This window comes from Fluviicoccus keumensis (assembly GCF_004217445.1).
Classification (GTDB): domain Bacteria; phylum Pseudomonadota; class Gammaproteobacteria; order Pseudomonadales; family Moraxellaceae; genus Fluviicoccus; species Fluviicoccus keumensis.
In genome coordinates this window covers 1-114,006 of record NZ_SHKX01000016.1, presented here as the reverse complement: position 1 = coordinate 114,006, position 114,006 = coordinate 1, and the positions used below count along the sequence as shown (strand labels likewise).

Here is a 114,006-nt window from a genome sequence, read left to right as displayed (position 1 = left end):
AGGACGTGTTGCCGCTTTTAAACCAGAAAAACAAAAGGTCGGCACATGAACTTCAAAAAACTGGCAGCCATCGCTGCCACCGTCATGATCACGCTGGGGATCGGAACCCAGCCGGCGGCAGCCGATGAAGCTGCCAAAACCAAGTATCCTGTCATTCTGGCCCACGGCATGGCCGGGTGGGACTCCCTTCTGGGCATTGACTACTTCGGCGATGAATGGGGCACCTTCGCGCTGGACGGTTGCTCGCTGCTGGAAATCAACGGTTGCAATGACTGGGTTCCCGGCGACCAGAAAGCCGAAGCCTTCCAGGTGACCTCGCTGGGCAGCTCGGAGCTGCGCGGCACGCAACTGGCGGACCAGGTGGAAACCTACATGGCCACCGTCGGCACCTCCTACATCAATCTGGTGGGCCACTCCCAGGGCGGGTTTGACATCCGCAAGGCGGCGCATGTGCTGAAGGCCCGCAAGGGTTATGTGGTGGTGAAAGACCTGATCAGTCTGTCGTCCCCGCACCGCGGCAGTCCTTACGCCAAGAAGATCATGGACAAGTATGCCCGCAACGGCGACCAGTTCTGCTGGAACCTGCCGTGGGACGGCACCGCTGCGAACGATCCCTGCGGCGTGCTGATCGCCAAGATGGCCGATGCGCTTTACAACGCGGTCAACACCCTCTCCGGCCAGAATGCCCGCAACAGCATCATCGAAGGCGGTCTGCAATTGGTCTATAACGACTATGACCCCAACGACGGCAAAACCACCGGCGCCAAGGCCTTCAACCAGAACTACAACCTGACCAGCGCCAACGGCACCGCCATCGCCTCACGCATCAGCTCGCTGATTACCGCCCAGGATGACGGCAACCTGCAACCGCTGCTGAGCGCACTGGGCACCCTGATCGGCTTCAATGCCGACGGCGACGGCTACTGTGTGGATGACTGCGACAATGATGGCGCCGCGGGCATGGGCAACGGCACGGTCTATGACACCGATGACGACGGTCTGGTCGGCATCAACTCGCAGCAGATCGGCACCCGCCTCAGCTATAACGAAAATGACTTTACCTGCGCCTGGTACGGCTGCTGGAATCCGCTGGATACCATCACCACCGTCGGCACCACCGGGTATGTCAGCAACGTGAATGCGCCCAGCTCGATCCAGATGACCTCTCACGCCGGGATCATCAACCAGGATCACCTGGATGTGACCGGACTGGGCCCCGACACCTTCGACGAACTGGAGTTCTACGCCGCCATCAGCAACTACATCGCTGCCGCCGGCAACTGACGTTCCCTGACCGGGTCGTGCAGACCGAGAATACCCCCGCCCCCTGGCGGGGGTTCTTGTTTTTGGTGGACGATTCACCCAGACTTCCGCATCACCAAACCGCCTGAAGGATTGTCACCATGCTTTTCCCCGCCGCTCCCTGGCCCTTCCTGCTGAAACTGATGACCGGCATCGGCTCGGTCGTGCTGCTGGGAATGACCCTGGCGCTGAGCACGCAGGACAGCACCCGGCTGGTGGCCGGCTTTCCGTTCGTGGTGTGGGTCTTGTGCGCGGTCTATATGGTGCGCGGCTTCCGTGTGGATGGCGACATGCTGTACATCCGCCGCCTGTTTCAGGAAACACGGGTGCCGCTGACGGGGTTGAAAAAGGCCGAGCATCGGCCGGAGGCCTTGCTGAACGCCCGCCGCCGTCTGGGCAACGGCGGACTGTTCGCCTTTACCGGCCAGTTCCACAACCAGGAGCTGGGCGGCTTCCGTCTTTACGCCACCGACCCGTTGAAATCGGTCATCCTGCATCTGCCCGGCGAAGTCGTGGTGGTGACTCCCGCCGACCCCGACGCCTTCCGCCGCGCCCTGCCCCCGACCGCCGCCTGACTATACCGGCTCGCCCAGCGCCCGCAGCAGATCGGTCAGCGCCGCCGACGGCAGTCCCAGCTGCTCGGCCTTTTGCCGGTAGGTGTGCAGCATGATGCGCGTCTGCACCCCCACCTTGGTGAAGTGGTATTTCAGGTAGGCCTCCAGGTCATAGGGCGTCACCTTGTCCAGCGCGCGCACGGCATTGCGCACCAGGAAGGGCTTCGCCATCAGCTTCATCGGCCTTACCTCATCCTCCGCCTCGTACAGCTTGCCCACCACCGCCAGCGCCTCCCGCGCCGCCTTCAGCCCCAGCTCCAGCGCCGGGCCTTTCAGGCAGGACTCCAGGCTCCAGCCCGCCGACTCCAGCGCCGCCACCAGCGGAATGTTCATCGCCGCCTTGGGCGCAGCGGCCCGCTCGAAGTTTTCCACCGCGCGAATGGGGAATTCCCCCAGATCCATCAGGTTCACCACCTCCGAGAGACGCTCCCACGGCCCGGCGAAATCGCCCGGCAACGGGAACAGGTGCCAGGCGATACCGGCGGGCGGACTGTGATAGCCCGGCAACGGGCTCTGGTAACTGAGGAAATTGACAATGCCCTGCACCAGCCGGTCGCGTCCGATCAGGCCGTGCAGGTAGTCGCTGTCCTCCAGATCCAGCTGGATGCTGACCACCGTGGCGTTGCCGGTATTGGCCAGCACCTGCCGCGTCAGGCCGGAACGCAACGCATCCGACGCCATTGTCAGCCACACCTGATCCCAGGATTCCGCCGCCACCTGTTCCGGATCGCTGATCAGCCGGTAGCCTTCCAGCAACTCGCGGCGATAACCGCGCAGCCGGAAGTGGTACAGCGGCAGCCCGCCCTCCAGCTCGGCGCGATACTTTTCCTTCACGAAAAACGTCACCTGCGCCCCGGCGCGCATCAGGAAACGGGCGTAGACCTGCCCCACGGCCCCGGCTCCCACAATCAGGATGGATGGTTTCATGCGTCTGCCTCCCCTTAGTCCCTTACTGTCATGACTTATCAATTAACCAAGCCCGCCCGCCTTGTCAAATGGCGGACGACTTCAACCGCCATTGTCGCCAAAACCGGCCAAATGTGATACTTTTATAATCATCGAATTAACTCCGGCCCAAACGCCATGACTTCCGTCCACGACCTGTCACAAGCCTTCAAGGCCTTGTCCAACCCGAACCGCTTGCAGATGTACCTGGAACTGCTGCAACAACGCCAGACCGTGGTGGAATCCGGCCCCGCCTGCGAGCGCTGCTGCGGCCTGACCGAACTGATGACCAAACTGAACGTGGGCGCGCCGACGGTATCGCACCACGTCAAGGAACTGGTCAACGCCCGGCTGATCCGGGTGGAACGTCAGGGCAAGTACCTGACTTGCTACCTGAATGAAGACATGCGGGCGGCGCTGGAAGGTTTTTTTGCGAAGGCGAAGTAATCAGCCCCTCGCATCCCCCTTCAAATACCGCCCCGTCACCCGCCAGAACGCGGTCGAGGTCTTCTCCCCCGCCTTGCCGTCCTCCAGCAAATGGATGCCCGCCACGCGGTTGAGCTGCTGTTGCAGTTCTTTCGCCAGCGGGTTGGCGTGGGTGGGGTCGAACTTCACACTGTCATAACGCGCCCAGACCGATACCGGCTTGTCGGCAGCGGCATCGTTGAGTGTCCCGTCCGCCGCGAATTCCACCGCACCCAGTTCCGCCAGTCGTCGCAGAAGCACCGCCGTGCCCAGCTGGCGGTTGACGTAGCCCGGCGACCAGACGCCGTCCGCCGCATAACCGCCGCGCGTGTAGTGGTTGGACTGGCCCCACAGGTAGGGACTGAGCACTTCCGGGTGATACAGGCGATAGCCGAAGCCGTTGTAGGCCTCCAGTTGCCAGAGCATGCCGGGCAGCGTCCAGTCCTTGTACTTTTCCAGCTTTTGCAGGATCAGGGCGTCGCGGGCGCTGTCCTCGAAGCTGAACGGGGGCTTGCCTTTCAGCGGGCGTCCGGCGGGAATGTGGACGGTGCGGGCGCTGAGCGGGTCACCGTTGTGCAGGTGCTTGCCGAAGTCGAGGCTGCCTTCGCGGTAATGGACCAGGCCGATGAAGCACCAAGGGATGCCCAGCGGGTCGCCGATTTGCCGGTAGCGGTCGCGGTTGGCGGCAATGCGTTGGGCGATGGGGGTGACGGTGGCGAGGCTGCCGGGGGTGATGCGGCAGGTCTGGAACAGGCGGAGGTAGTCGGCGCGGAGGGTGGGGGTGAGTTTGGCGGTGGGCATGGGTCGGGTCCTTTCGAGGGTAGTTCTGTCTAAGGGGGGCTACATATGCTGATGCTGGGTTAAACAGAGAGTTTGGCTGGAGCGGTGTTGGCTGTGAGCAGGCATGTGCGAGGCAACTGCTTGTAACAACTTGAGGTTAGGCGAAGCAAGGGGTGAAGTTGCTGGAACTTTCTTTCCATGATAATTTAATTTTCATTTAAATCATAACTTTAGCACTAACATGGGCGCACGTATACATACTCCAACGAAACTGAGCCACGCGATTGCGTGCCGAATTCAAAATTTGCGATGACACAAATGACAAACTCCAATTTCGTAAAATCACTTCTTTGGTTGCTCGGCACGCTAGTCATCGGCGCGTTAGGGTCAGGGCTTTGGGAAGTAGCATTCAAGCCTGGCCTTTACTGGCTCGGGAAAGTGCTGTTGGATATTGGTACGCTGGGTCTTACCGGCTTACGAGATGCAATATACGAAGAGATCGCTCGAGGCAATTACGAACGGGCAGCAGAAAGAACATTTTCTATCCTTATTGGCATAGTCGCTTGGATACCTATATCTGTAGTAATGGTAACTTTGATTGGTCCCAACATGAAGGAGCGAAAAAATTCCTGGACAATAGGGCTAATACGCAGCCAGAAATTACTCTTGATCGGAATTGCTCTTTTTATATTCCTAATGGTTCAAGGCGCAAGGCTAATCTATATTAATCGCGCAGCTAACCATCTTGAGCAACTTCAGCGAATAGTTGCACCCTATATAACGCCCGAGCAGAGAATTATTTACTCCTCACGGGCGAGCCAATTACATACTCGACATCAGTATGTTGAACTATTAAATGAACTGACAGAGGTTGCAAAGAAGAACCGAACTTACATTCCAACCTTTGACATATATTGACAAAACCAGCTCTTCGTCAATTATAGTCTTGCAACTTTCGGTTTGGCTCATGGGAGCCCCGGGGTTAGGTTGGGCATTTCATTTGTTTGATCCAAAATAAAGGTACGCAACAAAATGCAATTATCATCTCTAGACTGGCAATTTGTGGCAAACGTAGCCACCTCGATTGGCGCACTAATTGCTGCCGTCGTTTTTCTATGGCAAGTAAGAAGTGCACACCATGAAAGAGAGTTTAGCGTATTTCTGCAGTTCATTGAGGAATATGACGCTTTATCAGATGAAAGGCGGGAGAAATGGGTGACAATTAAAGATGCCCTGAAGAATAATCCATCTGAGGCAGCCGAAGTACATGATCGACAACATAGTCTCGGATACCTTAAAACGAGGTGCTCTCAGCTGGAGCCATTATATGCAATCGAGCACAGCTTATTAGAGCGCGAGGCAAGGTCTCTCAACGTTCTTAATTACCTATGCTCTTTTGCTCTTAAAGATTCAGAAAAGAAAAAAATACTCTGCCTCCTCTTGGCGAATGAAATTTCCTACTACAAGAACAACTTAACAATTCTCTCAGAAATAATTGAACGTGAGCGTCAGCAACTCCTCCTTCCTCTTATTCAGAGCAAATCGCTTACGAAAATATCTATATCTGAGTACTTTAATCATGCGAAGTAATCTACTACATGATTGATCGAAAAACTGTATAAGGAACCTCCCCGTCAACCCTGCTTCGTCACGGTAAAGCCCTGGCCGGATTCGTCCAGCCGCCGGTCGACAGACCGGCAATTTATGCATTCATAATCCATATCTCACATCAACCCGACTCCCCGAACGCGTCACGCCAAACGACATTGGACTGCCTGTCTATCACCGGTCTTGCTAGGCGACAGCCAGGCTTCACGACAGGCACATGTTCCCGCCGAGAATTTTACGCAGCACCGTCTTGCCGTTGAGATCTACGCCGTGCAGACTGAACCCGGACTTCGCCTCCCCGATCGCCCGGAGAATCTCAAAAATGGAGGAAATGGGCATGAACAGATTCATCAAGGTCGTCGCACTGCTGACCGTCTTTACCGCACTCCCCACACAAGGCGGTATTTTCAGTTCACGGTTCGACAACTTTGAAGAACTCGTCAAGGCGGGCAAAACGGAAGATGCCGCCGCCCTTTATGCCAAGGAAACACCCTACTTCGCCAACCTCAAGGACGAGAAGCGGAAGTTTGTTGACAGCGTGATGGCCGAGCGCGACCAACGCTATGGCAGGCAATTGAGCGAGGCCAGTGTCAGCCTGATGATCGCCGAGGCCGAAACCGGCTGGATGCCGCGCTGGCAGCAATTCCGGAAAAGTTTCGAACAGGCGCGGATCGCCATCTCCGGCATCGGGGGACTCTCCGCGCCGGGGCCGCTCATGACCAGCGGCTTGGCATCGCTCAAGGCCTCGGTCGAGCGCAAGACGCAGGCACTGCAATCGGAGGCATCGCAAAGCCTGCTTGAATACGGGTTGTTCACCGATCCCCCGTTTCCTGCGCTATACCCGGTGGCGGTCAAGTGGGTCAACGAACCCCGGTTCGCCGCACGCATTGAGGAGCAGCTTGCCAAAGCCAGTCCCGAGCAGCTTGCGCGCTTCAAAAAGGCTTATGGAAAGACGCTGATCCCGGCGTTGGGACTTGCCCCGAAGCTCGCCGAATTATATGTCGACAGCCGCTTGCGCGAGTCCGGCGCACGCTCCTACCTGGTCAAGCGGTTGATCCGCGAACGGCTTGCCAAGGAAGGCTGGCCGTCGGCCGCCAATAACGACCGCGTGCTGCTGGCTGCATGGCCCCCCGCCAAGAGCGATGTCAGTGAGTATGTGGTTGCTCCGCCCGCCAAGGTTGATTACCAACTGCTTGAGGCGGAGCAAACGCCCGAGGCTTTCATTGCCACCGGGGCCGCCAGCAAATACGCCCTGGTGGTCTTTCTGCGACCGCAGGCCATCCGCGTTGAAAGCAACGAAAGCAACAAGCGGCAAGTCAACTCGCAGTACCAATCCGGTACACGTCGAATAGCGAACCCCGACTATGCGCAGGCGCAGGCGGAGTTGCGCGAAGCCGAAAGTCAGGATGCCCAGATCACGCAGATGGTGAATAACGCCGGCAACAATCAGAACATGGTGTCCGCGATGATTCTGGCGACCTCGGCGGCAACCGCCGCCAACAGGCTCAGCAATGCCAGACAGGCGCTGCAAAACACGCCCCAGATCATCGAGGAGCCCGTGATGACGCCATACGCCTATTCGGCCAAGACCGTGGCGCTGAAGCAGTCGGTCAAGATTCCGTACGCCATCTACGACACCGGCACGGGCAACGTCGTGATCGGATCAGCGGAGAGAACATGGTCGGAAACCATTGCCGTGACGGATGGCGTACGCGATGACGACCCCACCCAGGCCAGCGTGCTGAAGTCGACCAAGTCTCCCAAGTATGTTGAAAGCTGGATCAGTCTCCCTGCCAAAGACCAATACGATGCCGTTTGGGAAACCGTATTTTCTGACTACCGGAAAAAGAGCCTGGGGATTTGACCATGTTCAAACAACTGTTGAAGCTCGCCTTGCCCGCTGTTCTGTTGATGGGCAGCCCGGTACACGCTGACGCCCTTTGCGGTAGCGATACGTCGTCTGACCCGGTCGAGGCCATGGGAAAAGACGTATGGCTTACCGGCTACTGCAAGGGCTTTCTGCCCTGCCGGTTGGCATACGAACAATTTCAAGGCTGTCAGGCGGCCGAGAGCTTTCTCTCCAACCTTGGGGCCAAGGAAGGCCAGCCGCTGACGGAAGCGCAGGTGGAAGAGGCTCTGGTGCAGACCAAGCGCACGGCCAGTGCATCGACGCCCCGCATGGCCAAGATTTCCGCGACCAGTGAGCGTGATCGCGTTGCCGCACTCGACAGCAGCACGGCGGCCGCGTTGCAGAGCGATTGCACCGAGCAGGCCTGCATGAATTACCGCGAAAAGCAGCTCAACCAGCTGACCGGCGAGGTCGAAAACCTGAACAGTAACGCCGACATTCTCTACTGGTTACCGGAATATGCCCCGGTGCAGGCCTTTAGCGCTGCGGAGCGCCTGGGCTGGAAGCAACAGGGCGGGCAATGGGTATTCAGCGGCGCCCAAGCGAAAGAGAGTGCGACCGCGCCGGGACAATACCTGCTGTCTGTCGCGGAATGTCAGAAGCTCTACGAAAAGCTGGATCAGGAGATCAAGGCAAACCCCGGCAAGCAGCCGGACAATCTCTCGTTCTTTGAGGCCGAGTGCGTGCCGCAGGTGACCGGTTATGCCGAAAAGGTGAAGGGCTGGCGTGCCCAGTGGCTGGCCGGCAAGTCCCCCGAGCCGCAAGCGGCTGATCTCCTGCAAAAGGAGACGCAACCCGATACGGGCAAGGACAACGTCGCTGTGGTGGGCACGCCGTCTCAGGTGGCCGACACCAAGAGCGAAGCGGCGCACACTTCGGAAGCTGCCGATGCACTGAGCGCGTGGCATGGCGATGTAATTGCCGAGGAGTCAGGCCAGCCAAGACAGTTTGCACGTCGGTTCAATCTGGCGGGGGGTTGCCATGTCTATCTCTACGATAGCGAAGACACTCCGGACTACCAACCGGAGGTGCGCTGGACCGGTCCTTGCGTTGCCGGAGAGCCGGTGAATGGCAGCGGTGATTTATCAGTTGGGGGCAATGTTCCTTATGGCCAGGATTATCCCGGCGCACAATTGGTTAACGGCAGGCTTGAAGTGAAGGATATGTTATTGCCTGAGACCGGAGGCGAGTCCCGATGGTGGGGAATTGCCAGCTATTCGAACGGATGTCGCACGCACTATGAGTATCTGGGCTATCAGGCAGGAGAGAGTTGGGGCGATGCGCATTCGGACGAAATACGCAGCGGACACTTTGTCGTCAACAAGACCCATAAAGGCGTGAAATATTACGATCACCGGAATTCCCCGGCGGGAAATCAGTTTGATACTGATGAGGCCGACAAGGCGTGTGTCGCCGCTTTCGCAAGGCAGCGTTAAGCACTGATAGTTCAGCGGAGGTCACCTCCCCGCCCGTCCCCTCGGGACTGAGGTGCTTGGCAACCTTCAAGGTTGATTCATGGGAGCTTCCTGAGTTGGAGGAGTAAATTGTATTCAGGGGATGTCGTAAGCATGTTCGTCTGGGGAGATAAAGTGTGAAGATCGGAGACGCCGTTAAAATCATAACCAACCTTGAAAATGCTGTGTGCGGGCTGCAGGGAGCATTCCGCCTCAACGTCTCCATGCCTGAGGAACCCATTAAGAAATGGCTGACTAATTGGCCTATGACCCTTCATGGCGCACAATCGGTCTCGGCCCCCGAAGTTCGTTCGGCGTTCGGTGTCTATGTCATCGCAACCTATCCTGAAGGTGACGTCATTTATGTGGGAAAGGCTACTCCCGGCGCTCGAAACGACACCTCAGACCGGACTATAGACCACCATCTTACGGGTGAAATGTTGGTCCGTGTCGGCAGGCCGCCTTCGGTAGCGATTCCAGGAATCATGTTCCATAAAGGTTCTTTGCTGGCGGCGCCGCGGATGACGGAAACGGCGAAGAGTCGTGTCCAGAAAGGCGACCTCACGATCGCGCTGCTAATGATCGAACCGTGGCAATTTTCGTCATACGTTGAAACCTACCTTCGGGCAGCCATACATGTTCACGATGGCATACTCCCGCTCGCCAACGAGAGAATTGGATAGGGAGTTCGAAAGCGCCAAAAGACCGTTTCAGCCGACAAGCGATTCATTCCGGGCATCATCAGCATTGGGAACGCTACCCGGCTACAAACTTAGCCGAACAACATACGCCGGAGGGCTGAGCGTCATCCTGCTCAGAATAATGAAAACAGACCCAAGTCCCCGAACCCGCTTGACCTGTCTACGGCTTGATACTCCAAAGTGAAAATCTGACAGCATGCCGCCGTCAGTCACCCAACCTTGAGGAGCAATCGCATGAGCACCGCCCGCATGACCAAGCAACAATGGATAGAACTGTTTCAGGCCACCGGCCTCAGCGACGCCATGATGCACACCTGGCATCGCGAATTTGAACGCCGCTATCCGGATCAGCATCAATCGTTCCTGGAATGGATCGGCTTGCCCGCCGAGGAAATCCTGACCGTCAGGCAGTTCTCGCAAGCCGGTTGAAACACCCCGGGAAGCCTGCCCCTCCCCGGCCGAGCTTCCACTACCGAGGCAACCTCAACATGTATACCGTGGGACAACTGGGAAAACGCTTCGGGCTGTCGCGCAGCGCGCTGCTTTACTACGACACCATCGGCCTGCTTTCGCCCTCGGCGCGCAGCGAGGCCGGCTACCGCCTGTATGCCGAAGCCGATGTGCAACGACTGGACCGAATCGTGACTTACCGCGAGGCGGGACTGGGGCTGGAGCTGATCGCCCGGCTGTTGCAGGCCGATGACGCCTCGGCTCCCCTGGTGCTGGAACGCCACCTGCAGCAGATCAACCGCGAAATCGCCAGACTCCGACAGCAGCAACACGTCATCGCCCGATTGCTGGGCGACACGGAAGTGCTGCGGAAAAGCCGTTCCATGACGAAGGAGCAATGGATTTCCTTACTCGCCTCCACCGGACTCGATGAAGCGGACATGAAAAAATGGCATCAGGAATTCGAGAAGGTCTCACCCGAGGCGCATCAGGACTTTCTGGAGTCCCTGGGCATCGCGCCGGAGGAAATCGCACTGATTCGCCGGTTCTCCGGACAGGTCGAAATCGACAAATGAAACGAAATCCGCCCGTCATTCCGGTAAACTTCCCCGCCAAGGCCGGACGCTCGCTCGAACAGATGCAGCCACCGGCAAACCCCACCCCCAAGCCGCACCGTTGACGGTGTTTTGCTTCCGGCTCCCGCACCGCCATCCGGGTACGGCCCCATTCACGCTTTCAGTCAGGTACGCGCATGGAAATCAAGGTCAACTTTCTCGACAAGCTGCGGCTTGAAGCCAAATTCGACGACTTCACCGTGGTGGCCGACCAGCCCATCCGCTACAAGGGCGACGGCTCGGCCCCCGGCCCCTTCGACTACTTCCTGGCCTCGTCCGCGCTGTGCGCCGCCTACTTCGTCAAGCTGTACTGCCAGACCCGGAACATTTCCACCGACAACATCCGCCTGTCGCAGAACAACATCGTCGACCCGGAAAACCGCTACAACCAGATCTTCAAGATCCAGGTGGAACTGCCCGCCGACATGTCCGACAAGGACCGCCAGGGCATCCTGCGCTCCATCGACCGCTGCACTGTCAAGAAGGTAGTGCAGACCGGGCCGGAATTCGTGATCGAGGCGGTGGAAAGCATCGACGCCGACGCGCAGGCGCTGCTGATGCCCGGCGCGGACTCGGGAACCCGAACCCGCATTCCCGGCAAGGACCTGCCGCTGGAAGAAACCATCGCCAACATGTCGGCAATCATGGCCGGGCTGGGCATGAAGATCGAGATCGCCTCATGGCGCAACATCGTGCCGAATGTGTGGTCGCTGCATATCCGCGACGCCCATTCGCCCATGTGCTTCACCAACGGCAAGGGCGCCACCAAGGAAAGCGCGCTGGCTTCGGCGCTGGGCGAGTTCATCGAGCGGCTGAACTGCAATTTCTTCTACCACGGCCAGTTCTGGGGCGAGGACATCGCCAATGCCGATTTCGTGCATTACCCGGACGAGAAGTGGTTCAAGCCCGGCCGCAAAGGCAAGCTGCCCAAGGAAATCCTGGATGACTACTGCCTGGAGATCTACAACCCGGACGGCGAACTGCTGGGCACGCACCTGTACGACACCAATTCCGGCAACACGGCGCGCGGCATTTGCTCGCTGCCCTTCGTGCGCCAGTCGGATGGGCAAACGGTCTATTTCCCGTCCAACCTGATTGAAAACCTGTTCCTCAGCAACGGCATGAGCGCGGGCAACACGCTGGAGGAAGCGCAGGTGCAGTGCCTGTCGGAAATCTTCGAGCGGGCGGTGAAGCGCGAGATCCTGGAAGGCGAGATAGCGTTGCCGGATGTACCGATGGACGTGCTGGCGAAGTATCCCGCCATCCTCGCCGGTATCCAGGGCCTGGAGGAACAGGGCTTTCCGGTGCTGGTGAAGGATGCCTCGCTGGGCGGGCAATACCCGGTGATGTGCGTGACGCTGATGAATCCGCGCACCGGCGGCGTATTCGCCTCCTTCGGCGCGCATCCCAGTTTTGAGGTGGCGCTGGAGCGCAGCCTGACCGAGTTGCTGCAAGGCCGCAGCTTTGAAGGCCTGAACGACCTGCCCCGCCCCACCTTCAACAGCAATGCCGTCACCGAACCGAACAACTTTGTGGAGCACTTCATCGACTCCAGCGGACTGGTGTCCTGGCGTTTCTTCAGCGCCAAGGCGGATTACGAATTCGTGGAATGGGATTTCTCCGGCCATGGCGAAAATTCCAATGCCGACGAGGCGGCGACGCTGTTCGGCATTCTCGAAGAACTGGGCAAGGAAGTGTACATGGCGGTCTACACCCATCTGGGCGCGCCGGGCTGCCGCATCCTGGTGCCGGGCTATTCGGAAATCTATCCGGTGGAAGACCTGGTCTGGGACAACACCAACATCGCCCTGCAATTCCGCGCCGATATCCTGAACCTGCACCGGCTGGACGACGCGGCGCTGGAAGCGCTGTTGGAAAGGTTGGAAGAATGCGAGCTGGACAACTACACCGATATCGTCACGCTGATCGGTATCGAGTTCGACGATAACTCGGTGTGGGGCCAGCTGACGGTGCTGGAGCTGAAACTGCTGATCCATCTGGCGCTGCAGCAACTGGAAGACGCCAAGGAGCTGGTGGAAACCTTCCTGCAATACAACACTAACACCGTCGAGCGCGGCCTGTTCTACCAGTGCATGGACGTGGTGCTGGAAGTGGTGCTGGACGACGAGATGGAGCTGGCAGATTACGAGGCCAATTTCCGGCGCATGTTCGGCAACGAGCGCATGGACGCGGTGCTGGGCTCGGTGGACGGCAGCGTCCGCTTCCACGGCCTGACCCCCACCAGTATGAAACTGGAAGGAATGGACCGGCACCAGCGGCTGGTGGACAACTACACCAAGCTGCACCGGGCCCGCGCCAATGCCGCCGTCTGACCGGAACGCCGACCCGACCGCCGAGCGCTTCATCACCCTGCTGATGACGGTGTTCTTCCAGGGCTTCGGCTGGCTGGCGCTGCTGGACGGCGGCATCTCGCTTAAGAACAAGCGCGGGGATGTCAGCTTCGTGGACGGTTACGCCGGTCTGGCGGTAGCGGGGTTCTCCTTCCTGATCAGCCTGGCGGTGGCGGTCCTGTTGCTGAAAAGCTTCAACGCCGGGCCGCGCGGCTATGTGCTGGCGGCCGTCCTGGCGCTGACGCCGCCCCTGCTTTTCGTCCTCCTTTCCCGATAAAGCCCGTCGCAAGCCCTGTTCCTGTCCCGGCCTGCCCGGTACTATTCCCGACCAGTCAACCCGGTCTTTCGCCCTGACCGGGACAGGAACCCGACCAACCGGAAAACAACATGAACAACCTGAAGCAGACCGCCCTCTGGAGCCTGATCGCGCTGGCCGGCGCCGGCGCCCTGGCCGTGCTGGCGCTGAACCGGGGAGAAACCGTCAACGCCGTCTGGCTGATGATCGCCGCCCTCTCCGTCTACCTGATCGCCTACCGTTATTACAGCCGCTTCATCGCCAATACCGTGCTGCAACTGGACGACCGCCGCATCACCCCGGCGCATGCCCGCAATGACGGTCTCGACTTCGTGCCCACCGACAAGTGGGTGCTGTTCGGCCATCACTTCGCGGCCGTTGCCGGGGCCGGGCCGCTGATCGGGCCGGTGCTGGCGGCGCAGATGGGCTATCTGCCGGGCACGCTTTGGATCCTGGCCGGGGTGGTGCTGGCGGGCGCGGTGCAGGACTTCGTCATCCTCTGCTTTTCCACGCGCCGCGATGCGCGCTCGCTGGGCGACATGATCCGTTCGGAACTGGGGCCGATCCCCGGCGCCATCGCCGGGGTCGGCATCCTGGCGATCATGGTGATCCTGCTGGCGGTACTGGCGCTGGTGGTGGTGAAGGCGCTGGCGCATTCGCCGTGGGGCACGTTCACCATTGCCGCCACCATCCCCATCGCGCTGTTCATGGGCGTGTACATGCGCTACATCCGGCCCGGCCGCATTGGCGAAACCTCGGTGATCGGCTTTGTGCTGCTGATGCTGTCGATCGTGCAGGGCGGCCGCGTGGCGGCGGACCCGGTGCTGGGGCCGCTGTTCACGCTGAAGGGTGAGACGCTGGCGCTGTGCCTGATCGGCTACGGTTTTGTGGCCTCGGTGCTGCCGGTGTGGCTTCTGCTGGCCCCGCGCGATTACCTCAGCACCTTCCTCAAGATCGGCACCATCGTCGGGCTGGCGCTGGGCATTTTCGTGGTGATGCCGGAGCTGAAGATGCCGGCATTGACGCCGTTCATTGACGGCAGCGGCCCGGTGTTCGCGGGCAACCTCTTCCCCTTCCTGTTCGTGACGCTGGCCTGCGGCGCGGTGTCGGGCTTCCACGCGCTGGTGGCCTCGGGCACCACGCCGAAGATGCTGGAGCGCGAATCGCACATGCGCTTCATCGGCTACGGCGCGATGCTGACCGAGTCCTTCGTCGCTATCAGCGCCATGATCGCCGCCTGCGTGCTGGAACCGGGGCTGTATTTCGCGCTGAACTCGCCGCCCGCGCTGATCGGCACTACCGTTGAAAGCGCGGCCCAGACCATTTCCGCCTGGGGCTTCGTGGTGACGCCGGAAATGCTGGCGCAGACCGCCAAGGACATCGGTGAAAGCAGCATCCTCTCCCGCGCGGGCGGCGCGCCGACGCTGGCGGTGGGCATGGCGCACATCCTCTCCAGCGTCATCGGCGGCCCGGCGATGATGGCCTTCTGGTACCACTTCGCCATCCTCTTCGAGGCGCTGTTCATCCTCACCACCATCGACGCGGGCACGCGCGTCGGCCGCTTCATGATCCAGGACCTGCTGGGCGCGGCCTGGAAGCCGCTGGGCCATACCGACTCGTGGACGGCCAATCTGGCGGCGACGGCGCTGTGCGTGGGCGGCTGGGGCTGGTTCCTCTATCAGGGCGTCATCGACCCGCTGGGCGGCATCAACACGCTGTGGCCGCTGTTCGGCATCGCCAACCAGATGCTGGCGGCCATCGCCCTGCTGCTGGCCAGCACGGTGCTGGTGAAAATGAAGCGCGAGCGCTATGTCTGGGTGACGCTGTTGCCCGCCGTGATGGTGCTGACCATCACCCTGACCGCCGGCTGGCAGAAGCTGTTCCATGCGAATCCGAAGATCGGCTTCCTGGCGCACGCCGACAAGTTCAGCGCCGCGCTGGCCAAGGGCGAGGTGCTGCCCCCGGCCAAGAGCCTGGACCAGATGCAGCAGGTGATCATGAACGACTACATCAATGCGGCGCTCTGCGTAGTGTTTCTGGGCGTGGTGCTGTCGATGCTGCTCTTTGCCTTGCGCGCCATGCTGAAGGCGCTGCGCAATCCGCAGCCGACCGCGAAGGAAGTGGCGCTGCGCGCGGAGGCCTCGTGATGCACCTGCGCGAGGCATGGCGGAAGTTGCGGGAAGGCGGCGCGCTGATGGTGGGCGTGCCGGATTACGACCGTTACCTGCAACACATGCGCGACAAGCACCCGGAACTGACGCCGCTGAGCCGCGAGGCCTTTGTGCGCGGCCGCATGCTGGCGCGCTATGGCGGCAAGGGCACGGGCAAATGCCCGTGCTGAGCGCTCAGGCGGGGCTGCCCGCCATCATGCCCATGCCCTTCACCCGCAGGCGGCGCAGATAATCGGCGATCCGGTTGCTGGCCGCCTTCTCCTCCACGTTCTCCGTCTTCGCCACCGTCACGGCTTCCCGCAACACCGGCATGGTCTGCAACTGGCGATAGCGGTCGATGGTGGACTCCAGGCTTTTGCCCAGCAGGCCCTTGCGCAGCGGTTTCGGCAGATAGCGGTACACCTGCGCCTGATTGATCAGCGAGGCCACGCGCATGGTGTCCTTGAACGAGGTGTGGACAATGGTCTGCAGCTCGGGATATTCCTGCTTCAGCGTCTTGATCATCACCGAGGCGTCGCCGTCGGCCAGTTGCAGCTCGCTGACCAGGATGGCCACCTGATGCGTGGCCAGCAACGTCAGCGCGCTGGCCATGGTGGTGCGCCACACCACCTGATGACGGTCGCCCAGCAACTCCTTCACCGCTTCAAACACCTCGACATCCTCGTCCAGCACCAGGCAGGTCAGGCCCACTTTCGGCGCATCCAGCGCCGCCTTCACCACCTGCGCCTGCTCCAGCTTCAGCGCGATACCCACCGCCTCGCCGATAGTATCGCGCAGCTCCTTCGGCCCCCACGGCTTGTTGATGTAGCGAAAAATCTCGCCTTCGTTGACGGCATCGACGGCGGCATCGACATCGGCATAGCCGGTCAGGAGGATGCGCATGGTGTTCGGCGACACCTGCTTGGCCTGCCGCAGCAGCTGCGTGCCGGTCATGATCGGCATACGCTGGTCGGAGATCAGCAAATGAATGCGCTCGCGTTGCAGGATGCGCAGCGCCTCGTGGCCGTCGGTGGTGGCGATCACGTCATAGTGCATGCGCAGCAGCATGCCCAGCGTGCGCAGGATGCGTTCTTCATCATCCACCAACAAAACCTTGGCTTTGGAACTCACGATCGTCATGGCGGTAATCCTCAGGCAACGGCGGACAGGGAAACAGGCTCGGTACGCGGCAGCGACACCACGAAACGGGTGCCCTTGCCGACCTCGGAAGCGACGCGGATGGCGCCGCCGTGCTGCTGGATGATCTTGAAACTGATCGACAACCCCAGCCCGGTGCCCTCGCCCACCGGCTTGGTGGTGTAGAAGGGATCAAAGATGCGGCGCAGGCTTTCGCGGGGAATGCCGCAACCGGTGTCCTGCACCGAGACATAAACCCAGCGGTCGTCGGTCCAGGTCTTGATCAGCAGGTAGCCGGTGTCGCGGATGGCCTGCGCGGCATTGGTGAACAGGTTCAGCAACACCTGGTTGATCTGCGAGGCGGCGCAGCGGATCTTCGGCAGATCTTCCAGCCGCTTCAGCACTTCCACCTTGTATTTCAGGGTGTTGCGTGCAATCAGCAGCGCGCTTTCCACGCATTCGTTCAGCGAGACATTGTCGGTGGGCGCCTGGTCGAGGCGGCTGAAGTCCTTGAGGCCGGTGACCAGTTCGCTGATCTGTTCCACGCCATAGAAGGTGTCGTTGAACAGCTGGTCCAGGTCGGCGAACCATTGCGAGAAATCCAGCCCCGCCTTCATGTCGTCGATGCTGGCGAGGCACTCGGCGATATCCACGTCCGTAGCGGTGGGCGACAGCAAGGTCGAGGCCAGCAGTTCATGCCCTTGCAGGATCAACTGCATCTGCGCCACGAACTCGCGCACCATCTCGATGTTGTTGTTGACGTAGCCCAGCGGCGTGTTGATCTCGTGCGCCACCCCGGCCACCATTTGTCCCAGCGCCGCCATTTTCTCGCTTTGCACCAGTTGCGCCTGCGAGGACGCCAGCTGGCTGTAGGCGCGATTGAGATCGGCGACGTTGCGGCTCATCTGTTGTTCCATGGCGCCCAGCAGGTGCAGCACCGCGCCCATGCCCAGATAGCGGCCGTTTTCAGTCAGGATGAAATCCTCGCTGAGGGGGAACTGCATGTGGGCCGTAATGAAGGCGGCGGCTTCGGCCAAGGGTCGGTCAGCGTCGACAGCCAGTATCTCGGTACGCATGAAGTCACGCACCGGCCGCGCGCCGAACAGGTCGCGGCCGAATTTCTTCATGAAGATGTCGTTGAGCTGGTGACGGCTGATCATGCCGACGGGAACACCCTCCGCATCGACCACCGCCAGGGACAAGGCCTTGGCCAGATCGGGTTGCAGGAAACGTTCGGCAACGGCGTTGATGGTGTCATCGGGGTGGAAAGCGGGCAGCGGCACCGCAAATGCGCGCAAGGCGGACATGATTTCTCCTGGCAAAGTTGTTTCCGGAACACATCCCGTGCCGGGTGAAAGGGTATGCAGGCAGGCTAGGCAGCGCAGATGACGGAATGCTGACAGTTCATTGACGGTTTGATGCCAAGAGAACGTATTGTGCGCAAGCTCACAGGCTTGACGCGGAAGGCGGGCTGGCGGAGACTGATATTTCAACAGATCCGGAGATGATCATGCCGACAATGACAACCCTGACCGTAGACGGGATGAGCTGCCAGCATTGTGTGAACGCGATTACCCAGGCCGTGACCGGCGCCGATCCGCTGGCCAAGGTGATGGTGAACCTGGAACAACGCAAGGTGACCGTGGACAGCCGCAGCCTGGACAAGGGACAGATCCGGGCGCTGGTTGAAGACGAAGGCTACGAGGTGGTGTCGTCCTGACTGCAAAAACACCACACGGGCGCATCCTAAGCCTTGTGTGAATACGGCGACCGATAAGATAGAATACGAATCATTCGTCATGCAGTCATGGCGAAGTGATGCCCCTATCCCGTCGGAATTGCCTGAATGCTTGAATGTTGCGCTAACCCGGTATGCCAGAGAGTCTTCGATCGCCGGGAGATCGGAGGGGCCATGCCATTGACACCACGTCGGGAATCCTATTTCTGTCCGCATTGCGGGCAGGACCATGAGGCGCGGACACGCGGGATATTCTTGACCGAAGCGGTGAACGAAGCGGTGAACGAAGCCGTGGAGCGGGCGTACCTGACGCTGATGACGACCACCCGGAAAGGTTAGAACACCAACGGTTTGCTGACCGCCAATGCCGTGGCGGCCAGTTCTTCCAGCCGTTGCAACAACGATCCGGCCTCGGCGGCGGGATGGGCCGGCAGGCTTTGCCTCAGCCACTTCAACTCTTCAGCCAGACGCCCGACCAAGGGCATGTCCAGGCAACCGGAATCGTGATCGCCGCTGCACAACAGTCGTCGCACCAACCCCAGGCGGTCGCCCGCGTCGGCCAGCGCCTGCCGGAACGGCGATGTCGCCGGCAAGTCCAGGCGGCGGTGGATCAGGATACCGTAATCATGGGCACAGGCGGTTTCATGCCAGTTGCCGAAAGCGGCCAGCAAACGCGGTTCGGTGGAAGCACATTCGCGACACCCGTCTTCCTGCACATAAACCTGCCACTCGGGTCGCGGCGGGCGGCGCAGGCAGCCTTTCTCCAGACAGTCGCAAAATACCAGCGCGTCAATGCCCATGCCGCATCCCTCATGCCCCGCTCCACCCTGGAGCTTTCAGCCCCATTATAGTTCGGCGGAACGTAAAATGAGAAATGCGTCACATTTTGGCGTGAAATGGCTAGTTCGTATTGACGGCTGAGGACAGGAGGGACATGAGGCTTTGGGCGTGCTCCAGCGTCTGGACGCCCAGCGGCGTCAGATAGCCGCCGTCCGGCAGGGTGACCATGCCGCGGGCATGCAGGCGGCGGCAGGCGCTGATGGTGGCGGGTTCGGCGCTGTGGTGCACCTTGATGCCTTCCTGGCCGTTATCGGGGTTGAACAGTGTCAGTACGTGCAGCTCGTCCAGCATTTCCAGGGTCAGCATGAGTAAAGCTCCGTTCGGATCGGGAATGCGCCCTCAAGGGCGTCTGGAACCAGCGTATCCCCGCCGCCGCGCGACTGCAAGACCATCCGGCCCGACCGTCGCTTGCCTGGCGGGAATATCGTCAGGCCGAGACCGGAAACACCGGCCAGGAAGCTTCAATGCGGCCCTTTTCCGCGTTGTAGACCGCAATGTCGCCGAATTGCAGGAACACGGCCTCGCTCTGGCGCGGGCGGAAGAACACGTAGTCATCGGGCTGCAACGACATCGTGGACGAGCCCAGGTACAACTCCTGGTTGCTGGACTGGCCATAGAGGCCGCTCAGCGACAGACCGGGCGGCGATACCGGGTCGGCCAGCCAATGACCGCCGTGGATGAAGAATCCCTGCTCGGTATTGGGATCCCACCAGCGGCGCAGGCCGTCAGCCCACTCCAGACCGGGCATCAGCGCCGGGTCCACATGCTTCAGCACCGGCGTGGCGATGAAGCAGGCGGGCTTGTGGGCCTTCAGCGACGGCTTTTCGAAATCGGAAGGCATGACAAAAGCCGACCCCAGCGAAATGTCGTTGGCGGCGGTATAGAGCGCGTGCCGGGGATAGGTCAGGCTGCCGCCGGAGTTCAGCGTCATTTTTTCCGGGGTCAGGCCGCTGTCGCGCAGCACCTGCACGCAGTCCTTGTACATCTGCTGGCAGGCGTTCCAGGCATCTTCCTGCATGTCGAACAGGGTCGGCATCTTGCCAACGTGGGCGTCATAGCCCATCAGGCCGCTGATTTCGATATGCGGGTTTTCCTTGGCGAAGGCCACGGCCTCCTTCACCGCCTTGGGCGTGGCGAAGCCGCCGCGATGCAGGCCGACATCAATTTCCAGGCTGACGCGCAGGGTCTTCTTGAGGGTGTTCGCCAGTTCCACGAATTCCTGCAGCCGCACCGGCGTATCCACCAGCCACTGGATGTTGCGCAGCTGGTCGCGGTTGCTCTCGGTGTACAGCCACTGGCGAACGGCAGCCACCGGCATCGGCTTGCCGAACAGGATGTCGGCATCCGGGTAATTGCGCAGGACGGTATCCAGCATCGGCATGTTGAACACCATCAGGCGCTGGGTCTGCAGCACCTGCATCAGCACATTCATGAAGCCCACGGCGGGCAGCGACTTCACGACAATGCGCGCGGGCAGTCGGCCGGGACCGTCAATCAGCGTCTTGCGCACCTGCTCGGCATTGGCCAGGAAGCGGCCGTAGTCCAGCACCAGGGTCGGCCGCACCAGGTTGACCACCTGCAAGGCCTTGCTGAGTTGACGGGAATAATCATCGTGGGAGCCGCCCCGGTCACCGGGTTTGACGCCAAAGGCCAAGGCGGCGGTGCCGGCCAGGCCGCCGGCGATCAGGGTTCTGCGACGGATAGCCATCAGGGTTCCTTATCTTGGAGTTGTTATTATCGGTTCCGACGGAGCGGAGTCGTGGTCAGACACCCCACACTTTTTTCAGGAAGGGATTGAGCAGTTTGCCCTGCGGATCCATTTCCCGGCGTAATGCTGCCACATCCTGCCACTTCGGATACAGTTTTTCAAAGTCCGCCGCGCCCAGCGAATGCAGTTTGCCCCAGTGCGGACGGCCGCCGTACTTGCGGAAGATCGGTTCGATCAGGTCGAACATGTACTGGTGGTTGTCTTCGTAGTAGGTATGCACGGCGATGGAGCCGCTGTCGCGCTCGTAGAACGGCGACAGCCAGGCGTTGCTGTCGCGCTGGATGACGCGCGCCTCGATGGGAAAGAAGACGTCCGGGCACTTGGACTCGATGGTGGCGATCACTTCCTTCAGCGCCGCCAGCTGGTTTTCCAGCGGCAGGTGGAATTCCATTTCCTTGAAGCGCACCGAGCGCTCGGACGCCATCAGCTTCCAGCTGTAGTCCACGGCGCGTTCGGAACCGTGCTTGCCCGCCAGCATTTCCGCCACGCGGCGGCGCATCGACGACGACCACGACAGGTAGTCGCGCAGCTTCTTCAGGTCCATCAGGGTGTCCATGTCCTTGTCGGGTCCGCGCGGCGTCGGTTCATCAGTGGTCTGGTTATGCAGGATGCGGGCGGCGATGCCGGTGAACGGAATGTAGAAAAACTCGGCGTTGCGGTTGTTCAGGTACAGCGACTGCCAGTCACGCAACAGTTCGTCCAGCGGCACGATGTCGACCCGGCGTTCGGTGCGCTGCAACGGCCAGTTCTTCAGGGTATATTCGGTCATGATGCCGAAGGAGCCCATGCCCACCAGCGCGGCGTGAAACAGGTCGGCATTCTCGGTGGGACTGCAATTCTTTTCTTCCCCGGCCAGCGTCAGGATGCGGAAGCTTTCCACCCGGCCATGCATGGCAGGCAGCTGGATGCCGGTGCCGTGCGTGCCGGTGGAAATGGCTCCGGCCAGCGACTGCTTGTTGATGTCGGGGATATTCAGCATGTCCTGGTTGATGTCGGCCAGCAGTTGCCCCAATTGCTGCAGGCGCGTGCCCGCCTTGACGGTGGCGGTATTGGCCTTGGCGTCATGACTGACCAGACCGGACAGGTTGTCCAGGCTCAGCAGGGTGCCTTCCGAAGTGCAGACGCCGGTAAACGAATGCCCGGCGCCGACCGGACGGATGGGCGCCGGGGCCGCGACCAGCAGGTTGCGCAGCTCGTCGACCGTGGCCGGGGCGGCGCGATTGACCGGATACGCATGCTCGGTGCCCGACCAGTTCTGCCACAACAGATGACCGTTGGCGTCCTGCAAGGGGTAATTGGGCGCGTAGGAGGTCCGGGTGCAGCCGGGCAGCAGCACGGTGGCGCTGGCGGCAGCGCCGATGCCGATGAATTCGCGACGGTTGATCATGTCATTTCCCCTGGACGGCGGGTGCGGCCATATGGCGGATAAGGGCTTCGTAATCCTGCGGCGTGCAGGTGATGCACATGCCGCCGGCGGGCATCTGGTTAATGCCGGTGATGGCGTTTTTCACCAGGGCCTCCAGCCCCTTGGCGACACGCGGCTCCCAGGCCGCCTGGTCGCCCATCTGCGGCGCGGGGTTGCCGGCCTGGACATGGCAGTTCTTGCAGCTGTTCTCGAACAGCTTGTTTTGGGCATCGGTCAGGGTGACGGGTTCCAGTCCGGCGGGCTTGCTGCCGCAGGCGGACAATAACGCGGAAAAGACACACAACAGGGCCAGTCGCTGGATCATGGGGGAAGCTCGCTAGCGGGTTTATTCTTATGCAGGGCTGACAGCCTCTTTGCACGCTAGCAGAATAGAATTAAGCGGCCTTGTCAACCAGAACCGATACGGTCAACTCCAGGGGATATTGGCGGCCAAGCTGAATGTCTCAGGCAACCTGTTGCCGCCAGGCCTGCGGGGTTTTGCCGGTCCAGCGCTGGAAGGCGCGGCGGAAACTGACGGCTTCGCTGTAGCCCAGCACGGCGGCCATCTGCTCGACGGTGATTTCCGGCTTCTCCAGCAATTGCAGCGCCAGCTGGTGGCGCACAGCGTCGATCTCGCGCTGGTAGTCGGTGCCCAGTTCCTGCAGGCGGCGGCGCAGGGTGCGCTCGGACATGCCCAGCTGCTCGGCCACCTCCACCATCGCGGGCCACCGCCCCACCCGGGCGCGGATGGCGGCGTTGACGCGCTGCAGCAGATCGCCCGGCGCGGCGGCGCGGTCCTGTTGCAGCAGGGTTTCGCACAGGTTCAGCAAATGCTTGGCGGTCAGGGCGTTGGCGGTGCGCAGCGACACATCCAGCAGCCGTGAATCGATCAGGAAGCGGTTTTCCGGCTGGTTGTAGCGCACCGGACAGGCGAACCAGGCCTTCATGCGGTCGGCATAAGGCGGTGGCGGCATGGCGAAGTCGATCGCCAGCGGGCTGAAATTGCTGCCCAGCAGGTCGCGGGCGACGGCGGTAACACCCACCATCTGCTCCTCCGGGGCAAAGCGCTGCAGGTGCGGCAGCGGATAGTCCAGCCGCGCGGTCATGATCAGGGCTTCGGGGGTGGTTTCGGCATCCAGCGTCATGAAGGCGCTGGTGAGGCGGTAATAGTCCAGGCCGATGCGGATGGCCTCGCCCGCCGTGGCGGCGCTGAGCATGGCGTGGCCGAGCACGCCGTAACTGGAGACGGTCAGCCGCGAGCCGATGGCCAGGCCCAGATCCTCGCGACTCGACTCGCGATACACCAGCGCCAGCAGCGACTCATAATCCGCCGGACTGAGGCGCAACTCCTCGTCCTGCAAGGCTTCCAGGCTGTCCACCCCCAGCGCGGCGGCCATCGCCTCTCCGGAGAGGCCGTGCTCCAGCCCCCATTCGGCAAGGGTAATGGCAATCAGGGCCGGAATGCGGGCGTTGGGGATCATGGGAGGCGGATTTTCAGGTATTGGGATTCTGTGACTGTTTTAACGCAGTCCCGGTGAAAAAACCAGTACAGGGGTCAGGGTTCCCCCATCCGGTCCCGCCGCAACAGCTGCGGGAACCAGCGCATCCACAACGCGCAGACCAGCAAGGTTCCCGCGCCGCCCAGCAACACCGCCCGCGACGCACCGAACCATGACGCCGTCACGCCGGACTCAAACTCGCCCAACTGGTTGGACGTGCCGATGAACAGCCAGTTCACCGCCCCCACCCGGCCGCGCATGTCCTCCGGGGTTTCCAGCTGCACCAGCGCCGAACGCACCACCACGCTGACCATGTCCGCCGCGCCCAGCACCAGCAACGACGCCAACGACAGCCACATCACCGTCGACACGGCAAAGACCATCGTCGCCGCGCCGAACAACGCCACCGAGGCAAACATGATGCGGCCGGTATGGCGCTCCACCGGCCAGCGCGCCAGCACGAAGGACATCAGCAAGGCCCCAACGGCGGGCGCGGCGCGCAATAGGCCCAGCCCCAGTGGCCCGGTCATCAGGATTTCGCGCGCATACACCGGCAGCAGCGCCGTGGCGCCGCCCAGCAGCACCGCGAACAGGTCTAGGGAAATGGCGCCCAGCAACACCCGGTTGCCGCGAATATAGGTGATGCCCGCCAGCACCGTCGCCCAGGTCACCGGCTCGCGCGGTCGTACGGGCGTCGACGGCCGGATCAGCGCCGCAGCGGCCAGCGCCAGCAGGAACAGACCAGCAGCAACCGCATAGGTCACTTCCGCCCCCAGTGCGTACAGGCCGCCGCCCAGCGCCGGACCGGCAATGAACGCCGCCTGCCGCGCCGACCCGGTCAGGCTGAGCGCGGGCACCAGCTGCGCGGACGGCACCAGCGACGGCAGCATGGCCGACGCTGCCGGAAACTCGAAGGCGCGCACCGCGCCGATCAGGAACGCCAGCACCAGCAAACCGTTGCGGTCCAGCCAATGCTGCCCGCTGCCCACAGCCAGCACCGCCAGCAATCCGGCGTAAGCCGCCTGCCCCAGCATCATGATGCGGCGGCGGTCATGGTGATCGGCAACATGGCCGCCCGGCAGCGTCAGCAGCAGGATGGGCAGGAACTGCGCCAGCCCGACCATGCCCAGATCCCAAGGATCGCGCGTCAACGCATACACCTGCCAGCCGATGGCCACTGCCTGAATCTGGAAGGCGATGATCGAGAACATCCGCGACCACCAGAAGGCGGCAAAGGAACGATGACGCCAAAGGGAAGGCACCGGGTTGACGGACATGGGAACTGCACCTGCGGAGAGGGGCCTATCTTACCCGGAAAGCGGCCTTCCCGCCTCAACGCGCCACCGATCATCACGGCTGGCGGCATTTCACAAGCCGGATCGCCGTCGCCGTGACACGATCGCGCCCGGCCGCACGCCAACGGCCGTTATTTGCTATTGTTAACGGACATCTGTCCCCTCTTCCGGAAGCTCCCATGATCCGCGATCCGCTGAACGCCCTGATTCCCCACCTCAAGACCGGCGGCCGCCGCGTCGCCATGCCCGCCAACCTGGATGATGTCACCACCATCAACCACGACCGGGAATGCCGCCCGGCGGACGTCGGGCTGGATCAGGCCGCCATCGACAAGATCTGGGAAGCGGTCACCGCCTATTACCGCACCGGCCTGCACCCTGCGCTGACGCTGGTGATCCGCCGTCACGGCAAGATCGTGATGAGTCGCGGCATCGGCAAGGCACACGTCGGCGCATCCGGGGAATCGCTGGCCGACCATCACCTGCTGGCCGACGCCGACACGCCGATCTGCCTGTTTTCAGGGTCGAAGGCGGTCTCGGCGATGCTGATCCACAAGCTGAGCGAGGAAGGCAAGCTGAACCTGGACGATCCGGTGATGAAGCACCTGCCCGCCTACGCCGCCAACAGCAAGCATCGCACCACCATCCGCCAGTTGCTGACGCACCGCGCCGGCATCCGTGCCATGCCCATCGAGGACGTGACGCCGGAACTGATGTTCGACTTCGACGCGGTGGTAAAAATTCTCTGCGATTACCCGCCGATTGACCGGCCGGGCCGCGACCAGGCCTATCACGCCACCACGGCGGGCTACATCCTGGGCGCGGTGGCCATGGCCGCCTCGGGCGAAACCCTGCCCGGCCTGCTGAAGCGCATCATTGCCGACCCGCTGGGCTGCGAGCACATGACTTTCGGCATGCCGGAAGACCGCCGTCACGAAGTGGCGCTCAGCCTGTCCACCGGCCCGAAGCGCGTGCCCATCGTCAGCGACATGATCGCCCACCTGCTGGGCGGCGTGGAGGAAGGCGAAGTCACCGCCGCCATCAACTCGGCCGACGGGCTGTCAGCGGTCATTCCCGCAGCCAACATCTACGCCACGGCGGAAGAAGCCTGTCGCTTCTACCAGATGCTGCTGGACGGCGGCCGCTGGAACGGCCGGCAGGTGTTCAAGCCGGAAACCATCGCCGCCGCCATCAAGCCGGGCAAGCTGATGCTGGACCGCTCGATGAACGCGCCGGTACGCTACACCCCCGGCTTCATGCACGGCGAAAAGCTGTGGAGCCTGTTTGGCTTCAATACGCCCAAGGCCTTCGGGCATCTGGGCTTCATCAACATCCTGTGCTGGGCCGACCCGGAGCGGGACATGTCGGTGGCCTTCCTCAATACCGGCAAGAGCCTGGCACCGGAAGGCTTCCTGGGCTTCGGCAATGTGTCGCGGATGATCAGCCAGGTGATTCCGAGGGATGGGCGGTAAACGGGAAAGCCCGTTGCGTCCGGGCGTGATATCAGGTGCAATACGCCCCCACGCCCCCACGCCCCGTCCGGACCTTCCCCATGCCCGCGCTGATCTGCCCGCTGTGCCGCCTGCCCCTGCTGCGCGAGGCCGCCGTCTGGCGCTGCGACAACCGCCACAGCTTTGACGTGGCGCGCGAAGGTTACGTCAACCTGCTGCCGGTGCAGCAGAAGAAAAGCCGCGACCCCGGCGACAACCCCGAGATGGTGCAGGCCCGCCGCGACTTCCTGCAGGCCGGCTACTACGGCCCGCTGCGCGATGCGGTGATCGCCCGCCTGCAAGCCCTGAACCTCCACAGCCTGCTGGACCTGGGCTGCGGCGAAGGCTGGTACACCGGCGCGATGACCGCCGCCGCGACCGACATCACCGGTCTGGACATCGCCAAGCCGGCCGTGCGGCTGGCGGCGAAGAAGCATCCCGGCATCACCTGGCTGGTGGGCAGCGGCGCGGCCCTGCCCTTGGCCGATGCCTCCGTCGATGCGGTATGCAGCCTGTTCAGCCCGCTGCCGGTGGCGGAAATGCAGCGTGTACTGAAGCCCGGCGGCCATGTACTGGTGGCCCGCCCTGCCCCCGACCACCTGTGGAAAGTGCGCGAGGGCCTGTTCGGCGAAGTGCAGGCGCACCAACCCGAGAAATTCCTGCCGGAACTGCAAACCGCCTTCACCCTGGAGGAACAGGCGGAAATCCGTTTCCCGCTATCGCTGACGCAAACCGCGCTGAAACAACTGCTGGCGATGACGCCCTATGTCTGGAAAGCCCGGCCGGAACGGCGCGCGGCGCTGGAAGCCCACGAGGCTTTTGAGACGGAAGCAGCGTTTTCGCTGATGGTATTGCGGAAGGCCTGATCGGCACTGGCATTGCCGCACAGCGGGCGTTATTGTCGGGTGCAAATCCCGGAGACCGACGCCCGCCATGAAGTCCCTCAGCCAGTTGATTGACCCCGCCTTCCGCAAGCTGCTGTACACGCTGGACCACGCCGACCGCCAGGACGGCCTGCCCTTCGACCGGCCGGACATGCTGCTGCCGCACACCGACTCCAAGTTCTACGGCTGGACCCACTACGGGCTGATGATTCCCGACCTGCCCGCGCCGCACCGCTACTTCTCGATCATGTCGATCATCGGCACGCCCGGCGCGCAATGCTTCGACATCGATTATGCCCGCCGCGACACGCCGCGGAACAACGCCACCGTCGTTTCCGGCACCGCCGCCACCTACCCATCCCACTTCGGCTCCTATGCCATCGGCCGTCAGGGTGAATTCAGCGCCGATGGCCGTCTGGTCCGCTTCGGCGACGACGTGATCATTCGCGGCGGCTACCCGGAATACCACGTGCAGGCCAATATCGGCGGCTACGAGATCGAACTGCAGGTGCTGAATACCGACAAGGTCAGCTGGTTCATCAAGAACCCGGTCTACGAACACATCAGCCTGCTGTCGGAATACCGGGGCATGATCTGCGGCCCCGGCGGCTCGATGACCGTGTCCGGGCTGTGCGCCTTCGAGTACGGCGCCTGCATCAGCCCCTATGTGCTGCGCGACAAGCCGCTGCCGTGGAAACGCAAGGTGCCGCTGGACTTCTTTTTCTACAACATCATCAACATCGACGAGCGCACCCAGCTGCTGCTGAGCTACTGCACCATGAAGGGATTGTCCGTAAACCGCAGCGTGCTGATCCGCGGGCTGGATCGCTATACCCAGACCCTGCGCGATGTCGAGGTGACGGTCGAGGAATACCACCCGCAACCGGCAGTGTCGCCGGACGGCATCGCCATGAAACTGCCGCGTGTCTGGCGCTGGTTGGCGCGCGACAACGGCCGCACGGTGCTGGATCTGCGCATGACCCAGGACACGCCCTTCACCTACGGTCTGGGCAACGGCTATGTTGGCGGCGCCACCTTCAGCGGAACGGTGGAAGGCCGTGACGTCAAGGGCGGCTGTTATGTGGAATATATCGACGTGCGCGGTGTAGAATAACCCTGAACGGCTTACGCTTATGAAATGGATGGTCTATGCTGTCCTGACTTTCATCAAGGAGAAACCGCCATGACCATTTGCCCGATCGCCATTGCCGCCGGTTGCGCCAAGTGCCCCGCTTTCAAGGTTTGCCCGCTGAAGAGCGTGTTGGGCGACCAGAAGAAGGACGAGAAGCCGCAGGACAAGAAGTAATCCCGGGCGGAAAATCCATAAAAAAGGGGCGCTATCATGCGCCCCTTTTTTATGGCCGGCGTTTCAGGGCTTCAGTCGGCGGAACAGGCGGGTTCGCTGCACCGCGTCCATCACCCCCGGCATCAACCGCTTGCCCGCGTACAACACCCAGGCTTCCGGACTGACCGGCACCACCGCGCGATTATGGATGACCGCTTCGGCAATGGCTTCCGCCACCTTTTCCGGGCCGTAATTGCGCTTGCGATAAATGTCCACCACCTTGCCCTGCGACTGCACCATCGCGCCGTTGGTACGCATGGCGGAGACGATGTTGGTATTGATTACCCCCGGACAGATGGCGCTGACGCCCACGCCGAACTCGGCCATCTCCAGCCGCAGCGACTCCGACAAGCCCATCACCGCGTGCTTGCTGGCGGAGTACGCCGACATCTCCGGCGCGGCGTAATAACCGGCGGCGGAAGCGATGTTGACAATATGCCCGCCGCCGTTTTGCACCATGCGCTGCCCGAACACCTTGCAACCGTGCACCACACCCATGACATTGATGCCGAACACCCAGCTCCAGTCCTCCACCGGCGTGCTGAGGAAGTCGCCGGACGTGGCGACCCCGGCGTTGTTGACCAGTATGTCCAGCGCGCCAACCTTGCCGTGCACCCGGCCCGCCAAGGCTTGCATCGCCGCCCAGTCGGACACGTCCACCGATTCGGTCAGCACGTCCACACCCTTCTCCCGCAGGATACGTGCGGTTTCCTGCAGGCCTTCCGGATTACGGTCGCACAGCACCAGCCGCGCACCCAGGTCAGCGAACAGCAGCGCCGTGGCGCGGCCAATGCCCGAACCGGCTCCGGTCACCAGCGCCAGTTTGCCGTCAAAGGCGGGATGTCTCTGCTTTTTCATGGTGCTCTCCGGCGCTTAGCGCGTTTTCACCAGCCAATCATCCAGAATCTGCTGGAAATGCTCGGTGAAGGTTTCTTCCACCGGACGATAGCGCACGCCCAGCGCCTTGCTGCGGTTGTTGTCGAAGTGCACGGGATAACCGACGTTCTTCTTGATGAAATCTCGGCTGACGCTGCGGTCAAACAGCGGACCGAAGGCCCAGACCGCGAAGGTTGGCACTTCCATGGTCGGGAACGGGTAACGCTTGCCGAACTTGCCGCGCAGGATTTTGGCGATCTGCAGCATGGTCAGCTCCCCGGCGTTGAGGATATGGCGGCCGGAGGCTTCGGGCTTGAAGGCGGCCAGCACATGGGCGCGCGCCACTTCCCGCACATCCACCACGCCATAGGTCAGCTTCGGCACGCCGGTGCGCAGGCGGCCGTCGCCCATCTTGACCAGGGTGTCGATGCTGGCGGACTGGCTACCCTTGGTCAGCGACGGTCCATAGACCATCGCCGGGTTGATCGTCACCAGGTCCCAGCGCGACTGTGCCTGCTGCATCTTCCACGCCTCCTGTTCCGCCACGGTCTTGGAGAACTGGTAGGGGTTGTGGTCGACGGTGCTGGTGGTGTTCCAGTGGTCTTCGGTGAATGTGCGCGAGGGGATTTTCTCGATATCGCAGTTATCGCCGTAGATGGCGGCGACGCTGCTGGTCAGCACCACGCGCCGCACCGACGGGCAGGCGTTGACCGACTCCAGCACATTGCGGGTGCCTTCCAGCGCCGGACGCACCAAGGCTTCATTGGCATCGGTGAACCCTTCCAGCACAAAGGGCGAGGCGGTGTGCATGACGATGTCGCAGCCTTCCATCGCAGCGGTGAACGCCCCCTTGTCCAGCAGGTCGGCCTTGAACAGCTTGAGCGTGCCGGGGCTGTTTTCCGCCATCTTCAGCAGATGACCGACGCTGGAGGCCTTGTTGGGGTCGCGCACGGTGGCGTGTACGGTGCAGCCCTCTTCCAGCAGGTACTGGATGATCCAGCCGGCGATATAGCCGGATGCGCCGGTGACCAGGACGGTGGAGCGGCCGAGGCCGGGTTGGGTGACTTGGTTCATGGTGTCCGATGCCCTTGCGGTTGATTATTGTGAACGGGAATCATTCTGGGTCAGCTAGAGAATAAAGTGCGGCGCGATGGATTACTACCGCCCATTCGACGGCGGTCGCCCGGCAACCCGGTCAACCCCGCGGCTTCCCTTTCCGTCGGCCGCTTGTAGAATGACGGCCATGAAAACCATCGACCTCTTCTGCACCGTCATCGACAACTTCGGCGACATCGGCGTCTGCCGCCGCCTAGCCTTGCAACTGCATCGTGAATACGGCCATGCCGTGCGCCTGTGGGTGGATGACCTGGCCAGCTTCAGCCGCCTGGCTCCGGAGCTGGATACCCGCGCTGCCGTGCAAAGCTGGCAAGGGCTGGAGGTTCGTCACTGGGTCGAAGGCGCTGCCGACGGCGTCATCCCGGCGGACATCATCATTGAAGGCTTCGGCTGCCGCCTGCCCGAGTCCTTTCTGAATGCAATGGCGCAAAAGCAACCCGCGCCGGTCTGGCTGAACCTGGAATACCTTTCCGCCGAGGACTGGACGTTGGGCTGTCACGGCCTGACCTCGCCGCACCCGCGCCTGCCGTTGCGACAGCACTTCTTCTTTCCCGGTTTCGACCCGCGCAGCGGCGGATTGCTGCGCGAGCGCGACCTCCTGACGCGACGCGATGCCTTCCAGCGCGACCCGGCCACACAGCGGGCCTTCTGGGATTATCTGCACTGCCCGGAAGCGATGCAGGCCGGAAAGCGCATCTCACTGTTCGCCTACGAAAACCCGGCGGTCCCCGCCCTGCTGACGCAACTGGCCGGGGAGTCAGAGCCGGTTTTGCTGGCGGTTCCCGAAGGCCGGGTGCTGGCGGAAGTCAGCCGCTGGTGCGGCCGCGAGCTGCGCGCCGGGGACCACCTGACGCAGGGAAGCCTGAGCATCGCGGTGTTGCCCTTCCTGTCGCCGGACGATTACGACCGCCTGCTGTGGGCCTGCGACCTGAATTTCGTGCGCGGCGAGGACTCGTTCATCCGCGCGCACTGGGCCGGGCGACCGCTGGTATGGCACATCTATCCGCAGGACGATGCCGCCCACATGGTCAAGCTGGAGGCCTGGCTGGCGCTGTGCCGGGAGAGCCTGCCGGCAAGCTGGCTGGAACTGCAACGGCAATGGAATCACGGCGCCATCGACGCGGCCGGACTGTTCCGCGCCTGGCCCGAAGTCATCCGTGGCAGCGCCGCATTCTGCCGCCATTTGTCCGATCAGTCCGACCTGGCCGCCCGACTTGAAGAATTTTGTGCTGAACGGTGATGCGTTTTCAGCCGGGTCAGGTAAAATGCGCGCCTTATTCCCCCATGACTACTATGTGAAACATCATGAAGACAGCAATGGAACTCCGCGCCGGTAACGTGTTCATGTCCGGCAACGACCCGATGGTCGTTATCAAAGCTGAATACAACAAGTCGGGCCGCAACGCTGCCGTCGTCAAGATGAAGCTGCGCAACCTGCTGAACGGTTCCATGACCGAAACCGTGTACAAGGCCGACGACAAGCTGGACCAGGTCATTCTCGACAAGAAGGACGTGACCTTCTCCTACTTCGCCGACCCGATGTACATCTTTGTCGACGGCGATTACGAACAGTATGAAGTCGAGAAGGAAAACCTGGGCGACGCCATCAGCTTCATCGAAGACGGCATGGAAGAAGTGTGCGAAGCCGTGTTCTACAACGGCAAGGCCATTTCCGTCGAACTGCCGACCACCATCGTCCGCACCGTCACCTACACCGAGCCGTCCGCCCGCGGCGATACCTCCGGCAAGGTCATGAAGACCGCCAAGCTGGCCAACGGTCATGAAATTTCCGTGGCGGCCTTCATCGAAATCGGCGACCGCGTTGAAATCGATACCCGCACCGGCGAGTTCAAGTCCCGCGCCAAGAACTAAGGTTCTTCGCGGTAAAAAAAAGGAGCCTGTCGGCTCCTTTTTTGTTTTTCACGCCCGGTCTCAACCGGCCAGCACCGCGCGGGTGTCATTGGCGGCTCCGGTCGTCGGCAGGCGCAGCATGTCCACCACGTCATCGCCAAACCAGCCTTCCATCTGCTCGATCAGCTCCAGGAAATGCCGGGCGCGCGCTTGCTTGGACAGCTTGAACGGCTGGTCGCCCAATTTGGAGCTGTCGCTGTCGTTGACATAGAACACCACCAGGTGGCCCTGCTTCTGCGCCTGTTCAATCACCTCCAGGGAAGGGTTGTCGACGCTCAGCACCACCACATCGGCAAAGCCCTCTTCGCTGTATTGCCAGGTGACATGGGGACGCTTGCCAAAGGTGTTGAGCAGGGACTTCAGCAGCGCGCGCTCACGCTCGATATCGGAAAGGACCTGGACAGTTCGGACGGTGCGCATGATGAAGTCTCCTTGAAGCGGCACAAAAAACGTTAATACACCGTTAACTGCAAGGCGGATGCCAGCGCGGGAAGCTGTCTCCTGATTTTGTGAACAGTGTCTGAATTAAGGCAGCGCAAGGGTTTCAGGATGTGACACACATCACAGGTCAACCCGGCGAACGGTCGTTAAAACGCGATGAAAGTCGATGCGGGTCACCCGGACAGGTGACCCAAAATGTCAGAAAGCGGCAATCCGCCTCAGGGCGTGGTCACGCCGCCGGACGGCAGCGGGGCGTCCTTCGGCCACAGCAGCCAGATCTGGCCCTGCTGCTTCATCTTGCCCGCCAGCTCGCCGGGCTGGTCGCCGAAGCCCCAGAAGAAGTCGGCGCGGATCGGTCCGGCAATGGCGCCGCCGGTATCCTGGGCATGCACCATGCGGTTCATGGCCTTGCCGCTGTTGGGACGGGTGGTGGCCAGATAGAGCGGTGTGCCCAGCGGCACGAACTTGGGATCAATGGCGACGCTGGCCTCGTCGGTCAGGGGCACGTTCAGCGCGCCGATGGGGCCGTCCGTGCCGGGCAGGATGCGGAAGAACACCTGGCTGGGATTGGCGTTGAGCATTTCCTGCAAACGTTCGGGATGCGCCGCCGCCCAGGCGCGGATGCTTTGCATGGAGGCTTGGTCCAGCGTCAGCTCGCCCTGGTCCACCAGCCAGCGACCGATCGACTTGTAGGGGTGACCATTCTGGTCGGCATAGCCCAGACGGATCATCGAGCCGTCGTCCAGCTTGATGCGTCCCGAGCCCTGCACTTCCATGAAAAAGGCCTCGACGGCGTCATCCGCCCACGCCAGCACTTTCGGGTTGCCGGTCAGCTTGCCGCTGCTGATGTCGGCGCGGCTCCAGTAGGGGGTCACGGTCTTGCCGACCAGACGGCCGCGCACGCGCCGTCCCTTCAGTTCAGGGTACAGGGAGCCGATGTCCAGCGTCAGCAAATCTTCGGGTACGCTGAAAAATGGCACGCGACCGGGCTTCGCGCTGAGGCCGCCGGTCAGCAGCGGTTCGTAATAGCCGGTAATCAGGCCGCTTTGTGCGCCGGTGCTGCTTTCAATCCGCCACGGCGAAAAACGCCGCTCGAAAAACTCGCGGACGGTCTCGTCATCCTTCGGGTCCAGCATCACAGCCTCGGCACAGGCATCCTTCCACACCGGCCGCGACGCCAGCCGCTTGCAGGAGTTCAGCCAGGCGGGCCAGGTGGCCAGCAGCTTCTCGCCGGGCCAGTCCGGCAGGGCAATCCATTCGGCGGGCAGGTAACGCGCGGTCGGGGCTTCCGGTTTGGGCGGCACTTCCGGCTTGACCGGTTCGGTCTTGCCCGGTTCCGGCTTGGGAACCACGGGGGGGACGGGATGGGACACGCAACCGGCAAGGATGGCGAAGCTCAGGACCAGCAACAGGGAACGCATGCGGGTTTTCCAAAAAGTGAAGGGAACGGGTCGGGCGCGATTATCGGGGAAAACGCATCCGGCTGACGAGCGGATTTGTCCGAGAATGTTATCCCGGACGGCGGCCGTAGCCTAGGTGCGGCCGATTTCCTTGCGGTAAGCCGCCAGTCCCTTCGCCGCCTGCTTGCGGATGGCGTTCTTCACCAGCGGCGTGCCGCCGAGCAGCCAGCCCTTCAGCCCCAGGGCCTGCCCGGCCCAGCGCCACAGGTGGAAGCGGTCGGTATGGGTGATGATCTTGCCGTCCTTGAAGGTGAAGCTGGCGCGGATGTCGTTGACGACGGTGTTGCCGGTCTGGCTGAAGGTGTAGGTGGCCACCCAGTGCGCCTCGCCGGTCTTGTCATCGGCGCGCACGTCGTCGAAGGTCAGGCTGAAATCCTTGGCGCGCGAGGCCAGCATCCGCCACATGTCGGCGGCTTCATCACCCTGCAGCTTGGGGAATACCGGGTCAGTGAAGCGCACGTCGGGGTGGTAGCAGGCGGCCATCGTTTCGGCGTCCAGCTTTTGGAAGGCTTCGTAAAAAGTGGTGATCAGTTGGGCGTTGGGGTGCATGACGGCATCTCCGGCTCGGTCGGGCAATGGCGCATTATGGGTGAGAAACGGCGCGTTCAGCCAGAGGCTTTCAAACTAGGTTGCGACGATAGCGGCCCGGCGTTTCCCCGAACCAGCGCTTGAAACTCTTCTGGAAATTGCTCTGCTCGGAAAAACCCAGCAGGAAAGCGACTTCGCCCAGGCTGAGGCCGGGATCGCGGATGTAGGCGGCGGCCAGCGTTTGCCGCACCTCGTCCACCAGTTGCGAGTAGGTAAGCCCCAGCTCGCCCAGCCGCCGTTGCAGGGTGCGCGCATGGATGCCCAGCGCCGCCGCCAGCTCCTCCTGCGACACCGCGCCACGCCCCAGCCGCGCCGCCAATTGCTGCCGCAATTGCGACAGGAAGCCGTCATCGCGGCTGAACAGTTGCAGCTGCTGTTCGGCCAGCCGCGCCATGGCCTGGCAGACCTCGGGATTGGGTTCCGGCAGGGCGTAATCCAGCATCGACAGCGGCACCGCCAGCCGGTAGACAGGCTGGTCGAAACGGATCGGGCAGGCGCACAGGCGTTGCAGTGCCGAGGCATCGGCAGGGGCGGCGTAAGCCATGTCCACGCGCACCAGGCGCAGGTCATCGCCCATCACCATGCGGCTGCAGGCCAGCAGCCCGGAGAGGTTGTAGTCGGCCAGATAGCGGTTCTGCCGCCACTGCGCGTTGGTGTGCCAGTGAATCACCAGCGTCTCGCCGTCCGGCTCGATGCGCGGCGCCCCAACATCCATGGCCAGCGACTGGTAGCGCGACAGGTAGCCCACCGCCTCGCGCCCCCACTGGCAGCTGAGGGCGGCATAGGCGGCAGCGCCGTAATAGCCCAGCCGCATCAGTTCCCCGGCGTGCAGGCCGATGTCCTCATCGCCCAGCAATTCCGCCGCGCGGCGGAACAAGCGGTGGCAATCCGCGACGGAGACGCGGCCCTCGCGTTCGGCCGGATCAATGCCGAAATCCGCCAGCAGCTCCGGCAGGGACAGGCCCTGCCGCTGCACATATTCGAAAAAGGCGCGCAGATAATTGACGGCGACCGTGCGGGACACGGGCGCGGCGCTTGAGCCGGTTTGCGGTGACGCCAAGGCTGACCTTCCTGATGCTGCGCCGGGACAACCCGGCCGCCCGACTATAGTGAAAGCGCCGCGCATTTGCCATGTGCGGCGGTCGGTTGTCGCACAGCGACAGTTTTGCTGTCGCAATCGGCTAAGACGGGTGATGGCGGCGCGGCCAATAATCGGGGCCTCGCCATCGTCCGCCGCGCCCACAAGGCTTGGGGCGGGCACCGGCTGTCCACAGGAGTTGACGATGTTCGTTTACATGCCGCCCGGCACCATGCCCGTGGCACTGATGCTGCAGCACGGCCCGATGATCCGGACGTGGCTGCGGTTGTTCGTGAAGTCGATGCTGGCTGCTTACCTGCCCAAACGACCGCACGCGGAATACCGTCCCGTCATTGAAACCATCGACCCGCCCGCGCGCTATCTGGTTGAAGCCTATCAGGACTGGTGCGGCGTCGCCCGCCCTGATGCGCTGACCGTACCGCCGCACCTGTTCTGCCAGTGGGGCCTGTCGCCTGCACTGCGCATGTTCGACCAGTCGCCCTACAATCTGGCGGAAGTGATCAATCAGGGGGTGTCGATGCGCGTCTACGCGCCGCTGCCCGCCGGACGGCGGCTGATCGTGCGCGCCAGCCTGGAGTCGATCATCGAGTCCGGCGGCGTGACGCAGGTGGCGGTGCGCATCACCACCGGCACCGCCGAGCAGCCGGAGCGAGTGGTGGCGATCCTGCATTCGGCCTTCCTCAAGCCCGGCGCCTCGCAGCGTGCGGCAATGACCAAGCCGTTCAAGGCCGCCACCAAGGCCTGGGCCTTCAGCGGCCACTGGCAGGCCGAACCCGGCGACGGCCGCCAGTTCGCGCTGCTGACCGGCGACTTCAACCCGATCCACTGGCTGGACAGCGCCGGACGCAAGTCGCCCTTCGGCCGCACTGTGCTGCAAGGACTGGGCATGTTCGCCCGCACTTATGAGCAGTTGGCGCGGCAGGGCCGCATCCGGGAAATCGAGGTGCGCTTCCAGCGGCCGGTGCCGCTGCCTTCCGGGGTGCTGGCGGTGGAAACCGCCCCGGCGGCCGACAACGGCTGGCACGTGGTGCGGCTGGTGGACGCCGACCAGCGCGCCTGCCTGACCGGCCGCTACCGCTAGGCTTAGCCGTGCAGGAAGCGCCCCAGTTCACGGATGAACTTCAGCGGTTCGTCCACCATCGGGGCATGCCCGGATTTGTGGAAACGCACGATCCGGGCGTTGGGCGCGTAATCGGCAATCGCCATCTGCCCGGCCGGGGCGTACAGCGGCGACTTCATCCCCACCATCACCGTGACCGGCAGCGCGCACTGCCGCAGCGCCTGCCGGTAGTCGTGACTGCCGACGGTATACGCGCGCAGGTAGGCGCGGCAGTCGTCCAGCCGGGTCAGCGGCAGGCGCTTCGACAGTTGTCCGGGACTGGCCAGCAGTTGCCGCACCAGCGGCTTCAGCAAGGGTTTGCCACTCATGGCGACCGCGACTTCCGCCAGCGTCGCCGCCGCTTCCCGCCGCGCAACCGGGGGTAATTCGCCCAGATGGGTCAGCCCGGCATGTTCATCCAGCAGGTCGCCCAGCCGGTGCATCTGCCCGAACAACTCGTCCTGACGCAGGCCGAACAGGCCGTGACTCCAGTCCGAGCGGTTGGCCACGCACGGCGACTGGTCAATATGCAGATAGCGGCGCACGCCGTGCAGACCCGCCTCGCGGTTCAGGTGCAGCGCCGTCGAACCACCCAGCGAGATGCCCGCCAGCAGGAAGTCGTGCAGGTGCAGCCCGGCAATCAGGTCCTGCACATCCTCCATGTGGTTGTGGAAGACATCGGTCTGGTTCAGGCGGACCCCGGCGGATTTGCCGTGACCGCGAAAGTCCGGCAGGTAAAAACGGAACCGGCCCAGATAGGGCAGGATGAACGGCAGCCAGTGCGCGCTGTGCATGCCCAGACCGGGCAGCATCAGCACCGGCTGGCCGCGACCGACGATGCGGACATACAGCGACTGGCCGTCGCGGACACGAATGAAGGGCATGGGAAAACTCCGGCTGGACGACAGGTGACCCCGGACTATACCCTTGGGCTTTCCCCTTGCGAAAGCCCGCCGAGCCCGTCATGCGCCGCCTGTCCGTATTGATCACCACGCTGTCCCTTTTCGCTACCGCCGCGCAGGCCTGCGGCCCCGACGGCTGCACCGCCGAACTGACGCTGAGCGCCCGGCAATGCGGGCTGGCGGCGCTGCCCTTCCTGTCGCCGGAAAACGATACGCGCATGAACCTGGCGCTGGTGCTGGCGGAAAAGGGACTATACAAAGCCCGCCCCTGGGCGCTGCCCGCCGACGGCTACCCGCCGCTGTTCGCCGCCGACTACAACATGCAGCAGTTGATGAGCGAGGACGATGCCGCCGCCTCCGGCAATGACTCCGCGCCCACGCCGCCCGCCGTGCTGGGCGCGCTGGGCCTGCCCGACAGCGCCTGGCAGCCGGTGACGGACAGCTGGGGCAACTATCCGGCTACGGCCTGCCAGTCGAACGCGGGGGCCGCCGTCACCGGCTTCCTGGAAGCCCTGCAACAGGCCGCCCTGCCCGCCGCCGACACCCGCGCGCTGGCGCAGGCGCGGCTGCAACTGACCGGCCAGTGCGAGGGCAATCTCAAGCCGCCGCCCGCCGGGTTTCCGGAAAAAGGCGCGGGCGCGGAATTCACCCGCTACCTGCAAGCCGCCGCCGCTTTCTACAACGCGCAGTATGATCAGGCCGACGCCGGTTTCGCCGCGCTGACCGGGGCCGCCTCGCCGTGGATTGCCGAGACCGCCCGTTACCTGCTGATCCGCACGCCGCTGAACCGGGCGCAGCAGAATGCCGTCGGCGAATGGGGCGACCTGGATCTGGCCAAGGTCGACCAGGCCGCCCTGCGCCGCGCCGAAGCACGCATTGACGACTACCTCCGCCTCTATCCGCAAGGTCGTTACAACGCCTCGGCGCGGCGGCTGTACCGCCGGGTGGACTGGCTGCAGCAGGACAGCGAATCGCTGGCGCGCCGCTTTACCGAAGCCTTCCGCAGCGGCGACGGCAATTACTTCCTGCTGATCGAGCTGGACCACAAGCTGCTGGACCGCATGCCCGCCAAGGCCCCGGCCGCCCTGCCGGAGCTGTTGCTGGTGGACGGCCTGCGCAACCTGCGCGCGCCCTCGCCCTGGGCCTCGCCGGAGGAACAGGCCGCCAAACCCACGGCGGCGGCGCTGAAGCAACGGATTGCCGACGCCGGCTGGCCGACCGCCCCGGACTGGCAACCGTACCTGCTGGCGATGCAGCGCTATGAGATTGACCATGACTACGCGGCCGCCGCCAAGGCCACCGCCCTGCCCGACGACGCCCCGCGCAGCCTGCTCAACTTCAGCACCCGCGTGCTGCACGGCCTGTCGCTGGCGGCGCTGAAACGCTGGGACGAAGCGGAAGCGCACTGGCGGCGGCAACTGGCGCAGGAAAGCGATCCCGCCCGGATCACGCTGCTGCAACTGACGCTGGCGATGACGCTGGAACGCGCCGACCGGCTGGCCACGGTGCTGGCCGCCGACTCCCCGATTACCCAGCCGCTGTTCCGGCAAACGGTGCTGCCGGTGGCCTCGGCACCGCTGTTACGTCAGGCGGTGGTTGCCGCGCACCTGAGCCCGGAGGAACGCGGCGCGGCGCACTGGCAACTGCTGGCCAAGGACCTGACGCGCGGCCTCTACACCGACTTCGCCCGCAACCTGACCCTGGCGACTCCGGCCGCCATTTCCCCGGATACCACCGTCACCTCGCCGGACTACGGCTGCACCCCCATCGCGCAACTGGCGGCGCGGCTGGCGGAAGCCCCCGGCGACGCTGCCGCCACCAACTGCCTGGCCGACTTCTTCCGGAATCAAACCGACTACGCCTTCCCCGGACAACCGGACGGCGCGCTAGGCAGCGGCCCTGACCGTTTCGGCGGCGTGGCGCGCACCAGCTTGGACCTGTACCGGCAAGTGATCAATGCCCCGGATGTCAGCGACAACCACCGCGCCTACGCCCTGTCGCGGGCGCTGAGCTGCTTCGCCACCAGCGGCAACAACCACTGCGGCAACGCCGACATTCCGCGCCGGGAACGCCAGCGCTGGTTCACCCTGCTGAAAACCCGCTACGCCAAGACCGAGTGGGCGAAGCGGCAACGGATCTGGTGGTGAAACGCATCGCATGGCTGGCGGCGGCGCTGCTGGTCGCGCAGTCCGCCTTCGCGGCGGTGCAGGCCGGCGATTACCGCCAGTTCTGGCTGTGGGCGGGCGTGCGGGCGCAGCCGGAAGTGCTGCGTCAGGCGCAAACCCTGTATGTGCTGCAAGGCGAAATCTCCGGCACCGGCCCGAGCGCGGAACTGCATATCCAGGGGATCAACCCGGTGCGGCTGGCGACGCCCGAGGTCTGGCTGTCGTGGCGGGTGCAGCGACTGGACTGGACACCGGACATCGTCAAGGCGCTGGCGCGCCGCGCGGCGCTGTGGCGACATCGCGGCAGCCGTGTCGCCGGTATCCAGATCGACTTTGACGCCCGCAGCCTGCGCCTGGGCGACTATGCCGCCTTCCTGCGGCAACTACGGCAACAACTGCCCACCGACTGCCGCCTGGGCATCACCGGCCTGCTCGACTGGACGCAAACCGGCGATGTCGACACGCTGAATCGTCTGCAAGGCGTCGTGGATGAAATCGTGGTGCAGACCTATCGCGGCCGCCGCACCGAACCCGGTTATGAACGCTACCTGGACAGCCTGTCGCGGCTGGACATTCCCTTCAAGATCGGACTGGTGCAGGACGGAGACTGGGACTCCGGCTGGCAAGACCGGCTGCGGCGCTTGCCCGCTTACCGGGGTGAGGTCATCTTCCTGCTGAACAGCCGCATCGACACTGCGCCGTGATAGGCGCACAATATTCAAGGGTAATAGACGTTTTTCAAGGGAGCTCGGGACATCATGGGGCATTTCATCACCGGCCTGATCGCCGCCAACACCGTCCTTGCCGATCTTTCCCGTCGGCATGCCCTGCCTGCCCCGGTGCCGTTGACGCAGGGCCTGTCCTTGCTGCCGCTGCGTGACGATGATCTGGACCGGTGGCTGCCGGGACCGCTGCACGGCTTTCCCGAAGGCTTCACTTACCTGTCCTCCCAACTGATCGACTATCTGCTGACCGCCTCGTTGTCCGGCCCCATCGCCTATATTGAAACCGATTACAGCGGCGGCGCGGGCGCACAGGGCGCGGCCGTCTTCCGCGCGGGGCATCTGGCCATGCAACCGGTCTCCGCCGCTACCGGCCCCATCAATCAGGCTCTGGCCCTGCTGGGCGTCCGGATTACGGAACCGGCCTACGACGCGTTCGAAACCCTGGGCCTGAACCGGCACCGTCATACCGAGGAATGGCTCACCGAATCCCGGTAACTCCCGATCCGCTGGCAACCATCACGACAGCTCCGCGCAAACAGTTTGACAATCATCAAACAGTTCGATAATTTTGACACTGTCAAATCACAGCCGGAGTTACCCCGATGACCGCTTCCACGCACGCGCCCATCCAGACCAAACTGATCGACGGCAAGGAACGCTATTACGAGCCCGCCCCGCAAGGCATCGACGTCGAGGCCTTCCGCCAGGTCGTCACCAGCCGCCGCTCGGTGCGCAAGTTCACCGCCAAGCCGATTCCGAAGGAAGTCGTGGACGACTGCCTGGATCTGGCGATGCTGGCCCCCTGCTCCTCCGGCCTGCAACCCTGGGAGTTCTATGTGGTGCGTTCGTCCGGCAAGAAAGCCAAGCTGGTCAAGGCCTGCATGAGCCAGTGGGCGGCAAAGAGCGCGGCGGAACTGATTGTCTGCGTGGCGCGCACCGACCGCGTCAACGAGTTCTCCAAGAAAATGATGCGCGACTGGCCGATGCCGGAAGTACCGCCGCTGGTGAAGCGTTACTACCAGATGATTCCCTACAACTACATGCCCGGCCCGCTGAACAGCTTTGCCCGGGTGAAGAAGGCGGCGATCTCGGTGGGCGGCATCTTCACGCCGCTGCCGCGTGGTCCGTTCACCGAGGACGAGGTCAAGCTGTGGGCTGCCAAGAGCGCCGCGCTGGCCTGCGAGAACCTGGTGCTGGCCTTCCGCGCGCACGGCTACGACACCTGCATGATGGAAGGTTATGACGAGGCCCGCGTCAGCAAGCTGCTGAACCTGCCGGACGGCGCTTTCCCTATTATGGTGGTGGCTGCCGGGGAACGTGCTGAAGACGGCGTGTTCTGGCCGCAGGTGCGTTTCGAGCGAGAACTGTTCGTGCATGAAGTCTGAACGGAGCCGACCGGCATGAGCGCCATCACTGTCCGCCGCAGCCGCTTCGATGCGGAGCGACCGCTACCGCGTCACTACTTCCGGGGCCAGTCGCCGCTGATGTCGCACCTGCTGACAGCCTTGTCGATCACCTTCCCGGACGGCGAGCAATTCTTTGTGCATAGCGTGCGCAATGTCCGCGACCGGGTGACCGATCCGCAGTTGCAGAAGGATATTTCGGCGTTCATCGGGCAGGAAGCGATGCACTCGCAGGCGCACGCCCGCTTCAATGCCGGTATCCAGGCGGACGATTACCGCCTGCAGGATTTTGAGCCGCAAATGCAGGCGGGCATGGCCACCCTGCGCACCCGTTCACCGCGCCGTCAACTGGCGGCGACGGTGGCCTATGAACACTTTACCGCCCTGATTGCCGCGCACCTGCTTAGCCGTCCGCAGCTGTTCGACGGCTTTGACGACAACCTGCGGCAGTTGTGGCTGTGGCATGCGCTGGAGGAGCTGGAGCACAAGGCGGTGGCGTTCAATGTCTATCAGGCGGTGTTCGGCAGCGGGCCGGAGAGTCTGGCGCAGCGGCGGCGCAGCATGCGCACGGTGTCGGTGGGCTTTGTGATGGGCGTGGCGACCATGACCGGCAACCTGCTGTGGCAAGACCGCAAGGCTAGTCTGGGCAGTCCGCGCAAGTTGCTGCTGAATGTGCGTGATGCGGCTTATCTGGCGGATATGGTCGTCAGTACGCTGCCGCATTATCTGGCGTTTTATAAGGCGGGGTTTCATCCGGATGAGGTGGATCATGGGGCGTTGATTGCGAAGTGGCGGAGGGTGTTGGATGCATAAGCCCTGCCGGTTTCATCAAGACGGCCGGGCATGACGGCCGCCAGATCTACGGCACACGGTCGGCTGGAATGCAAGGAGGGTCGTTGTCGGGATTTTGGGGGTGTGGTAGCTTGTGGTTGTTGCGGCACGGGGCTTTGCGGGAAATGTGTTCCGTCTTCCATGCCGTTTCTGGAAAATACAGGCACCGAATTTGGTGTCGATTTCAAAGCTATATCTTGGATGGAGTTCTGACTCATGTCGGATGGCAAAGATTATGAGATATTTGTTCAAAGTCTCCAGCAAGCGCTTCTGAATTCCGATGAATTGGGAGGCCAACGAAATATAGAAATAGAAAGAAATAAAAAAATTATTGATAATTCAGGTATTGAGCGTGAGTTTGACCTGTATTGGGAATACGAATTGGCTGGCGTCACATATAAAACCATTATTGAATGCAAGGATTATGCATCAAAGGTTTCCATAGATAAAATTGATGCTTTAATCGGAAAAATTAGAGATATACCCGATTTAAAGCCTGTTTTTGCCACCAAAACAGGATATCAAAGCGGAGCAGAGAAAAAGGCTAAAAACAATCGCATAGACTTACTAATTGTTCGTGAACAAAGAGACGATGACTGGGAAGACAAAGATGGCAACCCATTCATACGCGAATTTAATATTGAAATGAATTGCCTTACATCTCCTAGAATAACAAGCTTCGTGCCTGTAATTGACAAGGCTTGGTTAAAAGAAAACACTTCATTAGAGCCAGGTCAATTCCATTTGTCAGGACTCAATAATGCAATATTTATTGATGATAAATCACGAGGCGAATATTACTCATTATATGACCTGCAGCAAAAGCTTGATGGCAATGAAGGCAAAAGGGTTAATGTTAGTTATACATTTGAAGATGCTTATTTAGTTGGCGATAGCTTGCGGCTGAAGATGCTTTCTTGTGATGTTGAATATATTCAATCAAGAATAATATCGAATACTATAAATATAGACTTTCAAAAGAGCTGATGGGTGTAATTGAGTATTTACATAAAGGCAATTCAACAGCAATCTTTAAACAAAAAATTGTTAAAGACTGGAAATAAGCGCCGTTAACAGATATAACTTTTTCTTCAAGTGCGATAACGCCCCAGCTAATTATGGGGTATTTTTTGATGGCGCTGAGGTAGCCTCAGCTTTTGATTTTACTGTAGGGCGTTACGTCTTAAGCATTAGTTTGCGGTCAAGGAAGCATGATCACATCGAAAGATTTCAGAGACACGAGACTCGCATCCGTTGCGATCTCCTATAACTGGCAATCGTCAGAGCACTGTGTGGACCTAAACGTAGTCGACTACGAAGGTGTGCAGAGATCATTCCGCATATTTGGCTTGTCTGAATATGTGATGTATGACGATTTTCTTTGCTCAGACATCAGCCAATGCACTTTGATAGTTACTCAAGATGAGGTGTATCTGTCGCTCGACCCTTTTCTGGAGGGAGAGAGGTCAGATAAGGACAATATGGCTTTCACTGGTGTTCGCATCGAGAGAATCAGTGTTGGCCGCTAACCATTCTATAAGGAACCTCCCCGTCAACCCTTCGCCACGATGAAGGGCTTTGCCGAACAGGGCCTGTCAATAAAAAAGGGGCCTTCCGGCCCCTTTTTCATTTACCCCGCCGACATCAAGCCGCCCGTTGCGCCTTCCCCACCGGGTTGGAAAACTCCATCACCCCGTCATCAATCGGCTTGTAACGCAGCGTCCCCAGATCCAGCATGTAATTCATGTAGACCTTCCACGGCGCCTTGTTGCCCTGCTTCGGCAGATGCGCCAGCGCGCGCTGGATGTAGCCGGAATGCATCTCGACAAAGGCTTCCTGCTTCACCGACGGGTCCTTGTTCACCGGCATGCTCTGGCGCAGGCCGCGCTTGTCCATCTGGTTCAGCACGCGGCAGACGTATTCGCTGCTGATGTCGGCCTTCAGCGTCCACGAAGCATTGGTGTAACCGAAGACCATCGCCAGGTTCGGCATACCCTCGAACAGGATGCCCTTGTAGTTCATGCGCTCGGTCAGGTTGACCGGCTTGCCGTCCACGCTGAAGGTGGCGCCGCCCATGATCTGCAAATCCAGGCCGGTGGCGGTGATGATGATGTCCGCTTCCAGCTCCTGACCGGACTTCAGCTTGATGCCCTTTTCGGTGAAGGTGTCGATATGGTCGGTGACCACCGAACCCTTGCCCTGACGCAGCACCTTGAACAGGTCGCCGTCGGGCACCGCGCACAGGCGCTCGTCCCACGGATTGTAGCTGGGGGTGAAGTGCTTCATGTCCACCTTGCCCTCCAGCTGGCGACGGGTCAGCGACAGCAGCAGGCGGCGCACCGGCTTCGGCTTCTTCTTCGCCAGGTTGAAGAAGCCCAGCGTCAGCGACACGTTCTTGGCGCGGGTGATGCGGTAGACCGCCTTCTCCGGCAGGAAACGGCGCAGGCCGGTGGCGATCGGGTCCTTCTCGGGAATGGTGACGATGTAGGTCGGCGAGCGCTGCAGCATAGTGACGTGCGCGGCCTTGTCGGTCATGGCGGGCAACAGCGTCACGGCGGTGGCGCCGCTGCCGATGATCACCACCTTCTTGCCCGCGTAATCCAGGTTTTCCGGCCAGTGCTGCGGATGGATGATCTGGCCCTTGAAGGTGTCGCGGCCGGGGAAGTCCGGGGTGTAGCCCTTGTCGTACTTGTAGTAGCCGGTGCACATCCACAGGTAGTTGCAGGTCAGCTGTTCCGTTTCGCCGGTGGCGGTGTTCTGGATGTTCAGTGTCCAGCAGGCATCGGGCGTGGACCAGGCGGCGCTGACAATCTTCTTGCCGTAGCGGATGTGGCGGTCAATGCCGTTCTCGCGGGCGGTTTCCTGGATGTAGCTGCGGATGGAAGGGCCGTCGGCGATGGCCTTGGGGTTGGTCCAGGGCTTGAAGCTGTAGCCAAGGGTGTACATGTCGCTGTCGGAACGGATGCCGGGATAGCGGAACAGATCCCAGGTGCCGCCGATGGCCTGACGGCTTTCCAGGATGGCGTAGGTCTTTTTCGGGCAGTCGCGTTGCAGGTGGAAGGCCGCGCCGATACCGGACAGGCCGGCGCCGACAATAATGACATCAAGATGCTGGCTGGACATGAAAACTCCCGCGGGTTGGGTCAGTGTTCCGGCGTCATACGCCTGAAGTATCGTTTTCCGATAGAAACATCTTACCGGCCGCGAAATCAAGCACGATAGTCCAACTCGGGTCAAAATCTTGTCATTTGGGGCCGTCAGTTATCATCCGGATCGTCCTGTCCGGCGGAGAGTTCATCCATTGCGGGCGGCGCGGAGGCCGCCGGGGTGGCGGCGGGAGCCGCTTCCGCCGGCTCCGGCATCGGCTTGGTCATGTCATATTCCTTTTCGATTTTGGCCACTTCCTTCGCATCGTTGGCCATGTTCAACGCCCGCAGCCGGTCGCGATAAGCCGCATGCATGCAACCCAGATCGGGACAGGTATCGCGGACTTCATTTTCCCAGGTTTCCTCATCGGCCTTTTCCGCCGCATCGGCATGCTTCATCAGTCCGGCGATGACGTTGTCAGCGGCGGCCAGCGCCGGGTCGGTGCAAAGGATGCGCTGGGTTTGCGACGCCGCTTTGGCGCAATCAAACGACGGCGACCAGCCGGCATGGGCCAAAGGCGCTTCCTGCTGCAGGCGGCGACGATCATCCGGGCGGAGCGGATGCTGCAAAATCAATGTTTCCGAGAGCAGCCCGTCCTGGTCCAGATGAATGGCCGGTGCGCCCTGAATGGCATCCATGCCCTGAAAAGTCCAATTCGCCAGCAAGCCGGAATCGGTCCGGACCGACATTTGCAGCAGTCCTTCCCGCCGGTCGGCCCCGATGCCCTGGACCGGCAGCCGGTGGCCGCCCGCTTCCAGCAGGTAACTGTCGCCTTCACGCTCAATCACGTAGGTGCGGCCATCCGACAACCCTTTCCAGACACCGGCGACATTGGGAACCGATCCCCAGAGCGAAAGCAGGAAAAAACCGGCTCCGGCCGTAATGATCAGGGCACAGATGCCCGCCAGAATCAGTTGCGGTTTAAGGCGACGACTGCGGGAACGACGGCTGCGGCTGAAAGAACGGGTCGGCATGTTCATGATGGGGGCTCCTGCGTAAACAGCCCGGCAGCGTTTCATGACTGCCGGATAATTTCCATGGCAACTTCGTGAATGAGCCGGACGGCCAGTCACGCTAGTCCATGCGTGCGTCCACGACACGGGGGCGCATCCGCTCGCGGATCACGGCGATGCATTCCGGAAACACCCGGCTGATGCGGGTCAGGTCGCGGATCATCGCCATCTGCGGCCAGGTCGCCCTCTCCCCGGCGCGGATATAGTCCGCCAGTCCCTGCGGGGTCGGGTTGGAAATTACTTTCAGGTAGGCCGACGGCCGGAACGGATACTGGATGTTGATATCGCCCAGATAGGTTTGCGCCGCCACGGCGTGGGCCTGCGCCAGTACCGGGTTCAGCGGCGTTTTCTCAAGCAACTGCCGGCCGATATCCAGCAGTTCGGCGGTGCCGGTATGGATGAACGAGGACACCACCCGCTTGCCGACCGCCTGGATGCCGCGCTGCTTGCGGTGGGTAATGAAGGGAATCACGTGCGGGTTGGCCTGGCTGACGATGGTCTGGTTGACGTTGTGCAGCCGCGCCAGCCGTTCGCGCGGCAGATCGCCGTGCACGGTGCCGTCAATCCAGGTTTCGGTGCTCATGTAGGGCATCTGCCGGCCGTCCGCCCGCCGCGCCTGCAAGGCCACCGGCGGGAACAGGCCCGGCACCGCGCATGAAGCCTGCGCCGCATATTCCACCAGCACGTCCGGCGAGGTCAGGTAGTTCAGCACGCGCGGCTTCTGCCGCGTGCGCGTCGGTGATACGGATATATTCAGGATGCGGCCGCTGTGGCGGTAGGCATCCAGAAAGGTGGCGCTGCCCGCGTTGGCGACAATGTGCTCGAACACCTGCGTTTCATCCATGGCGGTGCGGTGCTTCCACATCCCCACCGGCGTGCGCCAGCGCAGCGCAATGCGGTGGATGCGGTCCTGCGATTCGGCGAACAGGTCGTCCAGTTCGGCGTCGGAGCGGTTGCAAACTGCCGCCGCCACGATCGCGCCCATGCTGGACCCGGCCAGCGTCTGCGGCAGCAGGCGTTGTTCCCACAGCGCCTTGACCACGCCCAGATGATAAATACCGAAAGCCGCGCCGCCACTCAGCATCAGCGCCGGGCGGCCGTAGATCAGCGCCGCCTGCTCGAACAGCGCCAGCTTGCGCGCCTCGCTCATGCCGGGAATGGTCTGTTCGCAGAGCGTGCGCATCACGCATTCCACTTCGTCCAGGTATTCGGTCACGACATGCTTGGTGCCGGAACGGGCATAAAGATACAGCTCGGGATTGTTCAGCTCGCCAAGATGACGGTAAACGCTTTCCTGCAACAGCGCCGCCAGCGCTTCCAGGTCGCCGGACTGGCGCAGCGTCCGCATGCGGCGGATATGGTCGCGGATCAGCCGCTCATGAAAGAACGCGGAACCGTCGGTCTGCCGCCATTCCAGCAAGCCCTCGGCCTCGTCCAGCGCCTCGGCGGCGGCCAGCCATTCGGCATAGCTTTGCGCCTGGTCCAGCCGGGCCTGCAAGTCGAAACGGGGAAGGAGTCTGCGCATGACTATATCGTCGTTAACCTTTGAATAGTATTTCCCTCTCCCAAGGTTTGGGAGAGGGTGGCGCGTAGCGCCGGGAGAGGGTTCGGCGGTGGTCGCCGGGTGAAGCATGTTCGGGCCACGGGTTGCCCCCCTCTCCCTAACCCTCTCCCCCAATGGGAGAGGGAATCCACGTCATCGCGCCCGCTTTTTCACCCTCAGTTGGCTTCCTGCAACTGCGTCAGGATGGCCGGGTTTTCCAGGGTCGAGGTGTCCTGGGTGATCGACTCGCCCTTGGCGATGGCGCGCAGCAGGCGGCGCATGATCTTGCCGGAACGGGTCTTCGGCAGGTTGTCGCCGAAACGGATGTCATCCGGCTTGGCGATGGCGCCGATTTCCTTCGCCACCCAGTCGCGCAGTTCCGCCACCAGCGCCTTGGCTTCCGCCCCGCTCGGCCGCGCGCCCTTCAGCACCACGAAGGCCACCACCGACTCGCCCTTGATGGCGTCCGGACGGCCGACCACGGCCGCTTCCGCCACCTGCGGATTGGCCACCAGCGCCGACTCGATTTCCATGGTGCCCAGCCGGTGACCGGAGACGTTCAGCACGTCGTCGATGCGGCCCATGATCCAGAAATAGCCTTCGGCGTCGCGGTTGGCGGAGTCGCCGGCCAGGTAGTACTTGCCGTTGAACTCTTCCGGGAAATAGGACTTCTTGAAGCGCTCGGGGTCGCCCCACAGCGTGCGCACCTGCGACGGGAACGGCCGCTTGATCACCAGGATGCCGCCCTTGCCCAGCTCCACCGGCTCCCCGGCTTCGTCCACCACATCGGCCATGATACCCGGCAGCGGGAAGGTGCAGGAACCCGGCTTGGTCGCCACCGCGCCCGGCAGCGGCGTGATCATGTGGCCGCCGGTTTCGGTCTGCCACCAGGTATCGACAATCGGGCAGCGGCCGCCGCCGACCACTTCGTGGTACCAGATCCACGCTTCCGGGTTGATCGGCTCGCCCACCGAACCCAGCAGGCGCAGCGACGACAGGTTGTACTGCTTCGGCAACTCGCCGCCCAGCTTGATCAGCGAACGGATCGCCGTCGGCGCGGTGTAGAAGGTGGTGACGCGGTGTTCCTCGATCATCTTCCAGAAACGCCCGGCGTCCGGATAGGTCGGCACGCCTTCAAAAATCACCTGCGTTGCGCCCACCGCCAGCGGGCCGTAGGCGACATAGGTATGGCCGGTAATCCAGCCCACGTCGGCGGTACACCAGAACACGTCATCGGGCTTGTAATCGAAGGTCCAGAGCATGCTGTTGACCGCGCCCAGCAGATACCCGGCGCTGCTGTGCTGCACGCCCTTGGGCTTGCCCGTGGAGCCGGAGGTGTAGAGGATGAACAGCGGATCGTCGGCCAGCACCCAGGTCGGCTCGCAGACTTCGGGCTGCTTGGCCACCAGGTCATGCCACCAGATGTCGCGACCCAGCGTCCACGGACCATCTTCGTGCAGCACGCGCTTGAACACCACCACGCGCTCCACCGACTCGCAGCCGCCCATCGCCAGCGCTTCGTCCACGGTGTCCTTCAGCGCCACAATCTTGCCGCCGCGTACGCCGCTGTTGGCGGTAATCACCAGCCGCGCCTTGGCGTCGATGATGCGCTCATTGACGCTCTTGGCCGAGAAACCGCCGAATACCACGGAATGGATGGCGCCGATACGGGCGCAGGCCTGCATCGCCACCACCGCCTCGATGCTCATCGGCATGTACACCAGCACGCGGTCGCCCTTGGTGATGCCCAGACTCTTCAGGCCGTTGGCCAGCTGGCAAACCTTGCGGTGCAGTTCGGCGTAGGTGACGCGGGTCACGGTGCCGTTGTCGGACTCAAAAATGATGGCCAGCTTGTTCGCCAGCTCCGGCAGGTGACGGTCCAGGCAATTGTAGGAAACGTTCAGCTCGCCGTCGGCAAACCATGAATAGAACGGCGCATTGCTTTCATCCAGCACCTGCGTGAACGGCCGCTTCCAGCTCAGGCGCTCGCGGGCCAGACCGGCCCAAAACCCCTCGTAGTCCTCGGCGGCCTGGCGGCACAAGGCGTGGTAAGCCTCCATGCCCGAAACGCGGGCCTTGGCGGCGAATTCGGCGGAGGGCGGAAAATGACGGTTCTCGTGCAGGACGGATTCGATCGTGGAAGACATGGGACAGACTCCTTGTTATGTAATGACCCGAAGGAATGGGAACGTTTTTAAGCCATTTTGCGTCCGGTTGGAATGGGTTTGCGGGACGCGGGGGCGCAAAAGCCGCCGGGCAGCCCGCATTTGCAGCTCGTCGCCTGAAATACGCGCATCATTCCCCGGACGGTTGACCTCGGCCATGCCTATGCTATTTTGAGAAGCAGTATACAAATCCGGCACAAGGTCGCGCCCTCAGCGAGACAAATCAATGACGCAGGCGCCCGTTATCCGCCCACGGAATTCACTGTCGTTTTTGGACACTGTCCGTAACAGCGAACAATTGCAGGACTACTACCGGCACCCCTTGGCGCCGCAGTCGGCCTCACGCCTCCTGCTGGAGTCGGGATTGCTGACCAAGGACGAATTGACCAAATTCATGGCCGATCCGGCCTGCCAGAACAGCCAGCACATTGGTTTCCAGCTGCAAAGCAAGGGCTTGATTTCCGAGGAAGACCTGGGCCGGCTGCTGGCCGGCACTTTCGGCCTGCCGTTCGTACACATTCGTGATTTTGACCTGGACCCTTCCGTCCTGATCACCATTCCGGCCAGCTTCGCCCGCAAGCACTTGTTGTTTCCGCTGCTGAAGACCGATAACCGCCTGATTGTCGCCATGGCGGATCCGTCCGACAACACGGTCATGGAGAAACTGCGCTTCATGACCGATCTCATGGTTGAAGTCGCCGTCGCCACGCCCGCCGACATCCTGGAGGCCATCTCCAGCCATTACGGCCAGGAGGAAATCGACCGGGCGCTGGAGAACGTCGAACTGCTGATGCGGGATGATCCGGCGGCGGTGGACCAGAAGATCAGCGACAAGGTGCTGGAACGGCCGGTGGTGCAGCTGGTGCAGAACCTGATTACCGAAGCCGTGGTCGGCCGCGCCTCCGACATCCATATCCGGCCCCGCCAGAAGTCCGTGGACATTTTTTTCCGCATTGACGGCCAACTAGTGCGCCAGCGTTCGTTCAGCCGCAACCTGCTTTCCCCGATCGTGACCCGCCTGAAAATCTTCGGCGGCATGGACATTTCCGAACACCGCATTCCCCAGGACGGCCGCGCCCGCATCCGCTTCAACAACAAGGAAGTGGACCTGCGCTTGTCGCTGATGCCCGGCATTTATGGCGAGGACGTGGTCATCCGCCTGCTGGACAGCCAGTTCGCCATGCAGCATCTCGAAGACCTGGGCTATGAAGGCGACGACGCCGAGCGCATCCGTCACCTGCTCAGCCGCAACAACGGCATGTTTCTGGTGACCGGCCCCACCGGCTCCGGCAAGTCCACCACGCTGTACACCGCGCTGGAACACATCCGCAATGAAACACTGAACATCATCACCGTCGAAGACCCGGTGGAATACCATATCGACGGTATCGCCCAGATCCAGATCAATCCCCAGATCGGCTATACCTTCGCCAAGGCGCTGAAGCACATCCTGCGCCACGACCCGGACGTGATCATGCTGGGCGAAGTGCGCGACCAGGAAACCGCCAAGATGGCGGTGGAAAGCGCTCTGACCGGCCATCTGGTGCTGACCACCCTGCACACCAACAGCGCCGCCGACACCATTACCCGCTTTTTGGAAATCGGCGTGGAATCCTATCTGCTGAGCAGCACCCTGCTGGGCGTGCTGGCCCAACGCCTGGTGCGCACCAACTGCCCGCATTGCCTGGTGGAAGACCATCCCGACCCCGCCATCCGCCGCATCATGGGCGTGGCTGATGACGAAGTATTCCACAAGGGCGCGGGCTGTGACTTTTGCAAGGGACGCGGCGTGAAGGGACGGCGGGCGGTGTATGAACTGCTGGTGATGAGTCAGGCGATACGGGCGATCCTGGTGCCGGGTGTTCAGGCCGACGACATCCAGGCGCTGGCCATCCGCGAAGGCATGACGCCGCTGACCGCCCACGCCCTGCACTTGGCGCGGCGCGGGCTGATCAGCCTGCAGGAAGCCTACAACATCCGGCTGGAGTAATATCCGGCCTCAGGCCTTGAGATTGCCCAGGGCCTGTTCAATGCGCACCAGCGCCGCTTCCACCTGCCCCAGCTCTTCGGCGGCCAGACGGCTGATTTCCTGTAGCACTTCCGAATTTTCCAGCTGCTGCGCCTGTTCCTCGAAATCGGCGGGAAGGCCGTTGGCGTAATCCTGGCGGATGGCGGCCAGACGGGTCAGCAGCTCGGTGCGGCGGGCGGACAGTTCAGCCCGGCGGGCGACGAGATCGGTCATAAAATCCTCACGGTTTTCAGGGAATTATTCATTATCCTCCCCCGGCGCGGCACAGGGCAAGGCAAATGCAAAAGGGCGCGAAACGCGCCCTTTTGCCACGGAAACCACCAGCCGGTCAGACAGCGGCCAGCAGTTCTTCCGAGGGGTGCAGCAGCGACAGCTTCTTGCCGATAGCCTGCTCCAGCGCCGGAATCAGGAAGGCGTCATCCTCGCAGGCGAAGCTGATGCTCTTGCCGGTGGCCCCGGCGCGGCCGGTGCGGCCGATGCGGTGCACATAGTCATCGGTCTGCTCGGGCAGCGTGAAGTTGACCACATGGCTGACGCCGTCGATATGGATGCCGCGCCCGGCGACATCGGTGGCCACCAGCACCTGGATCTTGCCCTCGCGGAAACGCTCCAGCGTCTTCACCCGCTTTTCCTGCGGCACTTCCCCGGACAGCACATCGCAGGAAATATGGTTGCTCTTCAGCAGGTCGGCCAGACGGCGCACCTGGTCGCGGCGGTTGGCGAACACCATCATCCGCTCCACGTTTTCCTGCTTGATCAGGTTATACAGCAGCTGGTACTTCTTCTCGGCGCTGACAATGTAGATCACCTGCTCGACGCGGTCGGTGGTCACCTGTTCCGGCGCGATTTCCACGCGCAGCGGTTCGAACTGCCATTGTTGCGCCAGATTCAGCACATCACGGTTGAAGGTGGCGGAGAACAGCAGCGTCTGGCGGTGCGACTTCGGCGGGCACATGCGCACAATGCGCTTGATGTCCGGAATGAAGCCCATGTCCAGCAGGCGGTCGGCCTCGTCAATCACCAGCACTTCGATCTGGTCGAGGTACAACTCGCCCTGACCCGCGAAATCGAGCAGGCGGCCCGGCGTGGCAACGATGATGTCGGTAAAGTCGCGCTGCAGTTGCGAACGCTGCTTGTCGTAGTCCATGCCGCCCACCAGCGTGACGATGCGCAGGCCGCTGTACTTGCACAGCGCCTCGGCGTCCTTGGCGATTTGCAGCGCCAGTTCGCGGGTGGGAGCCAGGCACAGGGCGCGGGCTTCACCCAGGAAGCGGTCTTCCGCCGGGGGCGTCTTCAGCAGGTCGTTGATCAGCGTGATCAGGAACGCGGCTGTTTTGCCGGTGCCGGTCTGGGCGCGGCCGATGGCGTCGTGGCCGGACAGGGTGAAGCGCAGGACTTCCGCCTGGATGGGCGTGCAATGGGGAAAACCAAGGTCATCAATGGCGCGTTGCAGGCGGGGGTCCAGCGGGAGGTCGGTAAACTTTAAGGTTTTAGTCATTTCTGGAATTCGGTTCCGAGGGTTGTGACGCCGCGGCCGTCAGGCGGTCGGGGTCGTCGGCGGTACAAAAAATCAAGGGCAGATGATAGCAGCATCCGGGGGACAAGTACGCAGAATCGGCAAAAATGGTGATGGGGGGGGTGGGAAAATTTCGGATGGTGCGTTGACGGGGTTTGGGGAGGGGTGATAGGTTCCAAATACTACGTCCCGTGGATTTAGTTCGCCTAACAAGGGGCTGCTCCTTGCAAGTGGCTAATTCTTAAAGTGATTTGGGGGGACTCAACCTTTAAATGCAAAAAAGAGTTAGGCGAACTCTGTCTCCTAATTGTATTTCGCGTCATCTATAACGGGTTCGCAGGGGAGCACTACAACTGAATGAACCTAACGAACATTCACACAGAAAAATCTGGTTCAATAATTCGAGAAAAAATAACGATGGATAAATCAAGAACTGCTTTGCTACCTTTTGTTGGAGAGGACTCCCTTGAAAGCCTAAAGAAATCGGCCTTGATTGTCGACAGGGTTGCTCTCGCATTCTTAACTAGCATTCCCCGTGCTCGGCGAGCACGCTTTCCCCTTTCACGGGCATATTACAGCGAAGAGCAAATTCACAGAGTTTCAACCGAACTCAACTGGCTTTTCGATAACGGGCTCCTTGAGTCGCCGAAAGAGGATCCATCCCCAACAGGTTGGGAAATGGAAGGCTTTGACAAAGACCTTCCAGTATGGGTTATTAGAACCACTACGAGCACACACTATTTTCAACCCGAAAATACTGCTGTTGAAATGGATATTTCAGAGGTCACCAGCCGCGAATTAATTATCGAGGACACACCCGAACTAGCGATCTCCGGTATTCGGAACCCTCTTCACGACATTCCAGTAGTTCTAAGTAGCAATTCACTAAAGCGATATCAAGCCAAAAATATCCCTATCAACGGCCGAAGTCTTATTCTTGATCTAATGCTTTCCGGCATTCCACAACCAACAACGGAAACACCATGGGAAGCAATAATTGATTGGCGGAACGATGAGGAGGCGAAAATAAAATTTAGGCGCCTCAAAAATTGGATGAACAAGGTGTCCGAACGAAAAGACCTGAACCTTAATCACCTACAGGATGAAGTTTCACATCTCCTAGACGAATATCAACAGTACATGAAGATTCAAGATGCCAAGTTCTCGTCGGGGGCATTAAGATCAATTGTGACGACTGCAGCAGAAGTTTGTGAGTCTCTAGTGAAGCTGAAATTTAAGGACCTCGCAGAAATGCCATTCAAGATCAATGATGCTCACATAGCTATGCAAGAAGCGGAACTTAAGGCACCCGGCAGAGATCTTGCGTATATCGTGGACGCACAGAATAGATTTAAGCAGTGACGCCCAACCCATAACCGGACCTCCGCGAAATGCCGCGTAGGTCCGGGATGCGACAATTAAGACGTTAGCACTATTTAGCTTCAGGTCAATGTTATGCAAACAGTAAAAAGAAAATTTCTTTCCGAGTTTGGGGTAAGTCTTTGCAGTGCGAGGTGGCTTTTGATGCCTGCAACTCAGCTCTCCTCCGATGGAGTTATGGGTAACGAAGAGTCGGAAATTTCAAAAAACTGCCACATCTATTTAATCTGTGAAAGACCGGCTATTAGCTTTGACAAAAACGACTTCTCTTATGATGGGAAAGCCATAAGCGGAAGCATTATCTACAAAATAGACGGAATAGATTTCCGTGAGAAATTCACTCAAGAATTCCCACTACTCGATGACGCAATAGAACTAAAGCTATCCAATTATCCTCATCGAGAAATACAGACTTTCAATAAACGTGGTGAATGTGTCAGATACCTCCCTGCTAGCGCGCTTAGCTTAGCGTACAGAGCTGACTCGCACGATCACATCTTCAGGAAACTAAAGGTCTTGTACGTTGGGCAAGCCTTCGGAAATGGAAGCAGAACCGCTCAGGTTAGATTGAAAAGTCATTCAACATTACAGAAAATTCTCGCAGAGGCTAGTTACAACTCACCCGACAGCGAAATTTTCGTTAGCACCTTTGAATATCCCCCTTATCGCCTTTTTACAAGCCTTGACGGAATATCGAAGGGAGCAATAGGAGATAAGCGCGATTCAGCAAGATTTGTCAGCATTATCGAAAACCCACTAAAGACAAACGAGCAAATTTCTCTGGCCGAGGCGGCGTTAATTAGATACTTTCAACCGCACTACAACAAGATATATAAGAAGAAGTTTCCATCTATGGATCTCAAGGTTCTGAACAGGTGCTATGAATATGACTACTCTGCTCTATTCGTTGAAATAAACACCGAGGAGCTTGAGTTGTCTCTATATTCGGAATCTATATCACCGGCTATGCATCATATTGCCAATATAGATTTGGTAGATCATCAAAGTCGATCAAGCTTCTTCCATATGCCTGGTTATGATGGAAAGCAAGTTAAGTTCATGCCTGCTATCGGCAGTGCAAATAACGATGAAGAATAATCCAATCGGTGTAGCCACGCTAACCCATCATTCCACCTGACCTGCGCAAAATGCCCAGCAAGCCGTGAACTCAGCGGCTACATGCCCCCCACTGTCAAGCAATCCCAAAATCGTCCCCATCTCACGCTGACAACCCCCCTCCCCCTGGTCTACTCTTGACCCCTGCCCCGCCCCCAACGCGAGAAAACAACAATGAGCATGATGCAGCAACCCCTGTTGATATCCACCCTGATTGAACACGCCGTACTGGCCCACCCCGACGCCGAAATCGTCAGCCGCAAGGTCGAGGGCGGTATCCACCGCACCACCTACGCCCAGGCCGCCCGCCGCAGTAAGCAACTGGCCAACGCCCTGACCAACAAGTTGGGCATCAAACCCGGCGACCGCATCGGCACGCTGGCCTGGAACACCTGGCGGCACTACGAACTGTATTTCGGCGTCAGCGGCATCGGCGCGGTCACCCACACCATCAACCCGCGCCTGTTCCCGGAACAGATCATCTACATCGTCAACCACGCCCAGGACCGCTTCATCTTCGTCGACCTCACCTTCCTGCCGCTGCTGGAAGCCGTGCACGACAAGCTACCCAAGGTGGAAGGCTATGTGGTGCTGACCGACCGCGAACACATGCCCGCCGCCAGCAAGCTGCCGAACCTGATCTGCTACGAAGAGCTGATTGCCGATCAGTCCGACGAATACGAATGGCCCTGCCTCGACGAAAACACCGGCGCGGCGCTGTGCTACACCTCCGGCACCACCGGCCATCCCAAGGGCGTCCTGTACACCCACCGCTCCACCGTGCTGCACGCCACCGCCGCCACCCGCCACGATGCGCTGAACATCCATGCCGATTCCGTGATCCTGCCGGTGGTGCCGATGTTCCACGTCAACGCCTGGGGCACGCCCTATGCCGCCACCATTACCGGCGCCAAGCTGGTGTTCCCCGGCGCGGGCATGGACGGCGCATCGCTGTACGAACTGATCAACGGCGAACAGGCAACGCTGCTGCTGGGCGTGCCGACGGTGTGGCTGGGGCTGCTGAACTACCTCGACCAGATCAACGCCAAACTGGACAGCGTGCACAGCGTGGTGGTCGGCGGTTCCGCCGCGCCGCTGGCGATGATCAAGGCCTTCGACCAGAAGCACGATGCTTTCCTGATTCACGCCTGGGGCATGACCGAACTGAGCCCGCTGGGCACGGTCAACAACCTGAACAGCAAGCTGGCGGCGCTGCCGAAGGAAGAGCGCTACCAGCGCCAGCTGAAACAGGGCCGTCCGGTGTACGGGGTGGAAATCAAGATTGTGGACGACGAGGGTAACGACCTGCCGCGCGACGGCAAGACCTTCGGCCGCCTGCTGGTGCGCGGGCCGTGGGTGGCGGGCGAGTATTACCTGCACGACGACCGCAAGGCCTTCGCAGGCGGCTGGTTCGATACCGGCGATGTGGCCACCATCGACGCCGACAACACCATGCAGATCGTCGACCGTTCGAAGGATGTGATCAAATCCGGCGGCGAGTGGATCAGCTCGATCGACCTGGAAAACGCGGCGGTGGGTCATCCCGGTCTGAAGGAATGCTGCGTGATCGGTGTCTATCACCCGAAATGGGACGAGCGGCCGCTGCTGCTGGCCATCCGCAAGGAAGGCAGCACCGTCACCGAACAGGAAGTGCTGGATTTCCTGAAGGACAAGATCGTGAAGTGGTGGATGCCGGACGCGGTGGTGTTTGTGGACGAATTGCCGCATACCGCTACCGGCAAGCTGCTGAAGACCGGCGTGCGCGAGCAGTACAAGAACTGGCTGGTGGAGAACGGGCGGGCGTAAACCGCCCGGAGGCAGGCGGGCCGCAGACAAACGGTCCCGTCCACCCCTATACTTGCCCCACTATAAGAACAACGGGAGCCCCGAATGGCCCGCACTGCGATGACGGAAGAAGAACGCCAACTCCGCCGCACCGAACTGCTGTCCGCCGCCCACCGCCTCTATCAAGGCCGCAAGGTCTTGCCCACGGTCGCCGATATCGCCCGCGAGGCCGGGCTGGCCAAGGGCACGGTCTATCTGTATTTCCGCACCAAGGAAGAAATCTTCATCGCCCTGCTGGAAGACGACTTCAACCAGCTGATGGACAGCCTGCCCGCCCTGCTGGCGGAACTGCCGGCAGAGGCCTCGGCGGCCGCACGGCACTTTGCGGGCCCTTATATCCACGCCATCCGCAACCTGCCCGACCTGCTGCCGCTGGCCGCGATTTCCAACGGCGTGCTGGAGCAAAACCTGCCCTTTGAAGCGATGACCCGTTTCAAGCTGGGGTTGGCGCAGGCGCTGGAGGCTGGCGGCCGCCTGCTGGAAAACCGCTGTCCGCAACTGGCGACCGGGGCGGGAGCCACGTTGCTGATGCGCACCTATGCGCTGACGCTGGGGCTGTGGCAATCCCTGGAGTACCCGAGCGCCTTTCTTGAGCAATTGTCGCAAGAGGCATTCCGGGTGTTGAAGCGGGATTTCTTTACGGAACTGGAAGGCGCGGTGCGCCACCTGTGGGAGGGCGGCCTGCGCTGATCAGCGCTCGGGCCGCATCGACCACAGCCCGGCAAACTGGCGCGCGTCCGATTCACTGCCCAGCGTCGCCACCAGCAGCTTCATCATCGCCAGACGGGTTTCCGCCCAGTCGGCGTCGCTGCCTTCGGTGCGCAGCAGAAAACGGAACGCCAGGAATTCCACCCCGGTCAGGAACAGCTCGATCTGCGAGGGCAGCGGCTCCGGCCTGCCCGACGCCACCACCTTTTCCATGATCATCTGCTGCAAGGTCGCCACGGTATGCAGGCGGAAGCGCGATACCGGCGACGAGGCCTCGTAGAACTCCGCATAAAGCGGCCGCGTGACGGCTCCCAGCGACCGCCCCCACTCCACATAGGCTTCAAAGGCGCTGACGCTGTTCAGGATGATGTCGCCGGAAAACTCCAGCGCCTCGCGGATGCGGCCGACCAGATCCACATGCAGCTTCAGCGCTGCCATGCCCAGCGGCTCTTCCAGGTTGCGGAAGTACTTGTAGAACGTGGGGCGGGAAATGCCCGCCTTCTCCAGCACATGCTCCACCTTCAGCGCCAGAAAGCCCTGCTCGGCAAATGCCAGCAAGGTCGCATCAATAATGCGCGTTTTCAGGTCTTCCTGATCGGCTTCGGTCTTGGGCGGACGACCGCGACTGCGCAGTGCGGGCGGGACGATTTGGGTCATCGGAAGGGCTTCCCTGTTTATCCGTCCAGTTTTTAGCGCCGCTCATCCAGAAACAAGGTCAATCACCATGCAATTCCGGCCACTCATCGGCAATTTGCAACAAAACATTTCATGACTGTCATTTTAATTAACACGCGAGTTAATCGAAATGCTTGAAAGACAAGCGTTTGCGCCATTCATTGCGAAATGACGCCAAAACAGGCCGAAAAATACCCTATTGCTCAAGACAAACCGCCGGAATAGCATCCGCTTCACAGATGGCACCGCCGTACCGGATGGATGCCAAAACAAGAAAAACGGCCTGACGCCGATAAAACAAACCGGAGTTGTTCCCATGAAGAAGTTGCTTACCCAGTCTGCCCTGGCCGCCACCCTGCTCACCGGCGCCGTCGCCGCTCAGGCCGCCTCCTATCAGGTCTGCTCCGTATCCGGCGGCTGCACCTCGACCGGCAGCATCTGGGTCACCTCCAGCTATACCCAAACCAAGTACCCGATCGTGCTGGCGCACGGCATGGCCGGTTTCGCCAAGCTGGGTCCGGTGGATTACTGGTATGGCATTCCGCAGGATCTGGTGTCCGGCGGCGCGAAGGTCTATTCCACGCAGGTGGCATCCTTCCAGTCTTCCGAAGTGCGCGGGGAACAACTGTTGACCCAGGTCAAGACCATCCTCGCCATCAGCGGCGCGGCCAAAGTCAACCTGATCGGCCACAGCCACGGCAACCAGTCGATCCGCTATGTCGCCGCTGCCATCCCGACCAAGGTCGCCTCGGCCACCGGCGTTGGCGGTCCGAACAAGGGTTCGCCCGTGGCGGACGTGATCAAGGGCGTCACCAATATTCCCGGCGTCGGCACCATTACCGCGACCACGCTGTCCAGCGTCATTAATGCCTTCTTCCTGCTGATCGACAATGTCGCCGGTGAGTCCTACCGCCAGGACGCGCTGGCCGGTCTGGATTCGCTGACCACCGCCGGAGCCACCGCCTTCAACGCCAAGTATCCGCAAGGCATTCCCACCACCGCTTGCGGTGAAGGCGCGTATACCGTCAACGGCGTGCGTTACTACTCTTGGAGCGGCACCGGCCACCTGACCAACGTGCTGGACATCGTTGACCCCGCCCTGGCGCTGACCAGCGTGGTGTTCCCGGAAGCCAACGACGGCCTGGTCGGCCGCTGCTCCAGCCACCTCGGCCAGGTGCTGCGCGACAACTACAACATGAACCACCTGGACGAAGTGAACCAGTTGTTCGGTCTGGTCAGCCTCTTCGAAACCAACCCGAAGAGCGTTTACCGCGCCCAGGCCAACCGCCTGAAGAGCGCCGGTTACTGATCTGCGACACGGGCGCACCCGGTGTGCGCCCTTTTCAACCGCCCGCCCCTTGCACCCTCCCTCCGCACGCTTCAGACTTGGGCAATACCCATAACAAAAGTCTGGAGAACTCCTTGAGCCCGGAAGATATCGCCCGCACCCGCCTGCGGCCGCGCCGCATGGGCATCGACTCCCATTCCGAACCCGTCGCCTTTCTGCGCGCCGATTGCCATGTCTGCCGATCCGAGGGCTTCGAGGCCCAGTCCCGCGTCACCATCACCATTGGCGACAAGTCCGTGGTGGCGACGCTGAACATCGTCTACAGCGATATTCTCGGCAAGGGGGATGTCGGTCTGTCGGAAGCGGCGTGGAAGCGGCTGGACATTGATGACGGTGAACTGGCGGTGCTGACCCACAGCCCGTCGCTGGACTCGATGTCACACGTGCGCAGCAAGCTTTACGGTCACCGGCTGTCCCGCGAGGGCATGAACGAGATCGTCACCGATGTGGTGGCAGGTCGCTACGGCGACATCCAGCTGGCGGCGCTGCTGACCGCGTGCGCGGGCAACCGCCTGGACCTGAGCGAGATCACCTGGCTGACCAAGGCCATGGTGGATGCCGGGCACCGCATTGACTGGGGCCGCGACAAGATCATGGACAAGCATTGCCTGGGCGGCTTGCCCGGCAACCGCACCACGCCGATCGTCGTCTCCATCGCCGCCGCCTGCGGTCTGACGATTCCCAAGACCTCTTCCCGCGCCATTACTTCGCCTGCCGGCACCGCCGACACCATGGAAACCATGACCCGCGTTACCCTGACGCTGGATGAAATGCGCCGGGTGGTGGAAAAGGAAAACGCCTGTCTGGTCTGGGGCGGCTCGGTATCGCTGTCCCCGGCCGACGACATCCTGATCCGGGTGGAGCGCGCGCTGGACATCGACAGCGAAGGCCAGATGGTGGCGTCGGTGCTGTCGAAGAAGGCGGCAGCCGGTTCCACGCATGTACTGATTGATATCCCCGTCGGCCCCACCGCCAAGGTGCGCGGACGGCAGGCGGCGGACCATCTCGCCCACCTGCTGCGCAAGGTCGGGGAAGCCTTGGGTATGGAAGTCCGGACCATCCAGACTGATGGCACGCAACCGATCGGCGTCGGCGTCGGCCCAGCGCTGGAAGCGCTGGATGTGCTGGCCGTGCTGCGCAACCAGTCCGGCGCGCCGGCGGACTTGCGCGAGCGCGCGCTGCTGGTGGCGGGCGAACTGCTGGAGCTGGGCGGCATCGCGCCGCACGGCAAGGGCAGCCGCCTGGCCCGCGAGGCGCTGTTGTCGGGCCGTGCCGGTGAAAAGTTCATCGCCATTTGCGAGGCCCAGGGCGGCTTCCGCGAACCGGTACTGGCCTCCTCCAGCCGCGCCATCGCCGCACCGCGCAACGGCATTGTCACCCACATCAACAACCGGCTGGTGTCGCGGCTGGCCAAGCTGGCGGGCGCTCCCGGCGCTCCCGGCGCGGGCTTGCGGCTGGCGGTGCATCTGGGCGACCGCATCGAGCGCGGCGCGCCGCTGTTCGAGTTGTTTGCCGACAGCCCCGGCGAACTGGCCTACGCCCTGGAATTCCATGAGGCCCACCCGGACATGATTACTGTCGAGGAAGAATCCGTATGATCAGCCTGGTTACCCTTTATGATGAAGCCGGGCTGGGCCCGCGCCTGCGCGACTGGCTGGCCGGTCAAGGCCTGGATAGCCGCTGTCAGGCCGCCGAAATCCACGCCTTTCCCGACGGGGAAATCCGCGTCCGCGTACCCGAAGCCGTCAGCGAAACCGTGGTGGTGGTCTGCACGTTGGATCATCCTTCCGAAAAAACCCTGGCGCTGACCTTTGTCTGCGACGTGCTGCGCGGGCTGGGCGCCAAACGGTTATGGCTGGTCACCCCCTATCTGGCTTATATGCGGCAGGACATCGCCTTTCATCCCGGCGAAGGCGTCAGCGCCGCCAGCTATGCCCGCCTGCTGTCGCGGCTGGTGGATGCGATGGTCACGGTCGACCCGCACCTGCACCGCATCCCGCACCTGGAAGATGTCTACACGGTGCCCAGCACCGCACTCCATGCCACCGATGTCATCGGCGACTGGCTGAACGGCCGCCTGACCGGCAAGGCGCTGCTGATTGGCCCGGACCGGGAAAGCGAGCAATGGGTTACCGCCGTCGCTGCCCGCTGCGGCCTGCCGTTCCGCGTGCTGGACAAGGAGCGTCTGGGTGACCGCCAGGTGGTGATCCAGGTTCCCGATCTGGCGGCGGAAGGCTACGAGACCGTCGTGCTGGTGGATGACATGGTTTCAACCGGCCACACCTTGATGCAGGTCGCCCGGCAACTGCGCGCGCAGGGTATCCGGGATGTGCGGGCGGTATGCGTGCACGCACTGTTCGGCGAAGACACCACAGACGAGATGCGCGACGCCGGAATCGGCGAACTGGCCAGTTGCAATACCGTGGCGCACGTCACCAACCGCATCGATGTAACACCGATGATCGGCCGCTGGATCGAAGACAGGCTCAGGGGGCGTTGACGCCTCCCCGCTTTCCCTGCATAACACGCCTCTAAAACAACAAAGCAGCCAACGGAATCATGCGCGCCCTTTTCATTCATCAGAATTTTCCCGGCCAATTCAGCCACCTGGCCCGTCATCTGGCCCGGGATCGCAACAACGTCATTGTCGGCATGGGCGAAAAGCCGGCGATCGAACGCCTTGGCCCCGGCCTGCCCGGGGTAAAACTGGCGGGATATGAGCTGTCACGATCCGTGACCCAGGGCGTGCACAGCTATTTGCGCGGCATGGAGCATAATGTCCTGCGCGGCCAGAGCGTGGTTCGGGCCTGCATGGCCCTGAAAAAACGGGGATTTACCCCGGATCTGGTCGTGGCGCATGCCGGTTGGGGCGAAGCGCTGTACCTGCGCGACATCTACCCGGATGCCAAAATTGTCGGCTACATGGAGTTTTTCTATCACGCAGAAGGCAAGGACGTTGGCTTCGACCCGGAGTTTCCCACCGAATTTGACCGGCGCTTCCTGCTACGCACCCGCAACGCCACCCAGCTGGTCAGCATGACCGGCCTGGATCACGGCTGGAGCCCCACGGAATGGCAGAAAAGCCTCTATCCGGCGGAATATCAACCCCGGATCGAGGTCATCCATGAAGGCGTGGATACCGAGCTGATCCGTCCTGACGAGTCCGCCGCCTGGCGTCTGCCGAACGGGCAAGTGCTGACGCGCCGTGATGAGGTCCTGACGCTGGTGAACCGGCACATGGAGCCATACCGCGGCTTCCATGTCTTCATGCGGGCGCTGCCGGCCATCCAGAAAGCCCGCCCGAATGCCGTGACCCTGATTGTGGGCGATGACCAGACCGGTTACGGCGCTGCCGCCCCGGACGGCCTGACCTGGCGGCAGGCCATGCTGCGCGAACTGGACGGCAAGCTTGACCTCAGCCGCATCCATTTCCTGGGCCCCTTGCCCTACCCCGACTTCCTGCGCATGCTGCAGGTGTCGCGGGCGCACGCCTACCTGACCTATCCCTTTGTGCTCTCGTGGTCGATGCTGGAGGCCATGGCCAGCGGCTGCACGCTGCTGGCGTCGGCGACGCCGCCGGTCACCGAAGTGGTGCGGCACGGGGAAAACGGTCTGCTGTTTGATTTCTTCGACCAGGATGCCCTGGCCGCACAGGCCATCGAAGTGCTGGCGAAGCCGGAGGCTTTCGCCGGCATCCGGGAAGGCGCCCGCCACACGGCGGTGACGCGCTACGACCAGAAGACGGTCACCCTGCCCGCCCAGGTCGCATTCGCGGAGCGCCTGCTGGGCCGCTGATCCGGCTCAAACCTCGTGCACAAAGCGCCTGCGGTCAAAACGCAGGCGCGGATAATAGACGCCGTCCTTCGCCCGCTCACCCGCGCCCAGCACCATCACCACAAAGGCATCCTTCGGCAGTTTCAGCAGCCGCTTCACCCGAACCTCATCAAATCCTTCCATCGGGCAGGAGTCGAATCCGTGCGCCCGCAAGGCCAGCATCAGGTTCTCGGACGCCAGCGACACACTCTTGGCCGCCCACACCTTCATGTCCGTAGCGCTGAACGGCCCGCGCGGCACCGGCTTGAACAGGCCCGCCACTTGCGCAATACCGCGCTTCACCAGCCCCCAACTGCCCAACGGGCCCTGGGAGTAATAGAACAGCGCCAGACGACCGTAGTAATCCTGCACAATCTTGGGAACGGTCGGCTGCGGCCATTGCTCCAGCGTCATCCGGGCATGTTCACGCCAGGACGTGGTCCGCGCCACAATCACGATCAGTTCTGCCGCAGTCCCGGCGGCATTCTGGTTCAGGCAGGCTTCCACCAGTTTCGCTTTCTTGTCCGGCGACTTGACCACATAGAATTCCCACTGCTGCAGGTTGGACGAGTTCGGCGCCAGCAACGCCATATCCAGGCAATCGTTCAGCACATCGGCGGGAATGGGCTTGTCGGTAAACTTGCGGACAGAACGGCGGCTGTCGACGACCTTGCGGAATTCGGCGACATCAATGTGATCAGGGGCGGGTTCGTAATAGCGTTCTTTGGCCATGACAGGATCCGGTGTCGGAAAGGATTTTCCGGATCATAGCCCGACAAGCGCTTGGTTTGATCGTGGTCAAACCGCTTATTTTGACGGCGGGATGAAATCACGCCCAATAAAAAAGGCTTCCTGACGGAAGCCTTTTTTGACAGGACGCAAGCGTCGCTGCTATCAGTCGATAGCGCGGACGTCTTCAGCCTGGAAGCCCTTCTGGCCCTTCACCACGGTGAATTCGACCTTCTGGCCGTCACGCAGGGTGCGGTGGCCGTCGCCGCGGATAGCGCGGAAATGGACGAAAACGTCTTCACCGGCTTGACGCTGGATGAAACCGAAACCCTTGGTGTCATTGAACCACTTGACGGTGCCTTGTTCGCGATTGGACATGGAATGAATCCTCTGATGTTTACTGGAAATCCGCTTAACACACTTCAACAACGGCCAGACATCAGCGAACATCAGGCGACACAGTTGCAGCTTCAACGGTACGAGCCATTAGACACTCTTTTTACATGGCTGGCAACAGATAATTCATTCATGTATCACACCTTGTAACAATGGCACCGGACAGTCCAGCAAACCAGCGATCACCCGCAGCAGTTCATACTCGCGGATATGCAGGATGCCGTCGCTCTCAACCGCGCGGGCGCACAGGTCCAGCAGGCGTCGCTTGCCGTCGGGATTCAGTGACCGTAACTGGTGAAGAGCCTTGTCCAGAGCCTCCAGCGGGGGCAAGCCGTGATCGGGAATGGCTGGAGGAGACGGACACAGTTCCGACATCAACTGATGGTGGTGCCTGGCAATCGCGGCCTCATCATGGCTGCTGAAGGCGAGCAGGCTGTGCAGCAATACCGCGACCGGCTGCAGCCGGCTTTCCAGAGCATGACGCTGCATGAGCGGCGGTTTCGGACGCAGGTGCTGCTCCACGCGTTTCAGCAAGGCGAACTCGAACACCGAAAGATGGTCGTTATCCATGGCCAGGACGTTCAGCTCGGCCAGCAGGCCGGTCACCTCCCCGGCATCGGACAACGCAAGCCGTGGCAGGCATAACTCCACGACCGGCAAGGCGAAACGGGCATCCAGCGACTGCATCTGCCCGCCCACCTGCTCCACCCAGCTGGCAAAGGAGGCCCGGTCGGCCAGCAAGGCCCGCAGGCGCGCGGGCTCCATCGGCTGGAAACGGGCAATCAGGGCGTACAGCACCGCCTTGGCGCCGGTCCCTGTTTGCAGCGCGCGCGTCACTTCCACCGGCAACTGGCGATGCAGCCAGGTCGCGGACTCCAGATCCTCCATGCGCAGCTCACCGATGCGTCCGACCAGGCCGCCGCTGCTGAAGACGCCGTCGAACGGGATCGGCTCATCGGGCGAGGGCGAAGCGAACAACGGCTTGTCCGGCGCGGCAAAGCGCCCTGTGGTGGAAGCAAAGCCCAGCGTTCCTTCGGGGTTCCAGGAAGGCGGCGTCGGCGCGGTGGGTGCAGCGGGGCGCGGGTTCTTCTGACGCTGGCGCATGCGCGCCAGATAGCCCGGATAAAGCGCCTCGATGCGCTCGTCAATCGGCGGATGGGTGGCCAGCCAGCGCTGCATGTTCAGGCTTTCCCCGAAGCACAGGTGACTGATTTCCTCGGCATGCAGGCCCGACAGCCAGGAACCCTGTTCACGGATTTTCCACAAGGCCCCGGCCAGCCCCTCGGGATTGCGGGTGAATTGCAGGCCGGAAGCATCCGCCAGGATTTCCCGTTCACGCGAGACTGCCGCCTTGATCAGCCTCCCCTGCAGCAATCCGAGCCAGCCGACCAGCCAGAGCGCCAGCCCGAAAATCCAGACAATGGTGACCGGGTTGCGGGTCTGGCGGCCATCGTAGCCGCCGGTCAGCGACCGCATCAGGAAGCCGCCCAGCTGGCCGATGGCCAGAATGCCGGACAGCGCCGCCAGCAGACGCATGTTCAATCGGGTGTCGCCGTTCAGGATATGGCTGAATTCATGGGCGACCACACCTTGCAACTCATCGCGATTGAGATGGTCCAACGCGCCGCGCGTCACCACCAGCACGGTTTTCTCCGGTATCAGACCGGCAACGAAGGCGTTGATGCCGCTTTCCTGCTTCATGACATGCACGGACGGAACCGGCAGGCCGGAGGCAATCGCCATTTCCTCGGTGATATTCAGCAACTGCCGCTCGGCCAGGTCGCGGGTGGCGTAATCGACAGGGATCGCACCCATCATTTCAGCCACTGTCCGGCCACCGTCCCGCAGCCGAAACCACTCCAGCAGGCTTCCCCCCGCCACCAGCAGGAAGGTTCCCAGAATCGCCTGCGGCGTCCACTGGTGCCACCACCAGACCGACCGGCTCAGGGCGTGATGCCCCACCAGCCACAGGCATCCGTACAGCACCAGATTGACCGCCGCGAACAACAGCAGTACGGTAACGACCATGTACACCAGCATCCGCGCCGTGGCGCGCCGGGCGGATTCCTGGCGCGAGAAAAAGTCCATGGACTCAGGTCATCCGGATACGGACCGGCTCACGGGCTTCAACATTCGGGATTTCCAGGAGCGAAGCCCGATGAAAGGCGCACAGCCCGGCCACCACATTATCCGGGAACTGCTCGCGGCGGATGTTGTAGGCCATGACAGCGTCGTTGAAGGCCTGGCGGGCGAAGCCGACCCGGTTCTCCGTTGACTTCAGCTCCTCCATCAGATCAGCAATGGTCGCGTCGGCCTTGAGGTCGGGGTAGGACTCGGAAACGGCCAGCAATCGCCCCAGCGCGCCGTTCAGCACGCCTTCGGCCTGCGCGAATTTCGCCATGGCGTCGGCATTGCCGGCATTGCCCGCCAGCGCTTTTTCCAGTCCGGCGGCCTGGTTGCGGGCGGCGATGACCGCCGACAGGGTATCCTTTTCATGGGAAAGATAGGCTTTCGCCGCCTCGACCAGGTTGGGGATCAGTTCATAACGGCGTTGCAACTGCACGTCGATCTGCGCAAAAGCATTGCTGTACTGGTTGCGCAACGAAACCAGCGCGTTGTAGACATTGACGCCGTAGAAGGCGGCAACCGCCAGGATGGCCAGATAAACCACGGTTGATGTCATGTTGACCACTCCATTGCCGGACAATTCCTGCTAAAAATAACAGATCGTCTCCATAACAACCAATGACGGCCCCGACATGCCCCAACCCACGCTTGAAAAACGCCAGAATCTCGCCAACTTCGTGCTGGTCACCGCCGTTGGCGGCCTGCTGGTGCAGCACCCGCTGGCCAATGCCTTTCCCGCCTACGCCGCCGCCATGCCGCACGTGAAGATGGCTTTCGAAGCAGCGCTGGTCGGGGGGCTGGCGGACTGGTTCGCCGTCACCGCCATCTTCCGCAAGCCGTTCAACCTGCCCATTCCGCACACCGCCATCATCACCGAGAACAAGGACCGCATCGCCGACACCATTGGCCTGTTCGTGCAGCAGAATTTCCTGACCTCGGCCGCCATCCGCCAAAGCTTCACCCAGAACAACGTCGCCGGGCAGATGGCGTCCTGGCTGGAGAAAGAAGCGAATGCGGAGAAGTTGTCGCGTGAGATCGGGCTGATCGCGCCGCGCATCCTGCAGTTCTTCCGCCACCCCGCCGTGGAAAATTTCGTGCAGCGCAATGTGGTCGACTGGATCCGCGCCTCGTCCGCCAATACGCTGACCGCGCAATTCCTGCAAGCGGTGTTCAACAACGGCAACCACCAGCAGGCCTTCCAGTTCGGGCTGGAACGCATGGACGACTGGCTGCGCCGCCACCCGGAAAAGGCGCAGGAACTGTTGGCGCCGGTGATCGACGCGCTGATCGGGCCGGTGCTGAGCAAGATCCGTACCTCGCTGAACACCGATGCCCAAGGGGCGCTGTCGCTGCTGGTGGGCGGGCTGACCGCCTTCGCCAAGCCGGAAACCAAGCGCGCCGTGGAACAGATGAAGTCGGGGATGAATGCGGCGCTGAACGTGGAGCAGCGCATTATCGACAGCCTGATCAATGTCATCCACGACATCCGCCAGGATCCCCACCACCCTTTCCGCCTGCAACTGGACGAGTCGGCCAAGTACTACATCGGCGTGCTCAGCGTCGATTCGCCGGAGTCGCGGCGGTTGAACGCCTTCAAGGACGAGATGGTCAACAATCCGGATGTGGTGAAGTTTTTCACCAGCATCGTCATCAGCATCCGTGAGGCGATCCAGAAGGATCTGAATTCGGTGAAGCCGACCATCCTGGAAAGCGTGAAGGATGCGTTGATGATGCTGGGGCGCAATCTGGCGAAGGATGGCCAGTTCCAGCAGGACCTGAACAAGGGCATTGTCGATGCGACCTGCTTTGTGACCGAGGAATACGCGGATGCGATCATGCGTTTTGTGAGTGATCAGGTGCGGGCGTGGGAGTCGGAGAAGATGGTGCGGGAGATCGAGAAGGCGATCGGGCCGGATTTGCAGATGATTCGGGTGAATGGGACGTTGGTGGGGGGATTGATCGGGTTGGTGTTGAGTTTTATTGCCTGAGCCATGCCGGTCGTTGTAGGTCGGGCTTCAGCCCGGCACCAGACCTTTGTTTGATAGGGCTTTTAGGGTGAAATCCTTCATCCGCCTGCCGCGGGCCCTTCTTTTTGTCTTGGCAAAAAGAAGGCAAAAACCGTGTCCTTCGCCAAAACTCGCTCACTTTCCCCTATGTTCAGCACCGCCAAGTCCGGCGGTGTTTTTGATTCTGCCTGAGGCATGTGGCTCGGACAGTTGGCTGCGGACGGCGTTTGTTACTGATTTACAGCCAGTTGGCGATTTCCAGGATAACCAGGCCCAGGCTGATGATGGCGGCGATCAATGACATCCAGCGGGGGAAGATCATGACGCCTTCGGCGTGCGGGTGGCGTTGCTTGATACGCCACAGGGCGAGGTTTACGCCGGAGAACAGGGTGAGCATGATGACGGAGGTGATGGCGGCGAGGCCGGCGAGGCGTCCGGTGAGGGCGAGCGTCAGGACGATCAGGACGGCGACGGCGGTGGCGCGCAGCGGGGTCTGCGTGCGCGGGTGAATTCGCGCGAGTCGTTTGGGCAGCAGGCCGCGTGAGGAAAGGCCGTATAGCACCCGCGAGGCCATGATGATCTGGATCAGGCCGCCGTTGATGATGGCGAACATGCCGATCAGCGACATCAGCATCGGTTCGCGGCCGGTGTAGTGGCTGTAGAGCGTGGCCATCGGGGCGCGGCTGGCGGCGAGTTCGCCGGGCGACAGCGCCAGTACGGCCATGACCATGATCAATAGATAGAGAACGGTGGTGATGATCAGTGTCAGCACGATGGCCAATGGCAGGGTGTGCTTGACGTCTTTCACTTCCTCGGCCACATCGACCATGTCTTCAAAGCCGAGGAAGGCGAAGAAGGCCAGCAAGGCTCCGGCGTAGATCGGGGCGAGGCCGTTCAGGCTGAACGCGGGCAGCAGCTCCGGCCAGCGCGAGGGCAGTTCGGCCAGATGGCCGCTACCCGCGACGATCAGCCATACCAGACCGCCAACCTCAATCACCGTGATGGCGGTGGCGATCAGCACCGATTCGGCAATACCCCAGGCCGCCACCAGCCCCAGCAGCAGCGTGATCAGCAGGATCGAGGGTGTGCGCGGCAGGCCGGTCAGGGTTTCGAAGTAGCCGGAGAAGCCGTTGACCAGCGCCGAGGCCGAGACCAGTCCGGCCAGCACCATCATCAGTCCCGCCGCCACCGACAGTTTTTCCGAGCCGAACCCTTCACGGATATACAGTGACGCCCCGGCGGCGCGCGGATAGCGGCCGGACAGTTCGGCGAAGGACAAGGCGGTGAACCCGGCAAGGATGGCGGCGAACAGGAAGGCGGCCGGGGCCAGCATGCCCGACACCCGCGCCAGCTCCCCCACCAGCGCGTAGATGCCCGCGCCGATGGTGGTGCCCAGACCATAGAGCACCATTTGCGGCAGGGTAATCGTGCGCTTCAGCGATACGGACTCGCCCATACGGTCAGCAACTGACCCAGGCGGGCCGGGTGGCCACCTGTTGTGCCAGCAGTTCCCGCGTGCGCGCCAGCGTCAGCGTCGGGCCCTCGCGGCAGATCAGGCTGCTGCCGACATAGCAGTGCCCGCACAGGCCGACGCCGCAATGCATGCGCCGTTCCAGCGACAGCCAGAAGGCGCTCGGGGACAGGCCCCGTTTTTCGAGCAGGTCGCCGACACCCAGCATCATCGCTTCCGGGCCGCAGCACAGCACGGCGTCGGGGAAGGACGGCAGCAAGGCCAGCGCCGCATCCAGACGCGAGCCGGTGGCTTGGGTCAACTCCTGCGGGGTGTGCCAGGCGGGATCATCCACCGGCAGGCTCAACGGCAAGCCCGCCTGCCGCCACGCATCGCGTTCTTTCGCCAGAATGCGGCTGTCTTCGCTGCGGGCGCTGTAGAGCAAGGCGGTGCGTCCGGCTTGCCCGTTCGCCAGCCGCTGACCCAGCCACGCCGACAACGGCGCCAGGCCGCAGCCACCCGCCACCACCAGCACAGTCTGGTCCGCAAGTTCCGGCCAAGGCTGCCCCACCGGCCCGCGCACCCCGACAAAGGTGCCCAACGGCAAATCCTGCAAAGCCTCCGTCAGCTTGCCGACCTGACGCACCAGCGCCGTGAAGCAGCCCTGTGCATCCGGCAGGCTGACAAAGGTGAAGGCCGCCTCCCCCAGACCGGGAATGCTCAGCATGAAGAACTGGCCGGGCCGGGCTGTCCAGCGCGCGCCGTCCTCCAGCCGGAAGCGCAGGTGCAGCGCGTCCTCACCATCGTCATAGCGCGCCAGCAGTGTCGCCACTTCAGGAACCAGACTCAGCATGCCCCTGCCCTCGTCAGCACCGCCTTCGCGCCAATCACGCCGGGACACACGGCGTCGCAGCGGCCGCAGCCGGTGCAGCCCAGTCGCCCCTGCTGCGGGATGAAGTGCGGCGAAAATTTATGGAACCAGTAACGCGCGGTGCGTGCGCCCGGCGTCGGCGACGGATGATGGCCGCTGGCCTCGCGCTGGAAACCGTCGTAGAGACAGGCGTCCCACACCCGTTCGCGGACGATGCCCTGGGGCTGGCCGACATCAAAGGCGGTGAAACAGGAGCAGCTGGGGCAGAGATTGACGCAGCCGGAACAGCTCAGACATTGGATTGCCAGCGTTTCCCAAATTTCCGTGGTCACCCCGCCCGCCTGGATGCGGGTCAACCCGGCTGCTAGTGCAGACAAGTCCCCGAAGGCGGCGATGCAGGCATCGCCCACGGCCTGCCGGGTTTGCGCCGCGCTGTCCGCCTCCAGTGTCCTGACGGTTTGGGTCGCTGCCTGGAAGGCAGTCAGCACCGTTTCCCCCAATTGGGTCAGCGCCGCCAATTGCCAGCCCGCCGTCACCGGCGTCAGCACCAGATCGGCCCCTTCGCGCACCAGCGGCCCGGAGTCGGTGAGGGGACAAAACCCGCCCGCGCAAGGCGACACGCAATCGACCGCCACCACCAGCGCCGACTTCCGGCGCGCCTGATACAGCGCATCTTCGGCAAAAAAACGGTCCTGCACCGCCAGCGCGGCGGCATCGCAAGCCTTCACCCCGAAAAACACCCGGGGCGGCACCTCCGGCAAGCGGCTGCGGAAATGGGTGCCGTCGAACACAAACACCGTCTCGCGCTCGGCAAAGAAAAAAGGCTTCAGCGAGGACAGCGGCACGCCGTCAAACGTTTCCACATCGCGCTGCGGCGACGACTCCGCCCAGCGCACCACGCCGTCCGTCTCGCGCACCGGCTCGATCAGGACGCGATCCACCGCGATAAAGCCGCGAAAATCCGCCAAGGTGTCGATAAAAACCGTTTTCATGCCTCCTCCCGCTTTTCCACGCGCACGGCGCAGGCTTTGAGCTCCGGCATTTTCGTCACCGGGTCCTGCGCGGTATTGGTCAGCCGGTTGCAGGGCGCTTCGTGGAAGTGGTACGGCATGCTGACTGTACCCACCGGCAGTTCCGGGGCCAGCTCGACGCGGGTATCCACCTCGCCCCGGCGCGAGAAGACCCGCACCGGCGAGTGTTGGCCCAACCCCAGATCGGCGGCGTCAGCGGGATGCATGAACAGCAGGCCCAGCGGCGTTTCCCGCTCCAGCACCGGTGCGCAGCGCGTCATGGAACCGCCGCCGTAATGGAAGTGCAGGCGCTGGGTGGTGAAGGCCAGCGGGTACTCGGCATCGGGCATTTCCGCCGGTTCCACCGCATCGACGCAAACCAGGCGCGCGCGGCCGCTGGCCTGCAACGGAAAACGTTCCTGATGAAGTATGGGTGATCCTTCGGGATGCTCGGTGTTGCAGGGCCATTGCAGACCCTGATGCTCGTCGAGGCGGCCATAAGTCATAGCGGAAAAGATCGGCATCAGGCCGCACATCTCGTCGAAAACCGCCTCCGCGTTCTGCCAATCCAGCCCAGCCACGCCCATGCGCCGCGCCAGTTCGCCGAAAATCTGCCAGTCGGTCCTGCACTCGGCAGGCGGCTCAACGGCCTTGCGCACCCGCTGCACGCGGCGCTCGCAGTTGCTGAAAGTACCGTCCTTCTCGGCGAAGGCAGCCACCGGCAGGATGTAATCGGCCAGCTTCGCCGTCTCGGTCAGGTGCATTTCCAGCACCACCAGCAGGTCCAGTTTCTTCAGGGCGCGGGCGACCTCGGTCTGGTCGGGATCAGTCAGCGCCGGGTCTTCCCCGGCAATGATCATCGCCCGCATCGCGCCGTCGCGCGCGCCGTGCATCATCGCCAACGAGGTCATGCCCGGTTTCTCCGGTTGCGGCGAGCCCCAGGCCTGGGCGAACTTTTCCCGCACCGCCGCGTCCGCCACCGGCTGGTAGCCGGGATAGACATTGGGCAGGCAGCCCATGTCGCAAGCGCCCTGCACGTTGTTCTGGCCGCGCAGGGGGTTGATGCCCGCACCCGGCTTGCCGATCTGGCCGCAGGCCAGCACCAGGTTCGACAACGCAATGACATTACTGGTGCCGCTGGCGAACTGGGTGATGCCCATGCCGTAACAGAGGAAGGCGGCGGGCGAATGCGCGTACAGGTCGGCAAAACGCCGCAAGGTGTCAGGATCAATGCCTGTGATGCGCGCCGTAAGTTCCGGGGTGCAGGCGGCGACGTGCGCTTTCAGCGCCTCGACGTTATCGACGCGGGCGCTCAGGAAGTCCTTTGCCTCCCAGCCCTCGCGGAAGATCAGGTGCAGCAGGCCGTTGGCCAGCGCGATGTTGCTGCCCAGCGTCAGCGGCAGATGCAGGTCGGCCAGCTTCGCCAGCCGCGACTGGCGCGGGTCGACCACCACCAGCTTCGCGCCGTTGAGCTTGGCTTTGAGGATGCGGCCGCCGAAGATGGCGTGGTTCTCGGTGGGATCGGCGCCCCAGACCACGATCAGGTCGGCCTGCTCGACATCGGCCAGGCTGTTGGTCATGGCGCCCGAGCCCAGCGTCTGCGCCAGCCCGGCAACGGAGGGGCTGTGGCAGATGCGGGCGCAGTGATCAATATTCGGGGAGCGCAGCGCCACCCGCGCGAATTTCTGGGCGGCGTAATTGTCTTCATTGGTGGCGCGGGCGCAGCTGATCACGCCCAGACTATCGGGACCATCGTTATCGCGGAAATCCTTGAGGCGGGCGGCGATATCGTCCAGCGCCTCCTCCCAGTCCACCGGCACGAAAACTTCACCTTCGCGGCGATAAGGTTGGGTCAGGCGCTGGGCGGGATCGACGCCGAAGGCGGCATTCCAGCCCTTGGCGCACAATTGACCGTGGCTGACCGGATGGTTCGGCGCCGGTTCAACGGCAATGACGCGGCTATCCTCAACACGCAGGCCCATGCCGCAGCCGACGCCGCAGAAGGGGCAAATGGTTCGGGTTGTTGTCGTGGTCATGGCTTCTTTGCCGCATTGTTGTTTTGGATCATAGCAAGGGAAAGCCCGGCGTCGGGAATCCGACCGAGCGATTTTTGGCCTAGTGAAACACCCGCAGGAAAACCCAGACCCGCAATCCGGCCAGGGCCATCATCGCCCCCAACAGCAGAAAGAACAGCGTCCATACCATCGACACCCGTGACGCCGCCACCGCCCCTTCGCCGGACACCTTGCGCCGCATCGCCCACAATCTCGCCGCCAGCACCAGCGCCGCAATCACCAGCAATCCTTCCGCCGCCAGCATGCCCTGCATGCGGAAAATCGTCACGGCCTCACCGGAATAATCGATCACGACCGACGGCAGCGTAATCTGCCTGGATTCCGTCTCCGCCGCACCGGCCACCGCCGGAACCAGGCACATGGCCCGTCTGATGCCGCCCCAAAATCCGTTCATATCACACAAACCCCTCACAAACCTTGCTTGCGTTCATTGCCATGCAGCGGCACTTTAGGTATCTTGCGGCAAAAACCGGCAAAACATTGCTAAATTTCGTTATCTGCCGCTCATAAGGCGACAGTTAGCCGTCATCCATCACCACGGATAGTTTATGGCCCGCATTCTCCTGATCCACGGCCCCAATCTCAACATGCTGGGCTCACGCGAACCCGGCATCTACGGCTCCGCCACCTTGCAGGACATCAACGCCAACCTGATGATCCAGGCGCAGATGGACGGCCACTCCCTCGAAGCCCTGCAAAGCAATCACGAAGGCGTGCTGGTGGATCGCATCCAGGCGGCCGGCCAGGACGGAACCGCGTTCATCATCATCAATCCCGCCGCGTTCACCCACACGTCCGTGGCCCTGCGCGATGCGCTGCTGGCGGTGAAGATCCCCTTTGTGGAAGTGCATCTGTCGAATGTCCACGCGCGGGAAAGCTTCCGTCACCATTCCTATTTCTCCGATGTCGCCGTTGGCGTCATCTGCGGCCTTGGCGCGCGCGGCTATGGTTATGCCCTGCAATACGCCATCCAACATCTGAAACAACCTTCTTAAAAGCTCTTTTGGGGGATACTCCGTATGGATTTGCGCAAAATCAAGAAGCTGATCGATCTCGTCCAGGAATCCGATATCGAGGAACTGGAAATTTCCGAAGGTGAGGAATCGGTCCGCATCAGCCGTCGCCGCCAGGTCGTTGCCGCGCCTGCCGCCATGACCTATGCCCCGGCTCCGGCCGCTCTGGCTCCCGCCGCTGTTGAAGACTCGCCGAAGGGCACCGCGCCCGCCGCCGTGGTTCCGGCCACGCAGGGTTATATCCAGCGCTCGCCGATGGTCGGAACCTACTATTCCGCGCCGTCGCCCAACGCCACGGCATTCGTCGATGTCGGTCAGACCGTCAAGGCCGGCGACACCGTCTGCATCATCGAAGCCATGAAAATGATGAACCAGGTGCAGGCCGAGAAGAGCGGCGTCATCGAATCCATCCTGGTCGAAAACGGTCAGGTCGTCGAATTCGACCAGCCGCTGTTCACCATCGTCTAAGACAGCGGGGACGCCATGCTTGAAAAAGTGCTGATCGCCAATCGCGGCGAAATCGCCCTGCGGGTGCTGCGCGCCTGCAAGGAACTGGGCATCCGCACCGTTGCGGTCTATTCCAAGGCCGACCGCGACTTGCTGCATGTCCGCCTCGCCGACGAGGCCCTGTGCATCGGACCGGCTTCCTCGCGTGAAAGTTACCTGAACATTCCGTCGATCATTGCCGCCGCCGAAGCCACCCAGGCCCAGGCCATTCATCCCGGCTACGGCTTCCTGGCCGAGAACGCCGATTTCGCCGAAGCCGTGGAAGAATCCGGCTTCACCTTCATCGGCCCGCGCGCCGACACCATCCGCCTGATGGGCAACAAGGTGTCCGCCATCGAAGCGATGAAGGCGGCGGGCGTGCCCACCGTGCCCGGCTCCGACGGCGCGGTAACCGCCGAGAACGCCCAGGCGATGGCCAAGCGCATCGGCCTGCCGGTGATCATCAAGGCAGCGGCGGGCGGCGGCGGACGCGGCATGCGCGTGGTCTATGACGCCCATAGCGTGCTGCACTCGCTGGCCGTGACCCAGGCCGAAGCCAAGGCCGCGTTCGGCGACGACACCGTCTACATGGAAAAATTCCTGCAGCAGCCGCGTCATGTCGAAGTCCAGATCATCGGCGACGGCCAGGGCAAGGCCGTGCATCTGGGCGACCGCGACTGCTCGCTGCAGCGCCGTCACCAAAAGGTGGTGGAAGAGGCTCCGGCCCCCGACATTCCCGATGACGTGCGCCGCGATGTGCAGCTGGCCTGCGTGCGCGCCTGCGAGCAGATGCGCTATCGCGGCGCGGGCACCTTCGAGTTCCTCTATGAGGACGGCCGCTTCTATTTCATCGAAATGAACACGCGCGTGCAGGTGGAACACCCGGTCTCGGAAATGGTCACCGGCATCGACATCATCAAGGAGCAGCTGCGCATCGCCGCCGGTCTGGGCCTGTCGGTGACGCAGGACGATATCGTCATCCGCGGCCACGCCATCGAATGCCGCATCAACGCCGAAGACCCGAAGACCTTCCTGCCCTGCCCCGGCAAGATCGACTACTACCACGCCCCCGGCGGCCCCGGCATCCGCATGGACTCGCATATTTACGCCGGCTACACCGTGCCGCCCAACTACGACTCGCTGATCGGCAAGCTGATCGCCTACGGTCCCAGCCGCGACATCGCGCTGCAGCGCATGCGCAACGCCCTGGATGAGATCGTAGTGGAGGGCATCCGCAGCAATATCCCGCTGCACCGCGAGCAAATCCTGCGCGACGCCGGTTTCAACGCCGGAGCCGTTGACATCCACTATCTCGAAAAGAAACTCGGGATGGCTCACTGACACGCAATACCGTCCGCTGCCGACAACGGTGGCGGACCACCTGATGGAAATAACCCATGCCCTGGCTGCAACTGAAGATTGAAACCGGCAAAGCCGATGCCGAACGTATTGAAGAAATCCTGGAGTCGGTCGGCGCCGGAGCCGTGATGCTGGAGGACGCGGCCGACCAGCCGCTGTTCGAGCCGCCGCTGGGCACCACCCCGCTGTGGGACGCTACCCGCGTCGTCGCCCTGTTCACGCCCGACTCGGAAATGGACGCCATCCTGGAATATGTCGCCGCCGAGCTGGGTCAGCCTCTGCCGCCGCACCGCGTTGAAATCCTGGAAGACCAGGTCTGGGAGCGCGCCTGGATGGATCATTATCACCCGATGTGTTTCGGCGACCGCCTGTGGGTGGTGCCCAGCTGGACGCCGCCGCCGCGTCCGGACGCCATCAACCTGTTGCTGGATCCCGGGCTCGCCTTCGGTACCGGCACCCACGCCACCACGGCGCTGTGCATGGAATGGCTGGACAAGCTCGACCTGCAAGGCAAGACCGTGATTGATTACGGCTGCGGCTCGGGCATCCTGGCCGTTGCCGCGCTGTTGCTGGGCGCACGCCAGGCCTGGTGTGTCGATATTGATCCGCAGGCGCTGCAAGCCACCCGTGACAACGCCGAGCGCAACGGCGTCGCCGACCGCCTGACTACCTACTTTCCTGACGACATGCCCCACGTTGAGGCCGATGTCGTGGTCGCCAATATTCTGGCCGGACCACTGGCCGAACTGGCACCGGTGCTGGCACAATTGACGACGAAGAATGGAGATCTGGCCGTTTCCGGCATTATCACAACGCAGGTGGAAGACCTGCAAAAAGCCTACTCGCCGTGGTTCAGCCTTGATACACTCCAGACAAAAGAAGAAAACTGGTGCCGCCTTTCCGGCAAACGTCACGCCGACCGCTGACTGACATGTGGAACCAGAGCCCGGAGCTTGAGGGACTATGAGCGAAACCAAACAGACACGATGCCCGTTCTGTAACAGCGTATTCAATATCACCGACGCCCAACTGGCCGCCCGCGGCGGTCATGTGCGTTGCGGTTCCTGTCTGCAAGTCTTCCGGGCCGACCAGAACATTGTTACCGGATCGGCGGCAGCCCCATCCAAGCCGGCTCCCGCCAAACCTGCCCCGGCAGCGCCGACGCCCGCACCGGCCAAACCGGTAGCTCCGCCCATTGTCGCCAAGACACAGAGCGCCGTCATCAAACCTGAAGATCAGCCTATCGGCCAGCGCGCCAAGAAGAAAAAGCTGGAAGATGACTCCTGGGCGTTCAACCTGATCGGCGGCAAGCAAGAAGCCAATGGGGAGCAAACCGACGCCAGCGGGACGGAAGAAGCCGTCCCCGCCGCACCGCCCCGCGAGCCGACGCCCCCTCCGGTATCCGCCCCGGCTGCCAAGACGAAGAAGCCCCTGTTCGATGATGAATTGAGCGACATGCTGCACGAGGCCTGGCAGGAAAAACCCTCTGAAGGCCATCAGCTGCGCGGTCCCGGCGAGGTCGAAAAAATCAAGGATGCCGCCGACGACAGTTGGGCAACCGCGCTTTTGTCGGAAATCGCCGAAGAGGAAAAGAAGGAACAGGCCAAGAATTACAGCATGGAGGTGGTTACCCCCGGCAAGAAGCCGAAGGAGCCGCCGCGGGATCTGCCCAGGGAAACGCCGCGTGAAGCCGCAACACCGGCCGTGTCCGCAACTGCGGCAGGCGCGTCCGCCCAGCGAACCTCGACCCGCCGTCCGAACGAGAAGAGCGAGTCCGAAGACAAGTCTGCGTCTGATGATGACCTGCTGAACTTCCTTAACAGCAACAGTGCGCCGACGTTGTCTCAAACCCAGGCTTCGCTTCCGGTTGAGATCCACCATCACCGGCATCTGTCGGTGAACTGGAGCTACTATTTCACATGGTCCGTGCTTTGCATATTGGCGGCGGCAGCCCTGATTGCGCAATATGTCTACTTCAACTTTGACGCGCTCGCCATTTCCGCGGATACCCGTCCCAGAATGGTTCAACTGTGCGACACGTTCAAATGCGAGCTGCCATCGCCTCCGGACACCAAGCTGCTCAACATCAACAAGCTGGTGGTGCGCAAGCATCCGGAGGTCGCCAATGCCTTGCAGGCGGATGCCATTCTTTACAACAAGGCCAGCTTTACCCAGCCGTTGCCCGCCCTGAAGCTGGTGCTGCTGGACAAGAAAGGGGGCATTGTGGCCGGCCGGGTGTTCACTCCCAAGGAATATCTGCCCAGCGACTTCTCGAACTTGCGCCGTATTCCGCCAGACACCCCGATTCATGTGGAACTGGCGCTGGTCAAGCCGGACGCTCCCTTCTTCGGCTACCGGATGGAGCCCTTGCTCTAAGCCTTGCCATGCCGGGACGAGGGTCTGCGACGACCTCGTACCGGCGTACCAAAGTATTTCCGTTTTTCGCCTAAAAAACACTCTCTCTTGCCGCCGCTTTGCGGTATGATGCGCGCCGTTTTCCCCGGCCTGACCATCCATTCATGCTCTCCCCCGTCGCTATCGGCCCGTACCGGATCGACCCGATCGCCCTCGCCCCGATGGCGGGCGTCACCGATCGTCCGTTCCGGCAGATCTGCCGCGACCAGGGAGCCGGTTATACCGTGTCGGAGATGGTCACCTCGGATTCGCGGCTGTGGCACACCGCCAAGTCCAGCTTCCGCCTTAACCATGAAGGCGAGCCGGGGCCGCGCTCGGTGCAGATCCTGGGCTATGACCCGGTAATGATGGCCGAGGCCGCCCGCCTCAATGTCGAACGCGGCGCGCAGATCATCGACATCAACATGGGCTGCCCGGCGAAGAAGGTTTGCAACCGCCTGGCCGGGTCGGCGCTGATGCAGGACGAGGCCCTGGTCGCCGACATCCTGCACGCCGTGGTCCAGGCCGTGGATGTGCCGGTGACGCTGAAGACGCGCACCGGCTGGAACCGAGACAACCGCAACGGCGTCACCATCGCGCGCATCGCCGAGGACGCCGGCATCCGCATGCTGGTCATTCACGGCCGCACGCGGGCGGACAAATATGAAGGCCAGGCCGAATACGACACCGTGGCTGCGATCAAGCAGGCTGTCAGCATTCCGGTCTTGGCAAATGGCGACATCAACTCGCCGGAAAAAGCGTTAACAGTGCTGCAACAAACGGGCTGTGATGGTATTATGCTGGGCCGCGCCGCACACGGTCGGCCGTGGATTTTTCGTGAAATTCGCCATTTCCTGAGTACCCGCATACTGCTGTCACCCCCGGACCTTTCCGATCAGATTCAAGTCAGCCTGGACCACCTGGCCGCCTTGCATGCTTTTTATGGAGAGGAGCTGGGTGTCCGCTTTGCCCGCAAACATATTGGCTGGTATGCGCAGTATTGGGAACAGGGGCGCGACTTTGTCCGCCGCTTTCACGCACTGACCACCGGCCAGGCGCAACGCGCCGCCGTGCAAGCCTTCCAGGCGTCCTGCCGGGAAGGTTTCCCCGTTATCTCGTAGTAGTAGGGTCATTATGAGCAGTTTGAAGTCTTCGATTCCCGTTCCCCAGACCGATGCCGCCCTGCGCGTGCATGTCGAGCGCGCCATGCGTCACTATTTCGGCCAACTCAACGGCGAAAAGCCGTGTGAAGTCTACGAACTGGTGCTGGCCGAAGTGGAACGCCCGCTGTTGTCCGTGGTGTTGGAATACACTCGCGGCAACCAGACCAAGGCAGCCCAGATCCTGGGTCTGAACCGCGGCACGCTGCGCAAGAAGATGAAAACACACGGCTTTATCTCTGACTGATTATTGGTCATTTTTTCAGGGCAATTCGGCTAGAATTGCCCTTTTCTTTTTCAGGGTTATCCCTTCACTTTCTTTTGAATTTCTTCGGGAATCGCCATGCAAGTCACTCGTGCGTTGCTGTCCGTGTCCGACAAGACCGGCATTGTAGAACTGGCCCGTGAACTGGCCGCCTGCGGCGTTGCGCTGCTCTCCACCGGCGGCACCTACAAACTGATCAAGGACAACGGCATTGCCGTACAGGAAGTGGCCGAGTACACCGGCTTCCCGGAAATGATGGACGGCCGCGTCAAGACGCTGCACCCGAAAATCCACGGCGGCATCCTCGGCCGTCGCGGCCAGGATGACGGCGTGATGGAACAGCACGGCATCGGCCGCATCGACCTGGTGGTGGTGAACCTCTACCCCTTCGCCGCGACCATCGCCAAGCCCGGCTGCACGCTGGAAGACGCCATCGAGAACATCGACATCGGCGGCCCGACCATGGTCCGTTCCGCCGCCAAGAACAATGCCCACGTCGGCATCGTCGTCAACGCCTCCGATTACGGCCGCGTCATTGACGAGATCAAGAGCACCGGCGGCCTGTCGCAAGCCACCCGCTTCGACCTGGCCGTGAAAGCCTTCGAACACACCGCCCAGTATGACGGCATGATCGCCAATCACCTCGGCAAGCTGGTCACCGAACCGGCCCAGCAATTCCCGCGCACCTTCAACCTGCAATTCAACAAGGCGCAGGACCTGCGCTACGGCGAGAACCCGCACCAGAAGGCCGCCTTCTATGTCGAATCGAACGCCAAGGAAGCCAGCGTCGCCACTTCGAAGCAGCTGCAGGGCAAGGAGCTGTCGTACAACAACATCGCCGACACCGACGCCGCGCTGGAATGCGTGAAGTCCTTCGTCAAGCCCGCCTGCGTCATCGTCAAGCACGCCAACCCCTGCGGCGTGGCCGTGGTGCCGGACGCCGAGGGCGGCATCGGCAAGGCCTATGACCTGGCCTACGCCACTGACCCGGAATCCGCGTTCGGCGGCATCATCGCCTTCAACCGCGAACTGGACGCCGCCACCGCCAAGGCGATTGTCGACCGCCAGTTCGTGGAAGTGATCATCGCCCCGTCCGTCAGCGCCGAAGCCCTGGCCGTGACCGCCGCCAAGCAGAACGTGCGCGTGCTGACCTGCGGCGCCCTGCCCGCCCCGGCCGAGCGCATTGCCGGTCTGGACTACAAGCGCGTCAACGGCGGCCTGCTGGTGCAGGATGCCGACCTGGGCATGATCGGCGAGTCCGACCTGAAGATCGTGACCAAGCGCGCCCCGACCGAAGCCGAGATTCATGACCTGATCTTCGCCTGGAAGGTGGCAAAGTACGTGAAGTCCAACGCCATCGTCTACGCCAAGAACCGCCAGACCATCGGCGTCGGCGCGGGCCAGATGAGCCGTGTGAACTCCGCCCGTATCGCCGCCATCAAGGCCGAGCACGCCGGGCTGCAGGTCGCCGGTTCGGTGATGGCCTCGGACGCCTTCTTCCCGTTCCGCGACGGCATCGACAACGCCGCCAAGGTCGGCATCAGCTGCGTCATCCAGCCGGGCGGCTCCATGCGCGACGCGGAAGTGATTGCCGCCGCCGATGAACATGGCATGGCGATGGTGTTTACGGGAATGCGGCATTTCCGGCACTGATGTGATGTAACCCCCTCTCCCCTTGGGGGAGAGGGCCGGGGAGAGGGGTGCGGAAAGCGGCCCGAACACAAGCCGTTTTCGTTGCCAATGCCGTCCCCCCTCTCCCTAACCCTCTCCCCCGTGGGGAGAGGGAATACCCCGTGACTTAATAATTCACATATTTTGGGGACATCTCCCATGAAAATCCTGATCCTCGGTTCCGGCGGCCGCGAACACGCCCTCGCCTGGAAGTGCGCGCAGGACCCGCGCGTGGAAACGGTTTTTGTCGCGCCCGGCAACGCCGGTTCCGCCACCGAAGCCAAGTGCCAAAATATCGCGCTCGATATCCTCGACAACACCGCGCTGATCCAGTTCGTGCAGGTGCAGGGCGTCAACCTGACGCTGGTCGGCCCGGAAGCCCCGCTGGTGAACGGCGTGGTCGACGCCTTCCGCGCCGCCGGTCTGCCCATCTGGGGACCGACGCAATTCGCCGCGCAACTGGAGGGTTCCAAGGCCTTCGCCAAGGACTTCCTGGCGCGTCAGGGCATCCCCACGGCGTTCTATAGCGTCTTCACCGACACTGACGCCGCTCTCGCCTACGTGCGCGAGAAAGGCGCGCCGATCGTGATCAAGGCCGACGGCCTGGCCGCAGGTAAGGGAGTGATCGTGGCGATGACGCTGGCAGAAGCCGAAGCCGCCATCATCGACATGCTGTCCGGCAACAAGTTCGGTTCGGCCGGTGCGCGCGTGGTGGTGGAAGAATTCCTTGAAGGCGAAGAAGCCAGCTTCATCGTCATGGTCGACAGCGTCAACGCGCTGGCGATGGCCACCAGCCAGGACCACAAACGCATCGGCGACGCCGACACCGGCCCCAACACCGGCGGCATGGGTGCTTACTCCCCCGCCCCGGTGGTGACACCCGCCGTGCACAAGCGTGTGATGGACGAAGTGATCATGCCGACCGTGCGCGGCATGGCGGCCGAAGGGCATCCCTACACCGGTTTCCTGTATGCCGGGCTGATGATCGACGCTTCCGGTGCACCGAAGGTGATCGAATTCAACTGCCGCTTCGGCGACCCGGAAACCCAGCCGATCATGATGCGTCTGCAAAGCTCGCTGGTGGCGCTGGTGGAAGCCGGTCTGGCCGGTCAACTGCCCGCCGAAGCGCAATGGGACCCGCGTCCGGCGCTGGGCGTGGTGATGGCCGCCGGGGGTTATCCGGATGATGTGCGCAAGGGCGATGTGATTTCCGGCATCGACGACGCCAACAGCCCGGTGGTGAAGGTTTTCCAGGCCGGGACGGCGTTGAAGGACGGTCAGGTGGTGACCAATGGCGGGCGCGTGTTGTGCGTGACCGGCTTGGGCGCAACGGTGTCCGAGGCGCAGCGCAATGCCTATGAAGGCGTGAAGCGGATTTCGTGGGCGGATGAGTATCATCGCGGCGATATCGGCTATCGGGCGGTGGCGCGGGAACAGCAGGTGCAGCAACAGCAGCAGTGAGGCTGGTTGCGGAGAGAGGGCAGCTGAGGCTGCCCTTTTTCTTGCGTTTGAGGAACAGATTCGATAGCGTGAGGTAATCGCTGCATTACAACCCACGAGGCTTTCATGGTTTCTACCGCCCGCCAAATCGACCCGCCCATCAGCGAAGCCGACTATTTCGCGCTGGAACGGGACACCGATATCCGCCACGAATTGCTGGACGGTCAGGTGTTTGCGATGGTCGGCGGCAGTTTTAACCATAGCCGGATTGTCGGCAATGTGTTCCGCGAAATTTCGGCTCATCTGAAGGGCAAACCTTGCGAAGTCTTTTCCGAAAGCACCAAACTGCGCTTTCCCGCCACGCTGGGCGGATTCGATTATGTCTATCCGGATGTAGTGGTTGACTGCTCCACGCATCTGGCGGAAGACAACATGCTGGTGACGCCGGTGCTTATTGTAGAGGTGCTCTCGCGCTCCACCCGGCGTCGCGACGAAACGGTTAAACGGGCGGCGTACCGGCAGATTCCGACGTTGATGGAATATGTGCTGATTGAGCAGGACGCCGTGGATGTGGAGGTGATGCGGCGCGAGTCGGGATGGTTGCCGGAGAATTATTTCATGGGCGACAGTCTGGTGCTGGAGTCGATCGGGGTGGCGCTGCGGGTGGAGGAGATTTACGAGCGGGTGCAGAATGCGGATGTGGATGAGTGGTTGGCGCACATTCGACATGTGTAACCTCCCCCTTCAAGGATTGAGTCCGGCGCATTATTAATCTGCTCTACGAGAGCTACATAAACTGACGGAATAGATAAAGAATGCAAAGCAACCTCAATACATGTGGTTCCGGTTTTGCCGCAGGGACGCCGGTTCATACTAACAAGGGATTAGTTCCTATAGAGCAACTGGAAATAGGTGACTATGTGCTATCCAGCCCGGATAATGAAAAAGGTCTCAAGGAATATAAACGAATTACTAGCGTCTACAAATCATTGGAAAAAAAGGAAATCTTCAGACTCCGTCACGTAACAAGACTGCCCTCTAGATTCAAAGATGGACATTATGAAATGGAAACCCTCTATTTGACGGAAAACCATCCAGTCTGGGTAAGTCGAATCGGCGAGAATACAGCCGAAGACATGAGCTATGATTTAGGTGTCGAGATCAATCCTGATGATGGACCTGGCTGGCAGTTCGCAAAAGACGTCGGAGGAATGGAGGGCGCCATTATCTCTAAAGGTCCAACCTTTCTTGGAGATATATGGGCTGGAGGCCTTTATAGTACTGACATTGAGAATGTTTTCTGGGCGAAACCTACTGGCTACGATCCTGGCTTAATTATGGACTTCCGTAGAAATCTACAGACTATATATTTCATAGGCGATCGACTTGATGATTGTCTATCTCCAGAAAGCATGTATAGGTTTGGAAATAGCGTTATCTATGGAGACCCTGAAAAACACCCTTTGGTTCATAATTTTTTGAAGATGATTCGTGATACCGGCCTTCGACATGAGTTCTATGGTGACGCCAAGGTCACAGTTTACAATATAGATGTGGAAGATTTTCATACCTACTATGTCGGCGAATTGGGTTTATGGGTTCATCACAATGCCCATCCAGTAAAAAGAGCAAACCCGAACTCTGGCCACTAATCTGGATCCCCCCATAATGGACAAGTTAATCGTGCCTCAATGGACATTTTCAAAATATTGATAGAAAAACGGCATCCCAAACCCTTGCCCTCCCCCTCCCCTCAATGCTAATGTCTCCCACTTGCATCGCCGCCCGAAACCGGACGGCAGGCAAGGCGGCCTAACCCCCGCCCGGACATCGGTTACCGTGCCCTTGCCCGCGCATACCACGCGAGGCAAGGGCAGCAACAAGGGCTTCCGCCAACCGGACCCTTCCGGCCCCCGGGCCGACCACCGTGTCGCGCCGGTCTCCCAAAAGGAACCGGCCCGACCGGGAAACAAACACCCTCCCCGTTTCCCGGTCTCCCCTCAACCTGTCCCCCTAAAAAGGGGACCGGTTCCGTAACCCGATTTTGTTTGTGCATGTCCATGCCACACCGTGGCGCGGAGTGCTATAGTTTTCAACCCTTTTCGTAGCCCGCGCCCCGCGCGGGACCGCCGGCATTGCCAACCCGACCGGCCCTCCCCGTCTTCCGCGCGGGCTACACCCAAACTGACGTGCCCGACACGAAGCGAGACCAAAGATGGATGAGGTGTTCAAGAAAGCCGCGCTGGACTATCACGAATTTCCCAAGCCCGGCAAAATTGCAGTTACCCCCAGCAAGAACCTGATCAACCAGCGCGACCTGGCGCTGGCCTATTCCCCCGGCGTCGCCGCGCCCTGTCTGGAAATTGAAAAAGATCCGAGCACCGTCTCGCGCTACACCGCGCGCGGCAACCTGGTCGCGGTGATCTCCAACGGCACCGCCGTGCTGGGCCTGGGCGACATCGGTCCGCTGGCCTCCAAGCCGGTGATGGAAGGCAAGGGCGTGCTGTTCAAGAAGTTCGCGGGCGTGGACGTGTTCGACATCGAAATCGACGAACGCGACCCGGACAAGCTGGTGGACATCATCGCCAGCCTGGAACCCACCTTCGGCGGTATCAACCTGGAAGACATCAAGGCTCCGGAATGTTTCTACATCGAGCGCAAGCTGCGCGAACGGATGAAGATTCCCGTTTTCCATGACGACCAGCACGGCACCTCCATTATTGTCGGCGCGGGTCTGCTGAATGCGCTGAAGATCGTCAAGAAAGACATCGCCAACATCAAGATTGTCTGCTCCGGCGCCGGCGCGGCCGCCATCACCTGTCTGGACCTGATCTGTGCGCTGGGCGCGCGCAAGGAAAACATCTACGTCACCGACTCCAAGGGCGTGCTGCACCACGGCCGCGCCATGGACGAGAGCAAGGCCAAGTACGCGCAGGCAACCGATGCGCGCACGCTGGCGGACATCATGGTCGGCGCGGACATGTTCCTGGGCCTGTCCACAGCCGGTATCGTCAGTCAGGACATGGTGAAGACCATGGCCGCCAAGCCGATCATTTTCGGCCTGTCGAACCCGACGCCCGAAATCATGCCGGAAGAAGTGAAGGCCGTGCGCGATGACGCCATTATCGCCACCGGTCGTTCCGACTACCCGAACCAGGTCAATAACGCCCTGTGCTTCCCCTATATTTTCCGGGGCGCGCTGGATGTGGGCGCCACCAACGTCAACGAGGCGATGAAGATTGCCTGCGTGGAAGCCATCGCGCGCATGGCGCATGTGGAGCAGACCGAGTCCACCGCCTTCGGCGAAGTGACCTCCTTCGGACCGGACTACATCATTCCCAAGGCGCTGGACCCGCGCCTGATCATGGAAATCGCCCCGGCCGTCGCCAAGGCCGCGATGGAGTCCGGCGTCGCGACCCGCCCGATCGCCGATCTGGACGCCTATCGCCAGAAGCTGTCGGAATACGTCTACAACTCCGCCTTCATCATGAAGCCGGTGTTTGCCCAGGCCAAGGCCCAGCCCAAGCGCATCATCTTCTGCGAAGGCGAAGACGAGCGCGTCCTGCGCGCGGTGCAAATCGTGGTGGACGAAGGCCTGGCCAAGCCGATCCTGATCGGTCGCGTGCCGGTGATTGAAAGCAAGATCCAGCGCCTGGGCCTGCGTATCCGCTCCGGCATCGACTTTGAACTGGTGAACCAGGACAACGATCCGCGCTACAAGGAATACTGGACCTATTACCACCGCCTGATGGAGCGTCGCGGTATCGGCGTCGAGCTGGCCAAGCGCGAAGTGCGCCGCCGCACCACGCTGATCGGCGCGCTGCTGATGCACTTCGGCGAGGCCGACGGCATGATCTGCGGCACCTTCGGCCACTACCAGCTGCACTTGGATTATGTGTCCGACGTGATCGGCCTGGGTCGCAAGGCGCAGAACTTCTACGCCATGAACGCGCTGATCCTGAACGACCGCACCCTGTTCATCGCCGACACCTACGTCAATCCGGACCCGACCGCGCAACAGATCGCCGAAATGACGATGCTGGCCGCCGAGGAAATCCGCCGCTTCGGCATGACGCCGAAGGTGGCGCTGCTGTCGCACTCAAGCTTTGGCACCAGCAACACTGCCAGCGCCCAGAAGATGCGTGATGCCTACGCCATCCTCAGCGCCAACGCGCCGGAGCTGGAAGTGGATGGCGAAATGCACGGTGATGCCGCGCTGGATGAAAATGTCCGTCACGACACCTTCCCCAACTCGCGCCTGAAGGGCAACGCCAACCTGCTGATCATGCCAACGCTGGATGCCGCCAACATCGCCTTCAACCTGTTGAAGACCGCGAATGGCAACGGCGTCACCATCGGCCCGATCCTGCTGGGCGCCAACCAGCCGGTGCACATCCTGACCTCGTCGGCCACCACCCGCCGCATCGTCAACATGACGGCGCTGACGGTGGCGGAAGCCATCGCCAACCAGGGGTAACTCCCCCGGTTGCTGAGATCCGGCAAAGGGCGACGAAAGTCGCCCTTCTGCTTTCTGCGATTCCCCCTGTCTGTTAAATTTGCCGCTTCACTTCAGGCTGCGCCGCCATGACCGATCATCCCGCCGAATTCCTTGCCCGCCTCCGCCACAGCCTCGACGCCCAAACGCTCTCAAAGCTGGTGCTGAGCAAATATCAGGGGGAAGAAAAAGAACTGGTGCGGTTGACGGTGCGCCCCATCAACCTGCGCGGTCAGGACTGCCTGAGCGTTGTCTACCAGTACCAGACCCGCGAGATCACCAAGAACCATCCCGTCGCGGAAGGCGTCGCGCTGATCGGAGCCTTGCTGGGCCGGGACTTCAAGAATGCCAACCTGCTGGCCAGCGACGGCGAAACCCAGTTGCAGTTCAGCAAGAAAGGCAAGACCTCGCTGCAGCATCAGGGGCAAGTCCGCGCTGAAGCCACCGCCAGAACGCACGACCATGAAAAACAGCGCTTTCTGGACCTTGATCGCCCTTTCCTCACCGATCTGGGCGTCACCGATGCCAAGGGTCAATTGATCCCGGCCATGTCGCGGAAATGGAAGCAGATCAACAAGTTCCTGGAAATTTTCAGCCACGCCTTTGCGCAGGCACGCATGCCCGAAGCACGGCCGGTGCGGGTGCTGGACTTCGGGTCCGGCAAGGGCTACCTGACCTTTGCCGTGCACGACTGGCTGACGCGCACGCAGGGCCGCGCGGCGCATGTCACCGGTGTCGAACTGCGCGATCCGCTGGTGCGGCTGTGCATGCAGGCGGCGGAGCGGTCAGGCTTGCAGGGGCTGGATTTCTTCACCGGCGACGTACGCACCTTTGACACGCCGCAACTGGACATCATGATTGCGCTGCACGCCTGCGACATCGCCACCGACTACGCCATCCACACCGGCATCCGGCTGGGCGCGGAAATCATCCTCTGCGCCCCCTGCTGCCACAAGGAAATCCGCCCGCAGATGCACAGCCCCGCCGTGCTACAACCGTTGCTCAAGCACGGCATTCACCTGGGGCAGGAAGCGGAAATGGTGACGGACGGCTTGCGCGCCCTGCTGCTGGAAGCCAGCGGCTACGATACGCAGGTCTTTGAATTCGTGTCGCTGGAACATACCAGCAAGAACAAGATGATCCTGGCGGTGAAGCGCGCCGCCGCGCGGGATGCCGCGCCCTTCCGCAACCAGATCCGGGCCATCAAGGACTTCTACGGTATCCGGCAACAGTGCCTGGAATCGCTGCTGGGCGGAACCGCCGCGCCCCGACAAGCGGATTGTTCCGACTGTGGCTGATACGGATATGGGCGGCAGCACGCTCCCGACCGAAAACCACGACCAACCCGAACTGTGGGAAACCCGTCAGTCGCTGACCCTGCACTTCGGCAGCGAGGCCGTGCAAAGCCGGATGAGCAAGGACGCCCCCTGGCGGCTGGAGTTCGAATACACCCGCCGCATGGTCACCTTCCTGGCCTTCCACCCGGAACCGGCGGACATCCTCATCGTCGGCCTGGGCGGCGGCTCCCTGTCGAAGTTCTGCCAGCGCTTCCTGCCCAACGCGAACATCACCTCCATCGAGATCAACCCGGCGGTGATCGCCCTGCGCGACAAATTCCTGATTCCCCCGGACAGCCGCCAATTCCGCATCCTGCGGGCGGACGCCGTCGAGTACCTTCCCGCCCATCCGGCGTCGGCGGACATCATTTTGATGGATGCCTACGATGCCGACGGCCTGCCCCCGGCGTTGTGCAGCGAGGACTTCTACCGCGCCAGCCGCGAAGCGCTGAAACCGGGCGGCATCCTCTCGGCCAACCTGTGGCGCAGTGACAAGGCCTTCCGGCGCAATCTGGGACGACTGGGGCGCATCTTTGACCGACGCGTGGTCAGCGCCACCTGCGATACCGGCAACGAGTCGGTGCTGTGTTTCCGCGAACCGGCGCTGCCGCCCTTTGCGCAGGCCTGGAAGAATGCCCTGCACTACCAGAAACTGACCGGCGTGAACCTGCCCGGATACCTGGAGGACTTGGTCTTCAGTGCGGGAAATGACTGGTTTTACGGCTCGACCTGAACGGCCAGCGGGAGTCTCCTCCCGGACGGGAGGAGACGGGGAAGTCCGGAATCAGAACATCCCGGCGATGGAGGTGCTCAGGCCCTTGACCAGTTCCGGCTGCGCCTGTTCCCAGGACAGGTTGACCTTGTTGGCGGAGGACAGCACGCGGGTGCGGTAACGCTTCCAGTGGCTTTCCTCGGCGTAGCTGAGGTTTTCCGAGCCGGACGTGCCCTGCTTCAGGCTTTGCGAACCCTGCAGGCTGACCGGACTCTTGGTGCGCTGGGAAATCTGCACATCGGTAATGGCGGAGAAATAGACATCCTTCACCATCTGCCCGGCCACGAAATCGGCCATGCCCAGCGCCAGACCGCCGCCGACAATATGCCGGCTGTTGTCCGACCCGGCCGCATAGATCGCCCCCGCCCCGGCGACCGCCATCGCTTCCGAGCCGAAACCCTTGCCCAGCATGGCCTCGGCGGCGGTCTGGTCCGACTTGCCGACTTGCAGGATATTCACCTGCAGCATGTACTGCGCCTCGTCAGGATTGCGGGTCAGCTTCCAGCCGCGCGCGGCCAGCGAGGACTCGACGGCGTTCTGGACGGTGAAATCGGGTTTGTCGGAGGTATTGCGGACCTGGACCAGCAGCACCATGTTTTGCGGCGCGGCGGGGTCAATGAAGACGCTCTCGGACATCTTGGTTTGCACGTCCAGATTGCGCTTGGAAATCGCGACTCCGGTGGCGGCGCAGCCGGCAAACAGGGAAAGACTCAGCGCCAGTGTTGCTCCTGCGAAAAGCTTGTTCATCATAATCTCCTTTGACGGTATCCTTTTTTCGCGCGCGAAAATTACCAGCCGGAGAGATTCAGTGCCCTGCGATCCTGTCGGACAGGCGCAACCGACCGCTCAAAAGAAAGGCTGACGACACGATCACAGGCATGCACAAAGGCAGTGCATCCCCCTTGGCAGTCCATGACAAAAGCATTACTCTCGGGAAAGTCCCCTGAAAAAGCAGGGTTGACTGACACCAACAAATACAACGAGGGATTCTTCATGAAAAAGTTTGTAGCGATTGCCCTGCTGGCTGGCGCCTCTTCCGTTGCCATGGCTGACCAGGATACCGGTTGCGGTCTGGGCACCATGCTGTGGGCCGGTCAATCCGGTGTTATCCCCAAGATCCTGGCGGTGACCACCAACGGCACTTCCGCCAACCAGCTGTTCGGCATCACCACCGGCACCCTGGGCTGCCAGTCTGACGGCGTCATCTCTTCCCGCGCCAAGCTGGGCATGTACATGGGCACCAACAGCGAGCGTCTGGCCCGCGACATGTCGGTCGGCCAAGGCGAATCCCTCAATGTGCTGGCTGACCTGATGGGCATCAAGGCCGAGCACAAGGCTGCCTTCTTCCAGGCCGCCAAGACCAACTTCGGCACCATCTTCGCCCCGGAAAACCAGTCCGCCGGTCAGGTGCTCTCCGCCCTGCAAGGCGTGATGGCCAAGGACGCTGTCCTGTCCGCCTACGCCGCCGCCTGATTCAGGCCGTGGTTCCTGCCCCTCGCTCCGGCGGGGGGTTTTTGTTTGCGGCTCCGGAATTGCCTGCCCATGTTCTCCCGATTTCTTGCCCTGCTGCCGGGTATTTTGTTCGCCCTCTGTTTTAGCGCCGCTTCGGCCGAAACTCTCGAAGATGTCCTTGAAAAAGCCTCGGAAACCCGGCTGTACGATGACGCCTACTGGCGCATCCTGCTGCGTTACGAAGACCTGAGCCGGCACCACCGCGCCAGCCTGGTCCGGCAACCGGCCTTCTTTATGCATCCGGACGGACGGGATAACCCCGAAGCCGAGTTACGCGCCGACATTCACGCGCTTTACACCGACTCCATGGAACTGGGCGACCAGGCCTTTGCCTGCCGTTTCCCCGCGCGCACGGCCTGGCTGCGCACGCGGCTGCCGATTGATGACCGCGACCTGGCGCCGCTGAACTGTTCGGCGCTGAATACCTGGATGAAAGGGATTAACCCGCAACAGGCGACGCTGATCTTTGCCGCCGACTACCTGAACAATCCGTCCTCCATGTTCGGCCACACGCTGCTGCGCATTGATGCGCCCGAGCAGACCGAGGAAACCCGCCTGCTGGCCTATGCCATCAACTACGCGGCGCAAACCGATAACGCCAACAGCCTCGACTTCGCGTGGAAGGGCGTCACCGGCGGTTATCCCGGCGCGTTCTCGATCCTGCCCTATTACCAGAAGGTCAAGGAATACAATGACTTCGAGAACCGCGACCTGTGGGAGTACCAGCTCAACCTGACGCCGGAAGAAGTGCAGCGCTTGCTGAAGCACCTCTGGGAATTGAAGGGGGTGATGTTCCCCTACTACTTCTTCTCCAGCAATTGCTCGTATCAGTTGCTGGGCCTGTTTGAAGCCGCCCGCCCCGGCCTGGCCATGCGCCGCGACTTTCCGGTTTATGCCGCGCCCACGGATACCCTGCGCCGGGTGTTGGCGGAACAGGGCATGCTGAAGCAGGTTATTTACCGTCCCGCCAGCGGCACATTGCTGGACTCCCACGCCGGACAAAACTCCCGTGCGGTCAACCGCGCCGCCGGACAACTGGCCGATAATCCGCAAGCCGCGCTGGACGGGCTTTCCTCCGCCGACCAGGCGCGCGCGGTGGAAATGGGCTATGACTGGTTGTATTACCGTTATCTGGCGCACAAGGCCGACCCGGCCACCGCTCCGGCCAAATTGCGGCAACTGCTGATCCGCCGCAGCACCTACGCGGAGCCGGACAGCCGCCGCGCGCCGCCGCGCCCGGCCGTGGACCCATCCCAAGGCCATCTGACCTCGGAGTGGCAAACAGGCGGCGGCTATGCCCAGGATCAGGGCTTCCTGTCACTGGATTATCGCCCCGCCTACCATGACCTGCTCGATCCCGATGGCGGTTACCGTCAGGGAGCCTCCATCGACTTCCTGCGCCTGCAGCTGCACTACCTGCTGCGGGAGCGGCAACTGGCGCTGCAACAATTCACGTTGGTGCACATCGACTCGCTGGCGACCCGCAACGACTTCCTGAAACCCATGTCCTGGAATCTGGGTCTGGGCGCACGGCAAGCCTCGGTGGACAGCGCCGGACGATTCAGTACCCGGGAATCGCATGCGGTGGGCTATCTGGAAGGCGGCATGGGCTTTACGGTGCAACCTGCGGTAGGGAAGCTGTGTTATGGCGTGCTGCAAGGGGAACTGAACGGCGGCCAGATACTGGATAAAGGCTGGCGGGCCGGGGCAGGTCCGCGTGTCGGCTGCCGCTCGCAAGGCGCGCGCGGTCAGTGGCTGGGCCATGTGGAAAGCCTGTGGTTCACCGACAGCGAATCTTTCCGGACCGCCGTGGAAGCCGGGTATCAATGGAATCTGGATGCCGAGGACGGCATCCGGGTGGAGGCCCGGTATCAGGAACAGGATGGCAGGGACTGGAGCGGGGTGTCGTTGGGCTGGCGGTCGTATTTCTGACCGCCGCCGTCAGTGGCTGTCCGGCGAGGGAGCCGCCGGAGCCTGCACCTTCTGAATCAGCGGCAACAGCAGCAGCACGCTCAGGATCAGGCCGGACAACAGCATCGTCATGTCATTGAACGCCAGCGTGGTCGCCTGAAGCCGGATTTTTTGCTGCAGCAAGGCAATCGCCGCCGCTCCGCTTTGTCCGCCCAACTCTCCCTGCATGGCTGCGCCGCTGCCCGCCAGCATCGCCTGCACCGGTGCGCGCGCCGGATCGGTCAGCGCCGCCAGATGCTGCCAGTGAAAGGCAAAGCGCCAGTCCATGATGGTATTGATGCAGGCCAACCCGATGGCCCCGCCGATATTGCGCGTCAGGTTGAACAGCGCGCTGCCGTTCTTCATCTCGGTCAGCGGCAGCGTGCTCAGCGCCAGCTGCGACATCACGATCATCGCGCACATCAGGCCAACACCGCGCAGGATCTGCGGCCAGAACAGGTCTTCCGGTCCGGCCGCCGAGGTCATGTGCGAGTTCAGCCAGACGCCGAAAGACGCGATCACCAGCCCGATCCCCACCAGAACCCGCGTATCCATTTTCGCGGACAAACGGCCGATCCACGGCGCGGTGATGAACATCGCCACACCCATCACCATCATCGTTTCGCCAATCTGCAAACTATTGAAATGCCGCACCTGACCCAGGAACAGCGGAATCAGGTAGACCATGCCGTACAGGCTGACACCGACCACAAAGGAAATGACCGAGCCGACCGCGAAATTGCGGTTGGCGAAGACGCGCAGGTTGACGATGGGATTGAGGCTGGTGAAGCTGCGCCAGAAAAAGAAGATGGCGCTCAGGGTGCCGGTGATCGTGGCCAGCAACACCGATCGTTCGGAAAACCAGTCGTGGCGGGGACCTTCGTCCAGCGCGAACTCCAGGCAGCCGAGAAACAGCCCCATGCTGACCAGTCCGCTCCAGTCGATGATGTGCCACAGCTTCCAGTCCGGCTTGTCGATCTGGTCGAGGTAGCTCCAGACAATACTGGAAATCAGTAGCGCGGGCGGCAGGTTGACCAGGAACATCCAGTGCCAGGAGAAATAGTTGGTCAGATAGCCGCCCAGCGTCGGCCCCACCGCCGGGGCCAGCGTCGAGGCCATGCTGACCAGCACGATCGGCCCCATGCGCTTTTCCGGGGGGAACAGCATGAACAGCGCCGCCATGGTCGTCGGGATCATGCCGCCGCCCAGGAAGCCCTGGATGGTGCGGAACACCAGCAGCGACGGCAGGCTCCAGGCCATGGCGCACATCAGGCTGGCGAACGCGAAACCGACGGCGCTGAGCACAAAGTAGACGCGGGTCGACATCATCCGCGACAGGTAGCCGGACAAGGGAATGGCGATCACTTCCGCGATCAGGTAGCTGGTTTGCACCCAGGCGATTTCGGACGAGCTGGCGCTCATGCCCGCCTGCAATTCATTCAGCGAACTGGCGACAATCTGGATATCCAGAATGGCCATGAAATTGCCGAAGACCAGCGCGCAGAAGCCGATCCAGGCGCGGCGCATGGCGGCGCGCTGGTGAGCATCGGGCGCAGTGGTAGCGCTGGCGTTCATCGCGTCTCCACCACCACTTCCGCCGACATGCCGGGGCGCAGCTTGCCGTCGGTATTGGCTTGGCTCAGCACAATCTTCACCGGCACGCGCTGCACGATCTTGTTGAAGTTGCCGGTAGCGTTATCCGGCGGCAGCAGCGCGAATTCGGCCCCCGAGGCCGGGGACAGGCTCTGGATCACACCCTCCAGTTTCAGGCCGGGATAGGCGTCCAGTTCAATCTCGGCCTTCTGCCCGACCCTCATGGCGGCCAGCTGGGTTTCCTTGAAGTTGGCTTCGATGAACACCGAATCCAGCGGCACGATCGCCATCAACCGGCTGCCCGCCGCCACGCGGCTGCCCAGCCGAGCCGCCAGATCGCCGACCACGCCGTTGATCGGCGCGCGGATTTCCGTGGCCGCCAGATCGATTTCCGCCAGTTTCAGCGCGGCGCGGGCGGCTTCCAGTTCCGCCGCCAGCTGCTCGCGGCCGGTGCCCGCCCCGCCCTGCCGGGCGCGCGCGGCGGCAATGCCCGACTCGGCGCGCTTGCTTTGCGCCACGGCGGACTGCCAGGCGGCAGTCGCGTTATCCAGCCGCTGTTTCGTGGCGACGCCGTCCTGCACCAGCGCCTTGGCGCGCTGCATCTCCAGCTGCAGGCGGCTTTCCTCGGCCTTCGCCGCCTGCAACGCGGCTTCCGCCTCGGCCACCTGCGCCAGCAACGACGAATCATCCTGACGGTTGGTCAGCAAGGCGGCCTCGCGCATCGCCACCTGCGCCTTCGCCTGTGCGACGCGGGCCTGATAGTCGGCATCGTCAATCTTCAGCAACAGCTCGCCGGCCTTGACCGGCTGGTTGTTCTTCACCAGCATCTGCACTACTTCCCCGCCCGCACGCGGCGTCAGGTAGCTGACATCGGCGCGGACATAGGCGTTGTCGGTGCTTTCATGAAACCGTCCATAGGTCCACCAGCGGATGGTCAGGCCCACCGCGGCCAGCAGCAGCAGGGCGAGGATGACAAAGGGAAGCTTGCGGGAGGTATCGCGACTCATGATCGGGGCTCGGACGGGTCAGTAAGGCCGGATGGCCGATATTGCATTTTCAGGATCTCGCTGATAATGTACTGAACAGTACAGTTCATTGCAAGCCTGTCTTATGACTGCCGAAAAATCCTTTTTTTCCTGTTGTCCCGCCACCGCCCGGGGCGAAGCCCGTCGTGAAGCCCTGCTGGAAGCCGCCCGCGCCATCTTCCTGGAAAAGGGCTATTCCGGCACCAGCCTGGATGAAGTGGTGAAGCGCACCGGCGGTTCCAAGGCCAGCGTCTACAAGTATTTCGGCAACAAGGAAGGGCTGTTCGCCGCCATGTTCGCCGACCGTTGCCAGGCCTTCCTCGCCACCCTCGCCATTCCCGACGAGATCAGCGCGAACCTGGAAGAAACCCTGATGCTGTTTGCCGGGCGGGTGCTGGAAGCCTCGCTGGGCGAGGAGCGCATCGCGATGGTGCGGGCGCTGGCCGCCGAGGCCGCCCGCTTTCCGGAGCTGGCGGAAATGGCCTACAAGACCGGCCCGCAGCACGGCCTGGGGTTGATGGCCGACTTCCTGAAGCGTCACCACGAGGCCGGAGTCATCCGCTGCGATCACCCCGACATCGCCGCCGTGCAGTTCCTGGAAATGATCAAGGGGCACCCGCAATGGCGCGCGCTGTTGGGCCTGCCGCCCTTCCCCGCGCATCTGGACCGCGACACCTATGTGCGCGTCGCCGTCCACAACTTCCTTCAGGCGTACCGTCCATGAAAGCTTTAGTCCCGCTACTGCTGGCGTTGCCGCTGGCTGTCCAGGCGCAAACCCTGGTCGGGTCAGTGCATCAGGCGCTCAGTCACCATCCGGCGTTGGCCGCCGCCCGCGCCGATATCGACGCCGCCAACCGGGCCGTCGATACCCAGGCCAGCCTGTTCAAGCCGCGCCTGGGCGTCAGTGCCGAGATCGGCCGCTCCAGCCTGCAAACTACCTCCCCTTTCCCCGAGTCCGGCGCGCGCTGGCCGAACACGCTCAGCCTGTCGCTGAACCAGCCGCTCTATACCGGCGGCGCGCTGGAGGCCGGACGCGATCTGGCCGGACAGCAGGCCGAGGCCAGCCGCTTCAGCGGTGAAGATCTTAAAATCCGGATCGCTGTCGACGCCATCGCCGCCCACGCCGCCGTAGTGCGTGACCAGGCGCTGCTGGATCTGCGCAACGAATCGCTGCGCACCCTGCAAACCATGCGGCACGACACTGAAAAACGCTTTCAGGCCGGGGAAGTGACCCGCACGGAAGTGGCGCAGGCGCAAGCCCGGCTCTCGGACGGGGAAGCGCAACTGGCGCGGGCGAAGGCCAATCTGGCCGTCAGCGAAGGCCAGTATTTCCGCGTGACGGGTGAAGCGCCGCACGACCTGCAAAGCCGTTACCCGAAACTGCCGCTGCCCGCGACGCTGGATGATGCCCGTCGCCGGGCGCTGGAAAATCCGGCCCTGAAGTCCGCCGAGGCGCAGGCGCAGGCGCTGGAAGCCGCCGTACGCGTGGCGCGCAGCGGCGACCGGCCGCAGGTCAGCGTCGAGGCGCGCGCCGCCACCCAGGACAACACCGAATTCGGCTATGACCGCCTGAACGCCTGGGGCGTTTACCTGAAAGCGCAGATGAACCTGTACGACGCCGGGCATACCGGCAGCGCCGCCGCCGAAGCCGTCGCCAAGGCCGACGCCGCGCGCTGGCGCGTGGCCGACCTGCGTGAAAGCCTGCTGCAGGCCATGACCGAGGCCTGGCAGCATTGGCAGGCCGCCGAAGCCAGCCTGCCCGCCCTGCAGGCGGAAGTCGCCGCCGCCGAACTGGCGCGCGACAGCACCCGCAAGGAGGTCGCCGTCGGCACCCGCACCACGCTGGACCTTCTGGACGCCGAACGCGAGCTGTTGTCGGCGAAAGTCGACCTGCTGCTGCACGAACAGGAACAGAGCCTGTCGGCTTATCAGGTGCTGGCGGTGATCGGGGATTTGTCCGTCCTCACCAATGCCCCGGGGAGCACACCATGAGCGGCGGACCGACGGTTCCGGAAGACACTTTCCGGGCGGAAGGGCATTGCTGCGCCATCACCCTGCCGGGCATCCGGGACGGTGACACTGCGGTGGAGTTTGCGGCGGATCAAGCGGTGAAGGCGTATCTGGCGGATGCCTGGGGAATCGGGGAGGTTCAGGCTGAGCCTCCCGCAGAACAGGCGGACGCACGGTCCGCCCCGGTGGCTATCAATCCGCCGAAATGATGAACGGTGACGGGGTTGTCGGCTCGCGATACATCGGCTGCTGCACGATGCGCTGCAAGCCCAGCATGCTGCTGTAGGGCGCCATGCGCTGAATGGCGTTGATGCCCCACACCGGCGAAATTCCGCCCGGATCGATATAACCTTCCACTTCCAGCTTGGTCTTGTCCTTGCCCATCGGCGTCAGCTTGATGGCCATATCCTGCTGCGTCACCCGCACCAAGCCCTTCGCGGGCGGCATGTAGTCCGGAGCCGCCTTCAGGGTAATCACCATGAAGCCCTTGCGCGCCGTATACGGCTGGATCACGGCATGGATGATGGAATCCCGGTCGGGCATGGTGACCGGCGCATTGAACACCTGGTAATAGTAGAACTCGTAAGGGGAAACCTTCTTCAGCATGCGTGAATCCGTGGTTTCCCAGAACCACTTCTTGAGGTTGTCGGCGTCGTAATGCACGCGGGCCACGGTTTCCATCGAGGCCTCAACCACCATTTCGATCCGGAACGTGCGGACGCGCTTGCCGTCTTCCTGCTTGGAATAGGTCTTGATGTTCCGCATCGCGTCATTTTTTACCAGATGCCACTCATTGCGCGCACCCAGTTCGGCGTTGCGCAACTCTTCAATATCATCGGACGCCGCGCGGGCAGGCGCCTGATACAGCGCCATTGTTGCCAGCACTGCTACAGCGAGTGTTTTTCTGAGGGACATGGGGAAAGCTCCTTTCTGCCTGCGAAACAAGCGGGCAGAAATCTTTTTGTTATAAACATATGCAGGGTCAGGTTAGGTCATTTAAGGCCACAGAACAAGATTTTCCCGACCGCATATCGGCTTTTTGCGCCACTTTGGCGCATCAGCTTACAGAAACTGCCGTTTTTCCTCCCGACAAGTAATTTGCCACCCCGGCGAAGACCGCATAACAGTTTTCCAGCACCACCTCCAGCGGCTGCTGGAACCCGCCGTAGACCCAGCGCGCCACGATGTGCGCGTTTGAACCGTTCAGCCCGGCGGCGATCAGGTCCATCCTGATCAACGGATCCTTCGGGGGTGGAAACAGCACATTGCCGAATTGCGTCAGCATGCGGTCGAAGGCGTTCATCGTCTCCTCAATCAGCGAGCCGTGTTCCAAACGTACCTGCGGCACCTCGATGAACAGGATACGCGCCACCCGCGGGTCCTGCCGCACAAACTTCAGGAAAGCCTCCAACCCGGCGCGGATCAGCGCCAGCGAACCCTGATGGCTCTGCCCCATGATCGCGGTGAGGATATGCTGCTGCATGCTCTCCACGGCCTCGCGGAACACCTGCGCGAACAGCTCCTCGGTGCTTTTGAAGGACTCGTAGAAATAGCGCTCGGTCAGGTGCGCCTCGGCGCACAGCTCACGTACCTTGGTGTTGTAGAAGCCGTGAGTGCCGAATAATTGCAGCCCGGCATCGACAAATTTGCGGTGACGCTCGGCCCGGCGCTGCTCGGCGCTGACGCCCCGGAAGCTCCGCCCTTTCTTGATTTCCGCTGTCTCTTCACTCATGCCCGTCACCTTGATTGACCCGCCTGACCTGCCCGATTGCATCATCAGCCAATGTTACATTTATTTTTGAAACGCATTGTTGACAACGCTTGATGTCAACAATATATTCCGACAACACCTGTTGTCAACTTCGAGGGGAAACCCATGCAGAACACTACCGTCCAACACTTCGATGTCGCCATTGTCGGCACCGGCTTTTCCGGCCTCGGCATGGGCGTCGCCCTGAAGAAAGCCAAGAAGAACAACTTCGTGATCCTGGAAAAGGCCAACGATGTCGGCGGCACCTGGCGCGACAACCACTACCCCGGCTGCGCCTGCGACGTGCCCTCGCACCTGTATTCCTTCTCCTTCGAACCGAATCCGAACTGGTCGCGCATGTTCGCGCCGCAGCCGGAAATCAAGGCCTACCTGCAACACGTGGCCCACAAGCACGGCCTGATCCCGCACACCCGCTTCAACCAGGAAGTGCGCGAAGTGCGCTATGACGAAAGCATCAAGCGCTGGAAAATCACCACCAAGAGCGGCGCCACTTATATTGCCCGCGTGGTGGTCAGCGGCATGGGCGGCCTCAGCACCCCGTCCTACCCGGCGCTGAAGGGCATCGAGAACTTCAAGGGCAAGGCCTTCCACTCGCAGGACTGGGACCATAACTATCCGCTGGAAGGCAAGAACATCGCCGTCATCGGCACCGGCGCCAGCGCCATCCAGTTCGTGCCGCAGATTGTGCCCAAGGCCGCGCATGTCGACCTGTACCAGCGCACCCCGCCCTGGATCGTGCCCAAGCCCGACCGCGCCATGACCGCCGCCGAGAAGAAGATCTTCAAGCTGATTCCGCAAACGCAGGAAGCGCTGCGCAACGCCATCTACACCCAGCTGGAAGTGCGCGCCCTCGGCTTCGTGTTCAGCCCGCGCGTGCTGAAGGTGGGCGAGCTGATGGCCCGCCGCCACATCCGCAAGCAGATCAGCAACAAGGAACTACGCAAGAAGGTCACCCCGGACTTCTCCTTCGGCTGCAAGCGCGTGCTGATTTCCAACGACTACTACCCGGCGCTGGACCAGCCGCATGTGGACGTGGTGACGCAGGGCATCCGCGAAGTGCGCGAGCACAGCATTGTCGACAGCAACGGCGTTGAGCGGCCGGTGGACACCATCATTTATGGCACCGGTTTCAAGGCGCAGGATCCCATTCCCAAGGGCGCGATTTTCGGCCGTAACGGCGTCGATCTGGTCGACTTCTGGAAGGAAGGCCCGGAAGCCTATCTGGGCGCGGCCATCACCGGCTTCCCCAACCTGTTCATGCTGATGGGCCCCAACACCGGCCTGGGCCACAACTCGATGGTGTACATGATCGAGTCGCAGATTGCCTATGTCATGGACTGCCTGAAGCAGATGGACAAGAACAACTGGCAGGTGGTGGACGTGAAGCCCGACACCTACGCCGAATTCAACCGCGACACCCAAAGCAAGCTGGGCGGCGCGGTGTGGAGCACCGGCTGCCAGAGCTGGTACGTCAACGCCAACGGCAAGAACACCACGCTGTGGCCGGGCTTCACTTTCGACTACCGCCGCAAGACCGCGCAGTTTGACGCGAAGAATTACCAGGTGGAACGGTAACAGGATATCCCCTCTCCCCTTGTGGGAGAGGGAACTTATGACGATTAACAAAGACAACCCCGAGGACACCCCATGAAATCCTTCGAAAAGAAAGTCGCCGCCATTACCGGCGCCGGATCGGGCATCGGCCGCGCGCTGGCCGTGAAGTTGGCCCAGCAGGGCTGCAACCTGTCGCTGAGCGACGTGAACGAGAAAGGCCTGGCCGAGACTGTCGGTCTGGCGCAAGCCTACGGCGTCAAGGTCACCAGCGCCAAGGTGGACGTGGCCAAGCTGGAGCAGATGCAGGCCTGGGCCGCCGCCACCGCCAAGGAGCACGGCAAGGTCAACCTGATCTTCAACAACGCCGGCGTCGCCCTGGGCAGCACCGTGGAAGGCATGAGCTACGAAGAACTGGAATGGCTGATGGGCATCAACTTCTGGGGCGTGGTCTACGGCATCAAGGAATTCATGCCGCACCTGAAGGCCTCCGGCGACGGCCACATCATCAACATCTCCAGCATCTTCGGCCTGGGTTCGCAGCCTTCGCAAGGCGCGTATAACGCCAGCAAATTCGCGGTGCGCGGCTACACCGAGGCGCTGCGTCAGGAACTGGACCTGCAACAGTGCGGCGTCAGCGCCACCTGTGTGCATCCGGGCGGCATCAAGACCAATATCGCCAAGGCCGCGCGCATGAACGACAGCATGAAATCGATCGGCATCGACCCGAAGAAGGGCCAGCAGAACTTCGAGAAGTTCCTGCACGTGACCCCGGACGACGCCGCCGACGCCATCCTCAACGGCGTGAAGAAGAACGCCCGCCGCGTGCTGATCGGCGCGGAAGCCTATGCCTTTGACGCCATGCAGCGCCTGCTGCCCACCGGCTACCAGAAGCTGGTGACGATGGGTACGAAGTTCATGCAGTAACCGCTACCCGCCTCCAGGCTGATGGCAAGCCCCCTTTCCGGGGGCTTTTTCATGCCTGCGACACAAAATGAATGACCATTCATCGGAATTCATCACTTCTACACTTTCATAATTATCGAATTGTCAAATAAGATAGCCCCATCGAAACCCACTGATGAGGAACACCCCATGAGCAGCACTCTCGCTACCGTTATTACCGGCGCTTCCAGCGGCATCGGCGAATCCCTGGCCCGGCAACTGGCCGCTTCGGAACCGCAGGCGCTGGTGCTGGTGGCCCGCCGCACCGACAAACTGGCGCTGCTGGCGCAGGAACTGAAGACGCATCACGGCGTGCGCGTCGAAACGATCGGCCTGGATCTGGAAAAGCCGGGCGCGGCCCACGAATTGCTGGCGGCGGTGCAGGCGCTGGGGCTGGAAATCGACACGCTGATCAACAACGCCGGTTTCGGCATCAACGAGGAACTGGCGGACATGCCGCTGGACCGCGTGCAGGGCATGATGCAGCTGAACATGGTGGCGCTGACCGAACTGACCCACGCCGTACTGCCGGGCATGCGCAGCCGGAAGCAGGGCCGCATCATGAACATTGCCTCGGTGGCGGCGTTCCAGCCCTGCCCGCGTTTTGCGGTCTACGGCGCCACCAAGGCCTATGTGCTGTCGCTGTCGGAAGCGTTGGCCGCTGAAGAACGGAAGAACGGCATCAAGGTGCTGGCGGTGTGTCCGGGCGCGACCCGCACCGAGTTCCATGATGTGGCAGGAAACCATGGCACGCTGGCCACCAAGCTGATGGATACGCCGGATACCGTGGCGAAGACGGCGCTGCGCGCCTGGAAGTGCGGCTGTTCATCGGTGGTGACCGGTGTGATGAACAAACCCTTGCCGCTGATCAATCGGGTGTTGCCGCGCTGCGCGATGACCTGGCTGGCGGGGAAGACTGTTGCCCGTTAAGGCTGCAAGACCGGCGGGATGACAGTGTCTCCCGCCGGATTGGCAACGTCTGAAATGACGAAGGCCCGCACATGGCGGGCCTTCGAGGGTATTTGGTGGGTTGTCACAGATTCGAACTGTGGACCTACGGATTAAGAGTCCGCTGCTCTACCAACTGAGCTAACAACCCATCGCATCAAGCGAGGGCAGCATAATACCAACACTTCCCGCCATGCACAAGCATGGAAAGCCTTAAGCGCTCACTCTTTGTGCACTGCGAAATCCCCCCACGGGACTCTCCGACCCCATTCGCACCCCCGAACCGCGCCTATCCGACGACGAGCCGGGCCTCGACCTTCCCACACCCGTCAATGCCCTTTAAAATCCGGAGATTAATTCGATATCAGGGACTGAAAACATGCGACTTAGAACCGTTCCCCTGGCCTTATCCCTGGCTATCTGCCCCCCTCTCTTCGCTGATGACCTGCTACAGCAGGCCAACGCCCTGATTGCAAGCCAGAAAGCCGCCGAGGCCGTGAACCTGCTGGCGCCCGTTGAGGATGAGCGGGCCGGCGACCCCGCCTTTGACTACCTGATGGGCGTGGCCCGGCTGGAAAGCGGCGACCCCAGTCAGGCGGTCTTCGCCCTGGAGCGCTGCCTGGCGGTGGAACCGGATAACGGTCCCTGCCGGGTTCAGATCGCGCGCGCGCACCTCGCCATCGGTGAAACCGCCAATGCCCGCGTCGAGCTGGAAACCATTCAGGGCTCCAACCCTCCGCCGCAGGTGCAGCAGCTGGTCAGTCAGTATCTGGGCACGGTGGGAACCCTGGAAAAGCAGCGCAAGGAACAGTTCAACAGCTATATCCAACTGGGTCTGGGCCACGACTCCAATACCAACAGCGCCACCGACCGGCAACAGGTCGCCCTGCCCGGCTTCAACAATATACTCTTTACGGTCAACCCGGTTTCCCGCCAACAGGACAGCATGCTGCTGCAAGGCCAGTACTCCGCCAGCTACTTCAATCGCGTGTCTCCGACGCTGACCGTGCTGGGCGAAGGCAATGTGCTGGTGCGCGGTTATCCCGACAGCGCCGACTATGCCTATAGCGTGCTGGATGTTGGCGGCGGCGCGGCGGTGGACCGGGGCAATCACCAGTTCCTGGGCAAGCTGCAACTGCAAACCATGCGGCTGGGCGGTTCTCCTTACCGCAACCTGACCGGCGTCTTGGGGCAATACCAGTACGGCATGGGCGGCAACGCCCGCCTGGCGCTGTGGGCCCAGTTGGGCTTGCTGCGCTATGACCAGTCCAGTCGTGACGCCAACCGCACCACCCTGGGGGCGGCGTTCTCCAACGGGCTGGACATGAAATACGCCCCGGTATTTTTTGTCAGCGCCTATGGCGGTCAGGAACGCACCCGCGACTCCGCCTCCGACTCGGCCAGCCAGGATTTCTTCGGCCTGCGCGCCGGCGGCTCACTGACGCTGTCGCGCAGCCTGAAACTGAACGGCTCGCTCAGTAACGAGCAGCGCAACTATGTCGGCGTGTTCCCCAATTACGGCCGGGCGCGTGACGATCAGGAAACCAGCCTCAACCTGGGCATGGCCTGGCAATTCGCTCCGGCAATATCGTTGCAACCCGCAGTCACCTTTACCCGGAACGATTCGAACATCACGCTGACCGACTATGAACGTCATGTCATCAGCCTTGATATCCGTTTCGACCTGTAACACGGAGGAATCATCATGCAAGGACAAACCCGACTGCACGCCTCGCCGACACTGCTGGCGTTCCTGATTGCCGCCGCCTGCGCCGGGCAGGCCTCGGCCGATGTCGCCGGCCGCGTCAATTTCGCCACCGGCCCGGTTAAGGCCATCGCGCTGGACGGCACCCAACGCACCCTGACGCGCGGCGATTTCGTCAACAGCGGCGAACGGCTGGAAACCGGCCGCGGGCGTCTGCAGATCCGCTTTACCGACGGCAGTTTCCTGTCGTTGCAGCCCAATACCATTTTCCGGCTGGACAGCTACCGTTTCCAGAAGGACAAGCCCAACGAAGGCTCGCTGCTGTTCAACTTCGTGCAGGGCGGCATGCGCACCATTACCGGCGCGATCGGTCATATCAACCGGGCGCAATACAAGGTGCGCACTCCGGTGGCATCGCTGGGTATTCGCGGCACCGGCTATGCCTCCACCTATACCCAAGGCACGCTGACGCTCAGCGTCGACAAGGGTATCGTCAACGTTTCCAATGACTTCGGTTCCAGCAATGTCAATGCCGGGCAGACCTTCCAGGTGGTGCAGGGGGAAGCGCCGCGACTGGCGCCCGCCGGGGTCAGCGCCGAGGCGCGCGCCCTGCCGCCCGCCCGGGATGCGGCTCCGGCAGCAGGCGCTGAAATCGCCGACACCCCCGGCCTGAACTCCGATGCCGGCATTGTGGCAGGCAACAATCAGGACTTCGGCCAACTGGTGCTGGATAACGTCCTGCCGGACTCGGTCTACCCCCCGCAGAGCGGTGCGCCGCTGCCCTCTTACACGGTCGGCACCCGTTTCGTGCAAGCGGACGGTTCGCTGCTGGTTTCCGGTCTGGGAGCCTACTTCAACAGCACCGACACGGCGCCGATGCACGGTGGTCTGGTCCGTCTGATGCAAACCGCCGGGCCCGTGGTCACTACGCTGTTCAGCGTCGGAACCCTGCAATTCAATAATGTCACCACGCTGGGCGCCCTGTCATACGGGGAATGGACCAACGGGACCGCTGCGGTCGGCAAGCTGGATCCCTCGGACAACGCCATTGTGCTGGGTGCGAACGTGTTCGAGCCCTATATCGTCGGCATCACCGCCCCGCAATCGCTGGCGCTGGACGCCGCCGGTAACGGCACCCGCCTGTCCTACGCCTTGGCGGGCGGCACGGTGGCGGGCAGCAGCGACGGCGAGTCGGGCGTACTGAAATCCCTGACAGTGAACGTGACGCTGGCCCCGGTCACGCTGGTGGATGTCGACATGACGATCGGCATGGCCAATACCGGCGACTATGTTGCGTCAGGGCATGGCATCCGCGTCAATACTTCCGGCCAAAGCACCACCAACGGCTTCCAGCTGACCGGCAGCGACCTGCTCGCGACCGGCCAGAACTGCACTACCGGCTGCGCGGTCCGTTTCTCGGCGTTCTATGCCGGAACCGATCCGCAACTGGGCGCGGTGTATATCATCAACCGCCCCAATGCCCAGATCAGCGGCGTGGCGGCGCTGGATCTGACCGGCAAGACCGCCGTATCGCAATTGCTGCCGGATGCCGCCTCCCCCACCTATCGCGCCGTGTTCGCCAAGGGCGGCAGCCCGACTGCGGCCAATGCCATCAGCGCCGACTTTGACGCTGGCGGCAAGTGGCTTTCCGGGACGACCGCGAACGGCTCTTATGGCCCGTCGGGAACCTCGGCCGCCGCCAGTCAGGATGTCGTGCACGCCGCCTCGACGCTGTCCTGGGGACAATGGGTCAACGGCGACGCCATGCTGGGCGGATCGGTGCCGGTCAGCCTGAACAGCCAGGGCGTGCATTATCTGGTGGGCTCACCGACCGCCTCCGGGCAACTGCCCACAACGGTGCTGACCTACCAGTTGGTCGGCGGTACGCATCCGTCGCTGGCGGATGCCTCCGGTTCGCCGGTTTCCGCCGGAGCCCTGACCTCCGGTTCGCTGACGCTGGATTACGGCCTGGGCAAGGCCAGCCTGGGTCTGGGCATGAGCTTTGTCTCCGGCGGACAGGCTTCGGCGGTGCAACTGACCGGCCAGAACGGCTCCCTGTCGGCGGGGAACATCAACTTCAATACCTTGGGAGTGACGGTCGGGGTCGGCTCGGGTTCACCCGTGGCTTGCACGTCGTGTTCCGGTTCAGCCAGCGGCTTTGTCGCCGGTTCGGCGGGAGAAATGGCGGGATTGGGTTTTGGCGTCAGCGGCGTCACGCTGCCGGGTGTCAGCGGCGGCTCCATCACCGGTGTGGCCGGGTTCGGCAATCCCTCCACCAACTGATCGGTCGGGTGCGCGGCGGCAACAGGCCGCGCACCCGATCATCCTCAGGGATCAAAAGACGTAGTTGCCCTGCAGCCAGATACGGGGCTTCTGGTCTTTGTCGGACTGTGGCGCTTCACCGCCGCGCCACGCGATGCTCATCTTGAGCATCACCGGTTTCACCGGCTGGGCGTTGATGCCGACGCCGTAGCCGTGCAGGTTGCGACTGTTCACGCCCGCCGCAAAGGGATCATGATTGATCTTCACCCCCCCCGCATCCACAAAAACAACACCCTGAAGCACCGGCAGCAAGGCCTGACGCCATTCCAGCGAACCCTGCCAGCCTTCATCCCCCAACCCCTCCCCGGCCGGATAGGCGCGGATACCGTTCACGCCGCCCAAGACCATCTTTTGTGAGGAGTCCAGATTCTTGTTTGCAAACTGGGACGTCACGGTCGCGTAAAGGCTGGACCGGCCGCCCAGCGACTTCAACACGCTGGCGCTGACTCCCCATTTGTTGAAACTGCCGTTGGTGCGGGGGCCCAACTGGTCCGTGCCCAAGGCTTTCGCCGACTGGATATCCAGATTGCCGAACGTGCCCTCCAGCCGCCAGGCTGTCGACCAGGAGCTGCCGCTGTAGTTCCCGCTCAGACGCAGCAAGGAGTCCTGCACCTTTTTATCGGTATCGGACGCAAAAAGACCGATCACATCATTCAGACGGCTCTGCTCCAGCACCAATTCGGCCGTAATTTTCCGGTTTACATCCAGCACCAGCGGATAGGAGGCTGTCAGCCCCGCCGTCAACGAGGTGCCGTGGGCATCCAGCGAGGAAAACTGGTCTCCCAGCTGATAGCGGTTGAAGGCTACGCTGACACCGGTGCGCAGGCCGGAGACACCGACCGGCGTATCCCAGGCCGCGCGGGCATAGGCCAGACTTTCATCACTGAGCGAGGTCCGGAAATCCAGACGATCGCCATCATGCATCGGATTATTGATCTGCGCATGACCCGTCAAGCGGTACTGGCCGGTGAAGCGGTTACCGGTATTGTCCAGTGAAGCCTCGTAGAGATTCGCGCCGCCGTCGGGGACATTGACCGTCAGGCTGGTGGAGCCCACCGTGGAGCCGGGCTGCAGCGAGCCCTGCACCCGACCCACCCCCGGCAGATCGCCCATCAGCAACAAGGCGCGATTGATGCGCGCCCCATCCATCAACTGACCCGGCTCCGCCTGATTCCCCAACAGCGCCCGCAGGCGCTCATCCGAAACACCGGACTGATTCTTCAACTCAATTTTTTCCAGACGGCCTTCCAGCACCTGAATCGTCACCACGCCGTTCCGGATGGTCTGGGCCGGCAAATAAGCCCGGGCCACGGCATAGCCGTGCTTGCGGTAAAGCCGGGTGATCAGCCGGGTAGCGCGTTTCAGTTGCTCGTAGCTCTGTTCCGTGCCGATCATGGCGTCATAAAGCGACTCCAGATCCTCGGCCTTGAATACCGAGCTGCCCAGCACATGCACGGCCTTGACCTTGACCCGCACGCCGTTATCCGGCGTTTTCGCCTGCGATTGGTCCGGGGTTTCGGGCTCCAGCGGGTTATAACCGCGACCGGAGGGAACCGGAGCTGTCGTCGGCGCTTGCTGCTGCAAGGTCTGCCCGGCATCCGGGCGTTCCGCCGCCATCACGGCCCCCGCCTGCAAACCCGCCGCCAGAACAGCCGCTCCCTGCCACATGGAATACATTTTCTTGGTTTTCATGAATATCCGGGTCCTTACAGAGTGTTCTGGTCGTCATCATCGTCATCGTTCTGGCCGCCCGGCATCTGGACGCCCCCGCCAAGCAGCACGAACTGGCTGCCCGTTCCACCGATTTCACCGCCCGGCATATCCTGTGGCGGAGGCGGCGGCGGATTACCGTCGGCCGGATCCTGACTGAAGGACGGATTATTGGCCGGCGGCGTTTCGTTGCCCTGACCGCCGCTGGCGGCGGCAATGACGGTTAATTGCCCGGGCTGGAAGTGGATCGTGTAGTTAGGCGCCGTTAAGCCGGTGGGGGTAATGGCGTAGGTTCCTGGCGCGGACGTCGTCGTTGCGGGTGTCTGGAATGACAGGGTTCCATTCAGGCCGGACACATAGCTGGACAGATCTGTCGACGTCCCCGCATTGAACAGGGAGTTGCCGGACAAGCCGGTCAGGTTGTCGCCGATCACGAACTCGTTGATGTTGATGGTGAACGCCGGATTTTCCGTCCCGGCGACCTTGGTGGCGTCATTGGCCTTGATGGTCAGGTCGGCGGGGGTAATGCTGGCTTGCAAGGTTTGCCCGGCCAGGGTGTAGTTGGCCGCGTCTGTGCCGAACAGGGTATAACCGGCCGTGACCTGCTTGTTCACCCCGGCGTTCTTGTCCGCAAACACGCCGGTTGCCCCGACCATGACATCATCACCGCCGACTTTCCCCGCGAGGGTACCGGCAATGACTTGCGCATCCGTGGTCGCGTCATAAACCTTGTCGAGAGCGTTGCTGCCGCTGATGCTCAGCGCCTTGGGGGTGATATCCGCCAACAGTGTTTCGCCAGCGAGGGTGTAGTCCAGACTCTCGGCTCCCGTCAGGCTGTAGGTCACACTCACGGACTTGTCCGCGCCAACCCGCTTGTCAGCAAATTGACCGTTACCCGAGACACCGACCGAATCACCCGCCACGAGGCCGCTCAACGAACCGGCGGTTACCGTAGCCTGGGTGGAGCCGTCATAGACCTTGTCAGCCGCGGCACTTCCGGCAATCTGCAGCGCCTTGGGCGTAATACTGCCGGTTAACTGTTCGGCCGGAACAAAGTAATCCCCCGCCGATGCTCCGCCGAGATTGTAGGAGACCTGCACTGCCTTGTTTGCGCCGACATGACGATCCGCAAACTGTCCTGTGGCCGAGCTGATAATCACCTGATCCAGCCCGAGCACACCCACCAAACGACCGGCGCCAACCTGGGCCGCGACATTGCCGTCATAGACCTTGCTGAAAACAAGACTGGGGGTCACGGTCAACTGACGCTGGAAAATATCCGCCTGCGTTTGTGCATTGCTACTGACAAGGCGGTAATTGCCCGCATCCGCACCGGCCAGGAATCCACTGACATTGACTGTCAGGCCTGTTCCGGCATGGATATCGGCAAAGGCGCCAACCGTGGCCAAGCTCACGTCCTCGGCAATGCCGGGGCCAACCGGTACGCCATTCAGCGTGCCGGTTGTCTGAGCCAGAATGGTGCCGTCATATACCTTGCTATCCGCCAGGATCTGTCCGGTGATGTCCAAGGCGGAAATGGTCGCCGTAGCCGTCGTGTTGGTGCTGACGCTGTAATTGAGCGCATCCGCGCCGCTCAGGCTGACTGCAGAGAACGTGACGGATTTATCCGCACCCACGTTCTTGTCCGCGAAACTGCCCTGTGCGGTCAGATTTACCTGATCGCCGGACAGAACTCCGCTCAGCGATCCCATTACGCCGGCCGTCTTGGTCGCATCATAAATCTTGTCCTGCGCCTGGAGGCTCCCGCTCACAGCCAGTCGGTCGATGTTCGCCGTCGTCGTTGTGTTGGCGGTCACCGCGTAGTTGCCCGCGTCCGTGCCGCCAGTGCTGAAACCGACGTTCACCGTCTTGCCGATTCCAGCGTTCTTGTCCGAGAAGCTGCCATTGGTCGTGAACGTGACGTTATCTCCCGACAGGATGCCGCTCAACGAACC

The 114,006-nt window shown here is 62.0% G+C and carries 105 protein-coding genes and 1 tRNA gene; 63 read left to right on the top strand and 43 right to left on the bottom strand.

Annotation, left to right across the window (positions count from 1 at the left end; genetic code table 11):
• Positions 1-45 precede the first annotated feature (45 nt).
• Positions 46-1,284 carry an esterase/lipase family protein gene (locus EV700_RS15595; protein ID WP_130415511.1) on the top strand — a complete coding sequence of 413 codons (1,239 nt, stop codon included), beginning with the start codon at positions 46-48 and terminating at the stop codon, positions 1,282-1,284.
• Between the two features lie 119 nt (positions 1,285-1,403).
• Complete coding sequence (locus EV700_RS15590; RefSeq protein WP_130415509.1) at positions 1,404-1,877, top strand: PH domain-containing protein; 474 nt, start codon at positions 1,404-1,406, stop codon at positions 1,875-1,877.
• Here EV700_RS15590 and EV700_RS15585 read toward each other — a convergent pair whose 3' ends face one another.
• Positions 1,878-2,843: a ketopantoate reductase family protein gene (locus tag EV700_RS15585; RefSeq protein WP_130415507.1), complete on the bottom strand. Its 966-nt coding sequence runs from the start codon at positions 2,841-2,843 to the stop codon at positions 1,878-1,880. It lies immediately after the preceding gene.
• A gap of 156 nt (positions 2,844-2,999) precedes the next feature.
• On the opposite strand from EV700_RS15585, the gene EV700_RS15580 reads away from it, so the two are divergent.
• The gene (locus EV700_RS15580) at positions 3,000-3,308 is read left to right on the top strand and encodes an ArsR/SmtB family transcription factor (protein ID WP_130415505.1); all 309 of its coding nucleotides are present in this window, start codon (positions 3,000-3,002) and stop codon (positions 3,306-3,308) included.
• Here EV700_RS15580 and EV700_RS15575 read toward each other — a convergent pair whose 3' ends face one another.
• The gene (locus EV700_RS15575; RefSeq protein WP_130415503.1) at positions 3,309-4,127 is read right to left on the bottom strand and encodes a hypothetical protein; all 819 of its coding nucleotides are present in this window, start codon (positions 4,125-4,127) and stop codon (positions 3,309-3,311) included.
• Positions 4,128-4,424: 297 nt separating this feature from the next.
• Here EV700_RS15575 and EV700_RS15570 point away from each other — a divergent pair, with 297 nt between their 5' ends.
• The gene (locus EV700_RS15570) at positions 4,425-5,024 is read left to right on the top strand and encodes a hypothetical protein (protein WP_130415501.1); all 600 of its coding nucleotides are present in this window, start codon (positions 4,425-4,427) and stop codon (positions 5,022-5,024) included.
• Positions 5,025-5,138: 114 nt separating this feature from the next.
• A complete protein-coding gene (locus tag EV700_RS15565; RefSeq protein WP_130415499.1) occupies positions 5,139-5,696 on the top strand; it encodes a hypothetical protein in 558 nt (185 codons plus the stop codon).
• 222 nt (positions 5,697-5,918) lie between these two features.
• Here EV700_RS15565 and EV700_RS17260 read toward each other — a convergent pair whose 3' ends face one another.
• A complete protein-coding gene (locus EV700_RS17260) occupies positions 5,919-6,053 on the bottom strand; it encodes a hypothetical protein (protein ID WP_278044921.1) in 135 nt (44 codons plus the stop codon).
• On the opposite strand from EV700_RS17260, the gene EV700_RS15560 reads away from it, so the two are divergent.
• From EV700_RS15560 to EV700_RS15520, 9 genes are all read left to right on the top strand, one after another.
• Positions 6,037-7,578 carry a hypothetical protein gene (locus EV700_RS15560; RefSeq protein WP_130415497.1) on the top strand — a complete coding sequence of 514 codons (1,542 nt, stop codon included), beginning with the start codon at positions 6,037-6,039 and terminating at the stop codon, positions 7,576-7,578. The two genes, EV700_RS17260 and EV700_RS15560, sit on opposite strands and share 17 nt — an antisense overlap.
• Positions 7,579-7,580: 2 nt before the next feature.
• Positions 7,581-9,059: a hypothetical protein gene (locus tag EV700_RS15555; protein WP_130415495.1), complete on the top strand. Its 1,479-nt coding sequence runs from the start codon at positions 7,581-7,583 to the stop codon at positions 9,057-9,059.
• A gap of 155 nt (positions 9,060-9,214) precedes the next feature.
• A complete protein-coding gene (locus EV700_RS15550) occupies positions 9,215-9,760 on the top strand; it encodes a hypothetical protein (protein WP_130415493.1) in 546 nt (181 codons plus the stop codon).
• 252 nt (positions 9,761-10,012) lie between these two features.
• A complete protein-coding gene (locus EV700_RS15545) occupies positions 10,013-10,207 on the top strand; it encodes a MerR family transcriptional regulator (RefSeq protein ID WP_130415491.1) in 195 nt (64 codons plus the stop codon).
• Positions 10,208-10,266: 59 nt separating this feature from the next.
• Complete coding sequence (locus EV700_RS15540) at positions 10,267-10,803, top strand: MerR family transcriptional regulator (RefSeq protein WP_130415489.1); 537 nt, start codon at positions 10,267-10,269, stop codon at positions 10,801-10,803.
• Between the two features lie 176 nt (positions 10,804-10,979).
• Entirely contained in the window at positions 10,980-13,175 is a 2,196-nt protein-coding gene (locus EV700_RS15535; protein ID WP_130415487.1) for an OsmC domain/YcaO domain-containing protein, read from the top strand.
• Positions 13,162-13,470, top strand: a complete 309-nt coding sequence (locus EV700_RS15530) for a hypothetical protein (RefSeq protein ID WP_130415485.1) — start codon at positions 13,162-13,164, stop codon at positions 13,468-13,470. Before EV700_RS15535 ends, EV700_RS15530 begins: the two co-directional genes overlap by 14 nt.
• A 110-nt stretch (positions 13,471-13,580) precedes the next feature.
• Complete coding sequence (locus tag EV700_RS15525) at positions 13,581-15,635, top strand: carbon starvation CstA family protein (protein WP_130415483.1); 2,055 nt, start codon at positions 13,581-13,583, stop codon at positions 15,633-15,635.
• Positions 15,635-15,829 (top strand): YbdD/YjiX family protein, encoded by a 195-nt coding sequence (locus EV700_RS15520; RefSeq protein ID WP_130415640.1) that lies wholly within the window; start codon positions 15,635-15,637, stop codon positions 15,827-15,829. Before EV700_RS15525 ends, EV700_RS15520 begins: the two co-directional genes overlap by 1 nt.
• A gap of 4 nt (positions 15,830-15,833) precedes the next feature.
• On the opposite strand, the gene EV700_RS15515 is transcribed toward EV700_RS15520, so the two are convergent.
• Together EV700_RS15515 and EV700_RS15510 are read right to left on the bottom strand one after the other, a co-directional pair.
• Entirely contained in the window at positions 15,834-16,778 is a 945-nt protein-coding gene (locus EV700_RS15515) for a response regulator (RefSeq protein ID WP_130415481.1), read from the bottom strand.
• An 11-nt stretch (positions 16,779-16,789) separates the two neighbouring features.
• Positions 16,790-18,082 carry a sensor histidine kinase gene (locus EV700_RS15510; protein WP_130415479.1) on the bottom strand — a complete coding sequence of 431 codons (1,293 nt, stop codon included), beginning with the start codon at positions 18,080-18,082 and terminating at the stop codon, positions 16,790-16,792.
• Between the two features lie 203 nt (positions 18,083-18,285).
• Between EV700_RS15510 and EV700_RS15505 the strand changes: the two genes are divergently transcribed.
• On the top strand, positions 18,286-18,495 hold the full coding sequence (locus EV700_RS15505) for a heavy-metal-associated domain-containing protein (RefSeq protein WP_130415477.1): 210 nt from the start codon (positions 18,286-18,288) through the stop codon (positions 18,493-18,495).
• A 192-nt stretch (positions 18,496-18,687) separates the two neighbouring features.
• Positions 18,688-18,852: a hypothetical protein gene (locus EV700_RS16890; RefSeq protein WP_165391517.1), complete on the top strand. Its 165-nt coding sequence runs from the start codon at positions 18,688-18,690 to the stop codon at positions 18,850-18,852.
• On the opposite strand, the gene EV700_RS15500 is transcribed toward EV700_RS16890, so the two are convergent.
• The 7 genes from EV700_RS15500 to EV700_RS15470 all read right to left on the bottom strand — a co-directional run bounded on the left by EV700_RS15500 (position 18,849) and on the right by EV700_RS15470 (position 25,302).
• Positions 18,849-19,313 (bottom strand): hypothetical protein, encoded by a 465-nt coding sequence (locus EV700_RS15500; protein WP_130415475.1) that lies wholly within the window; start codon positions 19,311-19,313, stop codon positions 18,849-18,851. The two genes, EV700_RS16890 and EV700_RS15500, sit on opposite strands and share 4 nt — an antisense overlap.
• A 100-nt stretch (positions 19,314-19,413) precedes the next feature.
• A complete protein-coding gene (locus EV700_RS15495; protein WP_130415473.1) occupies positions 19,414-19,659 on the bottom strand; it encodes a TIGR02647 family protein in 246 nt (81 codons plus the stop codon).
• Between the two features lie 121 nt (positions 19,660-19,780).
• Positions 19,781-21,061, bottom strand: coding sequence for an alanine racemase (locus tag EV700_RS15490; protein WP_130415471.1), 1,281 nt, complete (start codon positions 21,059-21,061; stop codon positions 19,781-19,783).
• Positions 21,062-21,116: 55 nt separating this feature from the next.
• Positions 21,117-22,508, bottom strand: a complete 1,392-nt coding sequence (locus tag EV700_RS15485) for a D-arabinono-1,4-lactone oxidase (protein ID WP_130415469.1) — start codon at positions 22,506-22,508, stop codon at positions 21,117-21,119.
• Position 22,509: 1 nt separating this feature from the next.
• Positions 22,510-22,851 (bottom strand): c-type cytochrome, encoded by a 342-nt coding sequence (locus EV700_RS15480; RefSeq protein ID WP_130415467.1) that lies wholly within the window; start codon positions 22,849-22,851, stop codon positions 22,510-22,512.
• A gap of 139 nt (positions 22,852-22,990) precedes the next feature.
• Positions 22,991-24,007, bottom strand: a complete 1,017-nt coding sequence (locus EV700_RS15475; RefSeq protein WP_130415465.1) for an AraC family transcriptional regulator — start codon at positions 24,005-24,007, stop codon at positions 22,991-22,993.
• Positions 24,008-24,081: 74 nt separating this feature from the next.
• Positions 24,082-25,302, bottom strand: coding sequence for an MFS transporter (locus tag EV700_RS15470; RefSeq protein ID WP_130415463.1), 1,221 nt, complete (start codon positions 25,300-25,302; stop codon positions 24,082-24,084).
• Positions 25,303-25,499: 197 nt separating this feature from the next.
• Between EV700_RS15470 and EV700_RS15465 the strand changes: the two genes are divergently transcribed.
• The 4 genes from EV700_RS15465 (at position 25,500) to EV700_RS17255 (ending at position 29,000) form a co-directional block, all read left to right on the top strand.
• Positions 25,500-26,792, top strand: a complete 1,293-nt coding sequence (locus EV700_RS15465; protein ID WP_130415461.1) for a serine hydrolase domain-containing protein — start codon at positions 25,500-25,502, stop codon at positions 26,790-26,792.
• 80 nt (positions 26,793-26,872) lie between these two features.
• A complete protein-coding gene (locus tag EV700_RS15460; protein WP_130415459.1) occupies positions 26,873-27,676 on the top strand; it encodes a putative RNA methyltransferase in 804 nt (267 codons plus the stop codon).
• A 67-nt stretch (positions 27,677-27,743) separates the two neighbouring features.
• Positions 27,744-28,808 (top strand): DUF6670 family protein, encoded by a 1,065-nt coding sequence (locus EV700_RS15455; protein WP_130415457.1) that lies wholly within the window; start codon positions 27,744-27,746, stop codon positions 28,806-28,808.
• 69 nt (positions 28,809-28,877) lie between these two features.
• Complete coding sequence (locus tag EV700_RS17255; RefSeq protein ID WP_278044920.1) at positions 28,878-29,000, top strand: hypothetical protein; 123 nt, start codon at positions 28,878-28,880, stop codon at positions 28,998-29,000.
• 63 nt (positions 29,001-29,063) lie between these two features.
• On the opposite strand, the gene EV700_RS15450 is transcribed toward EV700_RS17255, so the two are convergent.
• Entirely contained in the window at positions 29,064-29,897 is an 834-nt protein-coding gene (locus tag EV700_RS15450) for an SDR family NAD(P)-dependent oxidoreductase (RefSeq protein WP_130415455.1), read from the bottom strand.
• A 15-nt stretch (positions 29,898-29,912) separates the two neighbouring features.
• Positions 29,913-30,989, bottom strand: coding sequence for an SDR family oxidoreductase (locus tag EV700_RS15445; RefSeq protein ID WP_130415453.1), 1,077 nt, complete (start codon positions 30,987-30,989; stop codon positions 29,913-29,915).
• Between the two features lie 169 nt (positions 30,990-31,158).
• Here EV700_RS15445 and earP point away from each other — a divergent pair, with 169 nt between their 5' ends.
• Positions 31,159-32,271: an elongation factor P maturation arginine rhamnosyltransferase EarP gene (gene earP / locus EV700_RS15440; RefSeq protein ID WP_130415451.1), complete on the top strand. Its 1,113-nt coding sequence runs from the start codon at positions 31,159-31,161 to the stop codon at positions 32,269-32,271.
• A gap of 65 nt (positions 32,272-32,336) precedes the next feature.
• The gene (efp, locus tag EV700_RS15435; RefSeq protein ID WP_130415449.1) at positions 32,337-32,903 is read left to right on the top strand and encodes an elongation factor P; all 567 of its coding nucleotides are present in this window, start codon (positions 32,337-32,339) and stop codon (positions 32,901-32,903) included.
• Between the two features lie 60 nt (positions 32,904-32,963).
• Here the strand turns inward: efp and EV700_RS15430 are convergent, their stop codons facing one another.
• The 4 genes from EV700_RS15430 to EV700_RS15415 all read right to left on the bottom strand — a co-directional run bounded on the left by EV700_RS15430 (position 32,964) and on the right by EV700_RS15415 (position 36,491).
• Entirely contained in the window at positions 32,964-33,362 is a 399-nt protein-coding gene (locus EV700_RS15430) for a hypothetical protein (protein WP_130415447.1), read from the bottom strand.
• 239 nt (positions 33,363-33,601) lie between these two features.
• Positions 33,602-34,804: a murein transglycosylase A gene (gene mltA, locus EV700_RS15425; RefSeq protein ID WP_130415445.1), complete on the bottom strand. Its 1,203-nt coding sequence runs from the start codon at positions 34,802-34,804 to the stop codon at positions 33,602-33,604.
• Between the two features lie 111 nt (positions 34,805-34,915).
• On the bottom strand, positions 34,916-35,392 hold the full coding sequence (locus tag EV700_RS15420; RefSeq protein ID WP_130415443.1) for a nuclear transport factor 2 family protein: 477 nt from the start codon (positions 35,390-35,392) through the stop codon (positions 34,916-34,918).
• 70 nt (positions 35,393-35,462) lie between these two features.
• Positions 35,463-36,491 carry a helix-turn-helix domain-containing protein gene (locus EV700_RS15415; protein ID WP_165391516.1) on the bottom strand — a complete coding sequence of 343 codons (1,029 nt, stop codon included), beginning with the start codon at positions 36,489-36,491 and terminating at the stop codon, positions 35,463-35,465.
• Positions 36,492-36,714: 223 nt separating this feature from the next.
• Between EV700_RS15415 and EV700_RS15410 the strand changes: the two genes are divergently transcribed.
• Positions 36,715-37,611 (top strand): MaoC family dehydratase, encoded by an 897-nt coding sequence (locus EV700_RS15410; RefSeq protein ID WP_165391515.1) that lies wholly within the window; start codon positions 36,715-36,717, stop codon positions 37,609-37,611.
• A 2-nt stretch (positions 37,612-37,613) separates the two neighbouring features.
• On the opposite strand, the gene EV700_RS15405 is transcribed toward EV700_RS15410, so the two are convergent.
• Complete coding sequence (locus EV700_RS15405; protein ID WP_130415437.1) at positions 37,614-38,513, bottom strand: alpha/beta fold hydrolase; 900 nt, start codon at positions 38,511-38,513, stop codon at positions 37,614-37,616.
• 80 nt (positions 38,514-38,593) lie between these two features.
• Between EV700_RS15405 and EV700_RS15400 the strand changes: the two genes are divergently transcribed.
• From EV700_RS15400 to EV700_RS15375, 6 genes are all read left to right on the top strand, one after another.
• Positions 38,594-40,678, top strand: coding sequence for a PA5441 family protein (locus EV700_RS15400; RefSeq protein ID WP_130415435.1), 2,085 nt, complete (start codon positions 38,594-38,596; stop codon positions 40,676-40,678).
• Positions 40,675-41,400: a DUF3142 domain-containing protein gene (locus tag EV700_RS15395; protein ID WP_242610290.1), complete on the top strand. Its 726-nt coding sequence runs from the start codon at positions 40,675-40,677 to the stop codon at positions 41,398-41,400. Before EV700_RS15400 ends, EV700_RS15395 begins: the two co-directional genes overlap by 4 nt.
• Before the next feature lie 54 nt (positions 41,401-41,454).
• Positions 41,455-41,916: a hypothetical protein gene (locus EV700_RS15390; RefSeq protein ID WP_130415431.1), complete on the top strand. Its 462-nt coding sequence runs from the start codon at positions 41,455-41,457 to the stop codon at positions 41,914-41,916.
• A 107-nt stretch (positions 41,917-42,023) separates the two neighbouring features.
• A complete protein-coding gene (locus EV700_RS15385; RefSeq protein ID WP_130415429.1) occupies positions 42,024-42,806 on the top strand; it encodes a nitroreductase family protein in 783 nt (260 codons plus the stop codon).
• Positions 42,807-42,821: 15 nt separating this feature from the next.
• Positions 42,822-43,637 (top strand): metal-dependent hydrolase, encoded by an 816-nt coding sequence (locus EV700_RS15380; protein ID WP_130415427.1) that lies wholly within the window; start codon positions 42,822-42,824, stop codon positions 43,635-43,637.
• Between the two features lie 234 nt (positions 43,638-43,871).
• The gene (locus EV700_RS15375) at positions 43,872-44,642 is read left to right on the top strand and encodes a restriction endonuclease (protein ID WP_207224700.1); all 771 of its coding nucleotides are present in this window, start codon (positions 43,872-43,874) and stop codon (positions 44,640-44,642) included.
• A 657-nt stretch (positions 44,643-45,299) separates the two neighbouring features.
• On the opposite strand, the gene EV700_RS15370 is transcribed toward EV700_RS15375, so the two are convergent.
• From EV700_RS15370 to acs, 4 genes are all read right to left on the bottom strand, one after another.
• Complete coding sequence (locus EV700_RS15370) at positions 45,300-46,778, bottom strand: flavin-containing monooxygenase (RefSeq protein WP_130415425.1); 1,479 nt, start codon at positions 46,776-46,778, stop codon at positions 45,300-45,302.
• A gap of 134 nt (positions 46,779-46,912) precedes the next feature.
• Complete coding sequence (locus EV700_RS15365; protein WP_130415423.1) at positions 46,913-47,782, bottom strand: lysozyme inhibitor LprI family protein; 870 nt, start codon at positions 47,780-47,782, stop codon at positions 46,913-46,915.
• A gap of 94 nt (positions 47,783-47,876) precedes the next feature.
• The gene (locus EV700_RS15360) at positions 47,877-49,340 is read right to left on the bottom strand and encodes a DUF3336 domain-containing protein (protein ID WP_130415421.1); all 1,464 of its coding nucleotides are present in this window, start codon (positions 49,338-49,340) and stop codon (positions 47,877-47,879) included.
• A 194-nt stretch (positions 49,341-49,534) separates the two neighbouring features.
• Positions 49,535-51,505, bottom strand: coding sequence for an acetate--CoA ligase (gene acs, locus EV700_RS15355; RefSeq protein ID WP_130415419.1), 1,971 nt, complete (start codon positions 51,503-51,505; stop codon positions 49,535-49,537).
• 289 nt (positions 51,506-51,794) lie between these two features.
• Between acs and EV700_RS15350 the strand changes: the two genes are divergently transcribed.
• A complete protein-coding gene (locus EV700_RS15350) occupies positions 51,795-53,513 on the top strand; it encodes a GspE/PulE family protein (RefSeq protein WP_165391514.1) in 1,719 nt (572 codons plus the stop codon).
• Between the two features lie 9 nt (positions 53,514-53,522).
• Here EV700_RS15350 and EV700_RS15345 read toward each other — a convergent pair whose 3' ends face one another.
• Complete coding sequence (locus tag EV700_RS15345; RefSeq protein ID WP_130415415.1) at positions 53,523-53,765, bottom strand: hypothetical protein; 243 nt, start codon at positions 53,763-53,765, stop codon at positions 53,523-53,525.
• A 115-nt stretch (positions 53,766-53,880) separates the two neighbouring features.
• Positions 53,881-55,050 (bottom strand): ATP-dependent RNA helicase RhlB, encoded by a 1,170-nt coding sequence (gene rhlB / locus EV700_RS15340; RefSeq protein ID WP_130415413.1) that lies wholly within the window; start codon positions 55,048-55,050, stop codon positions 53,881-53,883.
• 375 nt (positions 55,051-55,425) lie between these two features.
• Here rhlB and EV700_RS15335 point away from each other — a divergent pair, with 375 nt between their 5' ends.
• The 4 genes from EV700_RS15335 to EV700_RS15320 all read left to right on the top strand — a co-directional run bounded on the left by EV700_RS15335 (position 55,426) and on the right by EV700_RS15320 (position 60,099).
• Positions 55,426-56,430 (top strand): hypothetical protein, encoded by a 1,005-nt coding sequence (locus tag EV700_RS15335; protein WP_130415411.1) that lies wholly within the window; start codon positions 55,426-55,428, stop codon positions 56,428-56,430.
• Positions 56,431-56,523: 93 nt separating this feature from the next.
• A complete protein-coding gene (locus EV700_RS15330) occupies positions 56,524-57,546 on the top strand; it encodes a hypothetical protein (protein ID WP_207224699.1) in 1,023 nt (340 codons plus the stop codon).
• 192 nt (positions 57,547-57,738) lie between these two features.
• Positions 57,739-59,370 (top strand): long-chain-fatty-acid--CoA ligase, encoded by a 1,632-nt coding sequence (locus tag EV700_RS15325; RefSeq protein ID WP_130415409.1) that lies wholly within the window; start codon positions 57,739-57,741, stop codon positions 59,368-59,370.
• A gap of 84 nt (positions 59,371-59,454) precedes the next feature.
• Positions 59,455-60,099, top strand: coding sequence for a TetR/AcrR family transcriptional regulator (locus EV700_RS15320; RefSeq protein ID WP_130415407.1), 645 nt, complete (start codon positions 59,455-59,457; stop codon positions 60,097-60,099).
• Here the strand turns inward: EV700_RS15320 and EV700_RS15315 are convergent, their stop codons facing one another.
• The gene (locus tag EV700_RS15315; protein ID WP_130415405.1) at positions 60,100-60,774 is read right to left on the bottom strand and encodes a TetR/AcrR family transcriptional regulator; all 675 of its coding nucleotides are present in this window, start codon (positions 60,772-60,774) and stop codon (positions 60,100-60,102) included.
• Positions 60,775-61,108: 334 nt separating this feature from the next.
• Between EV700_RS15315 and EV700_RS15310 the strand changes: the two genes are divergently transcribed.
• The 4 genes from EV700_RS15310 to EV700_RS15295 all read left to right on the top strand — a co-directional run bounded on the left by EV700_RS15310 (position 61,109) and on the right by EV700_RS15295 (position 65,935).
• Positions 61,109-62,101 carry a lipase family alpha/beta hydrolase gene (locus EV700_RS15310; protein WP_130415403.1) on the top strand — a complete coding sequence of 331 codons (993 nt, stop codon included), beginning with the start codon at positions 61,109-61,111 and terminating at the stop codon, positions 62,099-62,101.
• Between the two features lie 113 nt (positions 62,102-62,214).
• On the top strand, positions 62,215-63,738 hold the full coding sequence (locus tag EV700_RS15305; protein WP_242610289.1) for a thymidine phosphorylase family protein: 1,524 nt from the start codon (positions 62,215-62,217) through the stop codon (positions 63,736-63,738).
• Positions 63,735-64,640, top strand: coding sequence for a ribose-phosphate diphosphokinase (locus tag EV700_RS15300; RefSeq protein ID WP_130415401.1), 906 nt, complete (start codon positions 63,735-63,737; stop codon positions 64,638-64,640). The genes EV700_RS15305 and EV700_RS15300 overlap by 4 nt, the downstream gene beginning before the upstream one ends.
• A gap of 59 nt (positions 64,641-64,699) precedes the next feature.
• Positions 64,700-65,935: a glycosyltransferase family 4 protein gene (locus EV700_RS15295; protein WP_130415399.1), complete on the top strand. Its 1,236-nt coding sequence runs from the start codon at positions 64,700-64,702 to the stop codon at positions 65,933-65,935.
• A 6-nt stretch (positions 65,936-65,941) separates the two neighbouring features.
• Here EV700_RS15295 and EV700_RS15290 read toward each other — a convergent pair whose 3' ends face one another.
• The 4 genes from EV700_RS15290 to EV700_RS15275 all read right to left on the bottom strand — a co-directional run bounded on the left by EV700_RS15290 (position 65,942) and on the right by EV700_RS15275 (position 69,761).
• The gene (locus EV700_RS15290) at positions 65,942-66,685 is read right to left on the bottom strand and encodes a nitroreductase family protein (RefSeq protein ID WP_130415397.1); all 744 of its coding nucleotides are present in this window, start codon (positions 66,683-66,685) and stop codon (positions 65,942-65,944) included.
• A 162-nt stretch (positions 66,686-66,847) separates the two neighbouring features.
• Positions 66,848-67,060: a cold-shock protein gene (locus EV700_RS15285; RefSeq protein ID WP_130415395.1), complete on the bottom strand. Its 213-nt coding sequence runs from the start codon at positions 67,058-67,060 to the stop codon at positions 66,848-66,850.
• A 144-nt stretch (positions 67,061-67,204) separates the two neighbouring features.
• A complete protein-coding gene (locus EV700_RS15280) occupies positions 67,205-69,166 on the bottom strand; it encodes a M48 family metalloprotease (protein WP_130415393.1) in 1,962 nt (653 codons plus the stop codon).
• A 4-nt stretch (positions 69,167-69,170) separates the two neighbouring features.
• Positions 69,171-69,761: a LemA family protein gene (locus EV700_RS15275; RefSeq protein WP_130415391.1), complete on the bottom strand. Its 591-nt coding sequence runs from the start codon at positions 69,759-69,761 to the stop codon at positions 69,171-69,173.
• 76 nt (positions 69,762-69,837) lie between these two features.
• Here EV700_RS15275 and EV700_RS15270 point away from each other — a divergent pair, with 76 nt between their 5' ends.
• Positions 69,838-71,193 (top strand): DUF445 domain-containing protein, encoded by a 1,356-nt coding sequence (locus EV700_RS15270; RefSeq protein ID WP_130415389.1) that lies wholly within the window; start codon positions 69,838-69,840, stop codon positions 71,191-71,193.
• A 256-nt stretch (positions 71,194-71,449) separates the two neighbouring features.
• Here the strand turns inward: EV700_RS15270 and EV700_RS15265 are convergent, their stop codons facing one another.
• The 5 genes from EV700_RS15265 to EV700_RS15245 form a co-directional block, all read right to left on the bottom strand.
• On the bottom strand, positions 71,450-72,667 hold the full coding sequence (locus EV700_RS15265; RefSeq protein ID WP_130415387.1) for an APC family permease: 1,218 nt from the start codon (positions 72,665-72,667) through the stop codon (positions 71,450-71,452).
• Between the two features lie 4 nt (positions 72,668-72,671).
• A complete protein-coding gene (locus tag EV700_RS15260) occupies positions 72,672-73,514 on the bottom strand; it encodes an iron-sulfur cluster-binding protein (protein WP_130415385.1) in 843 nt (280 codons plus the stop codon).
• Positions 73,508-74,524: a 4Fe-4S dicluster domain-containing protein gene (locus EV700_RS15255; protein ID WP_130415383.1), complete on the bottom strand. Its 1,017-nt coding sequence runs from the start codon at positions 74,522-74,524 to the stop codon at positions 73,508-73,510. The genes EV700_RS15260 and EV700_RS15255 overlap by 7 nt, the downstream gene beginning before the upstream one ends.
• Positions 74,521-76,578: a formate dehydrogenase subunit alpha gene (fdhF, locus tag EV700_RS15250; RefSeq protein ID WP_130415381.1), complete on the bottom strand. Its 2,058-nt coding sequence runs from the start codon at positions 76,576-76,578 to the stop codon at positions 74,521-74,523. Before fdhF ends, EV700_RS15255 begins: the two co-directional genes overlap by 4 nt.
• A 79-nt stretch (positions 76,579-76,657) precedes the next feature.
• The gene (locus EV700_RS15245) at positions 76,658-76,978 is read right to left on the bottom strand and encodes a hypothetical protein (protein ID WP_130415379.1); all 321 of its coding nucleotides are present in this window, start codon (positions 76,976-76,978) and stop codon (positions 76,658-76,660) included.
• Positions 76,979-77,165: 187 nt separating this feature from the next.
• Here EV700_RS15245 and aroQ point away from each other — a divergent pair, with 187 nt between their 5' ends.
• The 14 genes from aroQ to EV700_RS15175 all read left to right on the top strand — a co-directional run bounded on the left by aroQ (position 77,166) and on the right by EV700_RS15175 (position 92,970).
• Positions 77,166-77,612: a type II 3-dehydroquinate dehydratase gene (gene aroQ, locus EV700_RS15240; protein WP_130415377.1), complete on the top strand. Its 447-nt coding sequence runs from the start codon at positions 77,166-77,168 to the stop codon at positions 77,610-77,612.
• A 24-nt stretch (positions 77,613-77,636) separates the two neighbouring features.
• Positions 77,637-78,098 carry an acetyl-CoA carboxylase biotin carboxyl carrier protein gene (gene accB, locus EV700_RS15235; RefSeq protein WP_130415375.1) on the top strand — a complete coding sequence of 154 codons (462 nt, stop codon included), beginning with the start codon at positions 77,637-77,639 and terminating at the stop codon, positions 78,096-78,098.
• A 15-nt stretch (positions 78,099-78,113) separates the two neighbouring features.
• Positions 78,114-79,457: an acetyl-CoA carboxylase biotin carboxylase subunit gene (gene accC, locus EV700_RS15230; protein ID WP_130415373.1), complete on the top strand. Its 1,344-nt coding sequence runs from the start codon at positions 78,114-78,116 to the stop codon at positions 79,455-79,457.
• 56 nt (positions 79,458-79,513) lie between these two features.
• Entirely contained in the window at positions 79,514-80,401 is an 888-nt protein-coding gene (gene prmA, locus EV700_RS15225; protein WP_130415371.1) for a 50S ribosomal protein L11 methyltransferase, read from the top strand.
• A gap of 37 nt (positions 80,402-80,438) precedes the next feature.
• A complete protein-coding gene (locus EV700_RS15220; RefSeq protein ID WP_130415369.1) occupies positions 80,439-81,851 on the top strand; it encodes a zinc-ribbon and DUF3426 domain-containing protein in 1,413 nt (470 codons plus the stop codon).
• A 143-nt stretch (positions 81,852-81,994) separates the two neighbouring features.
• The gene (gene dusB, locus EV700_RS15215; RefSeq protein WP_130415367.1) at positions 81,995-82,990 is read left to right on the top strand and encodes a tRNA dihydrouridine synthase DusB; all 996 of its coding nucleotides are present in this window, start codon (positions 81,995-81,997) and stop codon (positions 82,988-82,990) included.
• A 13-nt stretch (positions 82,991-83,003) separates the two neighbouring features.
• Complete coding sequence (gene fis / locus EV700_RS15210; RefSeq protein ID WP_130415365.1) at positions 83,004-83,276, top strand: DNA-binding transcriptional regulator Fis; 273 nt, start codon at positions 83,004-83,006, stop codon at positions 83,274-83,276.
• A 96-nt stretch (positions 83,277-83,372) separates the two neighbouring features.
• On the top strand, positions 83,373-84,947 hold the full coding sequence (purH, locus tag EV700_RS15205; protein ID WP_130415363.1) for a bifunctional phosphoribosylaminoimidazolecarboxamide formyltransferase/IMP cyclohydrolase: 1,575 nt from the start codon (positions 83,373-83,375) through the stop codon (positions 84,945-84,947).
• Between the two features lie 177 nt (positions 84,948-85,124).
• Positions 85,125-86,426, top strand: a complete 1,302-nt coding sequence (gene purD / locus EV700_RS15200) for a phosphoribosylamine--glycine ligase (RefSeq protein ID WP_130415361.1) — start codon at positions 85,125-85,127, stop codon at positions 86,424-86,426.
• 105 nt (positions 86,427-86,531) lie between these two features.
• Complete coding sequence (locus tag EV700_RS15195; protein ID WP_130415359.1) at positions 86,532-87,140, top strand: Uma2 family endonuclease; 609 nt, start codon at positions 86,532-86,534, stop codon at positions 87,138-87,140.
• Between the two features lie 80 nt (positions 87,141-87,220).
• Positions 87,221-88,057 carry a Hint domain-containing protein gene (locus EV700_RS15190; protein ID WP_130415357.1) on the top strand — a complete coding sequence of 279 codons (837 nt, stop codon included), beginning with the start codon at positions 87,221-87,223 and terminating at the stop codon, positions 88,055-88,057.
• 563 nt (positions 88,058-88,620) lie between these two features.
• Positions 88,621-90,882 (top strand): NADP-dependent malic enzyme, encoded by a 2,262-nt coding sequence (locus EV700_RS15185; protein ID WP_130415355.1) that lies wholly within the window; start codon positions 88,621-88,623, stop codon positions 90,880-90,882.
• A 107-nt stretch (positions 90,883-90,989) separates the two neighbouring features.
• A complete protein-coding gene (locus EV700_RS15180; protein WP_130415353.1) occupies positions 90,990-92,198 on the top strand; it encodes a class I SAM-dependent methyltransferase in 1,209 nt (402 codons plus the stop codon).
• Positions 92,191-92,970, top strand: coding sequence for a spermine/spermidine synthase domain-containing protein (locus tag EV700_RS15175; RefSeq protein ID WP_165391512.1), 780 nt, complete (start codon positions 92,191-92,193; stop codon positions 92,968-92,970). The genes EV700_RS15180 and EV700_RS15175 overlap by 8 nt, the downstream gene beginning before the upstream one ends.
• A 51-nt stretch (positions 92,971-93,021) precedes the next feature.
• Here the strand turns inward: EV700_RS15175 and EV700_RS15170 are convergent, their stop codons facing one another.
• Positions 93,022-93,756: a complement resistance protein TraT gene (locus EV700_RS15170; protein WP_130415349.1), complete on the bottom strand. Its 735-nt coding sequence runs from the start codon at positions 93,754-93,756 to the stop codon at positions 93,022-93,024.
• A 246-nt stretch (positions 93,757-94,002) separates the two neighbouring features.
• On the opposite strand from EV700_RS15170, the gene EV700_RS15165 reads away from it, so the two are divergent.
• Together EV700_RS15165 and EV700_RS15160 are read left to right on the top strand one after the other, a co-directional pair.
• On the top strand, positions 94,003-94,482 hold the full coding sequence (locus tag EV700_RS15165) for a DUF3015 family protein (RefSeq protein ID WP_130415347.1): 480 nt from the start codon (positions 94,003-94,005) through the stop codon (positions 94,480-94,482).
• A gap of 69 nt (positions 94,483-94,551) precedes the next feature.
• Entirely contained in the window at positions 94,552-96,453 is a 1,902-nt protein-coding gene (locus tag EV700_RS15160; RefSeq protein WP_130415345.1) for an Lnb N-terminal periplasmic domain-containing protein, read from the top strand.
• A 9-nt stretch (positions 96,454-96,462) separates the two neighbouring features.
• Here the strand turns inward: EV700_RS15160 and EV700_RS15155 are convergent, their stop codons facing one another.
• Positions 96,463-98,046: a DHA2 family efflux MFS transporter permease subunit gene (locus EV700_RS15155; protein ID WP_130415343.1), complete on the bottom strand. Its 1,584-nt coding sequence runs from the start codon at positions 98,044-98,046 to the stop codon at positions 96,463-96,465.
• Complete coding sequence (locus tag EV700_RS15150; RefSeq protein WP_130415341.1) at positions 98,043-99,071, bottom strand: HlyD family secretion protein; 1,029 nt, start codon at positions 99,069-99,071, stop codon at positions 98,043-98,045. The genes EV700_RS15155 and EV700_RS15150 overlap by 4 nt, the downstream gene beginning before the upstream one ends.
• A 103-nt stretch (positions 99,072-99,174) precedes the next feature.
• On the opposite strand from EV700_RS15150, the gene EV700_RS17250 reads away from it, so the two are divergent.
• Genes EV700_RS17250 through EV700_RS15135 form a run of 3 tightly spaced genes read left to right on the top strand, consistent with a single transcriptional unit; the run spans position 99,175 to position 101,308 of the window.
• Entirely contained in the window at positions 99,175-99,813 is a 639-nt protein-coding gene (locus EV700_RS17250; protein WP_130415339.1) for a TetR/AcrR family transcriptional regulator, read from the top strand.
• Entirely contained in the window at positions 99,810-101,081 is a 1,272-nt protein-coding gene (locus EV700_RS15140; RefSeq protein ID WP_165391511.1) for a TolC family protein, read from the top strand. Before EV700_RS17250 ends, EV700_RS15140 begins: the two co-directional genes overlap by 4 nt.
• Entirely contained in the window at positions 101,078-101,308 is a 231-nt protein-coding gene (locus EV700_RS15135; protein ID WP_130415335.1) for a hypothetical protein, read from the top strand. The genes EV700_RS15140 and EV700_RS15135 overlap by 4 nt, the downstream gene beginning before the upstream one ends.
• On the opposite strand, the gene EV700_RS15130 is transcribed toward EV700_RS15135, so the two are convergent.
• Both EV700_RS15130 and EV700_RS15125 read right to left on the bottom strand, forming a co-directional pair.
• A complete protein-coding gene (locus EV700_RS15130) occupies positions 101,292-102,014 on the bottom strand; it encodes an START domain-containing protein (protein ID WP_130415333.1) in 723 nt (240 codons plus the stop codon). The genes EV700_RS15135 and EV700_RS15130 overlap by 17 nt on opposite strands.
• A 142-nt stretch (positions 102,015-102,156) precedes the next feature.
• Complete coding sequence (locus EV700_RS15125) at positions 102,157-102,831, bottom strand: TetR/AcrR family transcriptional regulator (RefSeq protein WP_165391510.1); 675 nt, start codon at positions 102,829-102,831, stop codon at positions 102,157-102,159.
• A gap of 144 nt (positions 102,832-102,975) precedes the next feature.
• Between EV700_RS15125 and EV700_RS15120 the strand changes: the two genes are divergently transcribed.
• The 3 genes from EV700_RS15120 (at position 102,976) to EV700_RS15110 (ending at position 106,296) form a co-directional block, all read left to right on the top strand.
• Positions 102,976-104,445, top strand: a complete 1,470-nt coding sequence (locus EV700_RS15120) for a flavin-containing monooxygenase (RefSeq protein ID WP_130415329.1) — start codon at positions 102,976-102,978, stop codon at positions 104,443-104,445.
• A 72-nt stretch (positions 104,446-104,517) separates the two neighbouring features.
• On the top strand, positions 104,518-105,348 hold the full coding sequence (locus tag EV700_RS15115) for an SDR family NAD(P)-dependent oxidoreductase (RefSeq protein ID WP_130415327.1): 831 nt from the start codon (positions 104,518-104,520) through the stop codon (positions 105,346-105,348).
• A gap of 168 nt (positions 105,349-105,516) precedes the next feature.
• Positions 105,517-106,296, top strand: coding sequence for an SDR family NAD(P)-dependent oxidoreductase (locus EV700_RS15110; RefSeq protein WP_130415325.1), 780 nt, complete (start codon positions 105,517-105,519; stop codon positions 106,294-106,296).
• Between the two features lie 93 nt (positions 106,297-106,389).
• On the opposite strand, the gene EV700_RS15105 is transcribed toward EV700_RS15110, so the two are convergent.
• Positions 106,390-106,465: transfer RNA gene (locus EV700_RS15105), tRNA-Lys, on the bottom strand.
• 228 nt (positions 106,466-106,693) lie between these two features.
• Here EV700_RS15105 and EV700_RS15100 point away from each other — a divergent pair.
• Together EV700_RS15100 and EV700_RS15095 are read left to right on the top strand one after the other, a co-directional pair.
• Positions 106,694-108,004 (top strand): surface lipoprotein assembly modifier, encoded by a 1,311-nt coding sequence (locus EV700_RS15100; RefSeq protein ID WP_130415323.1) that lies wholly within the window; start codon positions 106,694-106,696, stop codon positions 108,002-108,004.
• A 15-nt stretch (positions 108,005-108,019) separates the two neighbouring features.
• Positions 108,020-110,302, top strand: a complete 2,283-nt coding sequence (locus EV700_RS15095; protein WP_130415321.1) for a FecR family protein — start codon at positions 108,020-108,022, stop codon at positions 110,300-110,302.
• A 51-nt stretch (positions 110,303-110,353) separates the two neighbouring features.
• Here the strand turns inward: EV700_RS15095 and EV700_RS15090 are convergent, their stop codons facing one another.
• Together EV700_RS15090 and EV700_RS16885 are read right to left on the bottom strand one after the other, a co-directional pair.
• Positions 110,354-112,033: a ShlB/FhaC/HecB family hemolysin secretion/activation protein gene (locus EV700_RS15090; protein ID WP_130415319.1), complete on the bottom strand. Its 1,680-nt coding sequence runs from the start codon at positions 112,031-112,033 to the stop codon at positions 110,354-110,356.
• Positions 112,034-112,047: 14 nt separating this feature from the next.
• A partial coding sequence (locus tag EV700_RS16885) for a YDG domain-containing protein (protein WP_242610288.1) occupies positions 112,048-114,006 on the bottom strand: 1,959 nt, incomplete at its 5' end.

What these genes read in the sequence shown, in the direction of transcription:
- EV700_RS15595 (WP_130415511.1), top strand. Translation starts at nt 46, where the DNA reads ATGAACTTCAAAAAACTGGCAGCCATCGCTGCCACCGTCATGATCACG.
- EV700_RS15590 (WP_130415509.1), top strand. Translation starts at nt 1,404, where the DNA reads ATGCTTTTCCCCGCCGCTCCCTGGCCCTTCCTGCTGAAACTGATGACC.
- EV700_RS15585 (WP_130415507.1), bottom strand. Translation starts at nt 2,843, where the DNA reads ATGAAACCATCCATCCTGATTGTGGGAGCCGGGGCCGTGGGGCAGGTC.
- EV700_RS15580 (WP_130415505.1), top strand. Translation starts at nt 3,000, where the DNA reads ATGACTTCCGTCCACGACCTGTCACAAGCCTTCAAGGCCTTGTCCAAC.
- EV700_RS15575 (WP_130415503.1), bottom strand. Translation starts at nt 4,127, where the DNA reads ATGCCCACCGCCAAACTCACCCCCACCCTCCGCGCCGACTACCTCCGC.
- EV700_RS15570 (WP_130415501.1), top strand. Translation starts at nt 4,425, where the DNA reads ATGACAAACTCCAATTTCGTAAAATCACTTCTTTGGTTGCTCGGCACG.
- EV700_RS15565 (WP_130415499.1), top strand. Translation starts at nt 5,139, where the DNA reads ATGCAATTATCATCTCTAGACTGGCAATTTGTGGCAAACGTAGCCACC.
- EV700_RS15560 (WP_130415497.1), top strand. Translation starts at nt 6,037, where the DNA reads ATGGAGGAAATGGGCATGAACAGATTCATCAAGGTCGTCGCACTGCTG.
- EV700_RS17260 (WP_278044921.1), bottom strand. Translation starts at nt 6,053, where the DNA reads ATGCCCATTTCCTCCATTTTTGAGATTCTCCGGGCGATCGGGGAGGCG.
- EV700_RS15555 (WP_130415495.1), top strand. Translation starts at nt 7,581, where the DNA reads ATGTTCAAACAACTGTTGAAGCTCGCCTTGCCCGCTGTTCTGTTGATG.
- EV700_RS15545 (WP_130415491.1), top strand. Translation starts at nt 10,013, where the DNA reads ATGAGCACCGCCCGCATGACCAAGCAACAATGGATAGAACTGTTTCAG.
- EV700_RS15540 (WP_130415489.1), top strand. Translation starts at nt 10,267, where the DNA reads ATGTATACCGTGGGACAACTGGGAAAACGCTTCGGGCTGTCGCGCAGC.
- EV700_RS15535 (WP_130415487.1), top strand. Translation starts at nt 10,980, where the DNA reads ATGGAAATCAAGGTCAACTTTCTCGACAAGCTGCGGCTTGAAGCCAAA.
- EV700_RS15530 (WP_130415485.1), top strand. Translation starts at nt 13,162, where the DNA reads ATGCCGCCGTCTGACCGGAACGCCGACCCGACCGCCGAGCGCTTCATC.
- EV700_RS15525 (WP_130415483.1), top strand. Translation starts at nt 13,581, where the DNA reads ATGAACAACCTGAAGCAGACCGCCCTCTGGAGCCTGATCGCGCTGGCC.
- EV700_RS15520 (WP_130415640.1), top strand. Translation starts at nt 15,635, where the DNA reads ATGCACCTGCGCGAGGCATGGCGGAAGTTGCGGGAAGGCGGCGCGCTG.
- EV700_RS15515 (WP_130415481.1), bottom strand. Translation starts at nt 16,778, where the DNA reads ATGACGATCGTGAGTTCCAAAGCCAAGGTTTTGTTGGTGGATGATGAA.
- EV700_RS15510 (WP_130415479.1), bottom strand. Translation starts at nt 18,082, where the DNA reads ATGTCCGCCTTGCGCGCATTTGCGGTGCCGCTGCCCGCTTTCCACCCC.
- EV700_RS15505 (WP_130415477.1), top strand. Translation starts at nt 18,286, where the DNA reads ATGCCGACAATGACAACCCTGACCGTAGACGGGATGAGCTGCCAGCAT.
- EV700_RS16890 (WP_165391517.1), top strand. Translation starts at nt 18,688, where the DNA reads ATGCCATTGACACCACGTCGGGAATCCTATTTCTGTCCGCATTGCGGG.
- EV700_RS15500 (WP_130415475.1), bottom strand. Translation starts at nt 19,313, where the DNA reads ATGGGCATTGACGCGCTGGTATTTTGCGACTGTCTGGAGAAAGGCTGC.
- EV700_RS15495 (WP_130415473.1), bottom strand. Translation starts at nt 19,659, where the DNA reads ATGCTGACCCTGGAAATGCTGGACGAGCTGCACGTACTGACACTGTTC.
- EV700_RS15490 (WP_130415471.1), bottom strand. Translation starts at nt 21,061, where the DNA reads ATGGCTATCCGTCGCAGAACCCTGATCGCCGGCGGCCTGGCCGGCACC.
- EV700_RS15485 (WP_130415469.1), bottom strand. Translation starts at nt 22,508, where the DNA reads ATGATCAACCGTCGCGAATTCATCGGCATCGGCGCTGCCGCCAGCGCC.
- EV700_RS15480 (WP_130415467.1), bottom strand. Translation starts at nt 22,851, where the DNA reads ATGATCCAGCGACTGGCCCTGTTGTGTGTCTTTTCCGCGTTATTGTCC.
- EV700_RS15475 (WP_130415465.1), bottom strand. Translation starts at nt 24,007, where the DNA reads ATGATCCCCAACGCCCGCATTCCGGCCCTGATTGCCATTACCCTTGCC.
- EV700_RS15470 (WP_130415463.1), bottom strand. Translation starts at nt 25,302, where the DNA reads ATGTCCGTCAACCCGGTGCCTTCCCTTTGGCGTCATCGTTCCTTTGCC.
- EV700_RS15465 (WP_130415461.1), top strand. Translation starts at nt 25,500, where the DNA reads ATGATCCGCGATCCGCTGAACGCCCTGATTCCCCACCTCAAGACCGGC.
- EV700_RS15460 (WP_130415459.1), top strand. Translation starts at nt 26,873, where the DNA reads ATGCCCGCGCTGATCTGCCCGCTGTGCCGCCTGCCCCTGCTGCGCGAG.
- EV700_RS15455 (WP_130415457.1), top strand. Translation starts at nt 27,744, where the DNA reads ATGAAGTCCCTCAGCCAGTTGATTGACCCCGCCTTCCGCAAGCTGCTG.
- EV700_RS17255 (WP_278044920.1), top strand. Translation starts at nt 28,878, where the DNA reads ATGACCATTTGCCCGATCGCCATTGCCGCCGGTTGCGCCAAGTGCCCC.
- EV700_RS15450 (WP_130415455.1), bottom strand. Translation starts at nt 29,897, where the DNA reads ATGAAAAAGCAGAGACATCCCGCCTTTGACGGCAAACTGGCGCTGGTG.
- EV700_RS15445 (WP_130415453.1), bottom strand. Translation starts at nt 30,989, where the DNA reads ATGAACCAAGTCACCCAACCCGGCCTCGGCCGCTCCACCGTCCTGGTC.
- earP (WP_130415451.1), top strand. Translation starts at nt 31,159, where the DNA reads ATGAAAACCATCGACCTCTTCTGCACCGTCATCGACAACTTCGGCGAC.
- efp (WP_130415449.1), top strand. Translation starts at nt 32,337, where the DNA reads ATGAAGACAGCAATGGAACTCCGCGCCGGTAACGTGTTCATGTCCGGC.
- EV700_RS15430 (WP_130415447.1), bottom strand. Translation starts at nt 33,362, where the DNA reads ATGCGCACCGTCCGAACTGTCCAGGTCCTTTCCGATATCGAGCGTGAG.
- mltA (WP_130415445.1), bottom strand. Translation starts at nt 34,804, where the DNA reads ATGCGTTCCCTGTTGCTGGTCCTGAGCTTCGCCATCCTTGCCGGTTGC.
- EV700_RS15420 (WP_130415443.1), bottom strand. Translation starts at nt 35,392, where the DNA reads ATGCACCCCAACGCCCAACTGATCACCACTTTTTACGAAGCCTTCCAA.
- EV700_RS15410 (WP_165391515.1), top strand. Translation starts at nt 36,715, where the DNA reads ATGTTCGTTTACATGCCGCCCGGCACCATGCCCGTGGCACTGATGCTG.
- EV700_RS15405 (WP_130415437.1), bottom strand. Translation starts at nt 38,513, where the DNA reads ATGCCCTTCATTCGTGTCCGCGACGGCCAGTCGCTGTATGTCCGCATC.
- EV700_RS15400 (WP_130415435.1), top strand. Translation starts at nt 38,594, where the DNA reads ATGCGCCGCCTGTCCGTATTGATCACCACGCTGTCCCTTTTCGCTACC.
- EV700_RS15390 (WP_130415431.1), top strand. Translation starts at nt 41,455, where the DNA reads ATGGGGCATTTCATCACCGGCCTGATCGCCGCCAACACCGTCCTTGCC.
- EV700_RS15385 (WP_130415429.1), top strand. Translation starts at nt 42,024, where the DNA reads ATGACCGCTTCCACGCACGCGCCCATCCAGACCAAACTGATCGACGGC.
- EV700_RS15380 (WP_130415427.1), top strand. Translation starts at nt 42,822, where the DNA reads ATGAGCGCCATCACTGTCCGCCGCAGCCGCTTCGATGCGGAGCGACCG.
- EV700_RS15375 (WP_207224700.1), top strand. Translation starts at nt 43,872, where the DNA reads ATGTCGGATGGCAAAGATTATGAGATATTTGTTCAAAGTCTCCAGCAA.
- EV700_RS15370 (WP_130415425.1), bottom strand. Translation starts at nt 46,778, where the DNA reads ATGTCCAGCCAGCATCTTGATGTCATTATTGTCGGCGCCGGCCTGTCC.
- EV700_RS15365 (WP_130415423.1), bottom strand. Translation starts at nt 47,782, where the DNA reads ATGAACATGCCGACCCGTTCTTTCAGCCGCAGCCGTCGTTCCCGCAGT.
- EV700_RS15360 (WP_130415421.1), bottom strand. Translation starts at nt 49,340, where the DNA reads ATGCGCAGACTCCTTCCCCGTTTCGACTTGCAGGCCCGGCTGGACCAG.
- acs (WP_130415419.1), bottom strand. Translation starts at nt 51,505, where the DNA reads ATGTCTTCCACGATCGAATCCGTCCTGCACGAGAACCGTCATTTTCCG.
- EV700_RS15345 (WP_130415415.1), bottom strand. Translation starts at nt 53,765, where the DNA reads ATGACCGATCTCGTCGCCCGCCGGGCTGAACTGTCCGCCCGCCGCACC.
- rhlB (WP_130415413.1), bottom strand. Translation starts at nt 55,050, where the DNA reads ATGACTAAAACCTTAAAGTTTACCGACCTCCCGCTGGACCCCCGCCTG.
- EV700_RS15335 (WP_130415411.1), top strand. Translation starts at nt 55,426, where the DNA reads ATGAACCTAACGAACATTCACACAGAAAAATCTGGTTCAATAATTCGA.
- EV700_RS15330 (WP_207224699.1), top strand. Translation starts at nt 56,524, where the DNA reads ATGCAAACAGTAAAAAGAAAATTTCTTTCCGAGTTTGGGGTAAGTCTT.
- EV700_RS15325 (WP_130415409.1), top strand. Translation starts at nt 57,739, where the DNA reads ATGAGCATGATGCAGCAACCCCTGTTGATATCCACCCTGATTGAACAC.
- EV700_RS15320 (WP_130415407.1), top strand. Translation starts at nt 59,455, where the DNA reads ATGGCCCGCACTGCGATGACGGAAGAAGAACGCCAACTCCGCCGCACC.
- EV700_RS15315 (WP_130415405.1), bottom strand. Translation starts at nt 60,774, where the DNA reads ATGACCCAAATCGTCCCGCCCGCACTGCGCAGTCGCGGTCGTCCGCCC.
- EV700_RS15310 (WP_130415403.1), top strand. Translation starts at nt 61,109, where the DNA reads ATGAAGAAGTTGCTTACCCAGTCTGCCCTGGCCGCCACCCTGCTCACC.
- EV700_RS15300 (WP_130415401.1), top strand. Translation starts at nt 63,735, where the DNA reads ATGATCAGCCTGGTTACCCTTTATGATGAAGCCGGGCTGGGCCCGCGC.
- EV700_RS15295 (WP_130415399.1), top strand. Translation starts at nt 64,700, where the DNA reads ATGCGCGCCCTTTTCATTCATCAGAATTTTCCCGGCCAATTCAGCCAC.
- EV700_RS15290 (WP_130415397.1), bottom strand. Translation starts at nt 66,685, where the DNA reads ATGGCCAAAGAACGCTATTACGAACCCGCCCCTGATCACATTGATGTC.
- EV700_RS15285 (WP_130415395.1), bottom strand. Translation starts at nt 67,060, where the DNA reads ATGTCCAATCGCGAACAAGGCACCGTCAAGTGGTTCAATGACACCAAG.
- EV700_RS15280 (WP_130415393.1), bottom strand. Translation starts at nt 69,166, where the DNA reads ATGGACTTTTTCTCGCGCCAGGAATCCGCCCGGCGCGCCACGGCGCGG.
- EV700_RS15275 (WP_130415391.1), bottom strand. Translation starts at nt 69,761, where the DNA reads ATGACATCAACCGTGGTTTATCTGGCCATCCTGGCGGTTGCCGCCTTC.
- EV700_RS15270 (WP_130415389.1), top strand. Translation starts at nt 69,838, where the DNA reads ATGCCCCAACCCACGCTTGAAAAACGCCAGAATCTCGCCAACTTCGTG.
- EV700_RS15265 (WP_130415387.1), bottom strand. Translation starts at nt 72,667, where the DNA reads ATGGGCGAGTCCGTATCGCTGAAGCGCACGATTACCCTGCCGCAAATG.
- EV700_RS15260 (WP_130415385.1), bottom strand. Translation starts at nt 73,514, where the DNA reads ATGCTGAGTCTGGTTCCTGAAGTGGCGACACTGCTGGCGCGCTATGAC.
- EV700_RS15255 (WP_130415383.1), bottom strand. Translation starts at nt 74,524, where the DNA reads ATGAAAACGGTTTTTATCGACACCTTGGCGGATTTTCGCGGCTTTATC.
- fdhF (WP_130415381.1), bottom strand. Translation starts at nt 76,578, where the DNA reads ATGACCACGACAACAACCCGAACCATTTGCCCCTTCTGCGGCGTCGGC.
- EV700_RS15245 (WP_130415379.1), bottom strand. Translation starts at nt 76,978, where the DNA reads ATGTGCCTGGTTCCGGCGGTGGCCGGTGCGGCGGAGACGGAATCCAGG.
- aroQ (WP_130415377.1), top strand. Translation starts at nt 77,166, where the DNA reads ATGGCCCGCATTCTCCTGATCCACGGCCCCAATCTCAACATGCTGGGC.
- accB (WP_130415375.1), top strand. Translation starts at nt 77,637, where the DNA reads ATGGATTTGCGCAAAATCAAGAAGCTGATCGATCTCGTCCAGGAATCC.
- accC (WP_130415373.1), top strand. Translation starts at nt 78,114, where the DNA reads ATGCTTGAAAAAGTGCTGATCGCCAATCGCGGCGAAATCGCCCTGCGG.
- prmA (WP_130415371.1), top strand. Translation starts at nt 79,514, where the DNA reads ATGCCCTGGCTGCAACTGAAGATTGAAACCGGCAAAGCCGATGCCGAA.
- EV700_RS15220 (WP_130415369.1), top strand. Translation starts at nt 80,439, where the DNA reads ATGAGCGAAACCAAACAGACACGATGCCCGTTCTGTAACAGCGTATTC.
- dusB (WP_130415367.1), top strand. Translation starts at nt 81,995, where the DNA reads ATGCTCTCCCCCGTCGCTATCGGCCCGTACCGGATCGACCCGATCGCC.
- fis (WP_130415365.1), top strand. Translation starts at nt 83,004, where the DNA reads ATGAGCAGTTTGAAGTCTTCGATTCCCGTTCCCCAGACCGATGCCGCC.
- purH (WP_130415363.1), top strand. Translation starts at nt 83,373, where the DNA reads ATGCAAGTCACTCGTGCGTTGCTGTCCGTGTCCGACAAGACCGGCATT.
- purD (WP_130415361.1), top strand. Translation starts at nt 85,125, where the DNA reads ATGAAAATCCTGATCCTCGGTTCCGGCGGCCGCGAACACGCCCTCGCC.
- EV700_RS15195 (WP_130415359.1), top strand. Translation starts at nt 86,532, where the DNA reads ATGGTTTCTACCGCCCGCCAAATCGACCCGCCCATCAGCGAAGCCGAC.
- EV700_RS15190 (WP_130415357.1), top strand. Translation starts at nt 87,221, where the DNA reads ATGCAAAGCAACCTCAATACATGTGGTTCCGGTTTTGCCGCAGGGACG.
- EV700_RS15185 (WP_130415355.1), top strand. Translation starts at nt 88,621, where the DNA reads ATGGATGAGGTGTTCAAGAAAGCCGCGCTGGACTATCACGAATTTCCC.
- EV700_RS15180 (WP_130415353.1), top strand. Translation starts at nt 90,990, where the DNA reads ATGACCGATCATCCCGCCGAATTCCTTGCCCGCCTCCGCCACAGCCTC.
- EV700_RS15170 (WP_130415349.1), bottom strand. Translation starts at nt 93,756, where the DNA reads ATGAACAAGCTTTTCGCAGGAGCAACACTGGCGCTGAGTCTTTCCCTG.
- EV700_RS15165 (WP_130415347.1), top strand. Translation starts at nt 94,003, where the DNA reads ATGAAAAAGTTTGTAGCGATTGCCCTGCTGGCTGGCGCCTCTTCCGTT.
- EV700_RS15160 (WP_130415345.1), top strand. Translation starts at nt 94,552, where the DNA reads ATGTTCTCCCGATTTCTTGCCCTGCTGCCGGGTATTTTGTTCGCCCTC.
- EV700_RS15155 (WP_130415343.1), bottom strand. Translation starts at nt 98,046, where the DNA reads ATGAACGCCAGCGCTACCACTGCGCCCGATGCTCACCAGCGCGCCGCC.
- EV700_RS15150 (WP_130415341.1), bottom strand. Translation starts at nt 99,071, where the DNA reads ATGAGTCGCGATACCTCCCGCAAGCTTCCCTTTGTCATCCTCGCCCTG.
- EV700_RS17250 (WP_130415339.1), top strand. Translation starts at nt 99,175, where the DNA reads ATGACTGCCGAAAAATCCTTTTTTTCCTGTTGTCCCGCCACCGCCCGG.
- EV700_RS15140 (WP_165391511.1), top strand. Translation starts at nt 99,810, where the DNA reads ATGAAAGCTTTAGTCCCGCTACTGCTGGCGTTGCCGCTGGCTGTCCAG.
- EV700_RS15135 (WP_130415335.1), top strand. Translation starts at nt 101,078, where the DNA reads ATGAGCGGCGGACCGACGGTTCCGGAAGACACTTTCCGGGCGGAAGGG.
- EV700_RS15130 (WP_130415333.1), bottom strand. Translation starts at nt 102,014, where the DNA reads ATGTCCCTCAGAAAAACACTCGCTGTAGCAGTGCTGGCAACAATGGCG.
- EV700_RS15125 (WP_165391510.1), bottom strand. Translation starts at nt 102,831, where the DNA reads ATGAGTGAAGAGACAGCGGAAATCAAGAAAGGGCGGAGCTTCCGGGGC.
- EV700_RS15120 (WP_130415329.1), top strand. Translation starts at nt 102,976, where the DNA reads ATGCAGAACACTACCGTCCAACACTTCGATGTCGCCATTGTCGGCACC.
- EV700_RS15115 (WP_130415327.1), top strand. Translation starts at nt 104,518, where the DNA reads ATGAAATCCTTCGAAAAGAAAGTCGCCGCCATTACCGGCGCCGGATCG.
- EV700_RS15110 (WP_130415325.1), top strand. Translation starts at nt 105,517, where the DNA reads ATGAGCAGCACTCTCGCTACCGTTATTACCGGCGCTTCCAGCGGCATC.
- EV700_RS15100 (WP_130415323.1), top strand. Translation starts at nt 106,694, where the DNA reads ATGCGACTTAGAACCGTTCCCCTGGCCTTATCCCTGGCTATCTGCCCC.
- EV700_RS15095 (WP_130415321.1), top strand. Translation starts at nt 108,020, where the DNA reads ATGCAAGGACAAACCCGACTGCACGCCTCGCCGACACTGCTGGCGTTC.
- EV700_RS15090 (WP_130415319.1), bottom strand. Translation starts at nt 112,033, where the DNA reads ATGAAAACCAAGAAAATGTATTCCATGTGGCAGGGAGCGGCTGTTCTG.